The organism is Streptomyces sp. NPDC102441 (genome assembly GCF_044765585.1).
GTDB lineage: Bacteria > Actinomycetota > Actinomycetes > Streptomycetales > Streptomycetaceae > Streptomyces.
Genome location: NZ_JBIWKH010000027.1, coordinates 1 through 87,403 on the forward strand (window position 1 = coordinate 1; position 87,403 = coordinate 87,403).

Annotated in this window: 81 protein-coding genes and 3 pseudogenes; 46 read left to right on the plus strand and 38 right to left on the minus strand. The window is 70.0% G+C overall.

Annotated features, from left to right (window positions below; all coding sequences use genetic code 11):
- Positions 1-128: 128 nt before the first annotated feature.
- Entirely contained in the window at positions 129-812 is a 684-nt protein-coding gene (locus ACIREO_RS38275) for a hemolysin III family protein (RefSeq protein ID WP_404119298.1), read from the minus strand.
- A 218-nt stretch (positions 813-1,030) separates the two neighbouring features.
- On the opposite strand from ACIREO_RS38275, the gene ACIREO_RS38280 reads away from it, so the two are divergent.
- Together ACIREO_RS38280 and ACIREO_RS38285 are read left to right on the plus strand one after the other, a co-directional pair.
- Positions 1,031-2,857 carry a phosphoenolpyruvate carboxykinase (GTP) gene (locus ACIREO_RS38280; protein ID WP_404119301.1) on the plus strand — a complete coding sequence of 609 codons (1,827 nt, stop codon included), beginning with the start codon at positions 1,031-1,033 and terminating at the stop codon, positions 2,855-2,857.
- Between the two features lie 178 nt (positions 2,858-3,035).
- On the plus strand, positions 3,036-4,781 hold the full coding sequence (locus ACIREO_RS38285; protein WP_404119303.1) for an Ig-like domain repeat protein: 1,746 nt from the start codon (positions 3,036-3,038) through the stop codon (positions 4,779-4,781).
- Between the two features lie 99 nt (positions 4,782-4,880).
- On the opposite strand, the gene ACIREO_RS38290 is transcribed toward ACIREO_RS38285, so the two are convergent.
- The 3 genes from ACIREO_RS38290 to ACIREO_RS38300 form a co-directional block, all read right to left on the minus strand.
- Positions 4,881-5,279: a hypothetical protein gene (locus ACIREO_RS38290; RefSeq protein ID WP_404119306.1), complete on the minus strand. Its 399-nt coding sequence runs from the start codon at positions 5,277-5,279 to the stop codon at positions 4,881-4,883.
- A gap of 82 nt (positions 5,280-5,361) precedes the next feature.
- Positions 5,362-6,573: a pyridoxal phosphate-dependent aminotransferase gene (locus tag ACIREO_RS38295; RefSeq protein ID WP_404119309.1), complete on the minus strand. Its 1,212-nt coding sequence runs from the start codon at positions 6,571-6,573 to the stop codon at positions 5,362-5,364.
- A gap of 401 nt (positions 6,574-6,974) precedes the next feature.
- Positions 6,975-7,787, minus strand: a complete 813-nt coding sequence (locus ACIREO_RS38300; protein WP_404119311.1) for an arylamine N-acetyltransferase — start codon at positions 7,785-7,787, stop codon at positions 6,975-6,977.
- A 271-nt stretch (positions 7,788-8,058) separates the two neighbouring features.
- On the opposite strand from ACIREO_RS38300, the gene ACIREO_RS38305 reads away from it, so the two are divergent.
- Complete coding sequence (locus ACIREO_RS38305) at positions 8,059-8,898, plus strand: serine protease (protein WP_404119313.1); 840 nt, start codon at positions 8,059-8,061, stop codon at positions 8,896-8,898.
- A gap of 96 nt (positions 8,899-8,994) precedes the next feature.
- On the opposite strand, the gene ACIREO_RS38310 is transcribed toward ACIREO_RS38305, so the two are convergent.
- Positions 8,995-10,605 carry an amidohydrolase family protein gene (locus ACIREO_RS38310; protein ID WP_404119316.1) on the minus strand — a complete coding sequence of 537 codons (1,611 nt, stop codon included), beginning with the start codon at positions 10,603-10,605 and terminating at the stop codon, positions 8,995-8,997.
- 136 nt (positions 10,606-10,741) lie between these two features.
- Positions 10,742-12,043 (minus strand): amino acid deaminase, encoded by a 1,302-nt coding sequence (locus tag ACIREO_RS38315; RefSeq protein WP_404119318.1) that lies wholly within the window; start codon positions 12,041-12,043, stop codon positions 10,742-10,744.
- A gap of 138 nt (positions 12,044-12,181) precedes the next feature.
- Between ACIREO_RS38315 and ACIREO_RS38320 the strand changes: the two genes are divergently transcribed.
- The 5 genes from ACIREO_RS38320 to ACIREO_RS38340 all read left to right on the plus strand — a co-directional run bounded on the left by ACIREO_RS38320 (position 12,182) and on the right by ACIREO_RS38340 (position 17,475).
- Positions 12,182-13,237 (plus strand): sugar kinase, encoded by a 1,056-nt coding sequence (locus ACIREO_RS38320; RefSeq protein WP_404119321.1) that lies wholly within the window; start codon positions 12,182-12,184, stop codon positions 13,235-13,237.
- Positions 13,234-13,992, plus strand: coding sequence for an IclR family transcriptional regulator (locus ACIREO_RS38325; protein ID WP_404119324.1), 759 nt, complete (start codon positions 13,234-13,236; stop codon positions 13,990-13,992). The genes ACIREO_RS38320 and ACIREO_RS38325 overlap by 4 nt, the downstream gene beginning before the upstream one ends.
- Positions 13,993-13,998: 6 nt before the next feature.
- Positions 13,999-14,409, plus strand: a complete 411-nt coding sequence (locus ACIREO_RS38330; protein WP_099174748.1) for a RidA family protein — start codon at positions 13,999-14,001, stop codon at positions 14,407-14,409.
- Positions 14,410-14,543: 134 nt separating this feature from the next.
- Positions 14,544-16,016 carry a GntP family permease gene (locus ACIREO_RS38335; protein ID WP_404119326.1) on the plus strand — a complete coding sequence of 491 codons (1,473 nt, stop codon included), beginning with the start codon at positions 14,544-14,546 and terminating at the stop codon, positions 16,014-16,016.
- A gap of 154 nt (positions 16,017-16,170) precedes the next feature.
- Complete coding sequence (locus tag ACIREO_RS38340) at positions 16,171-17,475, plus strand: Nramp family divalent metal transporter (protein WP_404119329.1); 1,305 nt, start codon at positions 16,171-16,173, stop codon at positions 17,473-17,475.
- A gap of 136 nt (positions 17,476-17,611) precedes the next feature.
- Here the strand turns inward: ACIREO_RS38340 and ACIREO_RS38345 are convergent.
- A pseudogene (locus ACIREO_RS38345) lies at positions 17,612-18,627 on the minus strand (chitinase).
- 583 nt (positions 18,628-19,210) lie between these two features.
- On the opposite strand from ACIREO_RS38345, the gene ACIREO_RS38350 reads away from it, so the two are divergent.
- From ACIREO_RS38350 to ACIREO_RS38420, 15 genes are all read left to right on the plus strand, one after another.
- Positions 19,211-20,095 carry a hypothetical protein gene (locus ACIREO_RS38350; protein WP_404119331.1) on the plus strand — a complete coding sequence of 295 codons (885 nt, stop codon included), beginning with the start codon at positions 19,211-19,213 and terminating at the stop codon, positions 20,093-20,095.
- Positions 20,096-20,173: 78 nt separating this feature from the next.
- Positions 20,174-20,878, plus strand: coding sequence for a Flp pilus assembly protein CpaB (gene cpaB, locus ACIREO_RS38355; protein ID WP_404119334.1), 705 nt, complete (start codon positions 20,174-20,176; stop codon positions 20,876-20,878).
- 7 nt (positions 20,879-20,885) lie between these two features.
- Positions 20,886-22,163, plus strand: coding sequence for a CpaE family protein (locus ACIREO_RS38360; protein ID WP_404119337.1), 1,278 nt, complete (start codon positions 20,886-20,888; stop codon positions 22,161-22,163).
- Complete coding sequence (locus tag ACIREO_RS38365) at positions 22,160-22,573, plus strand: TadE/TadG family type IV pilus assembly protein (protein WP_404119340.1); 414 nt, start codon at positions 22,160-22,162, stop codon at positions 22,571-22,573. Before ACIREO_RS38360 ends, ACIREO_RS38365 begins: the two co-directional genes overlap by 4 nt.
- 6 nt (positions 22,574-22,579) lie before the next feature.
- On the plus strand, positions 22,580-22,996 hold the full coding sequence (locus tag ACIREO_RS38370) for a TadE/TadG family type IV pilus assembly protein (RefSeq protein ID WP_404119343.1): 417 nt from the start codon (positions 22,580-22,582) through the stop codon (positions 22,994-22,996).
- A 31-nt stretch (positions 22,997-23,027) separates the two neighbouring features.
- On the plus strand, positions 23,028-24,365 hold the full coding sequence (locus ACIREO_RS38375) for a CpaF family protein (RefSeq protein WP_404119346.1): 1,338 nt from the start codon (positions 23,028-23,030) through the stop codon (positions 24,363-24,365).
- A 10-nt stretch (positions 24,366-24,375) separates the two neighbouring features.
- Positions 24,376-25,311: a type II secretion system F family protein gene (locus tag ACIREO_RS38380; RefSeq protein WP_404119348.1), complete on the plus strand. Its 936-nt coding sequence runs from the start codon at positions 24,376-24,378 to the stop codon at positions 25,309-25,311.
- A 13-nt stretch (positions 25,312-25,324) separates the two neighbouring features.
- Complete coding sequence (locus ACIREO_RS38385; protein WP_404119350.1) at positions 25,325-26,212, plus strand: DUF5936 domain-containing protein; 888 nt, start codon at positions 25,325-25,327, stop codon at positions 26,210-26,212.
- Positions 26,213-26,749: 537 nt separating this feature from the next.
- Positions 26,750-26,977: a hypothetical protein gene (locus tag ACIREO_RS38390; protein WP_404119353.1), complete on the plus strand. Its 228-nt coding sequence runs from the start codon at positions 26,750-26,752 to the stop codon at positions 26,975-26,977.
- A complete protein-coding gene (locus tag ACIREO_RS38395) occupies positions 26,977-27,651 on the plus strand; it encodes a flp pilus-assembly TadE/G-like family protein (protein ID WP_404119355.1) in 675 nt (224 codons plus the stop codon). Before ACIREO_RS38390 ends, ACIREO_RS38395 begins: the two co-directional genes overlap by 1 nt.
- Positions 27,652-27,678: 27 nt before the next feature.
- A complete protein-coding gene (locus tag ACIREO_RS38400; RefSeq protein WP_404119357.1) occupies positions 27,679-28,269 on the plus strand; it encodes a hypothetical protein in 591 nt (196 codons plus the stop codon).
- 8 nt (positions 28,270-28,277) lie between these two features.
- On the plus strand, positions 28,278-28,928 hold the full coding sequence (locus tag ACIREO_RS38405) for an OmpA family protein (protein ID WP_404119491.1): 651 nt from the start codon (positions 28,278-28,280) through the stop codon (positions 28,926-28,928).
- Between the two features lie 155 nt (positions 28,929-29,083).
- Complete coding sequence (locus ACIREO_RS38410; protein ID WP_404119359.1) at positions 29,084-30,313, plus strand: hypothetical protein; 1,230 nt, start codon at positions 29,084-29,086, stop codon at positions 30,311-30,313.
- A 46-nt stretch (positions 30,314-30,359) separates the two neighbouring features.
- Positions 30,360-30,932 carry a GNAT family N-acetyltransferase gene (locus ACIREO_RS38415; protein ID WP_404119362.1) on the plus strand — a complete coding sequence of 191 codons (573 nt, stop codon included), beginning with the start codon at positions 30,360-30,362 and terminating at the stop codon, positions 30,930-30,932.
- Positions 30,933-30,960: 28 nt separating this feature from the next.
- Positions 30,961-32,256, plus strand: coding sequence for a hypothetical protein (locus ACIREO_RS38420; protein ID WP_404119364.1), 1,296 nt, complete (start codon positions 30,961-30,963; stop codon positions 32,254-32,256).
- On the opposite strand, the gene ACIREO_RS38425 is transcribed toward ACIREO_RS38420, so the two are convergent.
- Together ACIREO_RS38425 and ACIREO_RS38430 are read right to left on the minus strand one after the other, a co-directional pair.
- Positions 32,244-32,435, minus strand: coding sequence for a hypothetical protein (locus ACIREO_RS38425; RefSeq protein WP_404119367.1), 192 nt, complete (start codon positions 32,433-32,435; stop codon positions 32,244-32,246). The two genes, ACIREO_RS38420 and ACIREO_RS38425, sit on opposite strands and share 13 nt — an antisense overlap.
- 11 nt (positions 32,436-32,446) lie before the next feature.
- Positions 32,447-33,298 (minus strand): helix-turn-helix domain-containing protein, encoded by an 852-nt coding sequence (locus ACIREO_RS38430; RefSeq protein ID WP_404119369.1) that lies wholly within the window; start codon positions 33,296-33,298, stop codon positions 32,447-32,449.
- A gap of 276 nt (positions 33,299-33,574) precedes the next feature.
- Between ACIREO_RS38430 and ACIREO_RS38435 the strand changes: the two genes are divergently transcribed.
- Complete coding sequence (locus ACIREO_RS38435) at positions 33,575-34,063, plus strand: ATP-binding protein (protein WP_404119372.1); 489 nt, start codon at positions 33,575-33,577, stop codon at positions 34,061-34,063.
- 33 nt (positions 34,064-34,096) lie between these two features.
- On the opposite strand, the gene ACIREO_RS38440 is transcribed toward ACIREO_RS38435, so the two are convergent.
- Complete coding sequence (locus ACIREO_RS38440) at positions 34,097-34,909, minus strand: SAM-dependent methyltransferase (protein ID WP_404119375.1); 813 nt, start codon at positions 34,907-34,909, stop codon at positions 34,097-34,099.
- A gap of 640 nt (positions 34,910-35,549) precedes the next feature.
- On the opposite strand from ACIREO_RS38440, the gene ACIREO_RS38445 reads away from it, so the two are divergent.
- Complete coding sequence (locus ACIREO_RS38445) at positions 35,550-36,800, plus strand: MFS transporter (protein ID WP_404119378.1); 1,251 nt, start codon at positions 35,550-35,552, stop codon at positions 36,798-36,800.
- Positions 36,801-36,809: 9 nt separating this feature from the next.
- Here ACIREO_RS38445 and ACIREO_RS38450 read toward each other — a convergent pair whose 3' ends face one another.
- Entirely contained in the window at positions 36,810-38,054 is a 1,245-nt protein-coding gene (locus tag ACIREO_RS38450) for a S1 RNA-binding domain-containing protein (protein WP_404119380.1), read from the minus strand.
- Between the two features lie 183 nt (positions 38,055-38,237).
- Between ACIREO_RS38450 and ACIREO_RS38455 the strand changes: the two genes are divergently transcribed.
- From ACIREO_RS38455 to ACIREO_RS38465, 3 genes are all read left to right on the plus strand, one after another.
- Positions 38,238-39,455 (plus strand): SMI1/KNR4 family protein, encoded by a 1,218-nt coding sequence (locus tag ACIREO_RS38455; protein WP_404119382.1) that lies wholly within the window; start codon positions 38,238-38,240, stop codon positions 39,453-39,455.
- 219 nt (positions 39,456-39,674) lie between these two features.
- A complete protein-coding gene (locus ACIREO_RS38460; protein WP_404119384.1) occupies positions 39,675-40,580 on the plus strand; it encodes a hypothetical protein in 906 nt (301 codons plus the stop codon).
- Positions 40,581-40,793: 213 nt separating this feature from the next.
- Positions 40,794-41,981, plus strand: coding sequence for a hypothetical protein (locus ACIREO_RS38465; protein ID WP_404119387.1), 1,188 nt, complete (start codon positions 40,794-40,796; stop codon positions 41,979-41,981).
- An 85-nt stretch (positions 41,982-42,066) separates the two neighbouring features.
- Here ACIREO_RS38465 and ACIREO_RS38470 read toward each other — a convergent pair whose 3' ends face one another.
- On the minus strand, positions 42,067-42,456 hold the full coding sequence (locus ACIREO_RS38470) for a DUF192 domain-containing protein (protein ID WP_404119390.1): 390 nt from the start codon (positions 42,454-42,456) through the stop codon (positions 42,067-42,069).
- Between the two features lie 90 nt (positions 42,457-42,546).
- On the opposite strand from ACIREO_RS38470, the gene ACIREO_RS38475 reads away from it, so the two are divergent.
- The 3 genes from ACIREO_RS38475 (at position 42,547) to ACIREO_RS38485 (ending at position 44,807) form a co-directional block, all read left to right on the plus strand.
- Positions 42,547-43,341 carry a prepilin peptidase gene (locus tag ACIREO_RS38475; protein WP_404119392.1) on the plus strand — a complete coding sequence of 265 codons (795 nt, stop codon included), beginning with the start codon at positions 42,547-42,549 and terminating at the stop codon, positions 43,339-43,341.
- Positions 43,342-43,412: 71 nt separating this feature from the next.
- Positions 43,413-44,249 carry a class I SAM-dependent methyltransferase gene (locus ACIREO_RS38480; RefSeq protein ID WP_404119395.1) on the plus strand — a complete coding sequence of 279 codons (837 nt, stop codon included), beginning with the start codon at positions 43,413-43,415 and terminating at the stop codon, positions 44,247-44,249.
- A gap of 102 nt (positions 44,250-44,351) precedes the next feature.
- On the plus strand, positions 44,352-44,807 hold the full coding sequence (locus ACIREO_RS38485; protein WP_404119396.1) for a hypothetical protein: 456 nt from the start codon (positions 44,352-44,354) through the stop codon (positions 44,805-44,807).
- Between the two features lie 15 nt (positions 44,808-44,822).
- Here the strand turns inward: ACIREO_RS38485 and ACIREO_RS38490 are convergent.
- Together ACIREO_RS38490 and mgrA are read right to left on the minus strand one after the other, a co-directional pair.
- Positions 44,823-44,996 (minus strand): annotated as a pseudogene (locus ACIREO_RS38490) (winged helix DNA-binding domain-containing protein); the annotation flags it as partial.
- A 232-nt stretch (positions 44,997-45,228) separates the two neighbouring features.
- Positions 45,229-46,266, minus strand: a complete 1,038-nt coding sequence (mgrA, locus tag ACIREO_RS38495) for an L-glyceraldehyde 3-phosphate reductase (RefSeq protein WP_404119399.1) — start codon at positions 46,264-46,266, stop codon at positions 45,229-45,231.
- A 207-nt stretch (positions 46,267-46,473) separates the two neighbouring features.
- Here mgrA and ACIREO_RS38500 point away from each other — a divergent pair, with 207 nt between their 5' ends.
- The 4 genes from ACIREO_RS38500 to ACIREO_RS38515 all read left to right on the plus strand — a co-directional run bounded on the left by ACIREO_RS38500 (position 46,474) and on the right by ACIREO_RS38515 (position 51,496).
- Positions 46,474-47,235, plus strand: a complete 762-nt coding sequence (locus ACIREO_RS38500) for an isoprenyl transferase (protein ID WP_404119401.1) — start codon at positions 46,474-46,476, stop codon at positions 47,233-47,235.
- Positions 47,236-47,559: 324 nt separating this feature from the next.
- Positions 47,560-48,882 carry a PhoH family protein gene (locus ACIREO_RS38505; RefSeq protein ID WP_404119404.1) on the plus strand — a complete coding sequence of 441 codons (1,323 nt, stop codon included), beginning with the start codon at positions 47,560-47,562 and terminating at the stop codon, positions 48,880-48,882.
- A 389-nt stretch (positions 48,883-49,271) separates the two neighbouring features.
- Positions 49,272-49,973, plus strand: a complete 702-nt coding sequence (locus ACIREO_RS38510; protein WP_404119407.1) for a transglycosylase SLT domain-containing protein — start codon at positions 49,272-49,274, stop codon at positions 49,971-49,973.
- Between the two features lie 131 nt (positions 49,974-50,104).
- Positions 50,105-51,496, plus strand: a complete 1,392-nt coding sequence (locus tag ACIREO_RS38515; RefSeq protein ID WP_404119410.1) for an AI-2E family transporter — start codon at positions 50,105-50,107, stop codon at positions 51,494-51,496.
- 58 nt (positions 51,497-51,554) lie between these two features.
- Here the strand turns inward: ACIREO_RS38515 and ACIREO_RS38520 are convergent, their stop codons facing one another.
- Positions 51,555-52,088, minus strand: a complete 534-nt coding sequence (locus ACIREO_RS38520) for an alkyl hydroperoxide reductase (protein ID WP_388750756.1) — start codon at positions 52,086-52,088, stop codon at positions 51,555-51,557.
- A gap of 12 nt (positions 52,089-52,100) precedes the next feature.
- Positions 52,101-52,655, minus strand: a complete 555-nt coding sequence (locus ACIREO_RS38525) for a peroxiredoxin (protein ID WP_404119412.1) — start codon at positions 52,653-52,655, stop codon at positions 52,101-52,103.
- 132 nt (positions 52,656-52,787) lie between these two features.
- Here ACIREO_RS38525 and ACIREO_RS38530 point away from each other — a divergent pair, with 132 nt between their 5' ends.
- The gene (locus ACIREO_RS38530; RefSeq protein ID WP_404119415.1) at positions 52,788-53,747 is read left to right on the plus strand and encodes a LysR substrate-binding domain-containing protein; all 960 of its coding nucleotides are present in this window, start codon (positions 52,788-52,790) and stop codon (positions 53,745-53,747) included.
- A 36-nt stretch (positions 53,748-53,783) separates the two neighbouring features.
- Here ACIREO_RS38530 and ACIREO_RS38535 read toward each other — a convergent pair whose 3' ends face one another.
- The 5 genes from ACIREO_RS38535 to ACIREO_RS38555 form a co-directional block, all read right to left on the minus strand.
- On the minus strand, positions 53,784-56,117 hold the full coding sequence (locus ACIREO_RS38535) for an ABC transporter permease (RefSeq protein ID WP_404119417.1): 2,334 nt from the start codon (positions 56,115-56,117) through the stop codon (positions 53,784-53,786).
- Positions 56,114-56,800 carry an ABC transporter ATP-binding protein gene (locus tag ACIREO_RS38540; RefSeq protein ID WP_404119420.1) on the minus strand — a complete coding sequence of 229 codons (687 nt, stop codon included), beginning with the start codon at positions 56,798-56,800 and terminating at the stop codon, positions 56,114-56,116. Before ACIREO_RS38540 ends, ACIREO_RS38535 begins: the two co-directional genes overlap by 4 nt.
- Entirely contained in the window at positions 56,797-57,321 is a 525-nt protein-coding gene (locus tag ACIREO_RS38545) for a PadR family transcriptional regulator (protein ID WP_404119422.1), read from the minus strand. Before ACIREO_RS38545 ends, ACIREO_RS38540 begins: the two co-directional genes overlap by 4 nt.
- 183 nt (positions 57,322-57,504) lie before the next feature.
- Positions 57,505-57,774, minus strand: coding sequence for a hypothetical protein (locus tag ACIREO_RS38550; RefSeq protein WP_404119424.1), 270 nt, complete (start codon positions 57,772-57,774; stop codon positions 57,505-57,507).
- Entirely contained in the window at positions 57,771-58,742 is a 972-nt protein-coding gene (locus ACIREO_RS38555; RefSeq protein WP_404119427.1) for an SPFH domain-containing protein, read from the minus strand. The genes ACIREO_RS38550 and ACIREO_RS38555 overlap by 4 nt, the downstream gene beginning before the upstream one ends.
- A gap of 222 nt (positions 58,743-58,964) precedes the next feature.
- Between ACIREO_RS38555 and ACIREO_RS38560 the strand changes: the two genes are divergently transcribed.
- On the plus strand, positions 58,965-61,193 hold the full coding sequence (locus ACIREO_RS38560; RefSeq protein ID WP_404119429.1) for a transglycosylase domain-containing protein: 2,229 nt from the start codon (positions 58,965-58,967) through the stop codon (positions 61,191-61,193).
- Positions 61,194-61,248: 55 nt separating this feature from the next.
- Here ACIREO_RS38560 and ACIREO_RS38565 read toward each other — a convergent pair whose 3' ends face one another.
- From ACIREO_RS38565 to ACIREO_RS38585, 5 genes are all read right to left on the minus strand, one after another.
- The gene (locus tag ACIREO_RS38565; protein ID WP_404119432.1) at positions 61,249-62,712 is read right to left on the minus strand and encodes a catalase; all 1,464 of its coding nucleotides are present in this window, start codon (positions 62,710-62,712) and stop codon (positions 61,249-61,251) included.
- Positions 62,713-62,827: 115 nt separating this feature from the next.
- A complete protein-coding gene (locus ACIREO_RS38570) occupies positions 62,828-64,777 on the minus strand; it encodes a SpoIIE family protein phosphatase (protein WP_404119435.1) in 1,950 nt (649 codons plus the stop codon).
- Between the two features lie 380 nt (positions 64,778-65,157).
- Positions 65,158-65,877 (minus strand): DUF402 domain-containing protein, encoded by a 720-nt coding sequence (locus tag ACIREO_RS38575; protein WP_404119438.1) that lies wholly within the window; start codon positions 65,875-65,877, stop codon positions 65,158-65,160.
- Between the two features lie 45 nt (positions 65,878-65,922).
- Complete coding sequence (locus ACIREO_RS38580; protein WP_404119441.1) at positions 65,923-67,326, minus strand: class II fumarate hydratase; 1,404 nt, start codon at positions 67,324-67,326, stop codon at positions 65,923-65,925.
- Positions 67,327-67,504: 178 nt separating this feature from the next.
- Positions 67,505-69,169, minus strand: a complete 1,665-nt coding sequence (locus ACIREO_RS38585) for a fumarate hydratase (protein ID WP_404119444.1) — start codon at positions 69,167-69,169, stop codon at positions 67,505-67,507.
- Between the two features lie 192 nt (positions 69,170-69,361).
- Here ACIREO_RS38585 and ACIREO_RS38590 point away from each other — a divergent pair, with 192 nt between their 5' ends.
- Together ACIREO_RS38590 and ACIREO_RS38595 are read left to right on the plus strand one after the other, a co-directional pair.
- Entirely contained in the window at positions 69,362-70,033 is a 672-nt protein-coding gene (locus ACIREO_RS38590) for a DUF1707 domain-containing protein (protein ID WP_404119446.1), read from the plus strand.
- A gap of 163 nt (positions 70,034-70,196) precedes the next feature.
- Positions 70,197-70,562, plus strand: coding sequence for a WhiB family transcriptional regulator (locus ACIREO_RS38595; protein WP_404119449.1), 366 nt, complete (start codon positions 70,197-70,199; stop codon positions 70,560-70,562).
- A 59-nt stretch (positions 70,563-70,621) separates the two neighbouring features.
- On the opposite strand, the gene glpX is transcribed toward ACIREO_RS38595, so the two are convergent.
- Positions 70,622-71,653 carry a class II fructose-bisphosphatase gene (glpX, locus tag ACIREO_RS38600; protein WP_404119451.1) on the minus strand — a complete coding sequence of 344 codons (1,032 nt, stop codon included), beginning with the start codon at positions 71,651-71,653 and terminating at the stop codon, positions 70,622-70,624.
- A gap of 144 nt (positions 71,654-71,797) precedes the next feature.
- Between glpX and ACIREO_RS38605 the strand changes: the two genes are divergently transcribed.
- Positions 71,798-72,364 carry a DUF4245 domain-containing protein gene (locus ACIREO_RS38605; protein WP_404119453.1) on the plus strand — a complete coding sequence of 189 codons (567 nt, stop codon included), beginning with the start codon at positions 71,798-71,800 and terminating at the stop codon, positions 72,362-72,364.
- Between the two features lie 145 nt (positions 72,365-72,509).
- Here the strand turns inward: ACIREO_RS38605 and ACIREO_RS38610 are convergent, their stop codons facing one another.
- The 4 genes from ACIREO_RS38610 to ACIREO_RS38625 all read right to left on the minus strand — a co-directional run bounded on the left by ACIREO_RS38610 (position 72,510) and on the right by ACIREO_RS38625 (position 76,147).
- The gene (locus tag ACIREO_RS38610) at positions 72,510-73,100 is read right to left on the minus strand and encodes a malonic semialdehyde reductase (RefSeq protein ID WP_404119455.1); all 591 of its coding nucleotides are present in this window, start codon (positions 73,098-73,100) and stop codon (positions 72,510-72,512) included.
- A 146-nt stretch (positions 73,101-73,246) separates the two neighbouring features.
- Positions 73,247-73,501 carry an exodeoxyribonuclease VII small subunit gene (locus ACIREO_RS38615; protein WP_404119458.1) on the minus strand — a complete coding sequence of 85 codons (255 nt, stop codon included), beginning with the start codon at positions 73,499-73,501 and terminating at the stop codon, positions 73,247-73,249.
- A gap of 49 nt (positions 73,502-73,550) precedes the next feature.
- Positions 73,551-74,762 carry an exodeoxyribonuclease VII large subunit gene (gene xseA, locus ACIREO_RS38620; protein ID WP_404119461.1) on the minus strand — a complete coding sequence of 404 codons (1,212 nt, stop codon included), beginning with the start codon at positions 74,760-74,762 and terminating at the stop codon, positions 73,551-73,553.
- Positions 74,763-74,803: 41 nt separating this feature from the next.
- The gene (locus tag ACIREO_RS38625) at positions 74,804-76,147 is read right to left on the minus strand and encodes an APC family permease (protein ID WP_404119463.1); all 1,344 of its coding nucleotides are present in this window, start codon (positions 76,145-76,147) and stop codon (positions 74,804-74,806) included.
- Between the two features lie 78 nt (positions 76,148-76,225).
- Here ACIREO_RS38625 and ACIREO_RS38630 point away from each other — a divergent pair, with 78 nt between their 5' ends.
- Positions 76,226-77,215, plus strand: a complete 990-nt coding sequence (locus ACIREO_RS38630) for a 4-hydroxy-3-methylbut-2-enyl diphosphate reductase (RefSeq protein WP_404119465.1) — start codon at positions 76,226-76,228, stop codon at positions 77,213-77,215.
- A 98-nt stretch (positions 77,216-77,313) separates the two neighbouring features.
- A complete protein-coding gene (gene ppgK, locus ACIREO_RS38635; RefSeq protein WP_404119467.1) occupies positions 77,314-78,051 on the plus strand; it encodes a polyphosphate--glucose phosphotransferase in 738 nt (245 codons plus the stop codon).
- Positions 78,052-78,053: 2 nt separating this feature from the next.
- Here the strand turns inward: ppgK and ACIREO_RS38640 are convergent, their stop codons facing one another.
- Positions 78,054-78,665, minus strand: coding sequence for a DUF6542 domain-containing protein (locus tag ACIREO_RS38640; protein ID WP_404119469.1), 612 nt, complete (start codon positions 78,663-78,665; stop codon positions 78,054-78,056).
- Positions 78,666-78,906: 241 nt separating this feature from the next.
- Between ACIREO_RS38640 and ychF the strand changes: the two genes are divergently transcribed.
- The gene (gene ychF / locus ACIREO_RS38645) at positions 78,907-79,995 is read left to right on the plus strand and encodes a redox-regulated ATPase YchF (protein WP_404119472.1); all 1,089 of its coding nucleotides are present in this window, start codon (positions 78,907-78,909) and stop codon (positions 79,993-79,995) included.
- A gap of 137 nt (positions 79,996-80,132) precedes the next feature.
- Here ychF and ACIREO_RS38650 read toward each other — a convergent pair whose 3' ends face one another.
- The 3 genes from ACIREO_RS38650 to ACIREO_RS38660 form a co-directional block, all read right to left on the minus strand.
- On the minus strand, positions 80,133-81,302 hold the full coding sequence (locus ACIREO_RS38650) for a hypothetical protein (RefSeq protein WP_404119475.1): 1,170 nt from the start codon (positions 81,300-81,302) through the stop codon (positions 80,133-80,135).
- Positions 81,303-81,379: 77 nt separating this feature from the next.
- Complete coding sequence (locus tag ACIREO_RS38655) at positions 81,380-81,643, minus strand: type II toxin-antitoxin system RelE/ParE family toxin (RefSeq protein ID WP_404119478.1); 264 nt, start codon at positions 81,641-81,643, stop codon at positions 81,380-81,382.
- Complete coding sequence (locus tag ACIREO_RS38660; protein ID WP_093737863.1) at positions 81,636-81,905, minus strand: type II toxin-antitoxin system Phd/YefM family antitoxin; 270 nt, start codon at positions 81,903-81,905, stop codon at positions 81,636-81,638. The genes ACIREO_RS38655 and ACIREO_RS38660 overlap by 8 nt, the downstream gene beginning before the upstream one ends.
- A gap of 332 nt (positions 81,906-82,237) precedes the next feature.
- On the opposite strand from ACIREO_RS38660, the pseudogene ACIREO_RS38665 reads away from it, so the two are divergent.
- Positions 82,238-82,549, plus strand: a pseudogene (locus ACIREO_RS38665) (DUF2716 domain-containing protein); the annotation flags it as partial.
- A gap of 27 nt (positions 82,550-82,576) precedes the next feature.
- On the opposite strand, the gene ACIREO_RS38670 reads toward ACIREO_RS38665, so the two are convergent.
- The 3 genes from ACIREO_RS38670 to ACIREO_RS38680 all read right to left on the minus strand — a co-directional run bounded on the left by ACIREO_RS38670 (position 82,577) and on the right by ACIREO_RS38680 (position 85,011).
- A complete protein-coding gene (locus ACIREO_RS38670) occupies positions 82,577-83,269 on the minus strand; it encodes a class I SAM-dependent methyltransferase (protein WP_404119480.1) in 693 nt (230 codons plus the stop codon).
- Positions 83,270-84,181: an aminoglycoside phosphotransferase family protein gene (locus tag ACIREO_RS38675; RefSeq protein WP_404119483.1), complete on the minus strand. Its 912-nt coding sequence runs from the start codon at positions 84,179-84,181 to the stop codon at positions 83,270-83,272. It lies immediately after the preceding gene.
- An 80-nt stretch (positions 84,182-84,261) separates the two neighbouring features.
- Complete coding sequence (locus tag ACIREO_RS38680) at positions 84,262-85,011, minus strand: hypothetical protein (protein WP_404119485.1); 750 nt, start codon at positions 85,009-85,011, stop codon at positions 84,262-84,264.
- 202 nt (positions 85,012-85,213) lie between these two features.
- Here ACIREO_RS38680 and ACIREO_RS38685 point away from each other — a divergent pair, with 202 nt between their 5' ends.
- The gene (locus ACIREO_RS38685) at positions 85,214-86,569 is read left to right on the plus strand and encodes a tetratricopeptide repeat protein (protein WP_404119488.1); all 1,356 of its coding nucleotides are present in this window, start codon (positions 85,214-85,216) and stop codon (positions 86,567-86,569) included.
- Position 86,570: 1 nt separating this feature from the next.
- Entirely contained in the window at positions 86,571-87,101 is a 531-nt protein-coding gene (locus tag ACIREO_RS38690; protein ID WP_404119489.1) for an NUDIX domain-containing protein, read from the plus strand.
- Positions 87,102-87,403: the final 302 nt, after the last annotated feature.

Here is an 87,403-nt window from a genome sequence, read left to right on the forward strand (position 1 = left end):
TTCACCGGCCCCTGAGCCGTGGTCCGCACCTTGCGGATCTCGAAGTCCATCGCACCCCTTGAGCTGGGGTGTTGCGACAACCACTAGAACCTAAGTGGCGGCCGGGCCCTTCGCCGTGCGTGGGACGGTTACTGCTGGTAGGCGACCAGGGAGATGCCGACGTAGTGCACGATGAACGCCGCCAGTGTCAGCGAGTGGAACACCTCGTGGAAGCCGAACCAGCGCGGCGACGGGTTCGGGCGCTTGATGCCGTAGATGACGCCCCCCGCGCTGTAGAGCAGCCCGCCGACGACGACGAGGACCAGCACGGCGATGCCGCCGGTGCGCATGAAGTCCGGCAGGAAGAACACCGCGGCCCAGCCCATGGCGATATAGCACGGGGTGTAGAGCCAGCGCGGGGCGCCGACCCAGAACACGCGGAAGGCGGTACCGGCCGCCGCTGCGCCCCAGATCGCCCAGAGGAGCGGGCGGCTGGTGGACTCGGGCAGCAGCAGGAGCGTCAGCGGCGTGTACGTGCCGGCGATGATCAGGAAGATGTTGGCGTGGTCGAGCCTGCGCAGCACCGCCTCGCCGCGTGGACCCCAGGTGCCCCGGTGGTAGACCCCGCTCACGCCGAACAGCAGGCAGGCGCTGAGTACGTAGACCGCGCAGGCGATCCGCGCGCGGGTGCTGTCGGCCAGGACGATCAGGGCGATCCCGGAGACGACCACCGCGGGGAACATGCCGGCGTGCAGCCAGCCGCGCATCCGCGGTTTGACCGGGACTGGGTCGGTGAGCTCGACGGGTCCGGATCCGGAGGCGGCAGAAGTCATATCCGCATGCTACCTACGCTCCCGTAGGTCGTACCGGCCGACGCATATCAGTGGCCATGCTCACGTGGGCGGCCCTCTGGACATATGGGCGGGATGGTCGGATGATCAAATGAGTGCGGTCGGCACCGGATGAGCGCCAGGGGAATTTCGAAGGGGTCAGCATCCGGGTCGCAGCCCCCACGGGGCCTGACATCACACCCTCTCTACAAGGAGCGATCGTGGCGCGAGACATCGCGGCTCCCCTCACTGTTCCCACTCGGCACCAGGAGCTCGCCTCCTGGGTTGACGAGATCGCGGCTCTCACCCAGCCGGACCGCGTGGTCTGGTGCGACGGCTCGGAGGCCGAGTACGAGCGCCTGTGCGAGGAGCTCGTCGCCAAGGGCACCTTCACGAAACTCGACCCGGTCAAGCGGCCCAACTCGTACTACGCCGCCTCCGACCCGAGCGATGTCGCCCGCGTCGAGGACCGCACCTTCATCTGCTCCGAGAAGGAGCAGGACGCGGGCCCGACCAACCACTGGAAGGCTCCCGCGGAGATGCGCGAGATCTTCACGGGTGAGAAGGGCGTCTTCCGGGGCTCCATGCGCGGTCGCACGATGTACGTCGTGCCGTTCTGCATGGGCCCCGTCGGCTCACCGCTCTCCGCGATCGGGGTCGAGATCACCGACTCCGCGTACGTCGCCGTCTCGATGCGCACCATGACACGCATGGGCCGGGAGGTCCTGGACGAGCTCGGCACCGACGGATTCTTCGTCAAGGCCGTCCACACCCTCGGCGCCCCGCTGGCGGCCGGCGAGCAGGACGTGCCGTGGCCCTGCAACGCCACCAAGTACATCTCGCACTTCCCCGAGGACCGCGAGATCTGGTCGTACGGCTCCGGCTACGGCGGCAACGCCCTGCTCGGCAAGAAGTGCTACGCCCTGCGCATCGCCTCCGTGATGGCCCGGGACGAGGGCTGGCTCGCCGAGCACATGCTGATCCTCAAGCTCACGCCGCCGCGCGGGGAGTCGAAGTACGTCGCAGCGGCGTTCCCGAGCGCCTGCGGCAAGACCAACCTCGCCATGCTGGAGCCCACGATCTCCGGCTGGACCGTCGAGACCATCGGCGACGACATCGCCTGGATGCGCTTCGGCGAGGACGGCCAGCTGTACGCGATCAACCCCGAGGCCGGCTTCTTCGGCGTCGCGCCCGGCACCGGCGAGCACACCAACGCCAACGCCATGAAGACCATGTGGGGCAACTCCGTCTTCACGAACGTCGCGCTCACCGACGACGGCGACGTGTGGTGGGAGGGCATGACCGAGGAGCTCCCCGCGCACCTCACGGACTGGAAGGGCAACGACTGGACCCCGGAGTCCGGCACACCCGCCGCCCACCCCAACGCCCGCTTCACCGTCCCGGCCGGGCAGTGCCCGATCATCGCGCCGGAGTGGGAGGACCCGAAGGGCGTGCCGATCTCGGCGATCCTCTTCGGCGGCCGCCGCGCCTCCGCGGTCCCGCTGGTCACCGAGTCCTTCACCTGGCAGCACGGTGTCTTCCTCGGGGCCAACGTGGCCTCCGAGAAGACCGCCGCGGCCGAGGGCAAGGTCGGCGAGCTGCGCCGCGACCCGTTCGCCATGCTGCCGTTCTGCGGCTACAACATGGGCGACTACATGAAGCACTGGGTCGAGGTCGGCGCCGACAAGGCGGACCAGTCGAAGCTCCCGAAGATCTACTACGTGAACTGGTTCCGCAAGAACGCCGCGGGCAAGTTCGTGTGGCCCGGCTTCGGCGAGAACAGCCGTGTCCTCAAGTGGATCGTCGAACGGCTGGAGGGCAAGGCCCAGGGTGTCGAGACCCCGATCGGCATCCTGCCGGCCAAGGGTTCCCTGGACACCGAGGGCCTGGAACTCTCCGAGTCCGAACTCGACTTCCTGCTCACGGTGGACAAGGAGGTCTGGCGCGAGGAGGCCGCGCTGATCCCCGAGCACCTCAACACCTTCGGTGACCACACGCCGAAGGAACTGTGGGACGAGTACCGCGCGCTGGTCCGGCGCCTGGGCTGAACCGCGTACGGCACCCGGAGCCCCCTCACGGCTCCGGGTGCCGCCCCGTTTCGGGGGAAACCTCCATACATCGCCAACAGCTTGCGCACATAACCTTTACAACCGTTGCATGATCCCCACGCGGCGCCGAGCGGGACGGAGGCGCCGACAACCCTGTGGGGGGAAACAGTTGAACAGGTTGAACAGGTTGAACGGACCAGGGCAGAGGAAGCGCGGCATCGCGACACTCCTCGCGCTCACGCTCGGGAGCGCGGGCCTCACGGTGCTCGCGGCGCCGGTGGCCCACGCGGCGGACGACGACGTGGCCAAGCTGCCCATCTCGTCGTTCTCGTCGATGGTCGTGGACTCCGCGCACGAACGCGTCTACATCACCGACGACGTACGGTCCGCGTCGGTGAAGACGTCGGTGCAGGTCTACAACTTCCAGGGCCAGAAGGTGGACGCGCTGGTCAGCTCGGCCGGCTCCGTGGGCGGGATGGCCCTGGCGCACGACGGTTCGGCGCTGTACGTCTCCGAGGCGAGCCGGATATCTTCCTACGACACCGGGACGTACGAGAAGACCACCTACTCCGGGACCAGTAACTCCGGGCAGTGCGGGCGCCAGCTCGCCTACGCGGGCGGAAAGGTGTGGCACACCGACATCGCCTGGTCCACGCAGTGCGATGACCGTCAGAGCTATCTGTACGGGACGGTGAACGGCGCTCCCTCCTACACCGGCTGGGAAGGCGCGGGCAGGCTCTACTTCGCGAGCGCACCCCAGGCCCCGGACCTGCTCGCCGTGGGGCAGACGCTGAGCCCGGGCGGCACCGATCCCTATCTGACCGTGTTCGACACCAGCGGCGACACGCTCGTACGGGGGCCGCAGCGTCGCTTCGCCGACAGCACGGGTGCGGGTGCGCTCGACCTGAAGGACCTGGCCCTGTCGGCTGACGGAAGCCGACTGGCCGTCGCCGACGCCGCGCACGGTACCCGGCTGCTGAACACCGCCGACCTGTCCGACGCCCCTACGCGCTACCAGCCACTGCCGGAGGGCGCGAAGGCTTCGGCCGTCGCTTTCAGCGCGGACGGCGAGTACGTCGCGCGGGGCGCCACCGCCACCGGCTCGACGGCCGACCTCCTGATCCAGAAGGCGGATCCGGAGCAGGGCACCACCGCGCTGGAGTTCGCCTTCGAGGGCGAGCTCGACGGCACCCGGGTCACCCCGCGCGGCCTCGGATGGTCCGAGGACGGTTCCCGGCTCTTCGCCGTCACCACCAACGCGTCGGGCACCGGCTACTGGCTGCACGTGATCCAGCCCCCGGCCGCCCAGTACGACTCCCGTTTCTCGGGCGCGCTGTCCACCACCCCCGGCACTCCGGTCGTCGGTGAACCGCTGGGCATCCGGGGCCGGCTCGAACTGGACGGCACCGCCCCGGCCGAGCCGGCCAAGGTGTCGGCGGTACGCCATGACGCGGGCGGTGACCGGAAGCTTGCGGCCGTGGAGGTCGACGCGGACGGTACGTTCACGGTCCTCGACGTCCCTTCTCTGGTCGGCGAGGCCACGTACACCCTGTCCTTCCTGGGTGACGTGACCCATCGTCCCGCCGAGGACGTCACCCTCCAGGTCACGGTGGCCAAGGCGCCCACGGCCATCACGCTCACGGCTCCGGCGGAGACGACGAAGAACGAGAACCTGGAGATCACCGGCACTCTGACCGGCCAGGGCCGGCCCCTGCCCCCGGGCATCACCCTGTCCGTGGAGCGGGCCGACAAGAAGGGCACCGGGGTACTCACGTCGGCGGCGGTCGCGGCGGACGGCACCTTCAGGATCAACGACCGGGCGTCCGTCCGGGGCGAGGTCGTCTACACGGTCGCCTACGCGGGGGACGGCCTGCACAGTGCCTCGACCGCGTCGGCGACGGTGCGCGTCCGCGCCGCCCTGTAGCCGCAGGAGCGGAGAACGCCCGAGCCGGGTGCGGTCCGCACCCGGCTCGGGCGTGTGGCACCCGGTCCACGCGTCTTCGCGACCCGTGGACCGGGGCCGTCAGGGGGCGCCGACCAGGGCGGTCGGCGCGGTGGGGGAGGACAGGGCCTCGGCGTGCGCGTCCATGGCCTCGGCGGCGAGGATCGCCACGGCGGTGTCCGCGCGGGACGCGGCCACCACCAGGGTCCGTCCGGCCAGGGCGTGGGCGCGGCGGTGCAGGGCGGCCGGGGGCGCGTCGCTCCGGCCGGCGTGCCGGGCGGGCGGCGCCGAGCGCAGCCGGGCGACCTGCCCTGCGATGCGGTCGCCCATGGCGGAGAGACCCAGCTCGTCGGTGACGGCGAGCAGTGCCGCGAGATGTCCGGCGAGCTGGATGTCCAGCTCCTCCTCGCGGCTGCGGTGCGGGAAATCGGCGTGGTCGGCCGATGTGTGGACCGACTTCGTGCGGATCGGCTCGTACATGGATGGCCTCCTGATCGTGCAGTAAAGCCATCCTATCTTGGATCCAGTCTAAAGTTGTGCCGGATCCGAAGATCTTGGCCGCTCAGGGCTGGCTGTAACCGTCCAGGAAGTTGCCGATACGCGTCACCGCGTCGGTCAGGTCCTTGACCGACGGCAGCGTGACCACCCGGAAGTGATCGGGGTCAGGCCAGTTGAAGCCCGTGCCCTGTACCACCATGATCTTCTCGGCCCGCAGCAGGTCGAGGACCATCTGCCGGTCGTCCTTGATCTTGAAGACCTTGGGATCGAGCCTCGGGAAGAGATACAGCGCCCCCTTCGGCTTCACACAGGTCACCCCGGGAATCCGCGTCAGCAGGTCGTACGCCACGTCCCGCTGCTCCAGGATCCGCCCGCCCGGCAGCACCAGCTCGTTGATCGACTGCCGTCCGCCGAGCGCGGTGGCCACCGCGTGCTGCGCGGGCATGTTGGCGCACAGACGCATGTTGGCCAGGACCGTCAGCCCCTCGATGTACGAGGAGGCGTGCGCCTTCGGGCCGCAGACCGCCATCCAGCCCGAGCGGAACCCCGCGATCCGGTAGTTCTTGGAGAGCCCGTTGAAGGTGAGCACCATCAGATCGGGGGCGATGGCGGCGGTCGGGGTGTGCGTCGCACCGTCGTAGAGGATCCGGTCGTAGATCTCGTCCGAACAGACGACCAGGTTGTGGCGCCGGGCGATCTCCGTCAGCCCGCGCAGCATCTCGTCGTCGTAGACCGCGCCCGTCGGGTTGTTCGGGTTGATGATCACGATCGCCTTGGTGCGGTCGGTGATCTTCCGCTCGATGTCCGCGAGGTCCGGCATCCAGTCGGCCTGTTCGTCGCAGCGGTAGTGCACCGCCGTACCGCCGGCAAGCGAGACGGAGGCCGTCCACAGCGGGTAGTCCGGGGCGGGGACGAGCACCTCGTCGCCGTCGTCGAGCAGCGCCTGCATCGACATCTGGATCAGCTCGGAGACACCGTTGCCCAGGTAGACGTCCTCGACGTCGAGGTCGATCCCCTTGGTCTGGTAGTGCTGCATCACCGCGCGCCGCGCGGACAGCAGGCCCTTCGCGTCGCCGTAGCCGTGCGCGCCCGAGAGGTTACGCAGGATGTCCTCGAGAATCTCCGGCGGACACTCGAACCCGAACGCCGCGGGATTGCCCGTGTTGAGCTTGAGGATGCGATGACCAGCGGCTTCGAGCCGCATCGCTTCCTCGAGCACGGGGCCGCGGATTTCGTAACAGACGCCGGAGAGCTTCGTGGACTGGATGACCTGCATGTCTGCGAGCTTAGACGGTCCGGCAAATGGTGGGCGGCGTCGCGGGGCTGGGCACGCACATCTGCGGCGTTGTCGTCAATCAACAACGCTCCGCGTTGCCTCAATCCTCCGCCTTGCAGCTGCACGCACCCAGCCCCGCTCCTTCTTCCGCCCACCATTTGCCGGACCGTCTCACGACCGTGTTTCGCGCGCTGCGCCCGGTTCGCGTACCGGTTGCTCCCTCCGGGGGTGCGCGACGGCCCGTCGGGTCTTCCATCGGCATGCCGCCCCGGCCGCGGACCGTGGGAACGGCCGGTCCGGGCGGGGCCGCGGCTTGGAATGCGGGCGTGGGGCGAGCGGCCGGGTGAGATGCGCCACGCGGGGCCCGCGGCCCCGGGTGCGGCGTGTGCCGGCTCCGGCTCTCAGCCGGGCAGAACGGTCCCTTCGGGCAGCCGTACGCCGAAGTCATCGGCCAGCACCCGCACCACCTCGGCGGAGTCGCTCAGCTCCCGCTCCTCGACCGTGCCGTCGTCGGCGGTCTGCACGAGTGTCCGCCCGGAAAGGGCCAGGTGGAGGCCCGGCAGGGTGCGCTGGGCGTACACCGCCTGCCGGAACGGCGAGCGCGGGTTCGTCGCGATGTGCCAGTTGATGACGTCGTAGTCCGGGGCCTCGAACGGCTCCAGGGTGAACTCGTACTGCGGCTCCCAGTAGCCGCCCTTGTCCGCCTGTAGCTCCCACATCTCCAGCGGCCCGTCGTGCGGGGCGTGCACGAGGCGGTGGCGGCGCGGGGTGTCGAGCAGCTCGGCGTCCACCACCAGCGGGATCGGCTCCAGCAGCGCGCCGGTCGAGCCGAAGCCGACATCGGCCAGCCAGGGGGTGGACTCACCCTCCACGTCCACCCGCATCAGCATGTGCGTACGGGGCCGGACGTCACCGGGCGCGGCGCCCACCACCACCCGCGCGGTCAGCAGCGTCACCTGGAACCCGAGCTGGGTCAGGGCGGCGGTGAGCAGGGTGTTGTGCTCGTAGCAGTACCCGCCGCGCTCACTGCGGACGAGCTTCCTCTCCAGGTCCGGGAGCGCGAGGGACGGGGCGCTGTCGAGGAGGGGCTCCAGATTCTCGAACGGGATGCCCAGGATGTGGGCGCGGTGCACGGACCGCAGCACCTCCACGGTGGGGCGGCGCTCCCCGGACCATCCGATGCGGGCGAAGTAGGCGTCGAGGTCGAGTGTCATACGCCGACACTACGCAGACACCTCAGAGGTTTCCCACATGCCGTCACGGCACAGAAGAGCCAGGGAGCACGGCCTTCGGGGGCGTGGCAGGGGAGGAACCCGATACGAGGCCGTCGCGCGCCAGCGCGGCCCAGCTGCTCCCGGCCGGAGGTGCGCTGACCGTCCACCGGCTTGATTTCGCCCCTTGTGGGGACTCTCTCCGTACGCAAACATGCGCATGTCAAAAACCGGAAGAACCCCGGTACAGACGCATACGGAGGGGACCCCCCACATGAAGAAGCCTCTCATCGGCGCGCTTTTTGCTGTCCTGTTCATCGGCGCGGGCATAGCACCCGCAACCGCGGCCCCCGCTCCGGACGCCACGGACGTCCGGGTGAAGGCGGTCGACCTCGCCGGGACGGTCGCGCTCAGCAACTGTTCCGGCTCCGTCGTCCGGGCGCCGTCCTCGCAGCCGGACGACCCGGCCCTCGTGCTGTCCAACGGGCACTGCCTGGAGAGCGGGTTCCCCGGTCCGGGCGAGGTCGTGCTCGACCAGGCCTCGACCCGGAGCTTCACCCTGCTCGACGCGGCGGGCGGCGGTGTCGGCACCCTGCGCGCCGACAAGGTCGCGTACGGGACGATGACGGACACGGACGTCTCGCTCTACCAGCTCACCAGCACCTACGCACAGATCGAGAGCAGCTACGGCATCGAGGCGCTCGAACTCGACGCCGCGCGCCCGGCTCAGGGGACCGCGATCACGGTCGCCTCCGGCTACTGGCAGCGCACCTACAGCTGCTCCGTCGACGGGTTCGCCTACCGGCTGAAGGAAGGCGAATGGACCTGGAAGGACTCGGTCCGCTACACCTCCGCCTGTCAGACCATCGGGGGCACGTCCGGCTCCCCGGTGATCGACGACGCGACCGGCAAGGTGGTCGCCGTCAACAACACCGGTAACGAGGACGGGCAGGAGTGCACGGACAACAACCCGTGCGAGGTCGACGAGAACGGCACCGTGACCGTCCGCGAGGGCATCAACTACGCCCAGCAGACCTACGGCATCGTGCCGTGCGTCGGCAGCGGCAACCTGATCGACCTGGACCGGGAAGGCTGCGCGCTGCCCAAGCCGTGACCCGGGACGACACGCCTCGGCCCGCCGGGAACAGACCGGCGGGCCGGGATGGTTCGGTGCGCGGGAGAAGTGGTGCGTGCACGCGCGTGGGAGCGGTCAGGCCGTGCCCCGCACCGCCCGGCCGGCCAGGGTGGAGGTCCGCTTGCCGTCCTCGATGACGAAGCGCCCGTCGATCAGGACGTGCGGGATGCCCACGGGCAGGGTGCGCGGCTCGTCGAAGGTCGAGCCGGCCGCCACCGTGGCGGGGTCGAAGAGGACCAGGTCCGCACGGTAGCCCTCGCGGACGTACCCACGGTCGGGCAGACGCAGGCGGCCGGCCGGCCGGGACGTGAGATGGGCGACGCACTCCTCCAGCGAGAGGATGCCAAGCTCCCTCACGTACCGCCCGAGGTACTGGGGGAACGTGCCGTACGCGCGGGGGTGCGGCTTGTCGCCCTGGAGGATGCCGTCGCTGCCGCCGGTGTGCACCCGGTGGCGCATGATCTGCCGGACGTTCTCCTCATGGCCGACATGCTGGAGGATCGTCGTGCCCAGCCGGTCCTCGACGAGCAGCCGGCGGACCGTCACCCAGGGCTCCTCGCCGCGCAGCCGGGCGGACTCGGCCACCGTACGGCCGACGTAGCCGGCCATGTCCGGTGAGCCGACGCCGGAGATCTCGATGGTGTCCCACTCCATCGGGACGCCGTGGCAGCCGTCGGAGCCCACGACCTCCACGTGGTGGCGCATCCGCTCCGAGGTCTCGTCGTCGGCCAGCCGCTTCATGATCGACTCGGGGCCGCCCTCGCTCGCCCAGCTGGGGAGCATCGCCACGAGGGTCGTGCAGCCGGGCGTGTACGGATACGTGTCGAGCGAGATGTCGGAGCCCGACGCGAGAGCCTCGTCCAGGAGAGCGAGGAGGTCCGGCGCCTTGCCCTTGTTCAGGCCGAAGTTCATGGTGGCGTGGGCGAGATGGAGCGCGCAGCCGGCGTCGCGGGTGAGCTGCACCATCTCCTCGTACGCCTGGAGCGCCCCCGCCCCGTACGAGCGGTGGTGCGGACAGTAGTAGCCGCCGTGCGCCGCCACCACCCGGCACAGCTCGGTGAGTTCGGCGTCCTTCGCGTACATCCCGGGGGTGTACGTCAGGCCCGAGGACATGCCGACCGCGCCCTCGGCCATGCCCTGGGCGACGAGCTCCTTCATACGGTCCAGTTCGGCGTCCGTGGCGGGCCGGTCGTCCCAGCCGACGGCGAGCATCCGGACGGTGCCCTGCGGGATGAGGTAGGCGGCGTTGACGGCGATGCCCTGGCCGCCGAAGTTGCGGTCGAGACGGTCCAGGTAGCCGCCGACGGTGCGCCAGTCGAAGTCGATGTCGCCGCCGTCGCCGTTCCAGCCGGCGATGGAGCGGCGGACCTCGGCGAGGGTGCGGTCGTCGGCGGGGGCGTACGACAGACCGTCCTGGCCGAGCACCTCCAGGGTGACGCCCTGCGCGGCCTTCGCGCTGTGGTCGGGGTCGCGCAGCAGCGCGAGGTCGCTGTGCGCGTGCATGTCGATGAAGCCCGGCGAGAGCGCGAGGCCGTCGGCGTCCAGGGTGCGGGCGCCGGTGGGGCGGGGGCCGTCGCCCTCCCTGCGGATCTCGGCGATCCGGCCGTCCGTGATGCCTAGGTCGGCGCGGTAGGCGGGGCCGCCGGTGCCGTCGATGACGGACGCGTTGCGAATGACCAGGTCCATGGTGTTGCTCGCCTTTCAGGCACGCCTCAAACGCCGGCGAGGCCGGTTTTCAGCCCGTCCGGCGTTTGAGGACCGGGGTCTGGGGCGGAGCCCCGGTTACGGGAAGGGGTGGGGCGGGGAAACAACCCCGTAGGGGTCAGAAGAACGTGCGGATGTACTCCGTGACCGTGCCGTCCGCCTCCACCAGCGGGATCAACTGCCACTTGTCGAACGACGTGCAGGGATGCGACAGCCCCATCCCGACCCAGTCGCCGACCTCCAGCTCCGCCCCCGCCTCCGTGCGCACCCAGCCGTGCTGGTCGGAAAGACCGCTGACGGTGATGCCGGTGGCCGGCCTCACCGAGCCGTCGCGTGCGGAGCGGACGACCTGAGCCTCGGGGAGGTCCAGGTCGTAGGCCGCGTCGCGCTTGCCGGCGTTGACGAAGGCCTGCTCGGGGGAGGGGCGTGAGACGACCTGGGCCCAGAGGCGGAAGGCCGGCTGAAGTGTGCCCTCCTCGGGGACCCGGTTGAAGGGGGTGATGTGGCGGTAGTGGCCGTCGTCATGGCTGACGTACGCGCCGGAGCGCAGCAGCCTGAGTACGGGCCGGCTCAGCGCGGGGATCCCCGCGAAGACGTCGGCGACCGCGTCGAACCAGGCGCTGCCGCCCGCGCTGACCAGGATCTCCTCGCCGTCCACGAGCGCGCCGAAACGGCCGGCCGCGTCGAAGTCCGCCGCCAGCGCGACCAGTCGGCGCAGCCACTCCCGGACCCGCTCCGGGGAGGCGTCCGGCACCTCGCCCTCGTAACCCGCGACGCCCACGAGCCGCAGGGTGGACGTGGCCGCCACCGCGTCGGCGACCTCCGCGCAGTCGGCCTCCGTACGGGCGCCGGTGCGGGCGCCCTCGCCGGCTCCCAGCTCCACCACGACGTCGACGGTGCGGACGGCACCCGCCGCGCGCAGCGCCTCGTCCATCAGCTCGACGCCGCGCACGGAGTCCACGTAGCAGGCGAACGTGAAGTCCGGATCGGCGTCCAGCTCGCCGGCCAGCCAGCGCAGCGCCACCGCGTCGACGAGCTCGTTGGCCAGGAAGATCCGCCGGATGCCGTAGGCGCGGTACACCCGAGCCTGGTGGGGGACGGCCGCGGTGATGCCCCACGCGCCGTACTCCAGCTGACGGGCGAAGAGCTGCGGGGACATCGACGTCTTGCCGTGCGGCGCGAAAGCCAGACCGTGCCGCTCCGCGTACGTCTCCAGCAGGGCCAGGTTGGCCTCGATCGACTCCGCGGACAGGGCCAGCACGGGGGTGGTGAAACCACCGGTGAAGAGGTTACGGCGCTCGGCCGCCAGCGCGCCCACGGTCAGCCCCTCCGCGTCGGGCGGCAGCGCCTTGAAGCGGTGGTCGACCCGTTCGCCGGCGAGTGCCGTCACGGACTGTTCGGGGGACTGCTCGGCGGCCAAGGGGAACTCCTCGGGGGAATCAGCGTTGCATTGTGTGCAACAGGCGTTGCGTATATCGCTCAAGGCTGTCTAACATCCGAGCCGATGCCGGGTCAATGCTGAACACCGGCGCCCACGGCCGACCACGAGGAGCCCAGAGTGCCCGGATCCGCAGCCAGGACAGCCACCGCGGACGTCGTCTGCCTCGGCGAGTCCATGGTGACGTTCCTGCCCTCGCAGCCGGGCCGCCTCGCCGACGTCCCCTCCTTCGGCCGGGGCATCGGCGGCGCCGAGTCCAACGTCGCCTGCGCGCTCGCCGCCGCCGGCCACCGGGCGAAATGGGTCAGCCGCGTCGGTGCCGACGGCTTCGGCGACCACCTCGTCGACACCGTCGCCGGTTACGGCGTCGACACCTCCGCCGTCCGCCGCGACGCCGGCCGCCCCACCGGCATCTACTTCCGTACGGCGACGGACCGGGCCACCGACACCCACGAGGTGGCGTACTACCGGGCCGGCTCCGCGGCCTCCGCGATGTCCCCGCACAACGTCCCGTACGAGGACCTCCTCCCCGCCCGCGTCGTGCACCTGTCCGGCATCACCGCCGCGCTCTCCGCCGACTGCCTGGCACTCCTGAACGACCTCACCGCCCCACGCGACGGCCGCCCCCTGATCTCCTTCGACGTCAACCACCGTCCCGGCCTGTGGCGCGACGGCGAGGCCGGCCCGGCCGTCCTGCTCGACCTCGCCCGCCGCTGCGACCTCGTCTTCGTCGGCGAGGACGAGGCCGAAGAGGCCTGGGGCGTCCACGGCACCGAGGCGATCCGCGCGGCCCTGCCCGAGCCGGGTGTCCTGGTCGTCAAGCGGGGCTCGGAGGGCGCCACCGTCTTCTCGCGGACGGGCGCAGGCCCGGAGGACACCGTCACCACCGTCCCCTCCCTGCGCGTCGACGTCGTCGCCGCCGTCGGCGCGGGCGACGCCTTCGCCGCCGGCTTCCTCTCCGCCACCCTGCGCGACCTGTCCGTACGCGACCGCGCCCGGCACGGCCACCTCATGGCCGCCGCCGTCCTCACCGTCCCCGGCGACCTCACCGGCCCCCCGCCCCGCGCGTACGCCGACCGGCTCGCCGCCCTGGACGACGAGGCCTGGGGCACACTTCGTCTCGGCCCCGGCTGGACAGCCGCCGACGGGGCGAACGAGGAGGTACGAGTCACATGAGCCAGACCGTCGACCGCGCGCTGAACATCCTGCCGCTGCTCGCCCAGGGCCCCGCCGACCTCGGCCAGGTCGCCGAACGCCTGGACGTCCACAAGTCCACGGCGCTGCGCCTGCTCCGTACGCTCCACGAGCACGGACTGGTCTACCGCCAGGAGGACCAGCGCTACCGCCTCGGCGCCCGGCTCTTCGCGCTCGCGCAGGAAGCCGTCGAGAACCTCGACGTACGCGAGATCGCCCACAGCCACCTCGTCGCACTCAACGAACAGTGCGGGCACACCGTCCACCTCGCGGTGTACGAGGAGAACGAGGTCCTCTACATCGACAAGGTCGAGAGCCGCTACCCCGTGCGGATGTACTCACGGATCGGCAAACCCGTCGCGATCACCGTCGCCGCGGTCGCCAAGCTGCTCCTCGCCGACCTCGCCGAGCCCGAACGGCGCGCGATCGCCGAACGGCTCGACTACCCCATGTACACGTCCCGTTCGCTCCCGAACGCCGGTGCCTTCCTCAAGGAACTCGCCGTCGTGCGCGAACAGGGCTGGGCCACCGACCTCGGCGGCCACGAGGAGTCCATCAACTGCGTCGGCGCCCCCATCCGGGGCGCGGACGGGCGGGTCGTCGCCGCCATGTCGGTGTCCGCGCCGAACGTGGTCGTCACGGCCGAGGAACTCCTCACCCTGCTCCCCCTGGTGCGCCGCACCGCGGAGACCATCAGCCGGGAGTACTCCGGCACCGCCCCCACCAAGAAAGCCTGAACCGTCATGACCGAGAAGACCGCGCTCACCCCCAGCACCCACACCACCCCGCCCGCGAAGTTCTCGCACGGCGTGAAGAAGGGGAACATCCTCCAGGTCGCCGGTCAGGTCGGCTTCCTGCCCGCCGTGGAGGGCCAGGCCCCCACCCCGGCCGGCCCGACGCTGCGCGAGCAGACCCTCCAGACCTTCGCCAACGTCAAGGCGATCCTGGAGGAGGGCGGCGCGAGCTGGGACGACGTGATGATGATGCGCGTCTACCTCACGGACGTCGACCACTTCGCCGAGATGAACGCCATCTACAACGAGTACTTCGAGGAGCAGGGCCTCAAGGCCCCGGCGTCCGCACGTACGACGGTGTACGTCGGCCTGCCCAAGGGACTCCTCATCGAGATCGACGCCCTCGCGGTCCTCGGCTGATCACCCGCCCCACCGCCCCACCGAACCGCACCACCCCGCAGCACGGCACGGCGCCCCGCACCTTCCCCACGGGGACGCCGTGCCGCGCTCTCCCCTGCCCCGAAGGGCCACGTCACCAACGGAGTTGACCGCTCATGCTGCTCGCCGCTACCCCCGCCCCCGAGGCGCCACCCCACACCGGTGGACTGCTTCTCCTGATCGGCGGTACGCCCGGTCTGCTGACCGTCGCCGCCCTCGGGATCGTGCTCCTGCTCTTCCTGATCATCAAGGCGAGGCTGCAGCCGTTCGTCGCGCTGCTCGCCGTCTCCATAGCCGTCGGCCTGGGTGCCGGTCTCTCCGTCACCGAACTCTTCGGCACGGTCCAGAAGTCGGCCGCCGTCTCGGTCATCGAATCGGGCATGGGCGGCATCCTCGGGCACGTCGCGATCATCATCGGCCTCGGCACGATGCTCGGCGCGATCCTGGAGGTGTCCGGCGGCGCGGAGGTCCTGAGCGCCCGCCTGCTGAACCTCTTCGGCGAGAAGCGCGCCCCGCTCGCCATGGGCCTCACCGGCCTCATCTTCGGTATCCCGGTCTTCTTCGACGTCGGCATCTTCGTCCTCGCGCCGATCGTCTACGCCGCCGCCAAGCGCTCCGGCAAGTCGGTCGTCCTCTACGCGATGCCGCTGCTGGCGGGCCTCTCGATGACCCACGCGTTCCTGCCGCCGCACCCCGGTCCTGTCGCCGCGGCGGGCCTCTTCAACGTCTCCCTCGGCTGGGTCATCCTGATGGGCGCCCTCGTCGGCATCCCGTCCGTCCTCGCCGCCTGGGGCTACGCCGCCTGGATCGGCAAGCGCATCTTCGTCGACGTCCCGCAGGACATGGTCGAGGCGGCCGCCGAGGCCAAGGCCGCGGTCGTCGCCGAGCAGCGCGCCTCCGGCGTCACCCCCCACGAGAAGCCCGTCCCGCTGGGCACCGTGCTCGCGATCATCGGTACGCCGCTGATCCTCATCCTGGCCGCGACGTTCTCCTCCATCGCGCTCGACCCGTCCACCCTGCGCTCGGTCGTCGAGTTCTTCGGCAACCCGTTCGTCGCGCTGACGATCGCCCTGCTCCTCGCCTACTACCTGCTGGGCATCCGGCGGGGCTGGTCCCGCAAGTCCCTCGAATCGGTCTCCACGTCCTCGCTGAAGCCCGTCGGCAACATCCTGCTGGTCGTCGGCGCGGGCGGGATCTTCGGAGCCGTGCTGAAGGGCAGCGGCATCGCGGACGCGCTCGCCGACACCTTCAACGACGTCGGCCTGCCGGTCATCCTGCTCGCCTGGCTGATCTCCGTCGTCCTGCGGGTCGCGCAGGGCTCGGCGACGGTCGCGATCGTCACCACCGCCGGCATCGTCGTCCCGCTCGTCGAGGGGCAGGGCATGTCGCAGGCCCACCTCGCGCTGATCATCATGGCGATCTCGGCGGGCTCCATCTTCGCCTCGCACGTCAACGACGGCGGATTCTGGATGGTCTCGAAGTACTTCGGCATCTCCGAGCGCGACACCCTGAAGACCTGGACGGTCCTGGAGACGGTCCTCTCGGTCGCCGGCTTCGTGGTCGCGGCGGCGCTGAGCCTGGTGATCTAGGGCCGCCCGTCCGGATCGGGCCGTGACCGACACGGCCCGATCTCCGCCGCGGTCCCCGGACCGGCGTCCATATGCGTCGGCGCCCGGACGGGACATGACGGCGTTATGACGCGCCCCCTTGTGCGAAACGGCGCCATGCGCTTCGTTGATCGACATGGCGGAGACAAGCGAGACCACAGGGGCGGGGGAGCTGGGCTCCCAGCCGCGTAAATCCAGCTGGCGCTACATCGGGCCCGGCATCGTCGTAGCGGCGACGGGGGTCGGGGCGGGGGACCTGGTCGCGACGCTCATCGCGGGCAGCAAATTCGGCTACACCCTCATGTGGGCGGCCGTGATCGGCTGCCTCGTCAAGATCTCACTCGCGGAGGCGGTGGGCCGCTGGCACCTCGCGACGGGCCGCACCCTCTTCGACGGCTGGCGCACCCTCGGCGGCTGGACCACGGGCTACTTCGCGGTGTACGTCGTCATCTGGGGCTTCGTGTACGGCGCGACGGCCATGTCCTCCAGCGCCCTGCCCATCGTGGCGATGTTCCCCGACGGGCCGGGCCTGAAGACCTGGGCGATCATCACCGGGCTGATCGGTCTGGTCTTCGTCTGGTTCAACCAGTACGCCGTCTTCGAGAAGGTCATGACGGTCCTGATCGGCGTGATGTTCGTCGTGGTGGTCTACGTCGCGATCCGGGTGTCACCGGACGTCGGCGCCTCCTTCGCGGGGCTGCTCCCGGTCCTCCCGGACGGCTCGCTGATCTACACGCTGGGGCTGGTCGGCGGGGTCGGCGGCACGATCACCATGGCGGCGTACGGGTACTGGGTCAACGCCAAGGGATGGTCCAACACCTCCTGGATGAAGGTGATGCGGATCGACAACCGGGTCGCCTACATCACCACCGGGATCTTCGTCGTGGCGATGCTCATCGTCGGCGCCGAGCTCCTGCACTCCTCGCAGATGGCCATCAACAAGGGCGACCGCGGGCTGATCGACCTCGGCGGGATCCTGGAGGAGCGCTTCGGGGCGGCCACCGCGAAGCTGTTCCTCTTCGGCTTCTTCGCGGCGTCGTTCTCCTCGCTCATCGGTGTGTGGCACGGCGTGAGCCTGATGTTCGCCGACTTCGTGGACCGGATCCGGGCCGCCCGGGGTGACCAGGGCGTGGACAAGGCCGGCAGCGAGACGGTCCGCCGGCAGGAGCGGTCCGTGCCCTTCCGCGCGTATCTGCTCTGGCTGACGTTCCCGCCGATGACGCTGCTGTGGCTGGACGAGCCCTTCGGGCTGGTCATCGGCTACGGGGTCCTGGGCGCGTTCTTCATGCCGTTCCTGGCCCTGACCCTGCTCTGGCTCCTCAACTCCAGCCGCACACCCAGGGAGTGGCGCAACGGGTGGCTCAGCAACGGCATGCTGGGCGCGGCCGGACTGCTGTTCATCGTGCTGTGCGTCCAGCAGGTGCGCGAACTGCCCTGGTGAGTCGGTGGCGTACGCGTCGGTGACGACGCAGCAGCGCCGCCGGGGGAGCGGCGGCGCTGCTGGACCGGTGGTCCTGCGGGGTCACGAGACCCCGTGGATGTGCGGGGCCACTACAGCCCGTGGGCGTGCGGAGCCACTACAGCCCGTGGACGTGCGGGCCGACCGCGCCGGACCACGCGTTGCCGGCGGCGGCGTCCCAGTTCGTGGACCAGGTCATCGCGCCGCGCAGGTCCGGATAGGTCTTGGAGGGCTTGAAGGAGCCGCAGCTCGTGCCCTTCGTCAGGCAGTCCAGCGCCGCGTTCACGACGGACGGCGCGACGTAACCGCTGCCCGCGCCGCTGGCGGAGGCGGGGACGCCGAGGCCGACCTGGGACGGGGCGAGGCCGCCCTCCAGCTGGATGCAGGCGAGCGCGGTGAGGAAGTCCACCGAGCCCTGCGAGTAGACCTGGCCGTCGCAGCCCAGCATCGAACCGCTGTTGTAGTACTGCATGTTGACGACGGTCAGGATGTCCTTGATGTTGAGCGCCGTCTTGAAGTACTCACCGGACGTCGACTGCATGTCGATGGTCTGCGGGGCCATCGTGATGACGAGCCCGGAGCCCGCCTTCGACGACAGGGACTGCAGAGCCTTCGTCATGTAGGTGGAGTTGAGGCCGTTCTCCAGGTCGATGTCGACGCCGTTGAAGCCGTACTCCTGGATGAGCGCGTACACCGAGTCCGCGAAGGCGGCGGCGGAGGCGTCGCTGTTGACGGCGACGGCCCCTTCTCGCCGCCCACGGAGATGATGACGTTCTTGCCGGCGGCCTGCTCGGCCTTGATGTCCGCCTTGAACTGGTCGACGGTGTAGCCGTTCAGCCCCGCCGAGTCCAGGTTGAACGTGACCTCGCCCGCCGTGGTCGTGGCGTCGGCGAAGGCGACGGCGATGATGTCGTAGTCCTCGGGGACGTCGCTGAGCTTCTGCACGGTGGCGCCGTTGTTGAAGTTCTGCCAGTAGCCGGTCACCGCGTGCTCGGGCACCGCGACCGAGGTGGCCGCGGCCTGCGCCGTACCGGCCGTGCCGATGTCGGCCGCCTGTCCGGTGGTGACGAGGCCGGTGACGGCCAGCGCACCGGCCGCGACGACGGCGACGGCCCCGCCGATGAGCGGACGGATCCGGCGCCTTTTGTGCCTGCTGCTGCCTGCGGAGCGTTCCACTTGCTGCCTCCGGTGGGGGGAGTCGGGAGTGCTGGGGGGACGGTGGCCACCGTTGGCCGATAAACTGGTCCAGACCAATCGAGTTGTCAAGACCTCTGGCAGCCCGGATGTGTGCGGCGGGGCGGATGAGGGGGGTGGGGCGGGGCTCGCTCTCACCTTCGAGTGACCCTTCCTGGGCCAGGGGGTGCACTCGCGCGGGTGATGCGGCCGGGTTCCCGGAACGTGACGGAGTGGATTTCGCGGAGAGCCGGGGGGAACGCCGCCGGTCCGTTCTGACGTGGGCGGATGAATTCCACCGGATTTCAAACATCGAGTGTCTGGGTAACTCTGAGCAGCGGTGCAGGAGTTAACCACTTTGCCTTTCGTCCGATTTCGTACGGAGGCGTGGCGAACGCGTGTGCACGCACGTCTTCGTACTGGGATCCGATACCTGTTCTCTGCCTGCTCTGACGTGGCTAAAGTGCTGGGGAAGAAGCACGGAGCAGGAGCGTTTGAGGCCGGAGTCCCCCGACGACGGCCGGAAGCCGGAACGGGGTAGGGCGTGCCGACCGCAATAGCAGTGACCAGTGCTGATCTCGTGCTCCCGCCGACCGATCAGCAGACACCCACAGCGGCCCTGTTACAGGCACCCGAAGCCCAGCCCCTCGATCTCGCGATCGGTGACATGCACCTGCTTCTGGAGCAGCACGGTTATGTGATCGCGGTCTATCCCAAGAGCATCGGCCCCGCCCATGAACGCCGGCTGCACGCCATCCGCTCGATGCTGGAGAGCGACCGCATCGCCCTGCTCAAGACGGACCTGCCGCCGCTGGGCGTCGCCGTGCTCGTGCGTCAGCTGCGCCAGCTCTCCGTCTGCGACTTCAGCCCGGGCGTGGTCGCCTCGGCGGCGCGGCTGCTCACCCACTACATCCACGCCGGAGCCCTGCTGAACTCGGTGGCCAGGCTCGACATGGTCCCCGTCAGCCTCAAGACCCACGCCAAGTCCTGGCTCCCGGGATCGCAGTTCGCCGTCCTCGCCGGTCCCAGCCCGCAGCTCGTCAGGATCGGCCCGGCGGCCGAACCCCCGGCCGGACCGGCCTACGCGACACAACTGCTGGTCGCAAAAGGCCAGTTGACGTCCCAATGGGTCCAGCAGACTCTCGCCCCGGCATGGGGCGTACAGGCCATTCAGGAGTGCGCGCTGCCTTCCGGATCGCCGCACTGGTGGGGCACGGGGAAGCTCGTGGAATTCGCCTCCTTCCTCCCGGACATCTCCGTGATCTACCAGATCGTTTCCTCCGTGCGCCGGGAAAACTGCCACTGGTGCGGAATGGAGCTCATCGGCGACCGCTGCGGGTTCTGTTCCTCCCCGCTGGCACCGCCCGAGAACCGAAAGCGTTCCCCGGCAGTCCTGAGCATCGGAGCGCCCGCGCCACCGAACACCTAGCGCCGGCTCCCGCAGACACCGCGCGTCCCTCTCCGTCCCCTGCTCCACCTATCCGACCCGAACGAGGTTGTCCGGCCCATGAACTCCCGCCAGCGCCGCGGCGTGATACTCCTGCTCCTGTCGGTCCTGTGCGCCCTGGGTGCCTTCGCCGGGGTGCTCTCGGTGATCAGCGACGTCAACTCGAAGGTCGGGCCCGAGGTCGACGCCTACCGCCTCAAGGAAGACGTGGCCCCGTACACGGCCCTGACCGCCGGGCAGTTCGAGAAGGTCTCCATGCCCGAACGCTGGCTGTCGGAGAACGCCGTCACGGAGCTCGACGAGGTCGACGGCAAGATCGCCGTCACCGAACTGCAGAAGGGTTCCCTGATGCAGTCCGACATGATGGCCGGCAGCCCCGAACTCAAGCCCGGTGAGCAGGAGATCGCCATCATGATCGACGCCGCCACGGGTGTGGCGGGCAAGATCCGGCCGAACGACAAGGTGAACATCTACGCCACCTTCGAGGGCGAGCGGGACGGCGAGGCCTCCCAGTCCAAGGTCATCGTCTCCAACGCCAAGGTCCTCGACGTCGGCGAACTCACCCCCCTGGAACCGGGGAAGGACGACAGGAACCAGGCGACCGAGGCCGTGCCGATCACCTTCGCGCTGAACACCCTCGACACCCAGCGGGTCGCCTACGCGGAGTCCTTCGCCCAGCACGTGCGTCTCGCGCTGATCGCTCCCGGCAGCGACGGCACCATCAGCCCGGGCGACCGTACGTACACGCTCGACAAGGACAAGTGAGGATCGGATGACCACCAGAATCCTCCCGGCGGTCGGCGACCCCGACGCGGTCAGGTCCGTGACCACCCTGCTCAGCCAGCTCCCCGACGCCGAGCCGGCGGCCCCGGCCGGTGACTCGACGCAGCTCGTCGACACCCTCGCCCGCCTCGCCGGCGAGGCCATCGAGGAACTGCCCGAGGTCGTGCTGGTCCACGAGGGGATCGGCCCGGTGCCCGCCCTGGAGCTGATCCGGGAGGTCTCCCTGCGCTTCCCCGCCGTAGGGGTCGTGCTCGTCACCGCCGACGCGAGCCAGACCCTGTTCGCCGCCGCCATGGACGCCGGGGCACGCGGCCTTGTCACCCTCCCGCTGAGCTACGAGGAGCTCGCCAACCGGGTCCAGGTCGCCGCCCAGTGGTCCACGGGCGTACGCCGCCACCTCGGGGCGGGCAGCGACGTGTTCTCCGGCCCCGGCGGCACGGTCGTGACGGTCACCGGAGCCAAGGGCGGAGTCGGGGCGACCGTCACGGCCGTACAACTGGCCCTGGCCGCCCAGGCCTCCGGGCGGTCGGCTGCGCTCGTCGACCTGGACCTCCAGACCGGCGACATCGCGGCCTACCTCGACGTGCAGTTCCGGCGTTCCGTCGTCGACCTGGCGGCCATCACCGACATATCACCGCGTGTCCTCTCCGACGCCGTGTTCTCCCACGAGACCGGCCTGGCGCTGCTGCTGGCCCCCGGGGAGGGCGAACGCGGCGAGGAGGTCAGCGACCGCGCCGCCCGCCAGATCGTCAGCGCCCTGCGCTCGCGCTACGAGATCGTCGTCATCGACTGCGGAAGCCAGATGAGCGGGGCCAACGCCGCGGCGATCGAGATGGCCGACATCGCCGTGCTGGTGACGACACCGGACGTCGTCGCCGTGCGGGGCGCCAAGCGCATCGTCCGGATCTGGGACCGGCTCCAGATCCGCAAGGCCGAGGAGACGGTCACACTCGTCAACCGCCTCAACCGGAACACGGAGATCCAGCCCGCTCTGATCCAGCGGATCACCGGGACCCGGATGGCCGGCACGGCGGTCCCTGCGAACTTCAAGGAGCTCCAGGGCGCGGTGGATTCCGGCCGGATGCACGAACTGGACCCACGCTCCACCGTGAAACAGGCCCTCTGGGCTCTGGCGGGAGAGCTCGGACTCGTGAAGCCTTCTCAGGGAACGGAACCGCACGGCGGCATGCTGCGCGGCGCCGACAGAGGCTCGGCCGGGGCCCGTCGGCGCAGGGGCGGCACGACCAGCGGGGGAGGCCGGAAGTGACGCGGAGCCGGGGAGAACCAGGCCGGATACGGACATGGCTCGGACACGACCGCGGACAGCTGAGCGTCGAGTTCACCGGGATGGTGCCGATCATCCTGGTGACGCTGGTGCTGCTCTGGCAGGCGGTGCTGGTGGGCTACACGTTCACCCTGGCGAGCGGAGCGGCCGACGAAGGCGTACGCAGAGCGGTCGCCGCGGGCGGGTCGGACCGGCAGAGCGGCTGCGAGGCCGCGGTGCACGAACGGCTCCCGAGCGCCTGGGAAGGCGCCGCGGAGATCGACTGCGGAGGCGGAGGGGAGGACGTGGTCACGGCCACCGTCAGGCTTCAGGCTCCCGTCCTGTTCCCCGGCCTCGTCGGCCTCCCCATTCCCGTCAACGCGACGGCCGGCGCGGCTGCGGAAGGGAAGTGACGCGCCATGGCACCCGTACGGACCTCACGCGCGACCGGACGGAGACCGCGCGGGGGCGGCCGGGACCGGGGCTCGACCGCCATCGAGTACCTGGGCTTCCTCCCCGTCCTCATCATGATCGGCCTCGCCGGCATCCAGCTCGGCCTGGTCGCCTTCACCGCCCAGCAGGCGGGCACGGCGGCCAGGGCCGCCGCGCGTACAGCGGCACAGGAGGACGTGTCAGGGTCCTATGCGCAGGTCGGAAGGGCTTCCATGACCGGCTGGGTCGCCGAGGGGGCCCGGATCTCGCCGCCCGCGGGGGGCGACGCGGTCACGGTGACGGTCACGGTCCGGATCCCGGACATCCTGCTCGGCCTGCTCGGAGACCGGACCGTCGAGAAGTCCGCCACCATGCCACGCGACTCCGCCATGTCCCGCGACTGAGCGCACCCATTCCATCCGAGGAGTACCGCCCATGAGCCTGCGGGCACGCATCACCGCCCCCGAGGAGCGCGGAGGGGGACGGGAGGACGGCCACCTGGTCGCGACGTACCGCGCGAAGCTCCTCGAGGAGATCGACCTCGCGGAGATGTCCTCGCTCGCCGCCGCCGACCGCCGGGCCAGGCTCGAACGCGTCCTGGGCCACATCATCAGCCGTGAGGGCCCGGTCCTCTCCACCGTCGAACGCTCCCAGCTCATCCGCCGGGTCGTCGACGAAGCCCTCGGACTCGGCGTCCTCGAACCGCTCCTGGAGGATGCCTCCATCACGGAGATCATGGTCAACGGACCCGACCAGATCTACGTCGAACGGGCGGGCAAGGTCGAGCAGCTCCCGCTGCGCTTCGCCAGCCACGAACAGCTGATGCAGACCATCGAGCGCATCGTCTCCACCGTCAACCGCCGCGTGGACGAGGCCAATCCGATGGTCGACGCCCGGCTCCCCAGCGGCGAGCGCGTCAACGTCATCATCCCGCCGCTCTCGCTCACCGGCGCGACGCTCACCATCCGGCGCTTCCCCAGGTCCTTCTCCCTCCAGGAGATGATCAGCTTCCGCTCGCTGGACCAGCAGATGCTGCTGCTGCTCGCCGGACTCGTCCAGGCGAAGTTCAACGTGATCGTCTCCGGGGCCACGGGCACGGGGAAGACCACACTGCTCAACGCGCTCTCCGGGCTCATCCCCGAAGGTGAGCGCATCGTCACCATCGAGGACTCCGCCGAACTCCAGCTCCAGCAGCAGCATGTGATCCGGCTGGAGTCGCGCCCCGCGAACGTCGAGGGCAAGGGCCAGATCACCATCCGCGACCTGGTCCGCAACTCCCTGCGTATGCGCCCCGACCGCATCGTCGTCGGTGAGGTCCGAGGCGGCGAGTCGCTCGACATGCTCCAGGCGATGTCGACCGGCCACGACGGCTCGCTCGCCACCGTCCACGCCAACAGCGCGGAGGACGCGCTGATGCGACTCCAGACACTCGCGTCGATGTCCGAGATCAAGATCCCCTTCGAGGCCCTGCACGACCAGATCAACAGCGCCGTGGACGTGATCGTGCAGCTGACCCGGCACGCCGACGGCACCAGAAGGGTCACCGAGATCGCGGTGCTCGACTCGCACGGCCGTGACCCGTACAGGATCGTCACAGTCTCCCGGTTCGACGCCCGGCCGATGGGCACCGACGGCGTGATCCACGGCGAGTTCCAGGCCCTCCCGCTCCCGCGCCGCATCGCCGACCGGCTCCACATGGCCGGACAGCCGATCCCCCAGGCCTTCGGGGTCGCTCCGTCGGACGAATACCTCGCCACCCGAGAGGCCAGATAGGTACCCCGCCATGGACAACCTCGCACCGCTCACCCTCGGCGTCACGCTGCTGTGCTGCGTACTCGGCGTCATGGGCCTGCACGCGTACACCTCGGGCAGGGCCCAGCGCGAAGCCCTCATCGACCGGCTCTCCTCGGCCGGCCAGATCGAGATGGGCCCGCAGCGCCGCTTCCGGGGGCTCGACCGCCGGCTGCGCCGTACGGAACTGGGCAGGAGGATCGAGCTGAAGCTCGCGGCCACCGGCCTCGACGTCACTCCGGGCGAGTACTTCCTCTACGTCGTGGCAGGAGCCGCGGCCCTGTGGCTGATCGCCGCCTCCGTCCTGGCCTCGTTCTTCGGCCCGCTCGCCGGGCTCGCCGGGATCTGGGGCGCCAACACCTTCCTGAACTGGCACCGCGCCAAGCGCACCGAAGCCTTCATCAGCCAGCTGCCGGAGATCTCCAGGGTGCTCGCCAACGCCACCCAGGCCGGGCTCTCCCTGCGCACCTCCATCGCCATGGCCGCCGACGAACTCGACGCGCCCGCCGGCGACGAACTCCGCACCGTCGCCGACCAGCTGGGCGTGGGCCGCACGCTCGACGACGCCCTGGACGAGCTCGCCACCCGCCTGCCCTCCCGCGAACTGGTCGTCCTCGTCGCCACCCTGATCCTCTCCAACCGGGCCGGCGGCCAGGTGGTCAGCTCACTGCGCAACCTCACCATCACCCTGGAGGAGCGCAAGGAGACCCGGCGCGAGGTCCGCACGCAGCTCTCGCAGATCACCGCCACCGCGTACGCCGTCCCCGGCATAGGCGTAGGCGCGATGCTCCTCATCAACTCGATCCTCCCCGGAGCACTCGACAGGATGACGGGAACGTTCCTCGGACAGACCGCCGTCGTCGTCTCGCTCGGCCTCTACACCGTCGGGTTCATCGCCATCCGCCGCATTTCCAAGATCGATATCTGAGGAGGGGACCGGTATGGAACTGCTGCTCGCTCTCGTCGTCGGCCTCAGTGTGTTGGGCGTCTTCAAGGGCATACGGATGTATCGCGCCGAGGCCACCCTCCCCAGCGACCTCGCCCTCGCCCTGGAAGTGGGCTCGACCCGCACCACCGCGGTGGGCTCCGGCCTCGACCGGCTCGGAATGCGCTGGGCGCCGCTGGTTCTCCGGCTGATGGGGCCGAAGAAGGTCAGCGCGAAACGCCACAAGATCGATATGGCGGGCAACCCCGACGGCCTCACCATCGACCGCTACGCCGCCCGCCGAGCCGTGTACGGCGGCCTCGGCGCCTTCGCGGCCTTCGCGATGCTCGCCGGCGGCCAGTTCCTCCTGGCGCTCCTGATGGTCGCCTTCGGTCTCTTCTGGGGCGAGGTCGGCATCTGGGCGGCCATCCGCAAACGCAGGGACGACATCGACCGCACGCTTCCCGACTTCCTGGACGTCCTCGCCGTCGTCGTCTCCGCCGGACTCGGTTTCCGGCAGGCACTGGACCGGGTGTCGGAGAAGTACACGGGCCCATGGGCCGACGAACTGCGCATCACCCTGCGTCAGATGGACATGGGCATCAGCCGCCGCCAGGCCTTCGACGAACTGCGCAGACGCAACGACTCCGAGCAGGTCGCCATGTTCGTCACCGCACTCCAGCAGGGCGAGGAACTCGGCGCGCCGATCGTCGACACCCTCATCGCCATCGCAAACGACATGCGCCGCACCGACGCGCAGAACGCGCGGCGCAGGGCGGCCAAGGCCGTCCCCAAGGCCACCCTGATGGTCACCACCTTCATGATCCCCGCGACCGTGCTTCTCATGGGCGCCGCCATGCTGCTCGGATCCGGCACCGACTTCGGGTCCCTGGCGGGGGAGTGAGCGGGTGTTGACGACGATCTTCCTGCACAGGGGCGGCCGGGCAGCCGAGCCCGCGTCACCGCGCCGGAACCCCTCCCCGTCGACTGCGGGGGAAGGGACTCTTTCGCGACTGCAACCTGTTGTGGCACAGTCTTCGGCTGAAGGAATCCATACCGGGGTAAGAAACCTCAACGGGTGCAAGCACGGCGTCAGTTCGAGGGAGGCGGAGGTCATGGAACCCAGCGAACCGATCGCCTGCCGGCTCGGTACGGCGCCGGGGACGGGGCTTGGGGCGCGAGGGACGGATCGCCATGGCTGAACGGGGGAGGCCAGGCTCGCACGCCGCAACGCGAACCGGGCCGAGGTCGGCGCGATTGGGCCAATGCGCGTCCTGGGCCCGGCTTTGGGCCCGGAGGGCCTGCGGCGGGCGGGGTATCCGCCTTAACGTTTCATACGTCGCAAACGGCACCGGCCTGGAGGAAGCCGGAAACGGGCGCGGCGCCACAGAGTCTTATGCATCGGCCGGCAACCGGCCGGCCGAACCCGGAGGGGAACACCATGAGCAAGCTGATGCTGAAGGCTTCCGTCAACGCCAAGGTCTGGGCGAACACGTCCGTCGAGCGGATGAAGGCTCGGGCGGACCAGGACCGGGGACAGAGCGCGGTGGAGTACCTGGGCATCATCGTGGTGGTTGTGGCGATCATCGGGGTGCTCATGACTACGAACCTTGGCAACGTCATTGCCGGTGCGCTCACCGCGCAGATCGCCAAGGTCACGGGTGGCTGATGACAGCCACGCGAGCTCGTGACGCGGGACAGGCCTTCCCCATCTATATCGCGGTGGTGGCAGGCCTGCTCTTCCTTGCGTTCGCCTACTTCGCCGTCGGTCAGGCCTCGGTGAGGAAGAACGAGGCCCAGACGGCCGCGGACGCCGCAGCCCTTGCGGCGGCGCTGGATGCGCGTGACGAGTGGAGCTGGCCCGGGGCCTTCGATTTCGAGGAGTGGGACGACCTGCTGAGTGGGCGGGGCGTCGGAGCGGGGTCGTGTTCCGCAGCCGGCCGGCTTGCGGCGCAGAACGATGCCCACCAGGTCTCCTGCGGCTCTGATGACTGGCCCGAGGCGTCTTACACTGTCACGGTCGAGACCAACCGGACCGTCGGCAGCTCGGTCATCGCCAGCACCGAGACGGAAAAGGCCCGGGCAACCGCCAGAGCGGTGATCGAGCCGCGCTGCCGTATCGAAGAAGACACGAGCCCTACGCCGACTCCCTCGCCGACTCCCTCGCCGACTCCCTCGTCGAGTCCCTCGCAGGAGGACGACGAAGGCGACACGGACGAGGACGAGGAGCAGCAACCGTACAAAGTCGTCTGCGATGACGAAGACTTCCGTATCGACCCGGAGAACCTTGACCTACTGCCCGACCTGGCAGACCTTTTCTCCGTCCACCTGGCCGACAAGTAAGTGAACGTCACCGAGAGGAACACGCAGATGCGTGCAGCCATGACCCGGATTCGCTTCAAGGGGGCCGCTGCTGCTGCCGCCGCCGTAGCCATGGCTGTCGTGCTGACTGCCTGTGGGGGCGACGGGGGGACAGATGCGCCTGAGAGTGAGCAAAAGCAACCCAACTCCTCCTCGTCGGGAAAGTCTAGTCCGGTGGACGCTGAGGAGAGCGCCGATCCGTCAGTTGTTCTGGCCAGCGTGAAAGGTCCGGACGGTATTGATCTTGTAGTCAACTCGGCTGAGAGAGATTCTGGTGGTTTTGTCACGCTGAAGGGCTCCGTGACTAACGGCTCGAAGCAACAGTTCGGCGCCCAGGGGTGGCAGGGGGGCGAGCAGGAGATGGCCGCCAACGGAGCATCCGTGGCCGGTGCTTCCCTGGTGGATCAGGCGGGCAAGAAGCGCTACCTGGTTCTTCGTGACACAGATGGCAGGTGCCTCTGCACGAAGTTCACCACAGGCATCGCGCCCGGAAAAGCCGCACCGTTCTTCGTTCAGTTTCCCGCCCCACCGGCAGAGGTCACCGACGTCGACTTCCAGATCCCCACCATGCCCACCGCGACGATCAAGATCTCGGGGTGACGACCGTAATGCAGCCACCTACCCCCACACGAGCCGCGCCCAGAAGTGCGCTCCGCCGCCGCGTAGGACTCTGCGCCGCCGCAACCCTCGTCCTCGGCACATCGACGCTGTGGGGCGCCGCCCCCGCAACGGCGGACGACAACCCCACGGCCGTCCCCTCCGCCTCGCCGCCCGTCGAGGTCGACGCGAACTCGCCCGGCCTGATGCTCGGGGACGGTGCGACCCTCGGGGACATCCGCGTCCTCGACATCAAGTCCGTCGTCGAGGACCTGGGCGGTGAGGAGCGCCGCGAGGACACCAACGTGGACATCACCTTCGCCCTCCAGGCCGAGGTCCTCTTCGGCAAGGACAGCGCGAAGCTGAGCGGTGAGGCCAATGCCCGTATCACCGCTATCGCGGAGGAGATCAGGAACCAGAAGGCGGCCAAGGTCCGTGTCTTCGGGTTCACCGACGACCTCGGCTCCGAGGCCCACGGCGACGTGCTCTCCAAGAAGCGGGCCGACGCGGTGTCAGGAGTGCTTTCCCCAGGACTCCCGAGTGTCACCTTCGAGATCCGTGGCTATGGGGAGGACTACCCGATCGCCGACAACAAGACCGAAGAGGGCCGCAAGAAGAACCGCCGCGTCGAGGTCACCTTCCAGCGCGCCGGAGCCTCGTAGGGTTATCTGTCGCCCAAAGCCCTTCCCTGGAAGGCTAGTTGACGTGTTCTGGACCCGCAGGCCGTATGGTGAACGCCGGGGGCTGCGCGCAGCTGAGGATGCGACTCGGGGGAGGGGCCGTGGATGCGCATGGCGCAACAGGGCTGAGGGTTTTCGTGCCCATCAAGTACGACCTCGGCGGGACCATCGCCGACACCAGGCGTCTGATGGAGGTGGTGCAGGCCCGGCACGGCACGGTGGACGTAGACATGACCATGCTGCGTAGCTGGAACTTATCGTATCTAGCCGGACACGCACCGGTCCTCTCGTGTGCGCTGCCCGGCGGCGACGCGGTGCTCGCCGGGGCCAAGTGGTCCTTCGGCTGCCGGATGCGGATGTATCCGTGGCTCGGTGTGGTCTCGGTGGATTACACGTTCACCCTGACCGAGGGCGTAGCCGAGATCGAGCGCTTCTACGACGACCTGGTCGAGTGGAAGAACCGGGACTACTTGTCCTACCTGGAGCGGTGCCGCGCACTCAGCGAGAACCTGGATCTGCGGATCCCCTCCAACGTGCGATCCAGTGCCCTTGAGTCGCATGGATCCGCCGTACGGGCCCTGCGGGTCGCGGTGGCCGGCATCATCGAGCCCAGACCGTTCTGCTACGCCTTCCACGACTTCCGCCTGTGCTTCATCGGCGACCTCGACAACCTCCCCGACGAGCGGGTGCGGCAGTTGCTCTGGCTGTCCGAGAGAGTGGACGCCCTCCCGGAGGACGGTCTCGCCGAACCTCTCGGATTCAGGGGCCTTGAGGTCGCGAGTTCCGGATGGTCGACGGTGATCAGGGGAGAGCCCGGAGCGATAGCCGCCGAGGCCGAGACGGTCACCACGCTGCTGAACCTTGTCCATGCCCAGTGGTTCGTCTGCCAGCTGTGGATCAACGCCCACGACCTGCGCGGACCGCAGGGCAGTACGGGCGGGCGACTGGCGGGTGCCCACGTACTGGCCGCGAACCAGACGGCTCTCGTACAGGACCTGTCGGAGATCGACAATCTCGACGTGATGCTCAAGGACCCCGTCCTGCTGCGGGTCGCGGAGTACCTGGAGAAGAACCTGAAAGTCCGCAGGCACAAGGAGACCGCCATGTCCCGCCTGCACGCTCTCGAGAACCACTCCCGCCAACTGGCCGACTACAACAACGAGACGGAACTACGCCGCGTCCAGGTGCTGTTCGCGATCTCCGCCGCCGCCGGAATAGCCAGCCTGGTCCCCTCCCTCACAGACGTCGGATTCACCCTGCTTCATGTGGTGGCCACCGTGATCCCCCTGCTTGGTTTCTGGGCCCTGTTCGCAGTAGATTTCACCGGTGTGCGCCGACGTTTCAGGACACGGCGCCGACGACCCTGAGCGGCCCGGCGGGCCGGCCCGAGCGCCGGCTCGACGAAGGAGTGGTGTGAGCGACATCAGTACACGGTGGTACCGGCCAGGGACGATTCCCACCGACCGGCTGGGCGAGTTGACGGACATGTTCGCGGAGGTCGCCGACGAGTTCGTCCCCCCGCTCACCTCGCGTGGGGGTACCGCCGTGTCCGACCTGCGCGACCCCGAGGCCGCCGCCCCCGCCAACGGCTACCTCGACGAGATGCTCCAGCAGGACCTGATCATGTCCTGGCACGAGGACCAGATCGCCGGCTTCGTGTCCTTCCGCAGCAACCACCACGACCCACGCTTCGCCGAGCTGTGCCCCTGCCTGTACGTGAGCACCATCGCCGTACGACCCCGCCACCGGCGGCACGGCATCGCGCGCGCCCTCTACCAGGAGCTCTTCGACCTCCCGGCGTCCCTGCCCCCGTGGATCGTGCTGCGCACCTGGTCCACCAACGCCGGCCACCTCGAACTCCTCGGCCGCCTCGGCTTCGCCACCATCCTCCACATCGAGGACGACCGCGCCGACGGAGTGGACACCCTCTACCTCGCGGCCGACCGCACCTCTAAGGTCCCCCTTCGCCGAACCAGCGGGTCGTGACCAAGCCTGCCGGCTGAGGAGCGAAATGATGTCAAGGCCCGGAGCGGCTGCCGCCATCGGCGCGGCGGCAGGACTCTGCGTACTGCTGATGCCAGGCACCGCAGCGGCGCAGATGCGCGCGGACGACACCCCCGGAGGCGGCGCATCCTCGTACCGGCCGGCTGACGGATCAGTGGCCGTCACCGGTACGGCGTCGAGCGCGGACGGGCCTCGGCTCGAACGGGCGAAGATCTACTCGGACACCATCGGCCCGGGCCAGAAGAAGTACTACCGGGTCCGGCTGGACGACACGTCCAGCGCGTTCGTCTCCACGGTGCTCGCCCCGCCCCCCGGCACGAAGAGCGGCATCCTCGACGGCCTTCAGGTCTCCCTGACCTCGACCGGCGGCACACCGTGCAGTTCCGGCCCGGCCGTGTACTTCGGGGGCGACACCACACGCCCGATCGCCGACTACGCGTCGCGTCGTATCGAGGACAGCAGCAGTCCCTGCCAGGAGGCCGGGGACTATCTCTACACCGTGTCATGGGCGGGCCCTCAGACCAGCGGCACGGCCAAGTGGCCGATCGAGCTGACCTACATGGCCGAGCCCGGGCTCAAGGCCGGCACGGACGTGCCCCAGGCGCCGACATCCTGGAGCTCGAAGGCACCGGCACCCTCGGACGGCACTCCGCAGAAGGTTCGCGGCGGCACGGGGTTCAACGAAGCGGCAGCGGTGGGCGACGGCGCCTGGAGGGATGACATCCGGCCGGGCGAGAGCCGGTTCTACAAGGTGCCGGTCGCCTGGGGCCAGCAGCTGTTCCTGCGCGCCCAGCTGGCCAACACCACCTCGGACAGCTCGTTCTTCACCGTCAACGGACTGCGCCTCGCGCTGTACAACACGGCTCGTGGCCGCGTCTCCGACAAGAGCACCGGCTACACGGGCGCCCCCGCCGGAGTCGATCTCGGTACGGCCCCGGCCGCCTACGGGAACCGGTTCGGGGGAGCGGCGGAGGCGGAGTCGGCGATGCGGTTCGAGGGCTGGTACTACGTCCAGGTGACCCTCGACCCCAAGGTGCCCAGCAGCGTCCCCGTGACGCTGAACGTCGGCATCCAGGGAACGGCACAGCCGGGCCCGTCGTACGACGGCGACGCGGAGGCGGCGGGCTTCGGCCTGGGCGACGCGGGCGCGGGCGGTGGGGCTGACCTCACGATGCGGGCGATCGGGTTCGCCGGGATCGGCGCCGGCTCTGTGCTGGTCCTGGGCCTGGGCGCCTGGCAGCTCCTGAGCCGACGCAGGCGCCCGGCCGGTGGGGACGCGGGTGCGGATGCCGTCTACAGCAGGTGATCGGCCTTGCCGGCCTTGATGTCCCGGATCATCTGCTGGAGGGACTCGCGGCTGTCTGTGAGGTAACGATCCTCCGCCCCTACAAGGGCGACGTAGCCGTTTCCTTGCGTATCGGTCCCTATCCGGAAGCAGGAGTTCCCTTCGCCGCAGAACGGCTCTTCCCACTGGACGTCTGACATCGGTCTTCTCCTCAGAGTTGGTGTGCGATGGCACGGATGAAGTCCCGTGAATCACGCGGCGGCAGAGCGATCCGTTCCATCCAGTCCAGATGGGCCCGGTACTTCGCCAGTTGAGCCTCCGAGCAGACGAAGACGGGGCCGTGCGAGTTGTCGATCTGCACGGTGTCCAACTGTGGCGCCGCGCCGTGCGCGTACAGCACTGTCTGACCGGCACCAGGAAATGCTCCCGCTACGAAGGGGATGACCAGGAGTCTCACGTCGGGCCGCTCGGACTTCTCCAGCAGGTTCCCGAGCTGGGCGCGTGCCACGGAGCGCCCGCCGAACTGCATGCGCAAGGCCGCCTCGTGCACGATGGCGGTGTACGGAGCTGGTGGGTCGCGGTCGAGTACGGCCTGGCGTTCCACGCGGTGGGCCAGCCGCAGAGTGATCTCCCGCTCCGGCAGCTGCGGAACGACCACCCGGAACAGGGCCAGCGCGTGTTCGGTCGTCTGGAGCAGGCCCGGCATGTGCATCGCGTACGCCGCCCGCATGCGCACGGCGTGGGCCTCCAACTCGGCGATGTCGAGCAGGCCGTGGGGCAGGGCGCCCCGGTATTTCTCCCACCAGCCCCGGCTGAGGGGCTGTGCCATGTCGACGAGCGCGTCAACGTACTTGTCGTCGGTGCAGCCGCAGTTGTGGGCCAAGGTGCGCAAGCGATCCGGGCTGATGGGCCGTGCGCCCGACTCGATGTTCGAGATCTTGCCGCGATCGACGGCAAGGAGTTCGGCAGCGCGCTCGGCTGAAACGTCGGCTGACGTGCGCATTCTCCGCAGCTCTGCCCCAAGTCGCTTCTGGCGTTCGGTGGGGGACGTCCTCGCTGCCATGCCGTTCCTCTCCGCGTGCGGTCACCGGCAGTCTGCCGTCTGAGCGCGCGGCGCATCCACGAAAGGGTTCACTTCTCCCTGCGGGAGGGTAATTTTGCCCCCTGTATGGCTACATTGAGTTCTGCACCGCACACGCTGCGCCAAGCCGAAGTGCATCGCGCGGTCCCGCCCGCATCTCCTGCCCTGGGAGGGGCAGGGCCGCGCCAGGGAGACAGGCCACAGCTCACCCGCAGCGACGGTGACCGTCAACTCGACGCCTGAACCAGGGAGTCAGCCATGCACCCGTACGCGCCTCCACCTCAACGCACCGCCCTGTGCCCCGCGAAAGCACCCGCACTCGCCCCATCCCCTCAGCCCCGTTCCGCCGAGGGGCTCGTCCTCAGCCTCACGCTGCCCGGTGACCCCCGCAGCGCGGCGGTCGGGCGGCGCGCGGTCACCGCCGCGCTGCCCCTGTACGGGCTCCGCTCCCGCGTCTGGCCCGCCACGCTCGCCGTCGCCGAACTGATCGCCGTCAGCGCGATGCTCACACCCGGCCGTGAGCTCTACCTCTCCCTGCGCCACCGCGACGACGCGCTGCGCCTCGTCCTCTGGGACCAGCACCCCCGGCACGCCGACCCGGGCATCCTCTCCCTCTGCGAGGTCCGCCGCCGGCGGGCCCTCTGGCTGCTGGCGGCGGCCGTCGACGACTGGGGCGGCGAGTGGGGCGTCGGTGAGGCGGGCCCACCGCACCAGGGCATGAGGTCCTGGGTCCTCCTCCCGCAGTGAGCACGGGGATGCGGGTGGCCCGGCGGGCGGCACCTACCTCCGGGCCACGCCCGCGTAGAAGGGCACCGTGGGGTCCAGCTGCCTCTCCGGCAACTCGCCGAGTTCAGGCCGCCACTGGTCGGGGGTGACCAGACCGGGCTCCAGGACATCGAAGTCACCGAAGAACCGGGCGACCTCGTCGCGGCTGCGCAGAGCCAGGGTGATCTCCCCGGCCTTGTACTGGTTGTCGACCTCGGCGAGCCTGGCGTCGCCAGGTATGTAGCTGGCATGGGTGATCACCATCTGGCTGCCCGGCGCCAGAGCGTCCCCCAGGCGGCCCACCAGCTCGTACGCGTTCTGCTCGTCGCTGACGAAGTGCAGCAGTGCGATCAACGAGAGCTGCACGGGCTGCGAGAGGTCCAGGATCTCCGCCGCCTGTTCGAGGATGCGATCCGCCTCGCGAAAATCGGCCTTCGCGTACAAGGTGGCGCCCTCGGGTGTGCCCTGCATCAAAGCTTCCGCGTGGGCCAGCACGATCGGGTCGTTGTCGCAGTAGACCACCCGGGCCTCGGGCGCCACGCGCTGCGCCACCTGATGCAGGTTGGGCTCCGTGGGTATACCTGTGCCGATGTCCAGGAACTGCCGCATCCCGTTCCCGGCCGCCCAGCTGGTCACCCTGCGCATGAAGGCCCGGTTGGACTGCGCCACATCCCGCACACTCGGCTCGATGGCCAGCATCCGGCGGCCCAGTTCCTCGTCCACCGGGTAGTTGTCCTTTCCGCCGAGCCAGAAGTCGTACATCCGGGCGGGATGCGGCTTGCTGGAATCGATCACATGGGGCGTGGCGGACTCATCCATCTGGGACATCACAACTCCTCAAGTGAACCCGGGCGATAACCGAGGTCGGCGTACAACGCACCGGAACTATACGGGGGTTGACCGCAGGGCGGCGGGCGGCCCGCGCAAGGACGAGGCCTGCCGTCGCGCCAGGAGTGAAGCCCTGGGTCGCCCTCCCGCAATGAGGGGGGTGGTGGGCGGTTACGGACAGGTGGGCATCCCTTATGTCCGGAATGGGTGTCCGTCTTTTGTGATCAGCCAGGGCCAGCCATCCCTCGGCCCGCAGTGCGAGGTGGCGACGGGTTCCGTGTGTGGCGCAGGCGGCGGTCAGCAGGTCGGCGGTGACCAGGCGCGTCCGGCGGACTCCTTCCAACGCACGACACGCTGCCAGTCCTCCGCGTTCAACGACCGGCTCAACTGCCGTGGTGGCACACCGGCCGTGACGACCTCCCGGGTGAGCAGAATGCCCCGCCGGGCGAATTGGTGAAGGCTTCCCGTCATGGAGAAGGAGGATGCCGCGAGAACCGGACTGCTGCACGAACCTGTGGACAACCCGGGTCGCCGTGAGGCCGGGGACGGGGCGGCTGAAAGAAATGGCGTTGACCGAGATCGGTCAGGGCGCGAGAGTGTCGCCCTGGTCGAATCAACGGCATACGGGGGACGGTGAGCGTTGGCTGGCTCGGAGATGGCCCGTGACCTACGGGTCAAGGGGGTCTCGTCCGATCCTCCGCTGTGGACAGCGGACTTCCGGTTGTTCTTCACCGCCCGCACCACCTCTCTGCTGGGCGACGCGATGCTCCCCGTCGCGATCACGGCCGCCGTGATCCGTGCGGGACACGGGGCGAGCGGGGTGGGCTACGCGCTCGCCGCGCTCGTAGCACCGTTCGCGGCACTGATCATCTTCGGCGGGGTGATGTCCGACCGCTTCGGCGCACGGCGGCTGATGGTCGTCTCGGACGCGGCCCGGCTGTGCTCCCAGGGGGTGCTCGCGCTGCTGTTCCTGCTGGGTACGCCGCAGTTGTGGCAGATCCTGGTGCTGCTGGCCCTGATCGGAGCGGGCAGCGCGGTCTTCCAGCCGGGAGTCGCCAGCATCACCCCGCTCATAGCCCAGGACGTACAGAAGGCCAACGCCACCCTCCGCATCGCGGAGTCCGTCACCGTCGTCATCGGGCCGTCCCTGGCCGGGTTGCTGCTGGCGGTCTCCTCACCTGCGGTGGTGGTGGCTCTCGACGCCCTGACCTATGCGGCCAGCGGTGCCTGCCTGCTCCTGCTCCGCTCGGTCCCGATGGGCCCGGCCGAGCGGGCCGGCGGATCGTCGTTCCGGGCCGATCTCGTCGAGGGATGGCAGGAGTTCCGGGCCAGGACCTGGCTGTGGAGCGTCATCGTCGTCTTCATGTTCTGGCAGCTGGCCGGCGCAGGACCCACCACGACCCTCGGCAACAGCACGCTCGTCACCGACTACGGGGCAACGGCGTTCGGCCTGGTCATGTCGTCCCTCGGGGTGGGAAGTGTGCTGGGCGGGATCGTCGCGATCAGGCTCCGCCCGCGGCATCCGCTCCGGGCCGGCGCGGTCTCCATGGTTCTTTGGGCGCTCATGCCGTTGGGGATCGCTCTCGACCTTCCCGCGCCGCTCATCGCCGGGTGCTACGGGGTGAGCGGCGTGGGGATGGCGTTCTGGGCCGTCATGTTCCACACGAGCGTCCAGACGCACATCCCACAGGACGTCCTCGGCAGGGTGCACGCGTACGACGCGGCCGGCTCGCTGGTGATGAAACCGGTCGGGCAGGCGGCGGCCGGTCCGCTCGCGATCGTCGTGGGGGCAGGGCCGCTGCTGTACGTGTCCGCCTCCATGGCGCTCGTCGCCTGCGCCCTGCTGCTGGCGATCCCGGCAGTGCGCGGCCTGAGGCGTGTGGAGCGCTAGCGCCGTGCGTTACCTCGCCGATGCGGTCGGACCTTGGCGCAGGGCTTTGAGGGACATCGTCACTCGGTCACGGGTCATGTCTACGCCGAGAATCCTGGCGCTGATCTCCTGACCGAGGGAGACGACCTCCGAGGGATGCTCGATGGGGCGCCGGGACAGTTCGGGGATGTTGATCAGCGCCGGGAAGCCGTCGACGTCCACGTAGACGCCGAAGTTGGCGATGCACACCACCGGGCCGGTGACGATGTCACCTGGGTGCAGGGACATGAGGAAAGCCCACCGGCGGTCACCCGCTGTCGGCTCGGTCCGCCAGCGAGCTCGTACGACTCCGTCGGCGTCGGGCATGACAGCGGTGGACAGCGGCTCCCGGTCATCGGCGTACACGGGCAGGAGCGCTACGGCTACGGCTCCGGAGACCCGGTGGACCAGCGCCGGGAAGTCCTCCTCGTCGGCGACCGTGCTGCGGATCAGGCCGGTCTCGTCCTGCCAGACGCATTCGACGAGGCCCTCGGCGGGGAGGGCGTCGAGGACCGTGCCGACATCGGCGGACAGGTCCGGCCATACGGCCAGCCGGGCGCGGGGAGCGAGTCCGGCGCGAACCGCGCCGATGGTGCCGGCGGTGAGGCGGTGCCATCGGGAAGCGCCTTCGACGTACGTCTCCTCCAGGATTCCGGCACTGCCCGTGGTGACCGCCCGGTGCAGGCCGTCCCAGAAGTCGTCGTCGCCCGGCCGCTGGACGTGCTGCCCGTCGGTCTCCGCGTCGTACGGCGAGGCGTCCATGTGTTCCGGGAACAGTCCGAGTGCGCGGGTCCGGGCAAGCGCCTGCTCGCAGGGCAGGTTGCTGCCGACGTAGAGGTACTGGTCCCAGCCCACGTGCACGGCGAAGGCGCCCTCCACCTCCAGCCGGCACCAGGCACCCCCGTCGCGCAGCATGACCCGCACCAGTTCCAGTGCGACGCCGAGCGTCACCTCGGTGCCGTCGCGGAAGCCGGCCAGGCCGCCCGGGAGGACACCGTCCAGCCCGAATCCGTCCGCCGGCTGCTCGACGCCGAAGTGCGCGAGGGACGGCACCTGCGGTTCGCGTACGGCCAGGCGGTCGATACCGGCTGCTTCGGCGAACGCCTCGACTGCCTGAAGGTAGGCGTCCTCGACCTGGCCGTGGTCGCTGACGGTGTCCTCGGTGCCGGTGTAGTGGCCGTGTTCGTCACGGTGGGCAGGGTCGTATTTGGTGACGCGAAAGACAAAGGGCAGCACGGCTCTCATTGTCCGGCACGAGCTGCCGTTCCCACGTGGCGGTTCCCGCAACTGCCGGTGCGACCGCGGCGTCGTTGTCAGTGGCAGGCATTAGCGTCGGTGACGTCAGGACGGCGCCGGGCGAGGGACCGAGCCGACGACGCGACATCGGGGGCAAGTGTGCGACGGGCACGTGAGACAGCGGTGAGCGGGCCGCGCATGGTCGAGCAGTGGCGCGAGTATCTGACGGAGTACAGCGCCGAGATGCTGCGCCTGTCCGACGAGGACCAGCAGTACCAGGTCGGCGACGCCCAGCGGGTGGCCGGCTGGCTGGGGGCCGAGGGGGCGGACGAGGAGCGGCTCACGGCCCTGGAGGAGCGGCTGGGCACCCGGCTCCCGCCCAGCTTCCGCAGCTTCCTCGGCGCCTCCGACGGCTGGCTGACCCTCGGCCCCGCAGGCTGGCAGATGCGGACGACCGACACCATCGGCCGGCTGCGCGAGGAGGAGCCCTGGCTGTGGGAGACAGCCAGGGAGTTCAGGGGCGCCCGGCTGGCGGACCACGCACTGCTGATCTCCGTGGTGGAGGACCAGGACGACTGGCTGCTGGACCCCACAGACGTCTCCGAGGACGGCGAGTGGGCGGCGTACCGCACAGTGGCCTTCGAGACCGAGCGGTACGCCTCGTTCGCCGCACTGATCGTGGCGGAGCGCCGGGCACTGGAGGAGAGGGCAGGCGCCGGAGGCCGCCCCCTGCATCCCGAGGGAGCCGAGGACCTGGTCGCCGAAGGGCGTGCGCAGGCGCTGCGCGGCGAGGTCTCGACGGCCGTGGACACCTTCGAGCGAGCCATCACCAAGGGCTCGGGCGCCGCTGCCTACCTGCGGGTGATGCTGGAGGCGTTCCTTGAGCTGACGGACTACGAGCCCGGCAAGAGGTTCTATTTCGAGAAGATCTTCCGGGGCGTCTTCGAGAACGCGCACGTCATGGAGGCGATCGGCAAGGAGCAGGTGCGCGCGGAGGCCGCCGCCCTGGTTCTGCGCGGGCAGTCCGACGCCGTCCCCGGCTGGCGCGAGGGCACCCACGGGCCCTTTCCGCGAGGCCTGCTGGCGGACGTGCTGCCCGAAGTGGTCGGTGATCCCGCCGAGTCGGACGCCGACTGGGCGGCCCGCGTCGACACCGTCGTCCCGTCGCCGCTGCCCGAAGCGCCCGTCTTCCAACGTGCACTGGAGGCCGCACGGTCCCTCGTCCGGGCCGGCGACACCGACGGCGCCTGGCAGGTCATCGAGACCGCCCTCCCGCAGTGGCGCTCCGACTCGCCGTACCGGATCGCGCCGGTGGTCCTCCTCACCGACCCGGTGCTCCGCCGGCTGATCACCCCGGACCGGGCCCGGCACATAGCCACCACACCGCGCCAGGACGGCTGAGGCGGCTCAAACGCCTTCGACGTGTGCTCTGTCGCCGCAGAGTCTGAGCATGTCGTCGGAGTCCGAGGTGAGGATGGTGCGCGGCCCTCGGTAGCTCAGTGCAGTAGCCGGGAGCACGTGCAGCCGTGACACGTACCAGCGCTTTGACAAGGGCCCGCGGTTTACCGAGCATCCTGAGGTGGTCGAGAAAGCCAAGAAGGTTTATGACGGGACATATTCGTGACGGCGTTCTACAACTTCCTTACGGTGCACCGGCCTCCGCCGCATGCCATGGCGCCCGCACTGGCCGGCGCACTGGGCGTGAAGACGCGGGACGTGGACGTCGCCACCGAGTACACCGAGGAGACCGGCGGCAGGAACTGGGACGCCCCGGTCCTCTGTACCTGTGACTCCGTGACCGGAGACCTGGCCCTCTCCTGGGACGTCTCCGTATCGGACGCGGTGGCGACACCGCCGGCCGAGGCCGAGGCCGCACTGAGGCTCGCGGCCCGGCTCGGTACGACCGTCCTGTACCCCGCGCAGGAACGGCCCCCGTCGGCGTACTGGGCGGCAGGCCCGGACGGGACGGTGGCGCGGGCACGTCTGCTGGAGGCGGCCGGCACATCGGACGACACATCGGACGGCGGCGGTCCTCCGGCTCTCGTGGTGGACGCGGTCGAGGCCGCCATGGAGCAGCTCCCCACGGCCCGGGTCGAGGTGCTCGCCGAGATCCTGCACGAGGAGAGGGTGGACACTCCGGTCACCGACGCCTTCGCGGCTGCGACGGACCCGCAGGGCGTGGCGCCGGCGGCCGACCCGGTGAACCGGGCCCGCGAGGCGCTGTCGCTCTGGGAACGGATGGTGCGCCGGGCGGACGCCGGGTGGGCACCGGGAGGACGCTATCCCTTCGAGCAGTACGCCGAGGATCTGCGCACCCGTGACCGGCTGGAGGAGCTGGCCGGGACAGGCGGGCCGGAGCACGAGAGGCTCGTCCGGGCCGTGGCGGAGCTCGACGAGATGTTCCGGCGCAGCACCGACCACGACTCCGGTGCGCTGCTCGGGAACCTCACCGGATCGGGTTCGGAGGTCGCCGGCCGGGGCTGGTGGTGGCACCGCCGTCCGGCGGAGCCGCCCTGGGACCGCTGAGTCCACGTCGCCGGCCGGCAGGCACCGCGCGAAGGACCGACTCGGGCCCCTGGGCCCAAGACGGGGGCCGGCTGATCCGCACGGTCGCCCCGCTCGTGGGCCGCGAGCTCGGCACCAGGCACGTTCCGCACGCGGAGGTCCCGAGGGCCGGGGGAGGGCCGCCGCCGGGCCCGGCTTGGTGACCTCCGTGGGGGCGTGCTCATAATCAGCCCCATGCCCGATCAGCAGACGCGTGCCCGCCCGGCGCCGTCCGAACCCCGCAGCACCGTGCCCGGCGCCAGGGCCCTGCTCACCGCCGCCGCGCCCGCCCTGGGCGCCTACGCGGCGGTCAGGGCCGTGGGGCTCCTCGTCTTCTGGGCTTCGGCGTCGGCCGCCGGGAAGGACGCCCTGCACCTGCTGGGCGGGCGCTGGGACTCCGTCTGGTACCAGCGGATCGCCGAGGACGGTTACGGGTACACCGTCACCCTCCCCGCCGGCGGCGTCCACCCTGACCTGGCCTTCTTCCCGCTCCTGCCGGCCCTGGAACGCGGTCTCGCCGCGGTCACCCCCTTCACCGTCCAGGGCGCCGGGATCGCCGTCGCCTGGCTCGCGGGGCTCCTCGCCGCCTGGGGGATCTTCGCCGTCGGGGCCCGGCTGTACGGGCACCGGGCCGGGGTGGTGCTGGCCGCGCTGTGGGGGGCGTACCCGACGGCCTTCGTGCAGTCGATGGCGTACACCGAGACGCTGTTCACGGCGCTCGCCGCCTGGTCCCTGTACGCCGTGCTCAGAGGCCGCTGGATCGCCGCGGGCGCGCTGTGCGTGCTCGCCGGGCTGACCCGGCCCACGGCGGCCGCGCTCGTCGCGGCGCTCGCGCTCAACGCCGCCGTGGCCCTCGTACGGGAGTGGCGGGCGGGCGACCGGCGTGGGCTGGTGCGCCGGAACGCGCGCATGCTGCTGGGGGTCTGCCTGGCGCCGCTGGGGTGGCTGGTCTACGTGGTGTTCGTCGCCGTACGGCAGGGCAGCCCGCTCGCGTACTTCGACGTCCAGGCGCAGTGGGGCAACAGCATCGACGGCGGCCGTGCGCTGGCCCTGTTCATCGCCGGACTGCCGCTCCCCGCCGCCCTCGGACTCTGCGCCGCGCTGGGGCTGCTGGGGTGGCTGGTGTTCCTGTGTGTAAGGCAGCGGCAGCCGCTGCCCGTGCTGGTGTACGGCATCGCGATCGTCGTCATCTCGCTCATCGGCTCCGGCTACTTCGGCTCCCGGCCGCGCCTGATGATGCCCGCCTTCCCCCTGCTCCTGCCCCCGGCCGTCGCGCTGGCGGGGCTGCGCACGACGGTGCGCACGGGCACGGTCGTCGCCGTGCTCGCCCTCGGCTCCGCCGCGTACGGCGCGTGGACGCTCCTGGGGCCCGGGCCGCCATGAGTCGGGCCCACGGGCCCGGTCGTCACCTTCTTCACGGCCGACTTCCACCTGACCGGAACAGCACCGAAGATCCCGGCCGGCCTCGTCACCGCGCAGGCGGCGAAGCTCCCGTAGCCGGTACGGAGACCCGCACCCGCGTCCCGGGCCGCAGGCCCCACCGCTCCATCGCCCCGGCCTCCGACTCCACCACATGGCGGGCGCGGAGCCTGGGCAGGCCGAGCCGTCCGGGCCTCATCGTGCGGACCGCCAGCACATTGAACTTCCGGTCCAGATACGCCACATCGATGGTGAACCGCATCCGGAAGGTGTGCACACTCCCGCAGGGGGTGATCAGCAGCGCGCCGTCCACGCCGCCGGCACCGAGCAGCCCACGCGTCCGCGCCCGGTACGAGGCGGCGACGCGCAGCGGCACCTCCCGCACCTCGGAGTCCGTCCCGACCGTCAGTGTCCCGCCGCCGTCACGCCATTTCCCCATGGGAAGCGACCGTAGCCGCCGCGCCGAACGGCGCCCAGCGGGCCCCCGGGCCCAAGGCCCCGCCGCACGGGCCCGATTAGGCTCGTCACCGTGGACGCCACACTGATCGCGGTCGCCGCGCTCTGGGGAGCCGCCGCCGGGCTGCTGCTCCCGCGCGCCGCGTACCGCTTCTCCGTCGAGCCCGAGGAGGCCTGGAGGGACGCCTGCCCCGCCGGGCACGCGCTCACCGGACCCGCCAGGGGCTGGCTCGGCTCGACCAGATGCGCTGCGTGCGCCGTGGCCGTCCCCTCGCTCCGGGGAGGCGCGGCCCCCGGGGCTCCGGCGCCGGCCGCCGCGCGTGGCCGCTACGCCCCCGCGGTGCTCACCCCTGTGATCACCGTGCTCGCCTGCGTGGCTCTCGCCGCCGCCACCGGGACCCGCCCCGAGGCCGCCGTCTGGCTGCTGCTGGCCCCCGTCGCCGTGCTCCTCGCCGTCATCGACCGCCGCGTCCACCGGCTCCCCGACGCTCTGACGCTGCCGCTGGCCGGCGCCACCGCCGTACTCCTGGGCGGTGCGGCCCTGCTGCCCGAGCCCGGCGGATCCTGGACCTCGGCCCTGCTCGGGGGAGCGGCGCTCGGCGGGTTCTACCTCCTGCTCTTCCTGTTCAACCCGGACGGCATGGGCTTCGGTGACGTGAAGCTCGCCCTCGCGCTGGGTGTGGCACTCGGCTGGTACGGCTGGGCGGTGCTCTGCGCCGGAGGCTTCGCCGGGTTCCTGTTCGGCGCGCTGTACGGGGTGGCACTGATGCTGGTGCGACGCGCAGGGCGCAAAACCGGCATCCCTTTCGGCCCGTTCATGATCGCCGGTGCGCTGACCGGCCTGCTGTTCGGAGGACTCGCTGCCTGAGTCTCACCCCGCGTACGGATGTGCGGAATATCAGGTCGCGCCGGGCCGTGGCGGCCTGACACCCTTCCCGTATGACCGGATCGTCCGCACTCTCCGACCCCTCCGACCCCTCCGGCTCCTCCGCCTCCGACGACCGCTTCGCCACCCTCGTCGAGGAGGCCGACGCCGTCTCCGTCGACGGCTGGGACTTCTCGTGGCTCGACGGGCGGGCCACGGAGCAGCGTCCCTCCTGGGGGTACGCGCACGCCATGGCGGACCGGCTGGCACGGGCCGGGGCCGCGCTCGACATCCAGACCGGGGGAGGAGAGGTCCTGGCCTCCGCGCCCGTCCTGCCGCCGCTCACCGTGGCCACCGAGTCCTGGCCGCCGAACGTCGCCCGCGCCACGGCCCTGCTGCATCCACGCGGCGCCGCGGTCGTCACGGACTCCGACGAGCCGCCGCTGCCCTTCGCCGACCGGGCCTTCGACCTGGTCGTCAGCCGGCATCCGGTGACGACGTGGTGGGACGAGATCGCCCGGGTCCTGGCACCCGGAGGCACGTACTTCTCCCAGCAGGTCGGCCGGGAGAGCGTGTTCGAGCTCGTCGAGTACTTCCTCGGCCCGCTCTCGTCCGAGCAGCGCGCCGCCCGCGACCCGCGGCGCGCCCGGGACGACGCGGAGGCCGCCGGGCTGGAGGTGACGGATCTGCGCGCCGAGCGGCTGCGTGTCGAGTTCCTCGACATCGGTGCCGTCGTCTACTTCCTGCGCAAGGTCATCTGGATGGTTCCGGGCTTCACCGTCGCCGCCTACCTGACGCAACTGCGCTCCCTGCACCGGCAGATCGAGGAAGAAGGGCCGTTCGTCGCGCACAGCGCCCGCTTCCTGATCGAGGCCCGGAAACCGGGGGTCCCTCCAACCCCCCTACGCTGAGCGCGGCTTCACAGGCCCCGAATGCAACGGCATGACCTGCACCTCCGTCTAGCCATGAGTAGTGCGACCCTGGTGGTTGAGCGCACAACGAAGGAGCAGGTCATGTCGGTGGGAAGGGAAACGCCCGGCGGAGAGATCAGCCCGCCGGCCGGCCGGCCGCGCCACGGGAAGGCCGACTGGCTCATGGGTGCGCGGATCATCGCCGTACATGGCCTGTTCTACCGGCCCGAGGGCCGCGCGGGGGAGCCGGAAGCCGTCGAATTCGTGCTGGAGGGCGGGCAGTCGGTGCTGCTGACCTGCGCCTCCGACCACACGCTGAGCATCACCTCCGGGTCCTGGCCCGGCCTCCCCGACTGGTGTGTGCCCGCCGGCCAGTGGCAGTTCGAGCAGCTGGGCCGGCTGCCTCCCCCTCCGTACGGCGGCGCCTGGACGGTGCTCGGCACGCAGGAGCGGCGCGACGAGCACGGCGAGGTGCGCGAGGCGGTGATCCGGTGCGAGAACGGCGACTTCGTGATCGGCGGCGGCGACACGGTGGTGATCCGCTTCGTCTCCGGCTGAGCCACGGCAGGCCCCCTATGCGTGAGCGCCCACGGTCACCTCTCCCACCGTCAGTTCCGGAGCCCCCTCCAGAACCTCGCCCAACGCCTCCACCTGCTCCTCCAGCGCCCGCGTCCGACCGGCGTCCAGCGGAGTCAGAGGCTCCACGGTGACCGCGATCCGCTTCCCCGAGCGGCGCTGGTGCCACACCGGACGGAAACTGTCCTGTAGGGCACGACCCGATGCCCCGTCAGGCCTCCGGAGACGTGCCCACAGCGCAGTCCGCCGAATTCGGAGAGTGATTATTTCGTGCCGTGGCACGCAGCAGCACTTACGAAGGGTTATGGTGGAAACCCCCCCTCGGGCCGGTCCGTAACCCCCCCCACGGACCGGCCCGTTTTTTTGTGCCCGGATTCTGTTCCGGGGACAGGGGTGCCTGGCGTCAGCCGCGGTTGGCCCAGATGTTGGTGCTCGCGGTGTCCACGGCGAAGGTGTCGATCTCCTTCAGCTCGGCGGCGGTCAGCGCCGGTGCCGCGAGCGCGGCCACGTTCTCCTCCAGCTGCTTCACGCTCGACGCGCCGATCAGGGCCGAGGTCATACGGCTGTCACGCAGGACCCAGTTGAGCGCCAGCTGCGCGAGGGACTGCCCCCGGCCCCGCGCGATGTCGTTCAGCCCACGCAGCCGGCGCACCATCTCGTCGGACAGCAGGCCCGGGTCCAGGGACTTGCCCTGGCTGGCGCGCGAACCCTCGGGGATGCCCGTCAGGTACTTACCGGTGAGCAGCCCCTGGGCGAGCGGAGCGAAGGAGATACAGCCCATGCCGGCCGTCTCCAGGGTGTCGAGCAGCCCGTCGGCCTCCACCCAGCGGTTGACCATCGAATAGGAAGGCTGGTGGATCAGGGCGGGCACACCCATCTCCTTGAGGATCCGTGCCGCCTCGGCGGTCTGCGCCGCGTTGTAGGAGGACACACCCGCGTACAGCGCCTTGCCCCGGCCCACGGCGGAGGCGAGCGCACCCATCGTCTCCTCGAGCGGGGTGGAGGGGTCGAAGCGGTGGGAGTAGAAGATGTCGACGTGGTCGAGGCCCATCCGCTGCAGGGAGGCGTCGAGCGAGGACAGCAGGTACTTACGGGATCCCCACTCCCCGTAAGGACCCGGGTGCATCCGGTAGCCGGCCTTGGTGGAGATCACGAGCTCGTCCCTGTACGGGGCGAAGTCCTGGCTGAAGAGCTTGCCGAAGTTCAGCTCGGCGGAGCCGGGCGGCGGGCCGTAGTTGTTCGCCAGGTCGAAGTGGGTCACACCGAGGTCGAAGGCGCGGCGCAGGATCGCCCGCTGGGAGCCGAGGCCCCGGTCGTCGCCGAAGTTGTGCCAGAGGCCGAGAGAGACGGCCGGCAGTTTGAGCCCGCTGCGGCCGGTCCGGCGGTATTCCATGGAGTCGTAACGCGACGGGTCGGGGAGGTAAGAAAGGGAATCAGTCACGTTTCACTCCTTATCACGGACTTGTGACAGACCGGGTTGGGCCCCCGTGACCCCACCGCAGTAATGTGGCCGCTTCGGGACATGCCGGTCCGCGGCGCGAGAGCGCGGTGTGCGGACCGCACGGTGATCCCCCGGGGGACGGCCCCGGACCCCCCGCGAGGGGGAGGACGGGCCTGGGGCCCGTACGGAACCGAGAGGGTGAACTCAGTGAACTTGCGCGACCTGGTGTACGGGCTCTACGCACGCCGGGTGGAAGGCCGCCTGGACCATGACCAGGTGCCCAAGCACATCGGAGTCATCCTCGACGGCAACCGTCGGTGGGCGAAGGCGTCCGGCGGCTCGGCCGTGGAGGGACACCAGGCCGGGGCCGACAAGATCTCGGAGCTGCTCGGCTGGTGCAGCGAGACGGATGTCGAGGTCGTCACCCTCTGGCTGCTGTCCACGGACAATTTCGACCGGCCGGAGGCGGAGCTCATCCCGCTGCTCGGCATCATCGAGAACACCGTGCGTCAGCTGGCGTCCGACGGGCGGTGGCGCGTCCACCACGTCGGTACGCTCGACCTGCTGCCCGCCCGGACCCAGACCGTCCTCAAGGAGGCGCAGGAGGCCACCGAGGGCATCGACGGGATAATCGTCAATGTCGCCGTCGGCTACGGCGGACGCCAGGAGATCGCGGACGCCGTCCGCTCCCTCCTCCTGGAGCACTCCGCCCGGGGTACGACCTTCGAGGAGCTCGCCGAGGTCGTCTCCACGGACCTGATCTCCGAGCACCTCTACACCCGCGGACAGCCCGACCCGGACCTCGTGATCCGTACGAGCGGGGAGCAGCGGCTGTCGGGCTTCATGCTCTGGCAGAGCGCCCATTCGGAGTACTACTTCTGCGAGGTCTTCTGGCCGGCCTTCCGCAAGGTCGACTTCCTGCGCGCCCTGCGTGACTACGCGGCGCGGCACCGGCGCTACGGGGCCTGAGGGCGGCGGCCCGCCCGGCCCGGACTGATCCGAACGGAAGAGCCTTGTCGCAGGCAGGGGCATGGCTTCCCGTCTTCGAGGGAATACAGCTCTCAGGTCGACGTCCGGTCAGCAACCAGGCGGACGTCGCAGCCAAGTGAGCGGCACCCAGCCCGCTCGCCCGGGAGGCCCTTTGCACACGAAGGACCGCACACCGTGCGGCCGACGCGGAGGGCCGGTGTTCGGCCCGCGCACGGGGTCCGAACCCGGTCCGTCCTCTCCCTTTGGGAAGTTCCGCGACGTCCGTCGCACTCCCCGACCTCGTCCGAGGGGGTACGTCCTTCCGTGGTGACCAGCACTAAGCGCCGCATGCCCGACAGGCGCACCTATGTTCTCGACACCAGCGTCCTGCTGGCCGACCCCAACGCCATGACCCGGTTCGACGAGCACGAAGTCGTGCTGCCGATCGTCGTGGTCACGGAGCTGGAGGCCAAAAGGCATCACCCCGAGCTCGGATACTTCGCACGGCAGGCCCTGCGCCTGCTGGACGACTTCCGCGTCCGGTACGGCCGGCTGGACGCCCCGATCCCGCTCGGGGATCTGGGCGGGTCGCTCCGTGTCGAACTCAACCACTCCGACCCCGGCGTCCTGCCGGCCGGCTACCGGTTGGGGGACAACGACTCACGGATTCTCGCGGTCGCGCGCAATCTCCAGGCCGAGGGATACGACGTCACCGTCGTCTCCAAGGACCTGCCGCTCCGGATCAAGGCGTCCTCGGTCGGCCTCCTCGCCGAGGAGTACCGCGCCGAACTCGCCGTCACCGACTCCGGCTGGACCGGGATGGCGGAGCTCACCCTCGCCGCCGAGCAGGTCGACCTGCTGTTCGGTGAGGAGACCCTGTACGTCCCCGAAGCCGCCGAGTACCCCGTGCACACCGGGCTGGTCCTCCAGTCCGAGCGCGGCAAGGCGCTCGGCAGGGTCACGGCAGAGGGCAACGTGCGTCTCGTGCGGGGCGACCGGGAGGCCTTCGGGATCCACGGCCGCAGCGCCGAGCAGCGCATCGCGCTCGATCTCCTCCTCGACGAGGACGTCGGCATCGTGTCCATGGGCGGCCGGGCGGGCACGGGCAAGTCGGCCCTGGCGCTCTGCGCGGGCCTGGAGGCCGTGCTGGAGCGCCGGCAGCACCAGAAGGTGATGGTCTTCCGGCCGCTGTACGCGGTCGGCGGGCAGGAGCTCGGCTATCTCCCCGGCAGCGAGTCCGAGAAGATGAGCCCCTGGGCGCAGGCCGTCTTCGACACGCTGTCGGCGGTCGCCGGGCGCGAGATCATCGAAGAGGTGCTGGGGCGCGGGATGCTGGAGATCCTGCCGCTCACCCATATCCGGGGCCGTTCGCTCCACGACGCGTTCGTGATCGTGGACGAGGCGCAGTCACTGGAGCGGAACGTCCTGCTGACCGTGTTGTCCCGTATCGGGGCGAATTCACGGGTGGTGCTCACCCATGACGTGGCACAGCGGGACAACCTCAGGGTCGGCCGGTACGACGGAGTCGTCGCCGTGGTCGAGAAACTGAAGGGGCATCCGCTCTTCGCGCATGTCACGCTCACCCGCTCCGAGCGTTCACCGATCGCCGCGCTGGTGACCGAAATGCTGGAGGACGGCCACATCTGACCGGTAACACCCCATAGATGCCGCCCGGCGAGCCAAGGAGCTTAGCCGGGCGGCATTGTGCTGCGCCGTCATTTCCGAGAAAGTCGTGCGCCAAACGGGGTGTGAGCTTTCACACGCGGCACAGAATTGCAACGCGCCGTGTCCTTCCGGCAGAGTCTTGCTTCCGTCAGGCCCCGCATACGGCACTTGGGCACCTCCAGAGGCGCCACGCACCACACAACTCAACACTTGCCGCCCGTATGCCGCCCGCGAGTACCACGCGGCGCTCCCGCAAGGGAGTCGCCCACCGGGCCCGTGCCTCCCGTGACCCAAGCTTTAGGGAGGCCAGTGTCAAGGGCACGATTGCGCCCGCGAGGTCACCTAAGCGGGCGATGCTGGAAGGACACCGTGTGAGCCGGATCTCGGTCCGGGGGTTCGCCGTGGCATCCGCCACCGCCGTAACCACCGTAGGCGCCGTCGTAGGCGTTGCGTCGGGCAGCACTCCCGCTGCTGACGACAACAACTTCGATGCGGCCGCAGCCGACACCACGCTGCTCGCAGACATCCCCGCGGGCCAGCAGGCCCAGGTGCAGACCGCTTCGCTGACGCAGCAGGCCGACGCCCAGGCGTCCGCGGCCGACGCGGCAGCGAAGAAGTCCGCCGAGGAGACAGCCCGCGTCCAGGCCGCCAAGGACGCCAAGTCGAAGAAGCAGGCTGCCGAGGACAAGCTGGAGGCGGAGCGCCAGGCAAAGGAGGACGCCAAGCGTGCGAGCCGCGACTCCGTCCGCGACGCCTCCTCCTTCTCGGCGCAGGGTTCCTACAGCGTGGCCGAAGTGCAGGCGATGGCCCGCCAGATGGTCCCCGCGGACCAGTTCCAGTGCTTCAGCAACATCGTGAACCACGAGTCGACGTGGAACTACCAGGCGGCCAACCCCGCCTCGGACGCGTACGGCCTGGTGCAGGCGAATCCCGGGTCGAAGATGGCGTCGGTCAGCTCCGACTGGCAGACCAACCCGGCCACCCAGATCAAGTGGGGCCTCAACTACATGGACAGCCGCTACGGCAGCCCCTGCGGCGCCTGGTCCTTCTGGCAGGCCAACAACTATTACTAGGAGCCCCGTACGGTTCCGCGCTCAACCCCGGGAAGCCCCGCACCGTCCTACGGCGCGGGGCTTCTCGCGTGTACGGTCGTCCGGACAGCTCCGGGGGCGTGCGTGGAGCGATTGGGGGAAGGAAAAAATCCATGTCGAAACTTCCGGGTTGGCTCGGTCGGATGGGCGCCGAACTCACCGAGATCGGGGCGCGCCTGGAAGAACGCCGCGCCGAGGACGAACGCCGTGCCGACGCGGACGCGGTGAGCGGCTCGTCCTCGACCCTCTCCAAGCCCGCGGCCGACCAGGTGCCGCCCCCGCCCTCCTACGCCCCCTCGGTGGCCGCCAAGCCCGACCCGGTGGTCGCGATCCCCTGGGGGATGCGCGTGGCCGCCGAGGCGGGCTGGCGGCTGCTGGTCCTGGCCGGCACGCTCTGGGTGCTCATGCGCATCATCAGCGCCGTCCAGCTGGTCGTCCTCGCGTTCGTCGCCGCCCTGCTGGTGACCGCGATGCTCCAGCCGACCGTCGTACGGCTGAGGAGGCTCGGGCTGCCGCGCGGTCTGGCCACCGCGGTCACGGCGGTGCTCGGCTTCGTCGTCATGGGCCTGGTCGGCTGGTTCGTCGTCTGGCAGGTGATGGACAATCTGGACACCCTCTCGGACCGGGTCCGTGACGGCATCGACGAGCTGAAGCGCTGGCTCCTGGACAGCCCGTTCCATGTCACCGAGCAGCAGATCAACGACATCGCGAAGAACCTCAGCGACACCATCGGCACCAACACGGAGGAGATCACCTCCGCCGGACTCCAGGGCGTCACCGTGATGGTGGAGGTGCTCACCGGGCTGTTGCTGGCGATGTTCTCGACGCTCTTCCTGCTCTACGACGGGAAGCGCATCTGGCAGTGGGTGCTCAAGCTGGTGCCCTCCCAGGCCCGGCCGGGCGTCGCGGGGGCCGGACCGCGCGCCTGGCGGACACTGACCGCCTATGTGCGGGGCACGGTGATCGTCGCCCTGATCGACGCGATCTTCATCGGTCTCGGGATCTACTTCCTCGATGTGCCGATGGCGGTGCCGCTCGCCGTCTTCATCTTCCTCTTCGCCTTCATCCCCCTGGTCGGCGCCGTGGTCTCCGGCGCCCTCGCCGTGGTCGTCTCACTCGTCACCCAGGGCGTGTTCACCGCGCTGATGGTGCTGATCGTGGTGCTCGCCGTGCAGCAGATCGAGGGTCACATCCTGCAGCCCTTCATCCTCGGCCGCGCCGTACGCGTCCACCCGCTGGCCGTCGTGCTGTCGGTCGCGGCGGGCGGCATGGTCGCCGGCATCGGCGGTGCGGTCGTCGCCGTACCCCTGGTCGCGGTGACCAACACGGTGGTCGGCTATCTGCGCTCGTACGGCCAGGACACGGCCGCGCTCCAGGGGCCGGGCCCGCACGGCGCCACGGCGCTCTCGGCCCTGCCGCCGACGGAGCCGCCCTCCGTCCGGCCGGCCGAGGAACCCGAGGACAGGGGCGAGCGGCAGAACCCGGTGGACGAGCCGGGAAAGTGACATAAGAAGGGCCCCAGGGACGGTCGGTCGTCCTCGGGGCCCTTCTCGTTCATGGGTACTACTCGGCGAGCACGGCCTCGGCTTCGAGGGTCACGCCGACCGCCTGGATCACCGAAGCGATCTTGACGGCTTCCTGAATCGTCTCACGGTCCACGCCGGCCTTGCGCAGCACCTGCTCGTGGGAGTCCAGGCACTGGCCGCAGCCGTTGATCGCGGAGACGGCGAGCGACCACAGTTCGAAGTCGACCTTCTCCACGCCCGGCTTGCCGATGACGTTCATCCGCAGGCCCGCACGGAGGTTGCCGTACTCGGGGTCCGACAGCAGGTGCCGGGTGCGGTAGAAGACGTTGTTCATCGCCATGATCGCCGCGGCCGACTTCGCCGCGGTGTACGCCTCGGCGGAGAGGTTGGCCTTGGCCTCCGGCTCCAGCTCGCGCAGCACCTTCGGCGAGCGCGAGGCGATCGCGCAGGCCAGGACGGTGCCCCACAGCTGCTGCTGCGGGAGTTCGCTGTTGCCGATGACCGAGCCGAGGTTCAGCTTCAGGTCCTTGGCGAAGTCCGGAACGGCGGACTTCAGTTCGTCGAGTGCCATGTCGGTATCAGCTCACTCACCGGAGAGAAGGGCGACCGGGTCGAGGGTGTTCTCGCCCTTGGTCCAGTTGCACGGGCAGAGCTCGTCGGTCTGCAGGGCGTCGAGGACCCGCAGGACCTCCTTGGGGTTACGGCCCACGGAACCGGCGGTCACCATCGTGAACTGGATCTCGTTGTTCTGGTCGACGATGAAGACGGCGCGCTGCGCGAAGCCGTCCTCGCCCTCGATGCCGAGGTCACGCATGAGCTCGTGCTTCGAGTCGGCCAGCATCGGGAAGGGCAGGTCGGTCAGGTCCGGGTGGTCCTTGCGCCAGGCGTGGTGCACGAACTCGGAGTCACCGGAGAAGCCGAGGATCTGCGCGTCACGGTCGGCGAACTCGTCGTTCAGCTTGCCGAAGGCGGCGATCTCGGTGGGGCACACGAAGGTGAAGTCCTTCGGCCACGCGAAGACGATCTTCCACTGGCCCTCGTAGGTCTTGTGGTTGATCTGCTCGAACTCCTTGCCGGTCTCCAACGAGACACAAGCGGTCAGATCGAACTGGGGGAACTGGTCACCGACAGTGAGCACGCGCACTCCTTGTTGCATAGGAAATCCCCTTTTGAGGGTGTTCCTGGGGGTTGGGCAGTCCCCACCTTGGCACAGGGTGCATTGATCACGGAAATAGCTACACTCGGTCGGGATGATCGGAGGTGCCTATCAGTGGCGTATGTAAATCAGGCTATTAGGGTCAAGCAGCCCAGCCTCTCGCAGCTGCGCGCCTTCGCGGCCGTGGCGGAACATCTGCACTTCCGGGACGCGGCGGCAGCAATCGGGATGAGTCAGCCTGCGCTCTCCGGAGCGGTGTCCGCGCTGGAGGTGGCACTGGGTGTCCAGCTCATCGAGCGTACGACGCGCAAGGTGCTGCTCTCGCCCGCGGGGGAGCGCCTCGCGGTGCGGAGCCGGGCGGTGCTGGAGGCGCTGGGCGAGCTGATGGAGGAGGCCGAGGCGGTGCGCGCGCCGTTCACCGGGGTGCTCAGGCTCGGCGTCATCCCGACGGTCGCGCCCTATCTGCTGCCGGCCGTGCTGAGGCTGGTCCATGAGCGCTACCCGGACCTGGATCTCCAGGTCCATGAGGAGCAGACCTCCTCGCTGCTGGAGGGGCTGGGCGCAGGACGGCTGGACCTGCTGCTGCTCGCCGTGCCGCTCGGGGTGCCCGGTGTCACGGAACTACCGCTGTTCGACGAGGACTTCGTGCTCGTCATGGAGAAGGAGCACCAGCTCGCCGGGCGCACCGGTCTGCCGCGCGAGACGCTGCGGGATCTGCCGTTGCTGCTGCTCGACGAGGGGCACTGCCTGCGCGACCAGGCGCTGGACATCTGCCGGGAGGCGGGGCGCACGCAGGGGGCGCCGGTGACGACGACGGCGGCCGGGCTCTCCACACTGGTCCAGCTCGTCGCGGGCGGGCTCGGGGTGACGCTGCTGCCGCGTACGGCGGTGACGGTGGAGACCGGGCGGAACGAGGCGCTGTCCACCGGGTACTTCCAGGATCCGGCGCCCTCGCGGCGGGTGGCGCTGGCCGTGCGGACGGGTTCGGCGCGGCACGAGGAGTTCGAGGAGCTCGCGGCGGCGCTGCGCGGGGCGATGGGGACGCTTCCGGTGCGGGTGCGGGAAGAGGGGTGAGCGCGCCCCGCGGCGCGCTCACCCCTCTCCGGTCCGTCACTCCGTGCGCAGGCCGTCCGGGCGCATCAGGCGCCAGAGCAGCGGCAGGGAGAGCACGGTCACGGCCACGATCAGGGCCCCGCCCGCTCCCGCCATCGGCAGGAACAGCCACCACTTGGTCACCGTCTTGTCCAGCATCCATGTCATGACGACGCCGAGCCCGAGGCCGCCCGCCGTCGCGACCAGGAGGCCGACGACCACCGGCACCGCGGTCTGCCAGAGCACCGACCAGCCGAGGGTGACGCGCCTGGTGCCGAAGGCGACGAGCACCGACAGCAGCCGCTTGCGCTCGCGGAGCTGTTCCAGCTGGGAGACCAGCATGGACGCGGCGATGAGCATCAGCGTCGCTGCCGCGCCGAGCCGCAGACCGGTCTGCACACTGGCGTACTGGCGGTCACGTGCCACCGAGGTCAGGCTGGAGACCTGCATGGCCGGGTCGATCCTGGCGGCGGTGTTCCGTACGAACTCGGCGGAGTCCTCCACGCTCTCGTCGACCCTGATCTGGGCGATCGTCTGGGCGTGGGGGACGGTGCGGGGGTCGAGGGCGCCGACCGTCGCCAGGATCCCCGTGTGGTCCTCACCGTGCGGGTCGGGGGACTCCATGACGGTCCGGGCGTCCGCCGGCAGGGTCCAGCGGACCGACTTGGCGCCGGGTGTGAACTCCACTTCGGAGTTGAGCTCGACCTCCTTGCCCTTGCGCGCCGTTTCGTCGACCCAGCCGCTCATCTCCTTGTCGTCCGGGTGGACGACGAAGGTGTCGCCCTCCTGGCAGGAGTCGATCTCGGCGAGTTCCTTCAGCGTCGCGCAGTCGCCGATGGTGAGCGAGGTGGTGGGCGTCATGTCGTCCGCGTCGTACGTCCCCGGCCTGGTCACATAGGACTCGACCGTGCCGATGACGGCTTCCACCCCGTCGGTGGACCGGAACGCCTCGATGGTCCGGGTGGCGGCGGCGCCGTCGACCTTGTCCGATGTGGCGTAGAACTGGGCACGCGTCGGGTCCTGTCCTGTCGTGCGCGTGAAATCGTCGCCGACGGCGGCGAACAGCATCTGCAGGGCGACCGCCCCGGCGACGGCCACGGTGATGCCGCTGACCGCGCGGGACGCGGCCCCGCTGTTCAGCTGGAGCCGGCGGACGGCGAGCTGCCAGGAGAGCGGTCCGCCGCGCAGCCGGTTCACGCACGCGTCCACCATCCAGGGGAGCAGCAGTGCGAGCCCGAGCAGGACCAGCACCGCGCCCGCTGCGACGGGGTACGGGTTGACGGGGGTGAAGTCGTCCACGCGGCCGGTCAGTCCCAGCACCGCGAGTCCCGTGGCCGGCATCAGCAGACGCCACCAGAGGCGGCGCCTGCGGCCGCCGGAGTGACGTACGACGCCCAGCGGCTCGATGGCGACCGAGCGCATGGCGACGAGGGTGACGACCACGGCGGACAGGGGCACCGCGACGGCGACGAGTGCCGCGAGCCAGGTGGCGGGCACCAGGTCGGACGGGAAGGCGCTGCGGTCCCACACCTCGACGTGACTGACGAATCCGCGGCCCAGGAGGAAGATCGCCACCCCGGTCAGCAGCCCGAGCAGCGAACCGAACAGCGCTTCGCCCGCGGCGATCCGGCGGGTCGACCGGATGTCGGTGCCCACCAGACGGAGGGCGGCGAGGCGGCGGTCGCGACGGTCCCCGCCGAACCGTACGGCGGTGGCGATGAAGATGGCGACGGGTGCCAGCAGGACGACGCAGATCAGGATGGTCAGGACGACGAGGACGGGCTGGAGCGGCTCGTCCTCGGCTTCGCTCCCGTAGCCGGCCACCCGGTGCCCGCCGGTCGAGGGGGTCAGCGAGTCGCTGCCGACGTAGTAGTACAACTCGTTCGGGGAGAGCAGGCCCTGGTCGGCGATCGTTCCGTTGATCCGGTACGGCAGCCGTTCCTTGAGGAGTGCGCCCTCGGGTGAGGCCAGGAGTTCCCGCAGCGCGGGGGAGACCACCATCTCCTGCGCGTCGGGGAAGTGGGACACCCCGGGCGGGAGAGCCGGGCGGGCGCCCTCGGCGCGCATCAGGTAGCCCCCGACGGTCCGGCCGCGGTATTCGGTCCCGGCGCTGATCCGCAGGACCGTGGTGTCCGACTTCGGCACCGTCGTGTCGCGCGACGACCTGACCTCCTCACGGGCCTGGCTCCGATGGTCGCGCTGGTCGATCAGATGGGGGACGGAGGCGGCGAACAGGAGCAGCGCCACGCCGAGGCCCACGCCCACGGCGGTGAGCGCGGTCCTGGCCCAGCCCTCACGTCCGCCGGCGACGGCGAAGCGCATGCCGAGGCCGAGATCCCTCAGCCAGGTCATGCGACGTACTCCAGATCGCGGCAGCGGCCGTCGCGTACGACGACGTCGCGGTCCGAGTACGCGGCCACACGCGTCTCGTGCGTCACGAGCACGACGGCCGTCCCCGCAGTGCGGGCGGACTCGGTCAGCAGCTCCATGACCCGCTCGCCGTTGAGGGAGTCCAGCGCGCCTGTCGGCTCGTCGGCGAAGATCACCTTGGGGGAGGAGACCAGGGCGCGGGCCACGGCGACGCGCTGCCCCTGGCCGCCGGACACCTCTCCGGGACGCTGGGCGGCGACGTCGTCGACCTCCAGGCGCTCCATCCACTCAAGGGCGGTGCGTTCGGCCTGCTTGCGCTTGACGCCGTTGAGGCGGAGGGGCAGGGCGACGTTCTCCACGCAGGTCAGCTCGGGGACGAGCTGGCCGAACTGGAAAACGAAGCCGAAGTCGCTGCGGCGCAGGGCGCTGCGTTCGGCGTCGGGCATCGCGGAGAGCTCGCGGCCGCCGTAGGTGATGGTGCCCGAGTCGGGGGTGACGATCCCGGCGAGGCAGTGCAGCAGGGTCGACTTGCCGGAGCCGGACGGGCCCATGACGGCGACGACCTCGCCGGGGTGTACGGAGAACGAGGCGCCGTCGAGCGCGGGGGTCGAGCCGTAGGTCTTGTGGAGGTCGTGGGCGGCGAGCAGGGAGCCGGCGGGGGTCACGGGGCGACCACCTCGGCGAGCTTGCCGAGACGCGCGGAGGTGAGTTCCAGCCATCGCAGGTCGGCTTCCAGATGGAAGAGGGCGTGGTCGCAGATCAGCTGGTCGGCGAGGTCGCCCTGGCGCTTGCGGTCGGTGAGGATCCGCATCAGGCGCAGGTGCTCGGAGCGCTGGGCGTCCAGGAGGTCGCCGGCGTCGCGGCCGGTGAGCAGGGCCAGGACGACCTTCGTGTACAGGGTCGACTGGAGGTACGGTTCCGGCTTCTCGGGCTGCGCGAGCCAGGCGGCGACATCGGTGATGCCGGCGTCGGTGATGGCGTACCGCTTGCGTTCGGGGCCGCCGTCCGTCTCGACGCCGTCGACCTCGACGAGCCCGTTCTTGAGCAGGCGGGACATGGTCGCGTAGACCTGGCCGTAGTGCAGGGGACGATCGTGCCCGAACTTCTCGTCGAAGGCGCGCTTGAGGTCGTAACCGTGGCGGGGGCCGGACTCCAGGAGTCCGAGGAGAGTGTGACCGATTGACATGGCCCGCACTGTACACGGTGTGTATACCTGGCGTGTATAGGGGGGCCTGGGTGTGGGAGCGGGGCCCTGTGGGCGTGGCCCGCGGTCAGGAGCTCCGCCCCCGGGCCCCCGCCGCGCCTCAATCGCCGGCGGGGCTTGAATGTGCGGGCCCGGACCGGGTGGTGCGGGGCGCCCTGACCGGGGTCACTCCGCCGGGTCGGGCCGATCCGGCGGCGGGGTCGTCGGGGGCCGGCCCCGGCGGGGGATCGGGCCCGCGGTGCCCGGGAGCCGGCCCGCCTCCGCCAGCGCCCGCCGGAGCAGGAACTCGATCTGCGCGTTCGCGCTGCGGAGCTCGTCCGAGGCCCAGCGGGCCAGCGCGTCGTGCACCGCGGGGTCGAGCCGCAGCAGCATCTGCTTGCGGGCGGGGCCGCGCCGGGCCGCCCGGCCGGGGGGAGGGGCCGCGTCGTCCGTCACTGGTAGAGCGTGCCCGTGTTCAGGACCGGCTGCGCCGCGCGGTCACCGCACAGCACCACCATCAGGTTGCTGACCATCGCCGCCTTCCGCTCGGAGTCCAGCTCGACGATGTCCTGCTCCGCGATCCGGGTCAGCGCCATCTCGACCATGCCCACCGCGCCCTCGACGATCTGCTGGCGCGCCGCGACGACCGCGCCCGCCTGCTGCCGCTGGAGCATCGCCGAGGCGATCTCGGGGGCGTACGCGAGGTGGCTGAAGCGGGACTCGATGATGAGGACGCCCGCCGCCTGTACCCGCGCGGTGAGTTCCACCGCGAGCTTCTCGGTGATCTCCTCGGCGTTGCCCCGCAGGGAGAGCCCGCCCTCCTCGTGGGCGTCGTACGGGTACTCGATCGCGATGTGCCGGACGGCCGCCTCGGTCTGGGTGGCGACGAACTCCAGGAAGTCGTCGACCTCGAAGAGCGCCTGGGCGGTGTCCTCGACCTTCCAGACGACGATCGCCGCGAGCTCGATCGGGTTGCCGTAGGCGTCGTTGACCTTCAGGACGGCCGTCTCGTGGTTGCGGACCCGGGTGGAGATCTTGCGGCTGGACGTCAGCGGGTTGATCCAGCGCAGACCGTCCGCGCGGATCGTGCCGACGTAGCGGCCGAAGAGCTGGATGACCCGGGCCTCGCCCGGAGCGACCATCTTCACACCGCTCATGCAGAAGAACGAGGCGACGGCCAGGAGCAGCCCGAGGACGAAGAGCGGGATGCCGGCGCCGTTGTGGCCGTCGGAGCCGAGGACGCCGCCGATGATGGCCAGGGCCACCCCGAGGAACACCCCGAAAACGGTCAGCAGCAGGCCGAGGCCGCCGGGGATGGAGTGGGCGGTCGTCTCCCTGACCTGGGGCGCGGGCATCTCGGGTGCGTCCGGCGACAGGTCGGCGCCGGAGCCGGTGGTGCCGGGAAGGTCGTGTGGTGCGGACATGGGTCCCCCGTTTCGGGCGGCATAGCGCCGCGCTAGCAATGTGATTACACATTAACGCGCTTCGCAACCTTGTGCACCCTTCGGGAGTCGGTTCCTGCAAGAGCGGGTGCTGATTCTCACGTCCGGAAAAGGCCGGATCGCTTGTCATTTGTCCAGGCTTTCAGTGTTAGCTGGCAGGTCTGACCGGAGCGGTACGAGCAGAAGAACAGGAGCACCACAGCGATGGGTCGAGCGGATGCGCGACGAGCCCAGGGGCGGGGAGCGCGGGCCGCCAGGAGTGGCGGCATACGCCGGCTCTTCACCTGGCGGAAGATCCTGGGCACCTTCTTCGGGCTCTGCCTGCTCGGGATGGGAGCCTTCGCGGCCCTCTATGTGTACGTCGACGTGCCGGAGGCCAACGCCCAGGCCCAGAAGCAGAGCAACGTCTACAAGTACAGCGACGGCACACTCCTGGCCCGGAGCAACTCCGAGGTCAACCGGGAGATAGTCGACCTGAACGTGGTGCCCAAGGCGGTCCAGCACTCGTTCGTCGCCGCCGAGAACAAGTCCTTCTACCGGGACCAGGGCGTCGACCTCAAGGGCACCGCGCGGGGCCTGCTCAACACGGTCTCCGGCAAGGGCAAGCAGGGTGGCTCCACGATCACCCAGCAGTACGTCAAGAACTACTTCCTCACGCAGGACCAGACGGTCACCCGCAAGCTCAAGGAGCTGGTGATCTCGCTCAAGGTCGACCAGCGCATGAAGAAGAACGACATCCTCGCCGGGTACCTCAACACGGTCTACTACGGACGCGGCGCGAGCGGCATCCAGGCGGCGGCACAGGCGTACTACGGCGTCGACGCCAAGGATCTCGACACCGCCCAGGGCGCCTATCTCGCGTCCCTGCTCCAGGCCCCGAGCCAGTACGACTGGGCGAACGCCACCCCCACCGGCAAGAAGCTCGTCAAGGAGCGCTGGGCCTACACGCTGAACAACATGGTCGACGAGGGCTGGCTCGACAAGGCCGAGCGGGACAAGCTGACCTTCCCCGTCCCCGACTCGCCCAAGGCCGCCCCCGGCATGGAGGGCCAGACCGGCTACCTCGTCGAGGCCGCGAACGACGAGATGAAGCGGCAGGGCGTCACCGAGGAGGAGCTGGACGCCGGCGGCTGGACGATCACCCTCAACGTCGACAAGAAGAAGCAGAAGCAGCTCGAGAAGTCTGTCGCCGACCAGCTGGAGAACCAGCTCGACCGCAAGGACAGCAAGGTCGACGCGACCGTCCAGGCCGGAGCGACCTCGGTGGACCCGAAGACCGGCAAGGTCGTCGCGCTGTACGGCGGTGTCGGCGCCACCGAGCACTGGTACAACAACGCCACCCGCCAGGACTACCAGCCGGCCTCCACCTTCAAGCCGCTGGTCCTCGCCTCCGCGCTGGAGAACGAGTCGGCGACGCAGGACGGCGACCTGATCGGCCTGAACACGGTCTACGACGGCACCAGCAAGCGCCCGGTCGTCGGCAGCGACACCCCGTTCGCCCCGCAGAACGAGGACGACATCAGCTACGACAGTCCGACCGTCCAGACGGCGATGGACAAGTCGATCAACGCCGTCTTCGCGCAGATGGTCGTCGACGTCACCCCGAGCGCCGTGAAGAGGACCGCGCTCGACCTGGGCGTACCGGACAAGAACTTCCCCGAGCGCCCCGCGATCACGCTGGGCACCATGAACGCCTCGACCTGGGACATGGCCGGGGTCTACGCCACGCTCGACAACCACGGCAAGAAGGTCACCCCGACCATCGTCAAGTCCGCCGAGCACCGCGACCACGCCATGGAGCCCGTCGACGGTGTGGGCGGCCAGGTGATCAGCCGGGCGTCCGCCGACACCGTGACGAAGGCGCTGACCGAGGTCGTCGACGTCGGCTCCGGCCGCGAGGCCAACACCTCCGCCTACGACGCCGCGGGCAAGACGGGTACGTCGGAGAACAACAAGGCGGCGTGGTTCGCCGGCTACACCCCGGAGCTCACCACCGCCGTGGCGCTGTTCGGCGAGTCCACCGGCGATGGCGGCGGCCAGGTCAGCCTCACCGGCACGGCCAACTCCGGCCGGGCCAACGGCGGCGGGTTCCCCGCCAAGATCTGGGCGGACTACACCCTCGACGCGTTGGGCGGCGGCTCCGACGCCGCCTTCGACCTGGAGGGCGTGGAGCGCGGTGACACACAGGTGACCGAGAGCCCCTCGACCACCCCGTCCGAGACCGAGGAGCCTTCGGAGACCCCGTCCGAGGAGCCCGAGACGCCCACCGAGTCGCCGAGCGAGTCACCCAGCGAGGAGTCACCGCCGGCCGAGACGCCGAGCGAGACGGCCCCCGGGACGCCGAGCGAGTCACCGAGCGAGACGGAGGACCCCGAGGACGGGGACCAGCCGCCGGGCGAGCGGCCCGGCAACGGCAACCTGCTGGGGCAGTAGCGACGCGTGAGGGGCGGGTGCCGGCCGGGCACCCGCCCCTCACGCACGTCCGCCGTCAGCCGCCGTTGACCCTCGTGGCGACGCGGTCACCGATGCCCTCGTCCACGTTGCGCCAGTACTGCAGCGCACGTGCCAGGACCGGCTTGCTCACGCCGTCCAGCAGATGCCCGGAGATGTTGCGGACGAGCCGCTCGCGCGCCGCGTCGTCCAGCACCTCGCGCACCATGGTGCCGGGCTGTCCCCAGTCGTCGTCCGCGCTGCGCAGCTTGTACGCCTCGTGGACCATCTCGCCCGACGTGGCCCAGCCGGCCGGGTCGCCGAAGCGCCCGGTGTCCGCCGCGGGCCCGCCGTACGAGTTCGGCGCGTAGACCGCCCCGGTGCGCGACGGCTCGTAGCGCATGGGCCCGTCCTTCGCGTACGAGTGGACGGGTGAATGCGGCCGGTTCGGCGGCAGCTGCAGATAGTTCGGGCCGATCCTGTACCGGTGGGTGTCCGGGTACGAGAAGAGCCGGCCGAGCAGCATCTTGTCGGGTGACGGACCGATGCCGGGCACCATGTTCGACGGTTCGAACGCGGCCTGCTCGATGTGGACGAAGAAGTCCTCCGGATTCCTGTTCAGCGTCATCCGGCCGACCTCGATCAGCGGGTAGTCGCCCTGCGGCCACACCTTGGTCAGGTCGAACGGGTTGAACCGGTAGTCCGGCGCGTCGTCGAAGGGCATGATCTGGACCTTCAGGGTCCAGCTCGGGAAGTCGCGGCGCTCGATCGACTCGAAGAGGTCGCGGCGGTGGACGTCACCGTCGGTCCCCGCCATGGCGTCGGCGTCGTCCTGGGTGTAGAAGTCGATGCCCTGGTCGGTCTTGAAGTGGTACTTCACCCAGAACCGCTCACCGCCCGCGTTCACCCACATATAGGTGTGGGAGCTGTAGCCGTTCATGTTGCGGTAGGTCTTCGGGATGCCCCGGTCACCCATCAGCCAGGTGACCTGGTGGGCCGACTCGGGGGACAGGGTCCAGAAGTCCCACTGCATGTCGTGGTCGCGCACCCCGTTGTCCGGGCGGCGCTTCTGGGAACGGATGAAGTCCTGGAACTTCATCGGGTCGCGTACGAAGAAGACCGGCGTGTTGTTGCCGACCATGTCGTAGTTGCCGTGTTCCGTATAGAACTTCAGTGCGAATCCGCGGGGGTCGCGCCAGGTGTCGGGGGACCCCTGCTCACCGGCGACCGTGGAGAAGCGGGCGAGCATCTCGGTGCGCTTGCCCGGCTGGAAGAGGTCCGCCTTGGTGAACTGGCTGACGTCGTTCGTCACTTCGAAGGTGCCGTAGGCACCGCTGCCCTTGGCGTGGACCACGCGTTCCGGGACCCGTTCACGGTTGAACTGGGCCATCTTCTCGATGAGGTAGTGGTCCTGGAGCAGGACCGGGCCGTCCGATCCGACGGTGAGCGAGTGTTCGTCGCTCTCCACCGGGATCCCGGCATTGTTCGTGGTGTACGGAACCTTCTGGGCTTCCTCGGTCACGAGCGTCCTCCCGTCGGGTGGGGGTATCGGTCAGGTCGCTTCGTTCACGCCTGAAGTCAACTCCGCCGACGGGAGGTCGGCAACATCTGCGATGGGCCCGAATCAGGACAAGGTGTTACGGACCAGGAGTGGCCATCTCGAACCAGACGACTTTGCCCGTGGAGAGCCGGGTCGCCCCCCATCGCCTGGCCAGCCGGTTGACCAGGAACAGCCCGCGTCCGCCCTCGTCCGTCTCCCGGGCACGCCGCTGCCGGGGCAGCTGCGGGGAGTCGTCGCCGACCTCGCAGCGCAGGATGTCCGTACGCAGCAGCCGCAGGGTCACCGGCCGCTCCGCATAGCGCACCGCATTGGTCACCACCTCGCTGACCAGCAGTTCCACCTCGTCCGAGAGGTCGTCAAGACCCCACCGGCTCAGCGCCCTGCGGGCCAGCCTGCGGGCCCGGCCGGGCGCCGCGTCCTCCGGTTCCAGGAACCAGTACGCGACATCACTCGGCGCGATGCCGTCGAACCGTGCCGCCAGCAGGGCGATGTCGTCGTCCCGGTCGCCGGGGCCGAGCATGTCCAGCACGTCGTCGCAGAGCGCCTCCAGCGGCGGCGAATGGTCCGGGCCGGTCAGCTGGGCGGTGGCGGCGAGCCGCTCCCGCAGGATCTCGATGCCCGTCCAGACGTCCCGCATCCGGGACTCCACCAGGCCGTCCGTGTACAGCAGGAGCGTCGCCCCGGCGGGGGCGTCCAGCTCGACCGCCTCGAAATCGACCCCGCCGACACCGATCGGCGCGCCCGGCGGAACCCGCAGCACCTCGGCCCGGCCGCCCAGGTGGAGCAGGACGGGCGGCGGGTGGCCGGCGTTGGCGATGGTGATGCGGTGGGCGACGGGGTCGTACACCGCGTACAGGCAGGTCGCCATGCGGTCGCTGCCGAGCCGCTGCGCCTGCTCGTCCAGGTGGTGCAGGACCTCCTGCGGAGGCAGGTCGAGGCCGGCCAGGGTCTGTGCCGTGGTGCGCAGCTGGCCCATGATCGCCGCCGACGTCATGGAGTGCCCCATCACGTCACCGACGACCAGGGCGACCCTGCTGCCGGGCAGCGGGATCGCGTCGTACCAGTCGCCGCCGACCCGGGCCGTCTCGGCGGCCGGGAGGTAGCGCGATGCCAGGCGCACGCCCGTGGGCTGCGGCAGCGAGTCGGGCAGCATCGTGCGCTGGAGCTCGTCTGCGATGTACGCCTCGCGGCCGTACAGCACGGCCTTGTCGATGCCGAGCGCGGTGTGCGTGGCCAGCTGGGCCGCGACCAGGAGGTCGTCAGCCTCGAAGGGCGGGCGGTCCGTGCCGCGCAGGAAGACAGCGGCACCGATCACCCGGCGACGGCCCCGCAGCGGGGCGAGGATCGCGCGGTGCCCGGTCGGCACGGTCCGGCCGGCCCCCAGCAGCTCGGGCAGGGCGACGCGGGCGGCGGCGGAGTCCCCGAAGACGGGCCGCACCCCGCGCAGCACCTCGGCGAGCGCGCCGCCCGCCCGGATCTCGCACAGGTCGGCGGCGGGCAGCATCCCGGCCTGCGGGTCGGTGACGGACAGCCGGAGCCGCTCGCCCTCCGGCCCGTCGCTCTCCTCGTCGGTCAGCCGCAGCCTGTCCGTACGCCGCAGTCGCAGCACGAAGGGGTTGACCGGCCGCTCGTCGCCCACCGGGAGCGGGTCGCGGAGGTAGACGAGTATGGCGTCGGAGAACGTGGGCACGCTCGCCCGGCACAGGCCCAGCACGATCTCGTCCAGGTCTATGCCCCGCGCGATCCGGCGGGTCGCCGCGCCGACGAAACGCAGCCGGTCACCTTCGCGGCGGCTGAGCGTCTGGGTGTCGGCGACAGGTGTGGCCGGGCCCGCGCCGGGCGCGGGGTTCGGCCCGGCGTTCACCGGCGGGCCGCCCTTCGCGGGGTGCGGCGCCGGGGAGGGGCCGGGGATCGCGGCGGTGGCAGCGGCGCCCGGCGGGGCCTCCTCCTGCCGGGGCCGGGCGCGTTCCTGCGGCCGGGCGGCGAGGGGCTGCCGGCCTTCGTGGGAGGTGGGGTGCTCCGTCACGCGTGGGATTCCGTCCGTCCGGGCCGGTTGTATGAGGCAATCACCTTGTGGGGCGCCACTGTGCCCCGGCAAGAGCGGTGAGAACAACGGCTGTCACCGGATGCCCCCGGAAAAGGGGCCGAAACCGTACGGCCGACGGCGTGACCGCTACGGGGTCCTCCGGCGGCTGGGCAGCGGGCAGCGAACACGTCTCCACCCCTCGTAGTGGTTCGTGCGTCCGCATGGTCCACCCGGCTCCGTGGGCCGTGCGGCTCATGCGTTGCGTGCGGTGACTGTCGGTCAGGCCCCTGACCGGTCACGCCGGTTGTGGCGAGTCGGTCCGGCGGAACGGTTCATGGAGGGCGATCCTACGTTTGCCCCCCTGGGGTGCACCAAGGGTCTCACGACGGCGTGGGGGCGGGGGTGCGGTCCCAGTCATCAGGCAGCGGGGGCACCTGCCACCGGGGGTCGGGCCGCCAGTGCTCCCAGCCGTCGCTGAACGGAGTGCCCCACCGCCGGATCACCTCGACGGCCGCCAGCCCCGCCTCACGTACCCGCGTGGCGGTGGCCTCGTCCATCAGTCCGACCCGCTGCGCCTGTGCGAACTCGTCCTCGTCGAGCCACTCCCAGCTGCGGTCGGGACGCACCGAGATGTCGAGGAAGTGGTCCTGCGAATCGACCCCGCCGGCCCAGCGTGAGCGCGGCTCCTCGAGGTTGACGTACCAGTTGCGGAAGAGCCAGCCGCGGTCCCAGAACAGCCACACCGACCAGGGGTCGCCCGGCCGGGCGAGCTTCAGCACACCCGACCCGAACCACCGGGAGCGCACCGTCGTGCGCGGACGCGTGTAGCGGGTGGCGAGCGGCTCGGCGTGGACATGGGTGCCGTCGGCGAGCACCGGCCTCACACACTCGGTGCCGGACGCCATCCACACCGCCAGCAGTTCGTCGGTGTCCTGGACGACGGTGACCGGCCGGCAGATGTGGACCCTGTGACCTCCGCCGTCACCCGGCCTCCCGTTGTCCCGGTAGCGCCAGAGGATCCGGTCCCCCGGCGACCAGCGCACACCGTCTCCCGCACCCGCCCCGGTGCCTGCTCCCGTACCCGCTTCCGCCGCTGTCATGAAGAGATCTTAGAGAAGCGCCCGCCGGGCACGGTGCGTAACGCGTCAGGGGCGGGTCATACGCAGCACGTCCAGGGCCTCGTCGAGCTGTTGCAGCGTCAGGTCACCGCGCTCGACGTACCCCCCGGCCAGCACGGTCTCCCGGATCGTCGTGCCGTCGGCCAGGGACTTCTTGGCGACCTTCGCCGCCTGCTCGTAGCCGATGTACTTGTTCAGCGGGGTCACGACCGAGGGCGAGGACTCCGCGTACTGCCGCGCCCGCTCCACATTCGCCGTGACGCCGTCGACCGTGCGGTCGGCGAGCAGCCGGGAGACGTTGGTGAGCAGCCGCACCGACTCCAGCAGGTTCTTCGCGATGACCGGAAGCATGACGTTGAGCTCGAAGTTGCCGGCCGCTCCGGCGGCGGCGACCGTGGCGTCGTTGCCCGTGACCTGGGCCGCGACCATCAGAACGGCCTCCGGGATGACCGGATTGACCTTCCCCGGCATGATCGACGACCCGGGCTGGAGATCGGGCAGATTGATCTCGGCGAGGCCGGTGCGGGGCCCGGAGGCCATCCAGCGGAGATCGTTGGAGATCTTGGTGAGTGACACGCCGATCGTACGGAGCTGGCCCGACGTCTCGACCAGTCCGTCCCTGGCGCCCTGCGCCTCGAAGTGGTTCCTGGCCTCGGTGAGCGGCAGCCCGGTCGTGCGGGCGACCTCCGCGATGACCGCTGCGGAGAAGCCGGGCGGGGTGTTGATGCCGGTGCCCACCGCCGTACCTCCCAGGGGGAGTTCGGCGAGGCGGGGGAGCGAGGCGTGCAGCCGCTCGACGCCGTGACGGATCTGCGCCGCGTAGCCGCCGAACTCCTGACCCAGGGTGACGGGGGTGGCGTCCATCAGATGCGTACGGCCCGACTTCACGACCTCCGCGAATTCGGCTGATTTCCGCTCCAGCGACGCGGCCAGGTGTTCGAGCGCCGGGATCAGGCCGGCGGTGACCGCCGCCGTCGCGGCGATGTGGATCGACGACGGGAACACGTCGTTCGACGACTGGGAGGCGTTGACGTGGTCGTTGGGGTGGACCTCGCGCCCGAGCCGCTCCGTGGCGAGCGTTGCCACGACCTCGTTGGTGTTCATGTTGGATGACGTGCCGGAACCTGTCTGGAACACGTCGATCGGGAAGTGCTCGTCCCAGCGTCCCGCCACCACCTCCGCGGCGGCCTCCTGGATCGCTTCTGCGATGTCCGGATCCAGCACCTTCAGCTCGGCGTTGACCTTGGCGGCCGCGGCCTTGATCCGGGCCAGGGCCTCGATGTGCGCCCGTTCCAGCCGTTGCCCGGAAATGGGGAAGTTCTCCACCGCGCGCTGTGTCTGTGCCCGCCACTTCGCGTGGGCGGGCACCTTCACCTCGCCCATCGAGTCGTGCTCGACGCGGTACCGCGTGTCCTCGGCCGGTTCGCTCATGGTGTTCTTACCTCCTGGTGGAGCGAGCACGGTCCGCGCCCGCCGTATTCCCGGCTACTCCTGCCCCGGAGGGCCGGACGGATCACGCCGGGCCGCGACGTTCACGCGTCCACCGGCCCCCGCGCATGTCGAAGGGGCGCCACCGGTGGCCGGTGGCGCCCCTTCGGCGGGTCTGAGGTCAGCCGAGGCCGGGGCCGCGGACCGGGATGCTGGTGAAGGTCGGGGCGGGGGCGGGCTCCGTGAAGAAGTCGTTGCCCTTGTCGTCGACGACGATGAACGCGGGGAAGTCCTCGACCTCGATCCGCCAGACCGCCTCCATGCCGAGCTCCTCGTACTCGACGACCTCGACCTTCTTGATGCAGTCCTGCGCGAGACGCGCGGCGGGGCCGCCGATCGAGCCGAGGTAGAAGCCGCCGTGCGCGTCGCACGCGTCCGTGACCTGCCTCGACCGGTTGCCCTTCGCGAGCATCACCTTGGAGCCGCCCGCCGCCTGGAACTGCGCGACGTAGCTGTCCATGCGGCCGGCCGTCGTCGGGCCGAAGGAACCGGAGGCGTAGCCCTCCGGGGTCTTCGCCGGGCCCGCGTAGTACACCGGGTGGTCCTTGAGGTACTGCGGCATCTCCTCGCCCGCGTCGAGCCGCTCCTTGATCTTGGCGTGTGCGATGTCGCGTGCCACGACCAGCGGGCCGGTCAGCGAGAGACGGGTCTTGACCGGGTACTTGGTCAGCTCGGCGAGGATGTCGTCCATCGGCTGGTTCAGGTCGATCTGCACCACGCCCGACTCGTCCAGGTGCTCGTCGGTGGTGTCCGGCAGGAAGCGCGCCGGGTCCTTCTCCAGCTGCTCCAGGAACACACCCTCCGCGGTGATCTTCGCGGTCGCCTGGCGGTCGGCCGAGCAGGACACGGCGATCGCGACGGGCAGTGAGGCGCCGTGCCGGGGGAGACGGACGACCCGCACGTCGTGGCAGAAGTACTTGCCGCCGAACTGGGCGCCGATGCCGATCTTCTGCGTCAGCTCGAAGACCTTCTCCTCCAGCTCCTTGTCCCGGAAGCCGTGGCCGGTGGGGGAGCCCTCGGCGGGCAGCTCGTCGAGGTAGTGCGCGGAGGCGTACTTCGCGGTCTTGAGCGCGAACTCGGCGGACGTGCCGCCGACGACGATCGCCAGGTGGTAGGGCGGGCAGGCAGCCGTACCCAGCGAACGGATCTTCTCCTCGAGGAACTTCATCATGGAGGCCTCGTTGAGGACCGCCTTGGTCTCCTGGTAGAGGAACGACTTGTTGGCCGAGCCGCCGCCCTTCGCCATGAAGAGGAACTTGTACGCGCCGCCGTCGGTGGCGTACAGCTCGATCTGCGCCGGGAGGTTCGAGCCGGTGTTCTTCTCGTCCCACATGGTCAGCGGGGCCATCTGCGAGTAGCGCAGATTCAGCTTGGTGTACGCGTCGAAGATGCCGTGCGACAGGGCCTCCTCGTCGCCGCCCTCGGTGAGGACGTTCTGCCCGCGCTTGCCCATGACGATCGCCGTGCCGGTGTCCTGGCACATCGGCAGGACACCCGCGGCGGCGATGTTCGCGTTCTTCAGGAGGTCCAGCGCGACGAACTTGTCGTTGGACGAGGCCTCGGGGTCGTCCACGATGCGGCGCAGCTGCGTCAGGTGGGCGGGGCGCAGATAGTGCGAGATGTCGTGCATGGCCTCGGCCGCGAGGGTGCGCAGGGCCTCCGGAGCCACCTTGAGGAACGTACGTCCGTCGGCCTCGAAGGTCGAGACGCCGTCGGCGGTCACCAGCCTGTACGGCGTGGTGTCCTCTCCCAGGGGGAGCAGATCGGAGTACGCAAACTCTGGCATTACGGCCATTCCTCACTCGGCGACAGCAGCTGACCACCCTTGGGCAGCGCATCCACCAGGGTAGAACGCCTCCGGCGCGCCGGGCCTGTGAGGTAAGGCTCACCCCGGGAGGCTTGATCCGGTCCGGCGGAAATGGGCGCAAGGCCGGGCGAGGTCTGGTCGCGATCTATCGCGTTTGGGTACCCTGGTCCGGTGGACCTCGAAAAGCAGCCCCAGCACCCCGTCGCTCCGGCCGGTCCCGCGCCCGCCGGAATCCGCGCTTCCGACGCGGACCGCGACCGGATCGCGGACATCCTGCGGGAGGCCATGGCCGAGGGCCGGCTGACCGCCGACGAGCACTCCGAGCGCGTCGACCTGGTCTACCGGGCGAAGACCGTCGGCGAACTCGAACCGCTGGTCCAGGACCTGCCGGCCGTGGGCGGCGCGGCCCGGCCGGCCTCCTCGCCGTACGGTTACGGCCCGGAGGGGGCGACCGGACCCGCCGAGAACCTGGTGGCGGTCTTCAGCAGCTCCACCCGCAGGGGCCGTTGGCGCGTCGGCGGGCGCACGAACGCCTTCTCGCTCTTCGGGAGTGTGGAGATCGACCTGACCGAGGCGCTGTTCGGCCAGCGTCTGACGGTCATCAACGCGACGTCCATCTTCGGCAGCGTCGAGATCAAGGTCCCCGAGAACATCTCGCTGCGCGGCAGCGGGACAGGCGTTTTCGGCAATTTCGAAGTCGACACACTGGAATCCACCGACCCTGAAGCACCGGTGGTCGTCGTGAACGGCTACTCCGTGTTCGGGAACGTCGAGGCGAAGCCCAAGCGTGGCAAGCTCATCGCCAACCTCCACCAGCAGTTGCGCAAGCACCTCGGCCACTGAGGCCGCGTGGCCGGACGACGGCGAATTCCGGCCAGGGGGCGGTGTGGTGGCGCTCTGGGGGCCGGACGGCGGCGCCACTCAGTGCATAGGCGTGCGTACAGCGGGTAGGGAGTGCTGCATCGCCTCTCGCTCACGAAGTCGAAGCCGTCGTCAGGAGTGGACCGTGCTGCACATGCCGCATCAGCCCCTGCAGGTCGCCGCCGTGCCGTCCCAGCGCACTCCCGCGCGGGAGGACCAGGCGGGGCCCTGGCACTCGGAGGCGGTGTGCCGCCGGGACGAAGCCGGGCTGTTCTTCGCCCCGTCGAAGGAGCCGACTGCTGCCCGGCTGGCCCGTGAGGAGGCCGCGAAGCAGGTCTGCGCGAGGTGTCCGGTGATGGTGGAGTGCCGGGAGCACGCGCTCGTACAGCCCGAGCCCTACGGGGTGTGGGGCGGTCTCACCGCCGCCGAACGCCGCGTGGCGCTCGCCCGGCGCCGCAGGCGCGAGATGGAGCTCAAGGCAGCGGCCGCGGCGGGCCGCATAGCCGGCTGATCCCGTACATGGTTGTGGGGCCGCCCGGCCGGGCGCCCCCACAACCATGTACGCGGGGACTACTTGGCGCGGTCGAAGTCGATCGCGCTGTAGGCGCGCAGCTTCGACAGGCGGTGCGTCGAGTCGATCCTGCGGATCGTGCCCGACTTGGACCGCATCACCAGGGACTCCGTGCTGGCGGTCTCCGCGCGGTACCGCACACCGCGCAGGAGTTCGCCGTCGGTGATCCCGGTGGCGACGAAGAAGACGTTGTCCCCGCTGACGAGGTCGTCCGTCGACAGGACCCGGTCCAGGTCGTGTCCGGCGTCCAGCGCCCGCTGCCGCTCGGCCTCGTCCTTGGGCCAGAGCTTGCCCTGGATGACACCGCCGAGGCACTTTATGGCGCAGGCCGAGATGATGCCCTCGGGGGTGCCGCCGATGCCCATGAGCAGGTCGACGCCGGTCCCCTCGCGGGCCGCCATGATCGACCCGGCGACATCGCCGTCCGAGATGAACTTGATCCGGGCGCCGGTCTCCCGGATCTCCCTGACGACGTTCTCGTGCCGGGGACGGTCCAGGATGACGACGGTGACGTCCTCCGGGGTCGAGTTCTTGGCCTTGGCGACGCGCCGGATGTTCACGGACACGGGTGCGTTGATGTCGACGAAGTCGGCGGCCTCGGGGCCGGTGACCAGCTTGTCCATGTAGAAGACGGCGGACGGGTCGAACATCGCGCCGCGGTCCGCGGCGGCCAGGACGGCGATGGCGTTGGGCATGCCCTTGGCGTTGAGCGTGGTGCCGTCGATCGGGTCGACGGCGATGTCGACCTCGGCTCCGGTGCCGTCACCGACACGCTCGCCGTTGAACAGCATGGGCGCTTCGTCCTTCTCGCCCTCACCGATGACGACGATGCCGTTCATCGACACCGTGGAGACGAGCGTGCGCATGGCTTTCACTGCGGCGCCGTCGGCGCCGATCTTGTCGCCGCGGCCGACCCAGCGCCCGGCGGCCATGGCTGCGGCCTCGGTGACCCGGACCAGCTCCAGGGCCAGGTTGCGGTCGGGGGCCTCCGGGGAGACCTCGAGCTGGGACGGCAGATGATGCTCGGACATCGGAGCGCACCTTTCTGTACGACGACGACCGGAAAAGAGGGTGCTGTGACTCTATCGGTAGGTCGATAAAATGAGCAGAGCGGGTCACGTATGAGCGGGTGCCCGCTGCCTGGGCGTCCGGCGGCCCATGCCACCATTGAGTCCGTGGCAAGCAAGCGAGGCAAGCAGACCGTCCGGGACATGATCCTGTCGATGCTCGTGATCACCGCAGTGGCGGGCGTCGTCTACATCTTCATTCCGCACGACGACAAGGCCGACCCGATCAAGGCGGTCGACTACCGGGTCGAGCTCGCGACGGCCCGTCGCGCCGCGCCGTACCCGGTGGCTGCCCCGGCCGGCCTGCCGGACGACTGGAAGCCGACCTCCGTCTCGTACGAGGGGCACAACGGCGCCGGTTGGCACCTCGGCTTCCTCGACCCGGACGAGAAGTACGTGGCCGTGGAGCAGTCGACGACCCCGGCGAAGAAGTACGTGCCCCAGGTCAGCCAGGACGCCGAGAACACCGGGCGCACGCGCGAGGTCTCGGGCCGGGCCTGGGAGGTCTGGCAGGGGCCGAAGTACGACGCGCTGGTGCTGCACGCCGAGGGTGTGACGACGGTGGTCACCGGCTCGGCCCCCGCGGACCGGCTGGTGGAGATGGCTGCCGCGCTCAAGACCGCGGCCCCCGCCGACGACGCCTCCGGCGCTCCCGCCGCTTCCGCCGCTTCCTGACGAGAACCGCGAGAGCCGCAAGAACTGCGAGAACCGCGAGAACCCCGAGAGCCGCGAGAACCGCAAGAACTGCGAGAGCCCCGCGACGCTCGGCGTCGCGGGGCTCTCTGCTGCTTCCGGGAGGTGTGCCGCCCCGGGGAAGGGGTCAGACGGTCGTGATGACCTCGTCGTAGGACAGGCGCGGCAGGCGCGGGAACCAGGCGTCCTCGCCCGGCTTGCCGATGTTGACGGCCATGAGCAGCTTGTGGTCGCCGTCCAGGAACTCCTTCTCGATGCCCGCGGCGTCGAAGCCGGTCATCGGGCCGGCGGCCAGGCCGGCGGCGCGGACGCCGATGATGAAGTAGGCGGCCTGGAGCGTGGCGTTCAGCGAGGCCGACTGCTCGCGGACCGGGCGCTCGGAGAAGAACGCGTCCTTGACCTGCGGGAAGTGCGGCAGGAGCGCGGGGAGTTCCTCGTGGAACTCGTGGTCCGCGACGAGGAGCGCGACCAGCGGGGCGGTGGTGGTCTTCGGGCGGTTGCCCTCGGCCATGTGCTTCACGAGACGCTCGCGGCCCTCGGGCGTGCGGACCAGGACGACGCGCAGCGGCGACTGGTTGAAGGCCGTGGGGCCGAACTTGACCAGGTCGTAGATCGCCTGGACCTGCTCGTCGGTCACCGGCTCGTCGGTGAACGTGTTGGCAGTGCGGGCCTCGCGGAAGAGGAGGTCCTGGGCGGCGGGGTCAAGAACGAGGGACATCTGGAGCGTTACCTTCCGGAGGGTGCTGGTCTAGCGGCACGGCCACCGTAACCGAGAGATAGATTAAACTTCAACTAAATCCGTCCCGGAGTGATCCACCGCACAAGCACCTCGAAGCGAACCCGGCACGATCCGGGCGAGACGCCCTAATCCGTGTCGCCGCCGGCCTCCGAGGGCTCCTCGGGGCGTGCCAGCGCCGCGTCCAGCCGGGCCCGCGCGCCCTCCAGCCAGTGCCGGCACACCTTCGCCAGCTCCTCGCCGCGCTCCCACAGGGCCAGCGACTCCTCCAGCGTCGTGCCGCCCGCCTCCAGGCGGCGCACGACCTCGATCAGCTCGTCCCGCGCCTGCTCGTACCCGAGCGTGCCCTTCGCGGCAGCCGTCGTCGTCCCGTCGTCCGTCATGGCGACCACCCTATGCGCGGGGTCCGACAAACCCGGCCCCTCACTCCGCTCACTCCGCGACCCGTACGGTGAACTCGCCCTCGAAGACCCGCGCCCGCAATTCCTCGCCCGGCGCCCCGGCGTCCGCGGGGGCGCGCACCACATGACCGTCCGGCCGCTGCAGCACGGCGTATCCCCGCTCCAGCGTCGCCGCGGGCGACAGCGCCACGACCCGGGCCCGGGTGTGCGAGAGCTCCGAGTCGGCACGGTCCAGCAGGTGCCCGAGCACCCTGCGGCTCCGCCCCACCAGCGCCTCGACCTCCGCCTCCCGCTCGTCCACCATCCGCTGCGGCCGCTCCATGGAGGACCTGCCCAGCGCATGCGCCAGCCCTCGCTCCTCCCGGTCGATCAGCCCCCGCACGGTCCGCAGCGCACGGTCCCGGAGCTGCTGGACACGGTCGAGCTCCTCACCGACGTCCGGCACGATCTTCTTCGCCGCGTCCGTCGGCGTCGACGCCCGCAGATCGGCGACCAGGTCGAGCAGGGGCGAGTCCGGTTCGTGCCCGATGGCGGAGACCACCGGCGTGCGGCACGCGGCCACCGCCCGGATCAGCGCCTCGTCCGAGAACGGCAGCAGGTCCTCGACGCTGCCGCCACCACGGGCGACCACGATCACATCGACCTCCGGCAGCCCGTCGAGCTCCTGGACCGCCTGGACCACCTGATTCACCGCGTGCACTCCCTGCACCGCGGTGTTGCGCACCTCGAAACGCACCGCGGGCCAGCGCCGCCTGGCGTTCTCCAGCACATCGCGCTCCGCCGCCGACGCCCGCCCCGAGACCAGTCCGATCAGCTGCGGCAGGAAAGGCAGCGGCTTCTTCCGGTCCAGGGCGAAGAGCCCCTCGGCCGCCAGAGACTTCTTCAGCTGCTCCAGCCGCACCAGCAGCTCGCCGATGCCCACCGGCCGTATCTCCGTGGCCCGCAGGGACAGCTGCCCGCGCGGGGCGTACCACTCGGGCTTGGCGAGGACGACCACCCGCGCGCCCTCCGTCACCACATCGGCGATCCGGTCGAAGACCTGCCGGAAACAGGTCACGCTCACCGAGATGTCGTGCGACGGATCGCGCAGCGTGAGGAACACCACCCCGGCGCCGGGCCGGCGGGACAGCTGGGTGATCTGCCCCTCGACCCAGACCGCACCGAGCCGGTCGATCCACCCGCCGATCAGCCGTGACACGTCGCCGACGGGCAGCGGGGCTTCCGGGGACGTAGTGAGAGCCATACGGGCGAGCGTATCGGCCGGTGCCGACAATCCGGGTTTTCCTAGGCCGCCCGCCGTCCCCACTGCACCGCGAGCACCACCAGCCCGATCCCCAGCCAGCACAGCCCCACCAGCTGGGCGCTCGTCGTCGCCTCCAGAATCACCGCGACCAGCACGCCCGCGCCCACCACCGGCATCACGACATGGCGCCACCAGCTGGGCGGGCCCTCCATCCGGCGCACGGCGAACCAGCCGACCACCGACGCGTGCAGCAGCACGAACGCGGTGAGCGCACCGACGTTCACCACCGACACCAGGTGGTCGAGGCCGTCGTCGCGCCTGGCCGCCCACACCGCCGCCACCAGCGTGACGACCGCGGCGCACGCGATCGCGACGCGCGGCACCCCCGACCGGCCGTCGATCCGGGACAGGAACGACGGCAGCCGCCCCTCCCGCCCCATCGCGAACACCAGCCGCCCGGCCGCCGCCTGCCCGGCCAGCGCCGCGAAGGCCGCACCGATCGCCTTGCTCACGGCCACCAGGTCGTGCAGCCAGGTCCCGACCGAGGCGTCCACCGCGTCGTAGAAGGCGGACCCCTGCTTCACCGGATCCGCGGCCAGCTCCGCCGAGCTCACGGGTTCGAGCAGGGCCGCCAGATACGACTGGGCCACGAACAGCGCCCCGGCGAGCAGCAGGCAGAACAGCACCGCACGCGCCACCTTCGCCGAACCCCCCGTCACCTCCTCCGCGAACGAGGCGATCGCGTCGAAGCCCAGATAAGACAGCACCGCGACGGACACCGCACCCAGCACCGCGTTCATCGAGAAACCGGTGTCCCCGGTGAGCGGCGACAGCCAGCCGCGCTGCGCCCCGTCCCTGGCGAGCACCACCACCGCCGACACCACGAACACCAGCAGCACCACGATCTCCATGGCGAGCACCGCGAAGCCGACCCGCGCCGCCGCCCGTACGCCCCAGAGGTTGAGCAGGGTCGTCAGGACGACCGCGATCGCCGTCCACACCCACCGCGACACCTCGGGGACCAGCGCGTTCATCGCGATCCCGGAGAAGAGATAGGCGACGGCCGGGATGAGCAGGTAGTCGAGCATCGCCATCCACCCGGCGACGAACCCCGGACCCTCGCCGAGCCCCTTGCGGGCGTACGCGAAGACCGACCCGGCGAGCGGGGCCACATGCACCATCTGGGCGTAGCTGAACGCGGTGAAGGCCATCACCACGGTCGCCACGAGATACACCAGCGCCACGGCCCCGCCGGACTTGGCGTCCAGCGTGCCGAAGACTCCGACCGGGGCCATCGGCGCGATGAACAGCAGCCCGTAGACCACCAGGTCCCGGAACCCGAGTGTGCGTCGCAGCTTTCCCTCTTCCGCGCTGCTGCCCGACATGAAGCCTCCGTCGCTGGTTTGCGTACGCATCAGTCTCGCCACCCCACCGGCCCGGCGCCTGTTCGGTACGGCCTTACGATGGGACCCATGACTGCTTCTCCTGCCCGCCGTGTCCTGCTCGCAGCCCCCCGTGGCTACTGCGCGGGCGTGGACCGCGCCGTGATCGCCGTCGAGAAAGCACTGGAACAGTACGGTGCCCCGGTCTACGTCCGTCACGAGATCGTGCACAACAAGTACGTCGTGCAGACCCTTGAGAAGAAGGGCGCGATCTTCGTCGACGTGACCGCGGAGGTGCCCGAGGGCTCCATCGTGATGTTCTCCGCGCACGGGGTCGCCCCGACCGTCCACGCCGAGGCCGCCGAGCGCAAGCTCGCCACGATCGACGCGACCTGCCCCCTGGTCACCAAGGTCCACAAGGAAGCCGTCCGCTATGCCAAGGAGGACTACGACATCCTCCTGATCGGCCACGAGGGCCACGAGGAAGTCATCGGCACGAGCGGCGAGGCGCCCGACCACATCACGCTGGTCGACGGCCCCGAGGACGTGGCGAACGTCGAGGTCCGTGACGAGTCGAAGGTCGTCTGGCTCTCCCAGACCACGCTCTCCGTCGACGAGACGATGGAGACCGTCGGCGCGCTCCAGCAGAAGTTCCCGAACCTTCTCTCCCCGCCGAGCGACGACATCTGCTACGCCACGCAGAACCGGCAGATCGCGGTGAAGAAGCTGGCCGAGGACGCCGAGCTGGTCATCGTCGTCGGCTCGAAAAACTCCTCCAACTCGATCCGCATGGTCGAGGTCGCCCTGGACGCCGGCGCGCCCGCCGCCCACCTGGTGGACTTCGCCGCCGAGATCGACGAGGCATGGCTGGAGGGCGTCACCACGGTCGGACTCACCTCGGGCGCCTCGGTGCCCGACGTCCTCGTCGACGGCGTGCTGGAGTGGCTGGGCGAGCGGGGTTACGCGGACGTGGAGACGGTGAAGACCGCGGACGAGTCGATCACCTTCTCGCTGCCCAAGGAGCTCCGGCGCGACCTGCGCGCCGAGGCCGCCGCACTCTCCGCGGAGTAGGCCGGGGCGCCCGCCCCCCGGGGCGGGCGCCCCGGGCGCACCCACCGGATCAGCCGTCCGGGGAGTGCGCCTCGCCACCTGCCCGTACCGTGGATCTCATGGAGATCTTCGGTGTGGACATCGGCGGTTCGGGGATCAAGGGCGCGCCCGTGGACCTGGACCGCGGAGAGCTGGCGCAGGAGCGCCACAAGGTACTGACACCCCACCCGGCCACGCCTGAGAGCGTGGCCGACGGTGTGGCCGAGGTCGTCGGCCATTTCGACTGGCAGGGGCCGGTCGGCATCACGTTCCCCGGAGTCGTCACAGGCGGCACCACCAGGACCGCGGCAAACGTGGACAAGGGCTGGGTCGACACGGACGCCAGGAAGCTGCTCAGCGACCGTGTCGGGCAGTCCGTCACGATCCTCAACGACGCCGACGCGGCCGGTATCGCCGAGATGACCTTCGGCGCGGGCCGCGACCGCAAGGGCACGGTGATCATGCTGACGCTCGGTACGGGCATCGGCAGCGCCCTCTTCACCGACGGGCAGCTGGTCCCCAACACGGAGCTCGGCCACCTGGAGCTGCACGGCCACGACGCGGAGAAGCGCGCCTCCACGAAAGCCAAGGAGGACGAGGACCTGAGCTGGCACCACTGGGCGCACCGGGTGCAGAAATACCTGGTCCACGTGGAGATGCTGTTCTCGCCCGAGCTCTTCATCATCGGCGGGGGAGTCAGCCGTAAGGCGGAGAAGTTCCTGCCGCTCATCGAACACGTACGGGCCGAGATCGTCCCTGCCGAGCTCCAGAACAACGCGGGCATCGTCGGAGCGGCCATGGCGGCCGCCGGCAAGTAGTCCTAAGCGCGGGGGCGGCGCGGGGCCCGGTCGCCCCTGACCAGGTGACGCTGCCGCTCCCGCATCTGCCGGACCTTCCGTACGGAGGCGATGAGGCCCGCGATGAGGGTGCCCCCGTACAGCCAGCCCGCGTGGACGGCCAGCGCGGTCACGACGGCCATCGCCTGCCCGCCGAAGCCGCCCGTGCCGCCGGCGACCGGGATCACGCCGACCGCGAAGGCGATGGGCACGATGATCGGGGCGGTCACCAGGTCGGCGGGCCGCACCCATAGGGCGGTCAGGGCACTGACGGGCAGGAACAGCAGCCCGTACACGATCTCCGAACCGCCGAAGAGCACCTGGTCCACGCAGGCCAGCAGGAACATGGCCAGGGCCGCGAAGAGTCCGGCGCCGATGCCGGTCAGCCGGGGGTTGGGGAATCTGCGCAGCGCCAGCACCACGGGCGGCGCCCCGCGCCGGGGCCCGGGGCCCGGGCCGGCCGCCGGCGCCGGGGCGACCACCACCGCCACCGGACCACCGACCGCAGCCGTGGCCTCGCCGAGGCCGCCGGGCGGTACGGGCCGGCCCTGCGGGGGCTGGGCGCGCTGCGGGGTACGTGTCCTGTGCTGCTCCACCCCGACAACCTAGGACGCCGGGTGCACTCCTTCGGGCGTTGGACACGCGCTTTGGGTGACCTTGGCGTTGCGTTCGATACTGCACGGCCGAAACAGGCCCGTTCGGCCCCTTGCCGGCCCCCGCCGCCGCACCCGTGACGGGCCACCCTGCCCCGCCCGTAAACTGGAGAATCGGTCCACTCCCGGCCCGCCCGCACAGCCCCTCTCCTCCCTCCAGTCCTCACTCCAGGAAGTCGCCAAAGTGTCGCTCACGATCGGAATCGTCGGCCTGCCGAATGTCGGCAAGTCGACCCTGTTCAACGCCCTGACCAAGAACGACGTGCTGGCGGCCAACTACCCGTTCGCCACCATCGAGCCGAACGTCGGCGTCGTGGGCGTCCCCGACCCCCGCCTGAACAAGCTCGCCGAGATCTTCAGCTCACAGAAGATGCTCCCCGCCACCGTCGACTTCGTCGACATCGCGGGCATCGTGCGGGGCGCGAGCGAGGGTGAGGGCCTGGGCAACAAGTTCCTCGCGAACATCCGCGAGTCCGACGCGATCTGCCAGGTCATCCGCGCCTTCAAGGACGAGAACGTCGTCCACGTCGACGGCAAGGTCTCGCCCAAGGACGACATCGAGACGATCAACACCGAGCTGATCCTCGCCGACCTCCAGTCCGTCGAGAAGGCCGTCCCGCGCCTGACGAAGGAGGCCCGCCTCCAGAAGGAGAAGGCCGCGGTCCTTGCCGCCGTCGAGGAGGCGCAGAAGATCCTCGAGGCGGGCGACACCCTCTTCTCTCAGGGCATCACGGCCGGCACCGAGAAGGGCCGCCTGCTCCACGAGCTGCACCTGCTCACGACGAAGCCCTTCCTGTACGTGTTCAACGTCGACGAGGACGAGCTGGTCGACGAGGACTTCAAGAACGAGCAGCGTGCCCTGGTCGCCCCGGCGGAGGCCATCTTCCTCAACGCCAAGATCGAGTCCGAGCTGATCGAGCTCGACGACGACGAGGCCCTCGAGCTCCTCCAGTCCATGGGCCAGGAAGAGCCCGGCCTGGCCACCCTCGGCCGCGTCGGCTTCGACACCCTGGGCCTCCAGACCTACCTCACGGCAGGCCCGAAGGAAGCCCGCGCCTGGACGATCAAGAAGGGCGCGACGGCTCCGGAGGCGGCCGGTGTGATCCACACCGACTTCCAGAAGGGCTTCATCAAGGCGGAGATCGTCTCCTTCGACGACCTCGTCGAGACGGGCTCGGTCGCCGAGGCCCGCGCCAAGGGCAAGGCGCGCATGGAGGGCAAGGACTACGTGATGCAGGACGGCGACGTGGTGGAGTTCCGCTTCAATGTGTAATCGTTTCGTTACTGCAGGCTAGCTGGTTCGTCAAGTCTGCAGGCGGCAAGGGGTCGGCTCTCTCGGGAGTCGGCCCCTTGCTGGTTCCCGTGCTGGATGGGTGCTGGATTTTCTGACGCTTCGTCACCTGTGCGCCCTTAGTCGGCGAGCGGTTCGAGCATCGGCTGGAAGGCGGAGTTCTCCTCGTCGGGAACGTGCGGGAGGAAGCCGTCGGGGACGGTGCGGGCGGCAGTGGCGAGGAGACGGTCAAGGACTTCCTGCTCGGTGGCCGGGGGGAGCCGAAGGGCGGCGAGGAGACGGTCGCGGGCGGCGGGGTGGTCCGGGTGGTCGTCGAGGTAGTCGGAGCTGAGGGCCGGGGGACGGAAACCAGCCAGTGCGTCGTGCCAGGACGGGAGGGCGACAGCGAGGGTCAGGGCCTCGGCGAGGGACTCGGCGATCAGGGAAGCCTGCCCCTCGGAGTCGGCGTAGAGGACGGGTCGGTGGCCGCCAGGGACGGCTGGGCCGCAGAGGTAGTGGGTGCCGCCCGCGTTGCAGCCGGCGACAGGCTCCACCGGGAGGCCGTTGGGCAGGGCGATCGGCTCGATCGGGTCGGTGCGGGCAAGGTCGAACTCGCCGTCGCAGGCCAGGTAGGAAGCGACCTCCGGACGCGCGGCGATCCTACGGAGCAGGGCGTTGTCCGAGAGGGCGGCCGGGTTGAGGGCTACGGCGACCGCAGGGGTGAGGGGATGTCCGGCGAGGACGTGGCGGACGGCTTCGAGGCGGACGGGGCGCTCGTAGTAGTCCTCGAAGTGGGCCTGGGCGGCCTCGGGGGAGCGGTCAGCGAGAGGGTGGAAGGGGAAACCGGAGCCGTCCGGGTCCTCGCTGCCGGGCGGGAAGTCGATGTTCGAGCCGGTGCGCCAGGCTGTGTCGCCGGTCTCCCGCCACAGGCAGGCGGTGACCCGAGGGGCGTCGATGCCCTCATCGCAGAAGGCAGGTTCGTCCAGGAGTGGGCGCAGTGCGGCGGGCACTTCGTCGATGACTCCGGGCCAGACCTGCTCGTCGTCCGTCCCGTACGGGCTCATCGCCGACTCGTGGTCGAAGCCGCGTATGAGCACGCCGGCCGGAGTGAAGAGGACGGAGAAGTTGTCCCCCGAACCGTTCTCCATCAAGGCTGCCTCTTCGCCGGGGCCCCAGGAGACGTCGAAGGTGTAGTAGCAGTACTGCGGATCGTCGGCGATCGCAGTCTCCAGGGCAGCCAACGCGCGCAGGTGGGCGCGGAGTTCGGTGGGGCCGGGAAGGAGGGTGGCGATCGCGTGCACAGTGTTCATGGCGTCATGGAAGCAGTCGCCACTGACAACGCCACTGACAACCTGGCCTGCCGGGCCGGGCGGGGGCGTCCCTGACTCTAGGTGTCGTACACGGTGGAGCGATGCCCGATATGTACGACCCACACCACCAGTTCACCGTTGTCGATTGTGTAGACGACACGGTAGTCACCCACTCGTAGGCGGCGGCGTTCCGGCTGGGACACGAGTGCCGTGGTGTTGAAGCCGAGGGGATCGCTTTCCAGTTCGGTCAGTTTGGCCAGGATGCGGAGCGCCATGTCCCGGGGGATCTTGCGTAGTTCCGACTGGGCCTCAGGCCGGAAGACGGTGCGGTAGTCACTCATTGCGCGCCAGCGTCTCCCGCATGATGTCCTCAATCGGAATGCCCGCTGCCGGATTCGCCATGCGCTCGTCGATGATCCGGTTGATCTCGCGCTCTTCCCACTCCTGGTACTTCCGAAGTACCTCGATGGACACGACCGCGGCGACCTCCTTGCCTCGGCGTGTGATCACAGTGGGTACGTCATCCCGGTCGGCTCGCTCCACGACCTCGGCCAGATGTGCGCGCACATCGCGGATGGACTCTATGGGCAAGGGCTGCGTCATGCGCCCAAGCGTACCAAGTATCTCAGGTGTACACAATGCACCGTCGATCGACCCTGGCCCTTTGCCGCGACCTGGCGTGCTGGATGAATCCCGGCGGTGCTGGATTGCTGCTGGATAAGTTGGTCAGGATCCCTGTTTTCGCAGGTGGGGGCTCTGTTCTGTATGTTCCGCTTCAACGTCTAATACGTCCGGAGCAAGGCCGTCTGACCTGCGACGGGGCGGGTTGGGCGGCCTTTGCGGTCCGCACGGAGCGGCAGGCGAAGGCCAGGACAGCCCTCGTGCGACACGTTCCCAGAGGGACATCGCGGCTGACTCGATAGGATCGGGCCATGATGGAGAGTCCCGTGTTCGAGCTGCTTGAGGCCGAGTACCGACGCGTTTGGGACCGCTTTTGCGACGAGTTCAAGTTCCAGCCGAGTACGAGTTCTTTCAAGTGGCCAGCCATCAAGGAGCCCTTCGCCTCGGTTTCCTGGAGCCTTGCCGCGCTTGACGACGATCCTGAGTACGAGCGTTTGGACCGCCTGGTCGAGGTGGTCGAGCGGGGGCTGACTTCCTGCATCGACCCGAGCGGAACGCTGCTCGCGCTCGACTGGCAGCACACGTCGTATCGCTTCGCGCCGCAGGGCGTCGGTGGCCCTGGGCAGCCAGCCTGGCCTCGTTTCCTCCGTCGGTCAGCGTTTGCGGGCAGTGATCAGGAGGGTGGTGGGCCACGGGTCGCGGCGCGGGTGCCGCAGCTCCACCGTCGAGGTGACGCGCAGGCCCGCCCGGGAGAGGTGGGCTCCCCAGCGGCGGGCGTCGAACTCCCATCGAGCGAGGGGCAGTCGGGTGCGGTCGGGCATGGTGACGTAGTCCTCGCGCGGACGGTCGTCCGTGGATGGATGTCTTCCGGCCCGTGCCGGGTGAGGAACGGAGAAGGCCAGGACACCGCCCGGTTTCAGGCGTCGTGAAATGGCGGCGAGGAGGAGCTCAGGGGCGACGAGGCCGACGGCGCCGAAAACGGAGTAGATCGCGTCGAAACTCTGGCCGGTGGCCTGCAGGTGGTGCAGTGCGTGGCCGGCGGCGAGGGTGGCGCCGTGGATGTGGCCGTAGTGGGAGCGTGCCCGGCGTACCTGGAGGCCCACCAGGTCCACACCGGTGACGCGGGCCTGGTGGTGCTTCGCGAGGTGGGCCACGTTGTGGCCGGGGCCGCAGCCCAGCTCCAGGAGGCGCTTGCCGCACAGGTCCCGTCCCAGGATCTCGGCGCCGGGACCGATGCCCGCGTGGGTGCTCCATTCCATCCGGGCCGGCGCGGTGAGGGCGTGCGTGGGGGCGGCGGCTGTGCGCTGAGCTGCGTGGGCGTACCAGGGGGAGACCTGGGCGAGCACCTAGACCTCCAGGAGTTGGACCACGTCGTTCAGGTGGCGGCGGACGACGGGGGTGTAGGCGGGGTCCTTGGCCGGATCGTCGATCCAGCGGATGGCCTGCTCCATGAACCACTCCACGGCCCACATGCGGTGCCAGCCCAGGGCCCACGCCTCGGCGGTCAGGCCGCCCCGGGTGGCGAGGGCGTCCTCGTGACCGCCTGCGGTGACGTACTGCTCCAGGAACACCCGCAGTCGGAAGGGGTTCGGTACGTCGGTGGTGCCGTGGTACGAGGCGAGGTCGATCAGGCCGGGTCCGGTGAAGGCGCGGGCGAAGTCGAGGAGGTGCCAGCCGTTCTCCCCGATGTGGACGCTCGTGGGGTGGAACTCGGAGTGCACCCAGCCGAACGGTTCGAGCGTCGCCCCCTGGACACGAGTCTCAGCCGAGGCGGAGATCTTCCCCAGCGCGGTCTCGATGTCGTCGCAGTCCGTCCAGCGGTCGGCTTTCCGTAGCCGCTGGAGGTGATCGAGGGCTCGGCCGGGCAGGGCTGCGAGGCCGGCCCCGTCGAGGAGGGGCAGACCGCCCGCCGGGCGGGCGGCATGGAGCATGACGGCGGCGGCGACACCGTCGAGGTCGTCGGCGTCCCGTACGGGGGTGCCGAGGTCGTCCATGAGCATCCCGAGCCACTTGTCCTGCATGGCGTTGGCGTGGAGCGAGGGGACCGGGAGCCCGCGCTGGTATGCCGCCCGCAGGGCCTGGGCCTCGCGGTCGAAGGGCTCCTTGGCGTACTTGAAGACGGCTGTGGTGCCGTCGGGGAAAGTGACGCGTTCGACGCCGGACATGCCCCAGACGCGAATCTCGGCACGTTCGGGGAGGGGCTTGCCGACGAGGGTGCATAGGTCGTCCAGCAGGGCGGCGGACAGGCTCTGGTCCATGAGGGTCTCCAGGGGACTGGTGGGCTCCGGGGCGGGCGCGCGCGAGCTGGCCCGCCCCGGAGCCGTACGGGGGTGGCGGGTTACTCGGCTGGGGTCACGCGGTGGGCGTAGACCTGCTCGATCCAGCCCGCCTTGAACTTGGCCAGGTCGTCACGGAACCTGGCCATCGAGGCGCCGTAGGGCGCGACGACACCGCCGGACTGGTCCGGCACGGACTGGCAGCCGTGCACCAGTCGGCCGCCGAGCGCGGCGTGGGCTTTGATGGACTCGATCCGGCGGTGCTCGTTGAACCAGCCGCCGTGGTAGACCTCGTCCAGCATTCCGCCCGTCGCGTCGTCCAGGTCGAAGACGACGGAAGTGGCGGCGGGGAAGAACCAGCACGGGCCGACGTTGGAGATGTGCCCGTCCAGCTCGGCCTTGTTGAGCGCCATCAGTGTGGCCGCCTCGAGGAGCATCCGGAGGTGGTCGGCGGTGATCTGTGGGAGGCCGAGGCCGGCCAGGTGCTCCTCGCGGAAGAGGTACGAGTACACCCCGTACGCCGTCGCCAGCACGCGGGCCGCGTCGGAGGTGGACTCGCCGTGGTTCTTGATGAAGTCGAGCGCGAGCTGCTCGACCGCGCACTCGGTCGTCTCGTCCATGTCCAGGAGCTGGGCCTTCACCAACTCCCAGTCGGCGACGAGCCAGGTGCTGGACTCGAAGCGGAAGAAGTACTCGGCCGGGTCGATGGTGATGCGCCGGCCGTCCACCTGGATGCCGGGCAGGCGGCTCCAGCGCGGGTCGAAGGCGCCGGGCAGCTCGACCGTGATGGTCGCGGTGTCGATGGTGGTCACCGTGTCTCCGTCTCTGATCGTCCGGGCCTGGGCATAGGAATGCCCGAACCCGTGGGGGCGTACGGAACTTGGGGGCCGCCCGGCCCGCGATGCCGTGAGTGGGGCGGCTGTCGATAAGTGAACCGTCCGCTACGCAGAGTGGGTACGGTGTGAGCGAGGCCAAGCGGTATACACGGTTTACGGATCCGGAGCGGAGGCGATCGTGCCGGCACCGACCAGCGCCAACTCCCGCCTGCGCGACACGATCAACGCCGCCAGGTGCACGTACGAGGCACTCGCCAAGGACGTACGCCGCATCGCCGCCGAGAACGGCGAACTGCTCCAGACCAACAAGTCGGCCATCTCCCACTGGGTCGTCGGTGCCCGCACACCGACCGGCCAGGCAGGCCAGTACCTCGCCGAAGCCCTCTCCCGGCGGCTGGGACGCGTCGTCACCCGAACCGAGCTCGGCCTCCACTCACCCGACACGGAGTCGCCACCGGACACCGACCCCGTCACCGCGGTCACCGACCTCGGTCGCGCGGACGTCGAGCGCCGCCGCTTCCTCGCCATCGCCGCCTTCACCACGGCCGGCGTGGCCATGCCGCTCCTGCACGACCACGAAGCCACCTCGCGGATGCTCCGCGCCCGCACCGCCCGCTCCCTCGTCGGCAGCGACGACATCGACGTCGTACGACAGATCACGGCAGCCTTCAGCGCCGCCGACGAACGGCTCGGTGGCGGGCACGGCCTGACCACGGTCACCGCGTACCTCGCCGACACGGCAGCCCCCATGCTGCGCGGCCGCTTCCCCACAGAAGCATTACGCCAGGCCGCCTTCGGCGCCGTCGCCGAACTCGCCTACCTCGCAGGGTGGAAGCACCACGACCTTGGACACGAAGGCGCTGCCCAGCGCTACTACCAGGTCGGCTACCAGCTCGCCTGCGAAGCCGACCCCCACGGCCATGCCGCCTGGATGATGCGCGCCCTCGCCCACCAGTCCCTCAGCCTCAAGCAACCCCACCACTGCGTGGACCTCGTCAAAGGAGCCTTCACTCGCGGCCTCGGCCACGTGGACGGCCAGACCGAAGCGCTCCTCCACATCACGCACGCCCGCGCCTACGCAGCCGTCGGCGAGAACCCATTGGCCGCCCGCGCTCTCCTCGCCGCCGAAGACGCCCTCCTGCGCGAGGACGGTCCCCAGCCCAGCTTCTCCCGCGTCAGCGGCCCCGCCGCCGGCACCGTGGCCAGCCACACCGCCCGCACCTTGACCGACCTCGCCGACCACATCGGTACGGAACAGCAGCACCGCGACGCCCTCACCCGCTGGGACCCGGAGAAGTACAAGCGCGTCCACGCCCTCACCCACGCCGACCTCGGCGACAGCCTCGCCGCCCAAGCCCGCGCCGACGAAGCAGTCGCCGCCTGGACCCAGGCCCTGCCCCTCATGGAGGGCATGACCTCCGACCGCACCCGCAAGGCGATCACCTCGATCCGCTCGACGCTCGCGATCTACCAGCGCCGCCGCGTCCCCGGCGCCGCAGATCTCGCCCGCCGAGCCCGCGAGGCCCTCGCCTAACATGCCCAACAACCTGCCCGACGAAGGGAACCCCGTGGCCCAGCAGACCGACAACCGCCCCCCAGCCCTCAAGCCGGCGCTCGACTCGATGACACTGCTGGTCGCGGCCGTCATCGTCCACGACAAGGCAACCAACCGCGTCGTGCTCCTGCAGCGCAGCGAGAACGCCAAGTTCGCCCAGGGCCTGTGGGACCTCCCCGTCGGCAAGAGCGAACCGGGCGAGCCCATCACCGAAACGGCGGGCCGCGAGCTCTACGAGGAGACGGGCCTCACGGTGAAGCCGGAGTCCCTCAAGGTCGCCCACATCATCCACGGCGCCTGGGGCGTTGAAGCCCCGAACGGCTTCCTTACCGTCGTCTTCGCCGCCCACGAATGGACCGGCGAACCCGAGAACCGCGAACCCCGCAAGCACTCCCAGGTCCGCTGGATCGACGCCGGCGCTGTCCCCGAGAACTTTGTGGACACCACCGCCAGCGCCCTGCATCAGTACCTGGGCGGAAACTCTCAGGTGTCACTTGACGGGTGGAATTAGGCCGCCTATCCAAGGCGGGCGAATCCTGAATCAACCAACGACAGCACTGGAGACCAGGGTGCAGGGGCAGTCCGTATCACGGCGTTCGATCAAGAATTGCGAGCAAGCGTGGATCGAAGGGGTTGCGCAGCTGAGGGTGGGTAATCGGGCCGCTGCGGCTGCATCCTTTCACGCGGCCATCGCGCATAACCCTCTTGCTGCTGACGCCTGGCTAGTGATCTGGTTGTGAGTTGCTCTGGCACCACGTGAGTCGTTTTCCGCACCAGTTCACGGGTTTGGGTGCCGCGAGCCGGCTGGCTGCG

Coding starts and splice junctions, on each gene's coding strand:
- ACIREO_RS38275 (WP_404119298.1), bottom strand. CDS start 812: ATGACTTCTGCCGCCTCCGGATCCGGACCCGTCGAGCTCACCGACCCA.
- ACIREO_RS38290 (WP_404119306.1), bottom strand. CDS start 5,279: ATGTACGAGCCGATCCGCACGAAGTCGGTCCACACATCGGCCGACCAC.
- ACIREO_RS38295 (WP_404119309.1), bottom strand. CDS start 6,573: ATGCAGGTCATCCAGTCCACGAAGCTCTCCGGCGTCTGTTACGAAATC.
- ACIREO_RS38300 (WP_404119311.1), bottom strand. CDS start 7,787: ATGACACTCGACCTCGACGCCTACTTCGCCCGCATCGGATGGTCCGGG.
- ACIREO_RS38305 (WP_404119313.1), top strand. CDS start 8,059: ATGAAGAAGCCTCTCATCGGCGCGCTTTTTGCTGTCCTGTTCATCGGC.
- ACIREO_RS38310 (WP_404119316.1), bottom strand. CDS start 10,605: ATGGACCTGGTCATTCGCAACGCGTCCGTCATCGACGGCACCGGCGGC.
- ACIREO_RS38325 (WP_404119324.1), top strand. CDS start 13,234: ATGAGCCAGACCGTCGACCGCGCGCTGAACATCCTGCCGCTGCTCGCC.
- ACIREO_RS38330 (WP_099174748.1), top strand. CDS start 13,999: ATGACCGAGAAGACCGCGCTCACCCCCAGCACCCACACCACCCCGCCC.
- ACIREO_RS38335 (WP_404119326.1), top strand. CDS start 14,544: ATGCTGCTCGCCGCTACCCCCGCCCCCGAGGCGCCACCCCACACCGGT.
- ACIREO_RS38340 (WP_404119329.1), top strand. CDS start 16,171: ATGGCGGAGACAAGCGAGACCACAGGGGCGGGGGAGCTGGGCTCCCAG.
- cpaB (WP_404119334.1), top strand. CDS start 20,174: ATGAACTCCCGCCAGCGCCGCGGCGTGATACTCCTGCTCCTGTCGGTC.
- ACIREO_RS38360 (WP_404119337.1), top strand. CDS start 20,886: ATGACCACCAGAATCCTCCCGGCGGTCGGCGACCCCGACGCGGTCAGG.
- ACIREO_RS38370 (WP_404119343.1), top strand. CDS start 22,580: ATGGCACCCGTACGGACCTCACGCGCGACCGGACGGAGACCGCGCGGG.
- ACIREO_RS38375 (WP_404119346.1), top strand. CDS start 23,028: ATGAGCCTGCGGGCACGCATCACCGCCCCCGAGGAGCGCGGAGGGGGA.
- ACIREO_RS38380 (WP_404119348.1), top strand. CDS start 24,376: ATGGACAACCTCGCACCGCTCACCCTCGGCGTCACGCTGCTGTGCTGC.
- ACIREO_RS38385 (WP_404119350.1), top strand. CDS start 25,325: ATGGAACTGCTGCTCGCTCTCGTCGTCGGCCTCAGTGTGTTGGGCGTC.
- ACIREO_RS38390 (WP_404119353.1), top strand. CDS start 26,750: ATGAGCAAGCTGATGCTGAAGGCTTCCGTCAACGCCAAGGTCTGGGCG.
- ACIREO_RS38395 (WP_404119355.1), top strand. CDS start 26,977: ATGACAGCCACGCGAGCTCGTGACGCGGGACAGGCCTTCCCCATCTAT.
- ACIREO_RS38400 (WP_404119357.1), top strand. CDS start 27,679: ATGCGTGCAGCCATGACCCGGATTCGCTTCAAGGGGGCCGCTGCTGCT.
- ACIREO_RS38405 (WP_404119491.1), top strand. CDS start 28,278: ATGCAGCCACCTACCCCCACACGAGCCGCGCCCAGAAGTGCGCTCCGC.
- ACIREO_RS38420 (WP_404119364.1), top strand. CDS start 30,961: ATGTCAAGGCCCGGAGCGGCTGCCGCCATCGGCGCGGCGGCAGGACTC.
- ACIREO_RS38425 (WP_404119367.1), bottom strand. CDS start 32,435: ATGTCAGACGTCCAGTGGGAAGAGCCGTTCTGCGGCGAAGGGAACTCC.
- ACIREO_RS38430 (WP_404119369.1), bottom strand. CDS start 33,298: ATGGCAGCGAGGACGTCCCCCACCGAACGCCAGAAGCGACTTGGGGCA.
- ACIREO_RS38435 (WP_404119372.1), top strand. CDS start 33,575: ATGCACCCGTACGCGCCTCCACCTCAACGCACCGCCCTGTGCCCCGCG.
- ACIREO_RS38440 (WP_404119375.1), bottom strand. CDS start 34,909: ATGTCCCAGATGGATGAGTCCGCCACGCCCCATGTGATCGATTCCAGC.
- ACIREO_RS38465 (WP_404119387.1), top strand. CDS start 40,794: ATGCCCGATCAGCAGACGCGTGCCCGCCCGGCGCCGTCCGAACCCCGC.
- ACIREO_RS38470 (WP_404119390.1), bottom strand. CDS start 42,456: ATGGGGAAATGGCGTGACGGCGGCGGGACACTGACGGTCGGGACGGAC.
- ACIREO_RS38480 (WP_404119395.1), top strand. CDS start 43,413: ATGACCGGATCGTCCGCACTCTCCGACCCCTCCGACCCCTCCGGCTCC.
- ACIREO_RS38485 (WP_404119396.1), top strand. CDS start 44,352: ATGTCGGTGGGAAGGGAAACGCCCGGCGGAGAGATCAGCCCGCCGGCC.
- ACIREO_RS38515 (WP_404119410.1), top strand. CDS start 50,105: ATGTCGAAACTTCCGGGTTGGCTCGGTCGGATGGGCGCCGAACTCACC.
- ACIREO_RS38520 (WP_388750756.1), bottom strand. CDS start 52,088: ATGGCACTCGACGAACTGAAGTCCGCCGTTCCGGACTTCGCCAAGGAC.
- ACIREO_RS38535 (WP_404119417.1), bottom strand. CDS start 56,117: ATGACCTGGCTGAGGGATCTCGGCCTCGGCATGCGCTTCGCCGTCGCC.
- ACIREO_RS38545 (WP_404119422.1), bottom strand. CDS start 57,321: ATGTCAATCGGTCACACTCTCCTCGGACTCCTGGAGTCCGGCCCCCGC.
- ACIREO_RS38555 (WP_404119427.1), bottom strand. CDS start 58,742: ATGTCCGCACCACACGACCTTCCCGGCACCACCGGCTCCGGCGCCGAC.
- ACIREO_RS38560 (WP_404119429.1), top strand. CDS start 58,965: ATGGGTCGAGCGGATGCGCGACGAGCCCAGGGGCGGGGAGCGCGGGCC.
- ACIREO_RS38575 (WP_404119438.1), bottom strand. CDS start 65,877: ATGACAGCGGCGGAAGCGGGTACGGGAGCAGGCACCGGGGCGGGTGCG.
- ACIREO_RS38580 (WP_404119441.1), bottom strand. CDS start 67,326: ATGAGCGAACCGGCCGAGGACACGCGGTACCGCGTCGAGCACGACTCG.
- ACIREO_RS38585 (WP_404119444.1), bottom strand. CDS start 69,169: ATGCCAGAGTTTGCGTACTCCGATCTGCTCCCCCTGGGAGAGGACACC.
- glpX (WP_404119451.1), bottom strand. CDS start 71,653: ATGTCCGAGCATCATCTGCCGTCCCAGCTCGAGGTCTCCCCGGAGGCC.
- ACIREO_RS38610 (WP_404119455.1), bottom strand. CDS start 73,100: ATGTCCCTCGTTCTTGACCCCGCCGCCCAGGACCTCCTCTTCCGCGAG.
- ACIREO_RS38615 (WP_404119458.1), bottom strand. CDS start 73,501: ATGACGGACGACGGGACGACGACGGCTGCCGCGAAGGGCACGCTCGGG.
- xseA (WP_404119461.1), bottom strand. CDS start 74,762: ATGGCTCTCACTACGTCCCCGGAAGCCCCGCTGCCCGTCGGCGACGTG.
- ACIREO_RS38625 (WP_404119463.1), bottom strand. CDS start 76,147: ATGTCGGGCAGCAGCGCGGAAGAGGGAAAGCTGCGACGCACACTCGGG.
- ACIREO_RS38630 (WP_404119465.1), top strand. CDS start 76,226: ATGGGACCCATGACTGCTTCTCCTGCCCGCCGTGTCCTGCTCGCAGCC.
- ppgK (WP_404119467.1), top strand. CDS start 77,314: ATGGAGATCTTCGGTGTGGACATCGGCGGTTCGGGGATCAAGGGCGCG.
- ACIREO_RS38650 (WP_404119475.1), bottom strand. CDS start 81,302: ATGAACACTGTGCACGCGATCGCCACCCTCCTTCCCGGCCCCACCGAA.
- ACIREO_RS38655 (WP_404119478.1), bottom strand. CDS start 81,643: ATGAGTGACTACCGCACCGTCTTCCGGCCTGAGGCCCAGTCGGAACTA.
- ACIREO_RS38660 (WP_093737863.1), bottom strand. CDS start 81,905: ATGACGCAGCCCTTGCCCATAGAGTCCATCCGCGATGTGCGCGCACAT.
- ACIREO_RS38675 (WP_404119483.1), bottom strand. CDS start 84,181: ATGGACCAGAGCCTGTCCGCCGCCCTGCTGGACGACCTATGCACCCTC.
- ACIREO_RS38690 (WP_404119489.1), top strand. CDS start 86,571: ATGCCCAACAACCTGCCCGACGAAGGGAACCCCGTGGCCCAGCAGACC.